Origin of the sequence: Streptococcus sp. 'group B', from assembly GCF_002073795.1 — a bacterium.
GTDB lineage: Bacteria > Bacillota > Bacilli > Lactobacillales > Streptococcaceae > Streptococcus > Streptococcus agalactiae.
This window is the reverse complement of sequence record NZ_CP020432.1, coordinates 535172-640000: the sequence shown is the minus strand read 5'-3', so window position 1 is coordinate 640000 and position 104829 is coordinate 535172. Positions and strand designations below refer to the sequence as shown.

The window sequence follows — 104829 nt, the reverse complement described above, 5'->3', positions numbered from 1 at the left end:
GGACAGGATTCTCACCTGTCTTGCGCTACTCATACCGGCATTCTCACTTCTATGCGTTCCAGCGCTCCTCACGGTACACCTTCTTCACACATAGAACGCTCTCCTACCATGACACTTTTGTGTCATCCACAGCTTCGGTAATATGTTTTAGCCCCGGTACATTTTCGGCGCAGGGTCACTCGACTAGTGAGCTATTACGCACTCTTTGAATGAATAGCTGCTTCTAAGCTAACATCCTAGTTGTCTGTGCAACCCCACATCCTTTTCCACTTAACATATATTTTGGGACCTTAGCTGGTGGTCTGGGCTGTTTCCCTTTCGACTACGGATCTTAGCACTCGCAGTCTGACTGCCGATTATATCTCGTTGGCATTCGGAGTTTATCTGAGATTGGTAATCCGGGATGGACCCCTCACCCAAACAGTGCTCTACCTCCAAGAGACTTAACATCGACGCTAGCCCTAAAGCTATTTCGGAGAGAACCAGCTATCTCCAAGTTCGTTTGGAATTTCTCCGCTACCCACAAGTCATCCAAGCACTTTTCAACGTGCCCTGGTTCGGTCCTCCAGTGAGTTTTACCTCACCTTCAACCTGCTCATGGGTAGGTCACATGGTTTCGGGTCTACAACATGATACTATGGCGCCCTATTAAGACTCGGTTTCCCTACGGCTCCGTCTCTTCAACTTAACCTCGCATCATATCGTAACTCGCCGGTTCATTCTACAAAAGGCACGCTCTCACCCATTAACGGGCTCGAACTTGTTGTAGGCACACGGTTTCAGGTTCTATTTCACTCCCCTCCCGGGGTGCTTTTCACCTTTCCCTCACGGTACTGGTTCACTATCGGTCACTAGAGAGTATTTAGGGTTGGGAGATGGTCCTCCCAGATTCCGACGAGATTTCGCGTGTCTCGCCGTACTCAGGATACTGCTAAGGTTAATCTATCATTTTAAATACGAGGCTGTTACTCTCTTTGGCTTACCTTCCCAGGTAATTCTTCTATAATGATTAATCCTATATCGCAGTCCTACAACCCCGAAGTGTAAACACTTCGGTTTGCCCTCCTGCCGTTTCGCTCGCCGCTACTAAGGCAATCGCTTTTGCTTTCTCTTCCTGCAGCTACTTAGATGTTTCAGTTCACTGCGTCTTCCTTCTCATATCCTTAACAGATATGGATACTAGTCATTAACTAGTGGGTTCCCCCATTCGGACATCTCTGGATCAGCGCTTACTTACAGCTCCCCAAAGCATTTCGTCGTTAGTCACGTCCTTCTTCGGCTTCTAGTGCCAAGGCATCCACCGTGCGCCCTTATTAACTTAACCTTATTAAACTAGTTTCTTTAAAACTAGAAAACTCATTAAATATTCACAGCGTTTTCGGTTTATTTTCTTGTTACTTTCTACAATCTATTTCTAGATCGTGGAATTTGATATAGATATTCAATTTTCAATGAACAATTTGAACCTTTCGATTCAATGGAGCCTAGCGGGATCGAACCGCTGACCTCCTGCGTGCAAAGCAGGCGCTCTCCCAGCTGAGCTAAGGCCCCACAAGACCTCTCAAAACTAAACAAGACGCAAATGGCAGGTTTCCTTATCCTTAGAAAGGAGGTGATCCAGCCGCACCTTCCGATACGGCTACCTTGTTACGACTTCACCCCAATCATCTATCCCACCTTAGGCGGCTGGCTCCTAAAAGGTTACCTCACCGACTTCGGGTGTTACAAACTCTCGTGGTGTGACGGGCGGTGTGTACAAGGCCCGGGAACGTATTCACCGCGGCGTGCTGATCCGCGATTACTAGCGATTCCGACTTCATGTAGGCGAGTTGCAGCCTACAATCCGAACTGAGATTGGCTTTAAGAGATTAGCTTGCCGTCACCGGCTTGCGACTCGTTGTACCAACCATTGTAGCACGTGTGTAGCCCAGGTCATAAGGGGCATGATGATTTGACGTCATCCCCACCTTCCTCCGGTTTATTACCGGCAGTCTCGCTAGAGTGCCCAACTTAATGATGGCAACTAACAATAGGGGTTGCGCTCGTTGCGGGACTTAACCCAACATCTCACGACACGAGCTGACGACAACCATGCACCACCTGTCACTTCTGCTCCGAAGAGAAAGCCTATCTCTAGGCCGGTCAGAAGGATGTCAAGACCTGGTAAGGTTCTTCGCGTTGCTTCGAATTAAACCACATGCTCCACCGCTTGTGCGGGCCCCCGTCAATTCCTTTGAGTTTCAACCTTGCGGTCGTACTCCCCAGGCGGAGTGCTTAATGCGTTAGCTGCGGCACTAAGCCCCGGAAAGGGCCTAACACCTAGCACTCATCGTTTACGGCGTGGACTACCAGGGTATCTAATCCTGTTTGCTCCCCACGCTTTCGAGCCTCAGCGTCAGTTACAGACCAGAGAGCCGCTTTCGCCACCGGTGTTCCTCCATATATCTACGCATTTCACCGCTACACATGGAATTCCACTCTCCCCTTCTGCACTCAAGTCCTCCAGTTTCCAAAGCGTACAATGGTTAAGCCACTGCCTTTAACTTCAGACTTAAAGAACCGCCTGCGCTCGCTTTACGCCCAATAAATCCGGACAACGCTCGGGACCTACGTATTACCGCGGCTGCTGGCACGTAGTTAGCCGTCCCTTTCTGGTTAGTTACCGTCACTTGGTAGATTTTCCACTCCTACCAACGTTCTTCTCTAACAACAGAGCTTTACGATCCGAAAACCTTCTTCACTCACGCGGCGTTGCTCGGTCAGACTTCCGTCCATTGCCGAAGATTCCCTACTGCTGCCTCCCGTAGGAGTCTGGGCCGTGTCTCAGTCCCAGTGTGGCCGATCACCCTCTCAGGTCGGCTATGTATCGTCGCCTTGGTGAGCCTTTACCTCACCAACTAGCTAATACAACGCAGGTCCATCTCACAGTGAAGCAATTGCTCCTTTTAAATAACTAACATGTGTTAATTACTCTTATGCGGTATTAGCTATCGTTTCCAATAGTTATCCCCCGCTATGAGGCAGGTTACCTACGCGTTACTCACCCGTTCGCAACTCATCAGTCTAGTGTAAACACCAAACCTCAGCGTTCTACTTGCATGTATTAGGCACGCCGCCAGCGTTCGTCCTGAGCCAGGATCAAACTCTCATTAAAAGTTTGAGCTTTGCTCTTTTCTGTCTCGCTGACAGATTTATTGTTTTTTGTCATTGACGGATTTACAATGTAAATCCACCCTGCACATTCGTTCGTCTTGTTCAGTTTTCAAAGGTCTTTGCCTCTCTTGAGACAACTTCTATATTCTAGCAAACTTATTCTGCTTTGTCAACCACTTTTTTTAAGTTGTTAACTACGCGCTACTAGAAACTGCTCTCTCGAGACAACTTATTTAGTTTACTACATCATCTCTTACTTTGTCAACTCTTTTTTCATACTTTTTCTACATTTTCTGAAAATGTAGATCGGGCGCAAGAAAAAAAGAGGTGAAACCTCTTTTTACTTCTTAGTAACTACTACAAATCTATTAGGATCGTTACCTTCAGAATAACTTTCAACACCCTCTATAGTTGCAATTGTTTTATGAACAGTTTTTCGCTCACTGTTACTCATAGGATCCATATGGTAAGGCTCATTAGTCTCTAAAACACGTCTAGCTATTTTTTTAGAAAAATCAATTAAAGTTTCTATACGATGCTCAACGTAGTCATGGACATTAATAGATACTGAAAAACTCTTAGAAAAGCGGTCATGAAGATAATTTTGTGCTAACAACTGCAACGATTTTAATACTTTCCCATGATAACCAATGATGCGCCCAGCTTCTGGCGTTTCTATTTGGAGATTTATTTGTCGCTTACTTGTCGTAGTTTCTATTGTTGCATCTAAATCCATCTCATAGATGATATTTTCAACGTATTTAGTCACCTGAGCAGCTGCTACTTCAATATTAGGAAGTAGGTCAATTTTTTCAATAGCTTCACTTGTAGTTACAACGTTTTTATCATCAATTTTTGGAAGTTCTGGTTGTGATACGTCTTCTTTTTCAAGCGTTTCATCAACCTCCTCTATATATTCTTCCACCACATCTACGCTAGACGGTACATTCTTAATATTTTTTAACGCTACCGATTCATTAATATCAGTTACTTCGTCGGTGATACCTTCTATTTCAACTTTTGCTGGCTTTTTACCAAAGCCCAAAAAACCTTTTTTCTCACGTGATACAACTTTTATATGTGCCCTCAATCGTGAAATGTTTAACTCTTGTAGTCCTTTTTCAATAGCTTCTTCTACAGTCGCTCCTGTAAATAATACCATGTTTTTCCTACTTTCTTTTCTTACTTGCTTTTCTCTTAGCACGTTTAACTCTTTGTTCTTTTTCGTGTGCCACTCTTACTGCTTCTTCTCGAACCTTTATAATCTTGTATGGGTTGTTCAATAATAGAATTTGAAATACTTGAAAAGCATTAGACACCGTCCAGTATAAAACAACACCACTAGCAAAGTTAAAACTTGTTACCAATATGATAAACGGCATAACATAAGTCATAAGAGTTAAAGCAATATTTTTTTCAACAGCTGCTTTGTTAGTTAACCAAGTTGATAAAAAGGTAAATAAGGCCGCCAGTACAGGTAAAATATAATATGGGTCCGGCTGTGATAATTCTAGGCTCAAAAACGTTCCTACTTTTAAGAAAGAAACCCTAGTCAAAGCTTGGAAAAGAGCCCATAGGACAGGTAACTGAATTAGAAGAGGTAATACACTTGCATATGGGTTAACTCCCTCAGCTTTATACATAGATTGCATTTCATCATTTAGCTTTAAACGGCTATCAGGATCTTTCCCTGGATATTTTTTTTGTAATTCCTTGAGCCTTGGCTGAATTTCCTGCATCTTTTGGCTGGATTTCATTTGCATATTATAAAGCGGCATCATAATCGCTCTGATTATTAGAGTGAATAAGATTATTCCCAAACCAATTGAATGGTTAAAGGAGAGCCATTGTATTGATTTAGCAAATGCATAAACTATTTGCTCCCATAATGTAGCTGAATGACTAGATACTTCTCCTCGTCCGCAAGCAACCAATAAAGAACCTGTCAGCAATATTAAGCTAAATGTTTTAAGTTTTTTCTTCAATTTTATACCTTTCTAGATGAGTCCTGCTATTTTTAAAACGTGTATAAGATTTTTTTCTAATGCTTGATAGTCTAATTCCTCTACACCTTTACGCGCAATCACGACAAAATCATAATCTTGCAGCGCTGTTTTCTGAGAGAGTAAAACATGCCTAATTTTTCTTTTAACAGCGTTACGAACAACAGCATTTCCTAATTTCTTACTAACAGAGATTCCCACACGAAAGTGTTTTTGTTCTTTTTCTAAATAGTAGATAACAAATTTTCGATTAGCAACATTTTTACCTCTGCTGAAAATCATTTGAAAATCCTTATCACTTTTTACCCGATAGGTTTTTTTCAAAATAGTGCTCCATTTATCTAAATTGGTTTTATTATACCATAAATAACCTAAAAGACTCAATTCTTTTCTAATGCTACTATCATCGACAACAGACTAAACAAGACAAAGTGTATTAGAGTATGATATAATGTTAGCGCTATATGCCTTATTATTAGAAAGAAGGAATAAGATGACAAAACAAAAAATTGCCGTTCTTGGACCTGGTTCATGGGGGACTGCTCTTGCACAAGTATTAAATGACAATGGACATGAGGTACGCTTATGGGGAAACGTGGTTGAACAAATAGAAGAGATTAATACTAACCATACTAATCAACGTTACTTCAAAGATATTACCTTAGATTCCAAAATAAAAGCCTACACTAATCTTGAGGAAGCGATTAATAATGTTGACAGCATTCTATTCGTCGTCCCAACTAAAGTTACAAGACTTGTTGCTAAACAAGTGGCTAGTCTTTTAAAGCATAAAGTTGTAATTATGCATGCTTCTAAGGGGCTAGAACCTGGCACTCATGAACGACTTTCTACAATTTTAGAAGAAGAAATCTCTGAACAATATCGTAGTGATATCGTTGTTGTTTCAGGTCCCAGTCATGCTGAAGAAGCCATCGTTCGTGATATTACTTTGATTACTGCTGCTTCAAAAGATATTGAAGCAGCTAAGTATGTCCAAAAATTGTTTAGTAATCATTATTTTAGACTTTATACTAACACTGATGTCGTAGGAGTAGAAACAGCTGGTGCTCTAAAAAATATTATTGCTGTTGGTGCTGGAGCACTACACGGTCTTGGTTATGGTGATAATGCTAAAGCAGCTATTATTACGCGTGGTTTAGCTGAGATAACACGCCTTGGTGTACAATTAGGGGCCGACCCTCTCACTTTCAGTGGTTTATCCGGAGTTGGAGATTTAATTGTGACTGGTACATCTGTTCATTCTCGCAACTGGAGAGCGGGAGATGCTTTAGGACGTGGTGAGAAACTTGAAGATATTGAAAAAAATATGGGGATGGTTATTGAAGGTATCTCAACAACTAAGGTTGCTTACGAAATCGCCCAAAACTTAAATGTTTACATGCCCATTACAGAAGCTATTTATAAATCAATATATGAAGGGGCTAATATCAAAGATAGCATTTTAGATATGATGTCCAATGAATTTCGTTCAGAGAATGAATGGCACTAATATCGTTTATATTAATACTATTTAAAGGAGCTATATATGAAAGTCAGAAAAGCAGTTATCCCTGCCGCTGGTTTAGGAACACGTTTTTTACCTGCTACTAAAGCTTTAGCTAAAGAAATGCTTCCAATCGTTGATAAACCAACTATTCAATTTATTGTTGAAGAAGCACTAAAATCTGGAATTGAAGATATTTTAGTTGTAACTGGTAAATCAAAACGTTCTATAGAAGACCACTTTGATTCAAATTTTGAATTAGAATATAACCTAAAAGAGAAAGGGAAAAACGAACTTCTCAAACTTGTTGATGAAACAACTGGCATTCGACTCCATTTTATTCGACAAAGTCATCCTCGTGGGCTTGGAGATGCTGTGCTACAAGCAAAAGCCTTCGTTGGTAATGAACCTTTTGTTGTTATGCTAGGTGATGATCTAATGGATATTACCAATAATAAAGTTATTCCTCTCACCAAACAATTAATTAATGACTTTGAAGCTACTCATGCATCAACAATTGCTGTTATGGAAGTTCCACATGAAGATGTTTCTGCTTATGGTGTTATTGCTCCACAAGGAGAAGGAGTTAATGGTCTATATAGCGTTAACACTTTCGTTGAAAAACCTTCTCCCGAAGAGGCTCCAAGTAATTTGGCAATCATTGGTCGCTACTTGTTAACTCCAGAAATTTTTAATATTTTAGAAACTCAAAAACCTGGTGCAGGAAATGAGATTCAACTAACCGATGCTATCGATACTTTAAATAAAACGCAACGTGTTTTTGCTAGAAAATTTACAGGGGACCGTTATGACGTTGGTGACAAGTTTGGTTTTATGAAAACTTCTATTGATTATGCTCTTCAACACCCACAAGTTAAAGATGACTTGAAGAAATATATCATTGATTTAGGAAAATCTCTAGAAAAAACATCTAAGAAATAAAATATGAGTCAAGTACAATAAAAAAGTTTCCTATTTAGGAAACTTTTTTATTGTACTTGACGAAGAACTTATTGTTCCTCCACACTTTTATCATTTCATAGGAACTTGTATTTTCCCTGAAACAATCCCCTCTTTAGCTTTTTTGACAGCAACAGATCCCTCACTAGACAATTGATGCTCTTTAATATCTACACCACTATCCTTTAGACCAAAAACTGTTACTTTCCCTCCTGGATATTGTTTTTTCTCTGTTAATTCTGCTACAGATTGGAGAGATTTCCCCACCTCTTTTATAGTAGATGCCAGAACAAAGTTTGCTTTCTTACCATCTTTTGAAACATAATTGCCTTCTTGACTTTGATCTCTGTCAACACCAATTACCCAGACTTTGTTAGATTCCTTGCGGGTCTCATTTTCAGTTTTAGCCTCACTAAAAATTCCTGCTCCTGTACCACCAGCAGCCTGGTAAATAACATCAACACCTGTTGCATACTGTGTGGCAGCAATCGTTTTACCTTTAGCTGCATCTGTAAATGAGCCTGCATAAGATACCGCAACTTTAATAGCCGGATCAATTGATTTTACTCCAGCCTTAAATCCTGCTTCAAATCGCTTAACAACGACGCCTTCCATCCCTCCGATAAAACCAACTGTTTTTGTCTTAGTTGTCTTAGCTGCAGCAACTCCAGCTAAGTAAGCAGCTTCATTGTCTGCAAAAGTAACACTAGCTACATTTTCTTTACCTTTAATGATATCATCTACAATAACGTATTTAACATCTTTATTATTTTCTGATACTTTTTCAATAGTATCATGAATACCAAATCCAATACCAAAAATTAAATTATAGCCACTAGAGGCTGCCGTATCAAGGTTATTAGCATGATCTGATTCATTAGATGACTGGAAATAATCAAAGCCATTACCTTTTGTTAACCCCTTCTTTTTTCCCCACTTTTGTAGCCCTTCCCAAGCTGATTGATTAAACGATTTATCGTCTACTCCACCTTGATTAGTTACCATCGCAACTTTGATATCTGATTTATTTGCAGACTTATCTGAACGATTACCACATGCTGTTAATGTTAGTACAGATAAAGATAGTAGAGTTAAGCCAATAATTTTTCTGTTCACCGAGAATGAACCTCCTAATAAGTTATAGTCACATAAAAACAGATTTCTATCATAACATAAAAAAATCATTTAGCAAACTTTATTCTATTTTTCCCAAAGAAAGTTTGGTTTTAGAGACTATAGCCGTAGAATTATACCAACGATAGACCTATTAAACTGATCGATACAATAATAAATATCATTAAAGCTAAAATACTTTGCCAAGTTTTAAATAATAAAGAACCATTTTGTTTTGTCAAAAAAATAGCCACCAATACTCCACCAACTAAACCACCAACATGGCCTGCTAAACTCACTCCGGGTGTGAAGATATTAAAAAATAAATTTAACAAGATCATCACTTGATATGATTTTCCAACTTGTTTTAAATAAGGATTTTTTCCAAAATAACCTGCGATTGCTATAGCAGAAAAAACACCAAATAAAGACGTTGAGGCTCCTGCTGCCACCACGTGTGGAGTAAAAAATAGCGTAAAAATATTACCCATTAAGCCAGATAAAATATAGAGAATTAGAAATCTCAAACTTCCCCAAATACTTTCCCCCATTTGTCCCACAAAATACAGAGCTAAACCATTTAATAAAAAATGTTCCCAACCAATATGAACAAAGATAGGACTTATTAGTCTCCATAGATTTGTTGGATATGCTTTTAGATAATCACCTTGTATTCCACCAAATTGAAAAATAACTTGGCTAGACTCTGCTTGACTTCCATAAGTTAGTTGCATCAATAAAAAAACAAGGGTTGTCAGACCGACCAAGAGTACTGTCGTCGGATACTCTTTAGCGAACTTCTTCATAGACATAATACCTCCTTAACCGCTACATCATGCTTCTCTTCTACAAAATCCTGTCTCTGACACCTATAAATAGTACTAATAGTATCACCTTCAAAATCACTCAAATAGCGATCAAAATAACCTGCACCATAACCTATACGAAAACCTTTATTGTTAAAGATAAGTCCGGGCACATGAATTAAGTCTATACTAGCTTTTTCAACAGCTCTATCATTAACAGGTTCTAATAAGCCAAACGGTGTTGCCCTCAAGTTATCTTTTTGATAGTCCACAAAAATCATTTTACCTTTTGGATAAGTTTTGGGAACAAGGACACGTTTGCCATCACATAAAGCTTGTTTAATAAGAAGTTGTGTATTGTATTCGTAGTCAAAAGATAGGTAAGTAGCAATTACACAACTATTTTGATAAGCTTTAGTTTTTATAAAAGCCTCTAAAAGTTTAGAGTCAACTTCTGATTTGTAAGCTTGAGGTTGAGATTTTAAGGTTATCAAAACTTCTTTTCTTAATAATTTCTTTTCCATATATCTATGATACCATTAATATTGACCATTTATACAAAAATAGTATAGGGGAAAATAAAATGATAAAGTATGAATTTTTAAGGTTTATTTAAGGTTTCTACTGTATACTAGCATCATCCTAAAATAAGCGGTTTATCCTAGCCGTTAGGAAAATATTATCCTAAATTATTTTCCTTTTTCATAAATCTCCTGAGAAAAGTTAATAACTTTTCTCAACCCTTTTTCCAACCCACTATCGCTACCAGTGCTAGTGGGTTTTTAGTTATCCTACAACAAAACTAAAAAGTTCCTCTCTTTGAGGAACTTTTTAGTTAGATATTTTTAAAGACGTGCATTCAATTCAGCGCTAAGCTCTTCGAATCCAGGTTTACCTAGAAGAGCAAACATATTACGTTTATATGCTTCTACCCCCGGTTGATCAAATGGATTTACTGAGTTAAGATAACCTGAAAGGCCAATTGCTAACTCAAAGAAGTAAATAGTGTAACCAAGAGTGTAAGCGTCTTGTGTAGGAAGCGTTACAAACATATTTGGAACCCCACCATCTGTATGAGCAAGAAGCACACCATCTGTTGCTTTTTTATTAACAAAATCTACATCTTTTCCTTGAAGATAACCAAGACCATCTAAATCTTCGGTTAATTCAGGAATAGTCACATTTTTACGAGGTTTCTCAACGCGAACAACTGTCTCAAAGAGGTTACGGTAACCTTCTTGAATAAATTGACCAAGTGAGTGAAGATCAGTTGAGAAGTTTGCTGATGTAGGATAGATACCTTTTTGATCTTTACCTTCTGATTCACCTGCTAATTGTTTCCACCATTCACCAAAGTATTGTAATGATGGTTCGTAGTTAGCTAAAATCTCTGTGATATAACCTTTGCGATAAAGAACATTACGAACTGCAGCGTACTGATAAGCAATGTTTTCAGAGATTTTATCTGAAGATAAATCTTTACGAGCAGCATTTGCGCCTTCCATAAGAGCAGTAATATCTGCTCCTGAAGCAGCAATTGGAAGAAGACCTACAGCTGTCAGTACTGAGAAACGACCACCAACATTATCAGGAACTACAAATGTTTCCCAATTGTTAGCATCTGCTTCAACTTTTACGGCACCTTTAACTTTATCAGTTGTAGCGTAGATACGTTTATTAGCTTCTTCTTGACCGTACTTTTTAACTAGAAGTTCTTTAAATACACGGAAAGCAATCGCTGGTTCAGTTGTTGTACCTGATTTTGAAATGACATTTACTGAGAATTCTTTATCTTGGACGTATTCAACTAAATCGGCAAGGTAAGTAGATGAAATAGAATTTCCAGCATAAAGAATCTGAGGCGCTTTACGTTCTTCTGCGGTTTGCAAATTAGCAAAATGATTATTCAAAAAGTCAATTGCTGCTTTTGCACCAAGGTACGAACCACCAATACCAATAACCACGAGTACTTCGCTATCTGATTTAATCTTTTCAGCGGCTTTTTGAATGCGAGAAAATTCTTCTTTGTCATAGTTTTCTGGGAGGTCCATCCATCCGAGAAAATCTGATCCAGGACCAGTCCCTTGACGAAGGAAAGCATCTGCTGCACTTACTTGTGGTTGTAGGTAGTCTAACTCGTGTTCGCCTACAAATTGACCCAAGACTTTTGAATAGTCAAATGTAATATGTGTCATTTTATTTCTCCTAACAATTATGTTTCACTATCATCTTACTCTTTTGTGAGTTTTTTTTCAAGGTTTTTTAACTGTATTTTCATATTTTTTGAAACGCTACCAATTTTTATGAAACTTTCATAATTATTTCCAAAAACACTTTGACTTTTGAAAATAAAAAGAGCACACATTTAGCATCGCTTAGGGCTGCTGGATTCCTCCCCTGACCCACTTCACGAGTAAATGTTGCTCCAAAGATATTATAACAAAACTAATATTTTATTGCAAGCTATCAAATCTTAGTTTTTTCACTTAGTTTAGCTTCTTTCTTGCGTTGTCGTCCTTTTCGAAAGAAATCCTGCATTATTTTAGCGCATTGATCTTCTAAAATGCCGGTTTCAACTTCAACTCTATGATTAAGTCGGCTATCACTTAAAATATCATAGAGACTTCCCGCTGCTCCAAATTTCGTATTCTTAGCGCCATATATAACGTGGGGAATTCTAGCTAAGCCAATAGCTCCACTACACATTACACAAGGTTCTACAGTAACAAATAAAGTAGTATCTAATAAGCGCCAATTCCCTACCTTCTCATTTGCATTGTTAATAGCCATGATTTCAGCATGTAAAATAGCTTTATTAAACTCTTCACGAGCATTATGTCCTCTTCCAATAATATGACCATCTTTTACAATGACACAACCTATAGGAATTTCTTCTTTCTCTAAGGAGGATTTTGCCTCCTTTAGAGCTTCTGTCATAAACCATTCTTTTTCTTCTTGGGTAAATTTCTGCATTATAGTTTTCCTAAGTCCCAAGATTTATGTGGCTGAGCTAAATCAACAGAGATGCCACCTGCATACTTTTCAGACTGTAGTCGAAGTTCTTCCAAATGATTTTCGGGGTTTATTCCTTCTCCCGGAAACTGCGGAACATGTGTTAAAACTAATTTCTTAACTTTAGCGTTATAAGCAATCTCACCTGCTTCTTTACTAGTCAAATGTGCAATATGATTTTCATTTCCCTCGTAAAGATAAACGTCTGCTAAAAATAAATCTGCGCCTTTTGTAAAAGGTACAAGGTCAGCAAAATACCCAGAATCTCCTGTAAAGACTAATACTTGACCAGTTTCTCTTTCTGTAATCCTCATGGCATAGCAGACGACTGGGTGGACTGTTTTGATAAACGTAATATTGAAGGGACCAACTTGCTCAACTCCATTGGTATGATAAGCAATTCCTTGAGCAACGTTAGGTAATGTCAATTTAGAAAACTCATAATCATCCTCATTATGTCCATAAACTGGCAATACTTTGGGTTCCCATTTATCTTTAGGGTATAGCAAACGATAATGATACAACACACCCAAATCTGCTACATGATCTGGATGATAATGACTGATGATAACTGCATCCAAATCCAACGGGCTTATTTCTTTTTCTAACTCATTGATTGAACGACTTCCCGCATCTATTAATAAGTGAAAATTATTTTCTCCAGTTAATAGAAAACTTGTGGTTCCTCCATCTTTATAAGGATAACCACCCCAACAACCTAACGTTGTTAATTTCATGATAATCCCCTCCTTACTGATTTAATGCTATTATACCAAATTTTGTTAAGAATAACTGTTTTAGATTTTATGCACAAAAAAGACTAGTAAATCTAAATTTTTAGATCTACTAGTCCATCTAAAATATAGCAATCTTGATTATTTTTCAGTCAAGAAAAAACTATCTTTATATTTAACAGCAACAACAGCAGCTATAATGGCTTTTATTGTATCTCCTGGGAGAAATACTAAGTTTTGAAGAAGTGATTTATCTAATGGGATGTTCATATAAGATGCCAGCCAAACTGCTCCTGCTACATCTACAAAAAGGACCCCTGCTAGCCATACAATAAGGAAAATAGCTATAAAATTCTTTTTATTTACTAATTTTACACCATATGAGATAAGCAAAGGAACAAACAACCAAGCAATAACATAACCAGCTGTTGGTCCTGTCAATACAGGTATAGTCGAACGTAAACCTGAGAATACAGGAATAACTAAACCGACAAGAAAGAAGAGCAAAATAGATAAACTCCCTTTTCTTCCGCCCAAAATAACACCAGCCATCATAACCCCTAGGTTTTGTAAGACGATAGGGACCGGAATGAAACCAAGTGGTAGAGCAGGAATGAAACCAAGTACCACCAATAAAGTAGCCATCATAGCCATCTGGATTAGGCTTTTTGTGTGAAACATTAAAAATTACTCCTTCGAAAAATAAATAGAATCATGGCGTTGACAATTTGGATTAAAAAGCATACGACAATAAGGACAAAAACCAGTTTTATACTCTTTTAATGTCAACATCTGACGACAAGAACCGCATAAGACAGGAAACATTTCATCAGATTTTGTTGCTGCAAAACAATGCTCCTCGAGTGCATCATGACATTTATAACAAGCATAATATTTTTGACAAACAGCACATTTTAAAGCGACAATATCCAATTTAGTATGATAGTGGTAACAGCGGCTGCTACTATCAAGACCAATACCAAAGTACTCTTGCATCATGATTCCTCCTATAACATATTATACAAAAGTTTTTCTATTGTCAACTTTTTTTAAAACGCGGTTAACAAACAGATCAAAAAAAGCCCTGTTTTACCAGGAACTTTTTTAAAAATTACGGTTATTCGTGCCATAACCATAGCGCTCCATAAAATCTTGACGGAACTCTAGAAGATTATCATCCATAATAGCTTGTCTGACATCTTTCATAAGATTGACAAGGAAATAAAGATTATGGTAACTAGTCAAACGAATACCAAAAGTTTCATCTGCTTTCAATAAGTGACGGATATAAGCGCGTGTATAATTTTTACAAGTATAGCAATCACAATTTGGATCAAGAGGCGTAAAATCTTCTGCAAATTTAGCATTCTTAACAACTAAACGACCTTGACTTGTCATACATGTCCCATTTCGAGCAATACGAGTAGGTAAGACGCAGTCAAACATATCTACTCCTCGGATAACGGCGTCTATTAAACTATCTGGTGCACCAACTCCCATCAAATAACGAGGCTTATCATTCGGAAGCATTGGAACAGTAAAATCAAGAACTGCATTCATCTCATCATGTGTTTCTCCGACCGCAAGCCCTCCAATTGAATAACCTGGAAAATCCATCGATACTAAATCTCGTGCTGATTGACGACGTAAATCCTCAAACCCTGCCCCTTGAACAATACCAAATAGTCCTTGATCATGAGGACGGCGGTGGGCATTTAATCCACGTTCTGCCCAACGGCTTGTTCGCTCAATTGATTTTTTTACATAATCATAAGGCTGGTAAAATTGTGGACACTCATCAAAACTCATCATAATATCAGAACCAAGGTTATTTTGAATTGAAATAGCTTTTTCTGGTGATAAAAACATTTTCGCACCATTTAAATGGTTTTTAAAGGTTACTCCTTCTTCAGTGATGTTTCGACTATCAGCCAAAGAATAAACCTGAAAGCCTCCACTGTCTGTTAGAATAGCCTGATCCCAGTTCATGAATTTATGTAAACCTCCAGCTTTAGCAATCAATTCATCACCTGGACGTAACCATAAATGGTAGGTATTTGATAGAATAATTCCTGAACCCATTTCTTTTAGTTCTTCAGGAGATTGTGTCTTAACAGTTGCTTGTGTCCCAACAGGCATAAACATTGGTGTCGGAAATGTACCATGTGGTGTGATTATTTCACCAAGTCTGGCTCCTGTGTGTTTTTCCTGTTTAATTAATCGATATTTTATTGGATGATCAGTCATCGTTTTCTCCTTGCTTCCATGAAAAACAGTCATGGGCTTTAGTGCTAATCAATATCTAAATGTAATACTTTGTATTAATTTCTTTTTTAGCCATTAAGATTTTATCAAAAAAATGTACTCTTGTCATGCTCATCTTAAGGAATGTGTTATAATGAAATGAATTGTACTTTTATGTATGGAGGAGATATGACGAATTCAGAAATTAAAAATGAGGCAAAAACTATATTAAGCAATCTTCAAGGTAAGAATCAACTTTTTTTACTCCCGATTCTTCTTAGTATTATTACGTTATATATATCATTTTATTATCAATATAATAATATGACACTACTTGATTTTTTTGTACCTCTTCCAGTTTATTTCTTTTACACACTTTTTATTATTTCAGTCAGTTTTGTAATGTTAGATGTCGTCAAAAATCAGAAACTAAACGTTAGATTCTCGGACAATACTTATGTATTTTCAAGCCATATTTTCTGGAAATTACTCTCAGTACTTGTTCTAAAAGGACTAATTTTATCTTTCTTTTATCTACTAAGTACTTTTGGTCTACTAATCATCATTTCAAGTTTTAGGCTACTTTTGAGTGGTAACCTTATCCTTGCCCCTGTTTTAATAGTTGTTAGTAGCCTAATTACTACTAAGGCAGTTATAAAACTCGTTCAACAATATTACTCCTATAGTATCTCAACTTTAGTATTTTACACTCAATTAGAAAGTGGAAACTATGAGGGACCATCTAAAGTACTAGTTGCTAGTCGAGAACTAATGAATGGTAATAAACTTAGACTCTTCCTTTTAGACTTAAGTTTTATTGGTTGGCATTTCCTTACAATCTTCAGTTTCGGATTAGTCTATATCTATCTCCTTCCTTACCAAACTACTGCGCGCTTAATCTTTTATAGAAACATTACAAAAAATAGCTAGGAATAATTCCTAGCTATTTTTGTAATTTAAGTACTAAAGAGAACTTACTGCCTTTTTGATACTGACTTTCGACCAAAATATCACCATTCAGTTGATGTGCAAGTTGTCGCGCAATATAAAGACCTAGGCCATGTCCTCCTGTCTTCATATTTCGTGAAGATTCTACACGATAAAAACGATTAAAAATAGAAGCAAGATCTTCATCTTTTATCCCATAGCCTTGGTCAATAATATCGATAACGATATCTTGACGATTTGAATAGGCCTTGATAGTCAAGGGACTTCCAGGATCAGAATATTTGACTGCATTGCTAATCAAATTCAATAAAATTCGTGATAATTTATCATATTGACTAGATAATTTCGAAACATCTGGCGCAACATCAATCATTACTTGCCGATTTTCTTTTTCAAACACCAATTGAAATTCAGATAAAATATCAATCAGTAGTTTATCCAGATAAATTGTTTCTTCTTTATGAGGTTCAGCCGTGTCTGACATAGTCTCTAATGTAATAAAACTTAATTCTTCAACTAGATGGTTAAGACGGTTTGTTTGACGAGAAATGGTATTGAGATAATAGTTAACTTCTTCTTCAGATATAATACCATCTAAAATACCTTCTACTGTTGATTGTATAGAGGTAATTGGAGTCTTGATATCATGTGAAAGTTGTGCAATCATCATTGTTTTTTCGCGTTCACTCTCGTTTAGAGATTTAAACGTTGACTCTAACTCTGAAGACATTTGGTTAAAGGCTGTCTCTAAATCCTTGAATTCTTGTGGTGAACAAATTTGTGCTTTTGTATCAAAACGTCTTTGAGAAATATCCTTCATTTTTTGTTTTAACTTTTTCAAAGATGTAAATACACTTGATAATAAGAACAAATTAACTATACCACCTACGATACAGGCAATAATTGTAACTGAAAGGATGTAGTAAACACCTCGAGTCTCAATCAGCATATGATTAAGCCCAAAGAAAACACCTGCTACAGTTATTAACATAGAAATAAGGTAACCAATAACAATATAATATTTTAATTTCATTTTATTCCTCTAATTTATACCCTAATCCCCAAACTGTTTTGATAGTTGGGGTATTGTCTGTACTAAATTTAGCAAGGTCATTGCGTAAGGCATGGATATGAACATTCAAAGTATTAGTGTCATCTAAAAATTCTTCGCCCCAGACACGTTCATAAAGCTCTGTTTTTGAAAAAACACGATTCAAATGATTTGCTAATATCCAAAGCAAGTCAAATGATTTATTGGTTAAGGAAATTGTATTGCAGTCTACCATTACCAAACGTTGTTTTTGGTCGATAACCAAATCACCAATCGTCAATACTTCAGATTGTTGATGATTCCCATAGATACGTCTTAGAATATTTTTAACACGTAAAACTAATTCCCTAGGACTGAAAGGCTTGGAAATAAAGTCATCTGCACCCATACTCAAAGAGTAAATTTTATCTGGTTCAGATACTTTAGCGGTTATAAAGAGAAAAGGTTGGTTGGGTTCTCGAACTAGAACTTCACTAATAAAATCATAGCCATCCATTTTAGGCATCATAATATCACTAATAATTAGGTCAAAACGATTCTCATCTACCTCTTTGAGTGCTTCTATGCCATCCGCAGCTACTGACACTTCATATCCTGCTTGCTCTAGATAACGTCTATTAATATCAATAATTTCAAATTCATCGTCAACTAATAATAATTTTTGTGTCATTCTACTCTCCTAATGAGTCAAAATAGTGCTATACCTCTAGTATAACACTATTTTACCACGATAACCCTCAATAATTTTAAACAAATTTGGTGTTCTGAATTAAATACTATCCCTATCTTTGTTTAGATTTTTTAAGGCCTAGCGCAGTTAGACCTGTCGCAAAGGCTAGACTAAGCATACCTAGCACACCTACATTTTGTTGCTTTGTTTCACCTGTATTAGGTAAATTTTTAGACATCATAGACATTTTTTTACCAGCTTTATCATTTGATTTGGCTTGTGATGACATTTGCATATTAGCTGACATCTTGTTGTTAGACATCATCATACCGGTATTTATTTTAGATGAAGTCATTTCTTTCTTCATAGGCATTGTCATCTTATCTTTTTTCATCATCATTGATGTGCTATTCATATCTTTTTTAGCGACATTAATATGAATCATCACTGTCTTTTGTCCTAAAATAGTATTCATATCAACTTTGCCATCTTTCGTACCATAAATAGTAATAGTTGCTTGATAAGTATGGCTTCCATTTGCCTTAATTTGATCTAAGAGAGCTTGGCCTTTTTTACCGGCTGTATTGCCATTAAGAGAGACTTGGTAGAAGTATTTACCCTTAGTTAAATCTTTTAACGGTAATAATGGACTATTTTTATCAACACCATTGTCTGACCATTTTGCTCCCTCTGAAGCTTTAAGGATTAAACGCGTTAACATGCCATCTCCACCAAACGCTTCATATGGAATCGTTTCGTTAACACCTGCTAAAAATGGACCTTTAGCTTTTGCAGCACTAACATATTTTGCTGGGACGTCTACTTTTTCTTTAAAGGCCATCTTTAGAGAATTTTTTACTTCCATATCAGTTGTAATGTGAGGAATGTTAATGGTTACCATTTTTTGGCTAATCATGTTTTTTAAATCAACTTTACCATCTTTAGCACCATAAACTCTAATTGTGGCTTGGTAGCTATGTTTATCATTAGCTTTAATTTGATCTAAGAGAGCTTGCCCCTCTTTACCTGTCGTATTACCATTTAAAGAAACTTGATAGAAATATTTACCTTTAGTTAAGCCTTTCAATGGTAATAATGGACTATTTTTATCAACACCATTGTCTGACCATTTTGCTCCCTCTGAAGCTTTAAGGATTAAACGCGTTAACATGCCGTCTCCACCAAACGCTTCATATGGAATCGTTTGATTTACACCTGCTAGAAATGGGCCATTCCCTTTTGCTGCATTAACATAATGAGCCGGAACGTCTACTGTCTGTTTAAAAGCAGTATCAGTTGATTTCTTTACCTCATCTACACTAGTCGTTTTGGTCATCGCTACAGGTGTCGGCGTTGCCATCATTTTTCTAACAGAGGTAGCCACCATCATAGGTTTGTCACTCGTTTTTTCAACTTTTGCCATATTTTGCATTTTAGGCATTTCTGAACTTGTCTCCATCGTAGTAACTTTTGATAATGCCTTATCAGTACTACTTTCTACATTTGTAGAAGTGTTAGCTGTTGGGGCTGTAATGGTTGTTTTAGGTTGGGACATCTCATCTGCTGAAACAATATGAGATTGCCCTAAAGCAACAATGCTTCCACTAGCAATCATTACAGATGCAGCTCCAACTTTCAATCGGCGAATTGACCATTTATTGTATTGTGATATTTTCATAAGGGATTCCTCTTTCTTTTTGTTAATGAGAGTATACCAACAAAAAATAAATCATTTTTTAAGCAATTATAAATTATTTCTTAATTATTACTTAGTAAAACTTAAACTTTTTCTCTTAGTCTAGAAACAAAAAAAGATTGAACAATTACGTTTCAATCTTTTTTATATTTATCCTTACGCTTCCTCTGACACTCCGGACAGATACCATAAGCTACTAACTGAACTCTAGTCACTTCAAAACCTGTTTGTTGGTGTGCTTCTCTAGAAATATCCAATAAGTCAACATCGACAAAATCAACGATTTTCCCACAATCTTCACAGGCAATGTTTAGGTGCTGATGCCCCATAAAATCATAATAAGTTGTACTATAATTGCAAAGTTTTAGCTCTGTCACAAACCCCTCATCCACAAGGACCTTAAGGTTATTGTAAACTGTTGCCAAGCTCATGTTAGGATATTCTGGTAATAAATCATTGTAAATCTTTTCTGCACTCGGATGCTCACGACTATTAACCATATAGGAAATAATAGCTTTTCGAGTCTCAGTAATTCGAATACGTTTTTCACGGAGATGCTCTAGGACGTTTTCATAAGCATCGAGAGGTCTATGACCATGTGAATGACTGTCCATAGGACTCCTTTCCAGCACGAACTTTAATTTAGCATGGTTATTATAGCATAATTTATATTATTTGCCTATTAAACACGGTAATTAGTTAGTTTCTGAGTGTAATTTTTGGTATTCAACTTTCAGACATTTATTCATGACAATCTGTTTGTGTCCTGCTTGCTTTAGAATTGTCTCTGCTTCTTGACTTTCAAGTCCAAGCTGAGCCCAGAAAATATCAGCGTCTACTTCTAAAAATTCTCTTGCAATATCAGGTAAATACTCGCTACGTCGAAAAATATTAACAATATCAATATGTTCAGTGACATCCTTAAGTGAGGCATATGTCATTTGCCCAAGTATTTTCTGTCCTGCATTTTTAGGATTAACTGGAATAATTTGATAACCTGCTTCTTGCATTATTTTTGATACTTGATAAGCTGCAGTTTCTTGACGGTCTGACAATCCTACAACTGCGATGGTCTTTGCTTTTGTTAAATAATTTTTTAACATAAAATCACTTAGATTTTGAAAATGATAAACCATATTAATGACTCCTTTACGTATGTTGTCCACTACTTCGCTTCATACCAAGTCTCACCTGCGTTCTCATCTGCAATCAAAGGTACCGATAAACTAATTGCTGACTCCATTGTTTTTGTAACCAACTCCTTGATTGCTCCTATCTCCTCGTTAGGGACTTCAAGTACAATTTCATCATGAACTTGCAACAGCATTTTTGATTTATAACCACCTTTATCAAGTACCCTATCTAAATTTATCATTGCAATTTTAAGAATATCAGCTGCACTTCCTTGGATTGGTGAATTGATTGCTGTGCGCTCTGCAAATTGGCGAATGTTAAAATTACGAGAATTAATATCTGGTAGTGAACGACGACGATGGAAAAGTGTTTCAACGTAACCCTTATCTTTTGCTTCACGAACAACTGTTTCCATATAGTTTTTTATTCCAGGATAACGCTCAAAATAGGTGTCAATATATTGCTTCGCTAGTTTACGAGGTATTCCTAAATTATGCGATAGACCAAAATCTGAAATACCATAAACAATTCCAAAGTTAACAGCCTTAGCATTTCGACGATCATTGGGAGTGACATTCTCAGGTTTTTCGATACCAAAAACACGCATAGCTGTTGAAGTATGAATATCTGCTCCCTCTTTAAAGGCAGCGATCAAATGTTCGTCTTTTGAAATATGTGCTAACACGCGCAATTCTATTTGAGAATAATCTGAACTCAATAAAACAGCATTGTCTTCTGATGGAACAAAAGCCTTTCGGATAAGCCGTCCTTGCTCTAGTCTAACTGGTATATTTTGAAGGTTTGGGTCAGAACTTGAAAGACGACCTGTCTGAGTCAAATCTTGAACATAACGTGTATGAATTTTACCATCTTCTAAAATATAATCTTGTAAACCAATAATATAGGTTGATTGCAATTTAGTGATTTGACGGTACTCTAAAATTTTAGTTACAAGAGGAGAAATCGGAGCTAAGCGCTCTAATACATCTACTGCAGTTGAATAACCTGTTTTTGTTTTTTTAGTCATTTCTACAGGAAGACCTAACGTTTCAAACAACAACTTTCCTAACTGTTTTGGAGAATTAATATTAAACTCTTGCCCAGCCAATTCATAGATCTCTTGTGTTAAGGTTTCGATGACTTTTTGATTTTCAATAGCCATTTCATTCAAGGTATTTTTCTTAACCTTAATACCTCGAATTTCCATTTTAGCTAAAACATTCGCTAAAGGTTGCTCCATTTCAAACAGCAATTCTTCTTGCTCATTAGCTTTAAGCTGTTGCATAACATTAGCCTCAGAATCCACTAAAACTTTTACTTTTTTAGCTAGATGCTCAAGAAATCGTGTTTTTTCTGGTATAGCGCGTTTAGCACCTTTCCCATAAACAGCATCATCAGTATCCAGTGGCAGATTTGTATATAACCTAGCAATTGTTGATACTAGATTATCCTCAGTAGTAGACAAAAGGTACTTGGCCAATCTAGTATCAAAGGCTGGCTCTGGTAAATCAATATTAAAACGATTTAAAAGGACCTTACTTCTTTTAAAATCATAAGTTTTGATAGGTTTTGATAAAGCTTTTTTAAATAAAGCTTCTTGCAATAACGATACATCACTAGTAGCGTAGATTGTATCGCTATTTCCCCAAGCTATCCCAATTAAATCTTCTACGTGGTAGTTATCACCTAACATCTCAAAGTAATAAAAATCATTATCGGAGAACATTTCTGGTTTTAATTGCTCCACTTCAGTAAAGTCAACCTCAAAATCTTCCTGACTTGTCTCCTCACCCAGAGCTGCTTTAAACTGTTTAAAATCCATCTCATCATAAAATTGAGACAAGGCTTTTATATCTTGCGGTCCACTATAAAGGATATCTTCTAAGCCGATTGTTATAGGTGATGCTATGTTGATTGTAGCTAGGGTCTTTGATAAGAAAGCTTGCTCCTTATCATTGATAAGGTTTTCTTTCATCTTAGACTGTTTCATAGCCTCAATATTTTCATAGATCCCTTCTAAGGAACCATATTCTGATAGCAACTTCAAGCCAGTTTTTTCACCGATTTTAGTAACCCCAGGAATATTATCTGATTTATCTCCCATCAAAGCTTTTAAATCAATAAATTGACTCGGCGTAATTCCCATTTTTTCCATAAGGTAAGCTGGCGTGAATTCTTCAAACTCAGCAACTCCCTTTTTAGAGATTTCTACTACCGTGTTAGTGTCTGTTAATTGAATTAAATCTTTATCCCCAGAAACCACCGTTATATCAAAATGCTCTTTACTAGCTTCGGCTTGTTTTGCAAGAGTACCAATGATATCATCGGCTTCATAATGTTCCAATTCATAATGTTTGATGCCTAAGACATCTAATTGTTGACGAATATAAGGAAATTGTTCACGAAATTCATCCGGAGTTTTAGCACGCCCACCTTTATAATCTGCATACATTTCCGTACGGAAAGTAGTTTTTCCAGCATCAAAAGCCACTAAAATATGACTAGGCTGGACACGACCTAAAATATGATTCAACATCAAATGGAAACCATATATGGCATTAGTATGAAGTCCAGAATTGTTTTTAAAGCGGTCAATTTGATTATAAAGAGCAAAAAAAGCACGAAAGGCTACAGATGAGCCATCAATTAAAAGTAATTTATTCTTGTTTGTCATAGGTCTATTATAGCATAAGCTATCTGTAAACTTCTGAATTTTGTTAGTTTATTAAACAAAAGAACCCTAAACAAACAGTGTTTAAAGTTCCTTTTATTATTCTATATCTATTTTAACGTAAAGCATAGTCATAAATAGCTTTAGCAACCCCGGCTTGGTTATTATCCACCGTTATATATTTACATCTAGATTTAATCTCATCTGATGCATTCCCCATAGCAACGCTATTGGGAACTAAATCTAATAATTCAATATCGTTAGGAGCATCACCAATAGCCATAACTTGATTAATATCCAGTCCTAATTTTGCTATCAAGGATTTTAAGCCTCTTGCTTTTGTTACTCCTTGAGGCATAATCTCATAAATATAGTCTTGGCTTCGAACTCCACTAAATTTCGAGATTAAGGCTTCTTCAACAGCTTCTTGAAAAGCAGTTACATCTGCATCTAATCCCATGTACATTGCTTGAAAGACAATTTCTTCTTGATTGCGAAGAGCATCTAAACTTATTGACTTTGCTTTTGTAAAAACTAAATCAGCATCATAAGCAACAATTTCAGGAACTTCCTCACCAACAGCGTAAAATGTATTTTCAGCTGTTAACGTTAAACAAACGTTGGGAAATTCTTTAACAACCTCCTCAAGAAAGATGAGTTCATCATGTGTTAAAGTTGCAGAATCAATCAATTGCCAATCTTTCGTGCTATAAGTGCTACAACCATTATTCATGATAATATACTCCTCTTTTGTTAAACCTAGTTCATTAAAATAAGGAAGTATACCTGACATCGGTCGCCCAGTACACAGTACAATTTTAATACCTGCTTGAGTTGCTTCTTTAATAGCTTGGATATTTTCCTTTGGAATTTTCTTTTCATCATTTAAAAGCGTTCCATCCATATCAATAGCAATTAATTTTATCATCTCTTTCTCCTCTATCATTTCTTACGTGGTCTGACAACTGGCAAGTGCCATTGTTTCTTATACCCCAACATCCTTAGGCTAGTTACAACTAACACTAACAAATAATAGTCAGTTGTTGTTTTAGCAATTTTAAAATATAAAATGATCCCCACTAATATTGACCAACCTGCATATATTTCACTTCTTAGTACCCCAGGTTTTCGGCCAGCCAGAACATCTCTGACAATACCACCACCTGCACCAGTTAGTACTGCTGCGACAATGACAGCACTAAGAGGTTGATGAGATTGAGTCGCATATAGTGCTCCTTGAACACTAAACGCTGCTAACCCAATAGCATCTGATACAACTTCGGCATCCCGTCCCTTACCACTCAACAAGTTAGGGAAAATCATAATAAACAAAATAGCTGCTGCTGCTGCATAAAAAGCAATTCCTTGACTCCAAAGTGTTTCAATAGGCAAGCCAATTAGTACATTTCTAATAGCTCCACCACCAAATGCCGTTACAAAACCTAAGATAAAAAGCCCTAGAACATCAAATTCTTCCTCAATCGCCACAATAGCTCCCGAACTTGCAAAAGCTACGGTTCCAACCAAACTTAAAATGTTCCAAATATCGATTGACATCTGCACTCCTCACAACTAATTCTATTCTAGTTTATCATTTTTAGAATAAAAAAGAAGTGAGAAACTGCTCAAATTAAGAAATTAAAAGCTGTAACCACTTCTTTAGTTATTAATTTATTTCCTCTTCTAGTGAATACTTTGTGTCTTTTAAAGAACGTTTTAAAAGACATTTGAATGTTTTTCCACTTACGACAACTTGATTTTTAGTCAAATCAACATTAACCTCGTCAACACCCATCACACTTGATAACTTATCAGAAACTGTTTTGGCACAACCATCACATTTCATGCCACTAACTCGATAGGTATGTTTCATATTCTTCTCCCTTCATAAAAATTCAGTCTTATTATCTTTATTATTTTAAGACTTTTAAGCGAAGTGCGTTTAAAACTACTGAAACTGAACTAAACGCCATAGCTAAGCCTGCCAACATAGGATTGAGTAAGGGACCACCAAAAAGATGTAAAACACCCATTGCCACTGGAATCGCTAAAACGTTATAAAAGAAAGCCCAAAATAAATTTTCCTTAATAATTTGAATCGTTTGTTTACTGATAGTCATTGCTTTTAAGAGATCTGTTAACTCAGGTTTCATCAACACGATATCTGCTGATTCAATAGCAATATCTGTTCCAGAACTCATAGAGATACCTACATCACTGCTAGCTAGCGCAGGAGCATCATTGATGCCATCACCAACCATCGCAATCTGTCCGCCTTTTTCTTTAAGTTCTAAAATAACGTTTGCTTTCTGATCAGGTAAAACTTCTGAAACAACTGTCGTGATACCCAATTTTTGTGCTATGGCATCTGCACTAGCCTTATTATCACCAGTAAGTAAAACTAAATTAAATCCTAATCTTTGTAACTGCTTAACTGTTTCTTGGCTATCTGTCTTTAGCTGGTCCGTTAAAGTTATTAAACCGCTCAACACTCCATTTTCGGAAACGTAAACCACAGTTTGTGCTTCTTCTTGAGCTATTTCTATATCAGCCTTTGCTAAATCTAAATTAACATCGTTCTTAGTCATTAAGTTAGCATTACCTACAAGCATAGTTTTACCATTAATAATTGCACTCAAACCGTAACCCAAAATATTTTTAAAAGCCATGACTTCCCTTAAGGGAAGTTCTTTCTCTTTTGCTTTGTTAACAATTGTTTGGCTAAGTGGATGATTTGAAAGTTTTTCTACTGATGCTACTTGACCTAAAAACTCCTCTTTATCTACCCCATATGTTTTGATAGCAACTACTTCTGGTTTCCCTTTGGTCAAGGTTCCTGTTTTATCAAAAACTATTGTATCAATGTGGTGAGCCTTTTCCAACACTTCACCACCTTTAAATAAAATACCATTCTCAGCTGCTTTACCACTAGCCACCATAATAGCTGTAGGAGTTGCTAACCCTAAAGCACATGGACAAGCAATCACTAAGACTGCAATCATAATCTTCAGAGAGAAGGCAAAACTTTGCCCCAGAATTAAGTACCAACTCAAACCTGATAAAATTGCAATGACAATAACAAAAGGGACAAAGACTCCTGATACTTTGTCTGCTAAGTTAGCAATTGGAGCCTTACTTGCCTGTGCAACTTCTACTAAGTTAATAATTTGTGATAGAAGGGAACCGCCAGCTTCTTTTTCAACGAAAATCGTTAAGCTACCTTGCCCATTAATGCTGGCACCGTAAACCTTACTACCAACCTTTTTTTCAACTGGAATACTTTCACCTGTTAACATGGATTCATCAATACTTGATTCTCCTGCTACAACATGGCCATCAAGAGGAATTTTTTCTCCAGGTTTGACAAGAATTGTTTCACCTATTTTAACTTTATCCAAAGGAACCATATAGTCTTCACCATCTTTGATAACTCTTGCTTCTTTTGCTGATAAAGTTAATAATTTTTCAATTGAGGCCGAAGTACGCCCTTTGGATAATATTTCAAAATATTTTCCTAGAGTAATAAGTGTTAAAATAACTGCAACAGATTCGAAATAAAGCTGGTGAGCGTAGTGTATGTCACCCTGTAATATTTCGTACAATCCATATAAGCTATAAATGAAAGCCGCTGTTGTGGCTATAGCAACTAATGAATCCATATTGGGATGCCTTTTAAAAAGTGCTTTAAAACCATTTTGGTAAAAGATACGCCCAAAATACATCACCGGTAGTGTTAACAATAATTGTATCACACCATAGTTTAGAGGTCCCTTATCTGGCATCAAAAATGATGGTAACCATAAGTTAATCATTGGCCCCATGGAAATATAGAGAAGAGGTATAGTTGCAACTGCTGACATCCAAAAGCGATGCCACATCTTTTCAATTGCTAATTGGTGCCGTTCAGATTGGCTTTTAGAAGTTTCCTCTTTGAAAAGCGATGCTTCGTATCCAGTCTCAGAAACACACTCTTCAATCACGTTTGGCGATAAGGTTGTATCATCAAACGTAACTGTCATTTTCTCTGTTGCTAAATTTACTACTGCACTATCCACATGGTCTAACTTGTTGACAGCTTTTTCTATCGTTAAAGCACAAGATGCACAAGTCATCCCATCAATCAAAAATGTTTCTTTTCTATTAGCCATATTTTCTCCTTTCTAATGGCATTGACACTGACCAGGAATGCAATTACAAGCTACACGTTCAAGTGTTTTGCCTTTCTTAGCTTCTAGTGATGCTTGCAAATTTAATCGATCCTTCTCTGTCATTGGTATACTTTCCAATAAGTGTCTAACAATAGCAACATGTTTGGTCTGGCAAACTTTCTGCAATACACTATCTACCTCTGACATCATAGCTAAATCTTCATCAATTAAAGAAGAATAGCTAAATCCTTTTCCCATTTTTTCTCTGCTCACGTAGCCTTTATCTAAGAGCCTTCTTAATAAGGTTTTGACAGTTGAAGGAGTCCAATCATACTTCTCTAGTAAAACTGCTAGTATCTCATTACTGGTTGTATTCTGCTGTGCCCAAACCACTCTCATAATTTCCCATTCTGCGTTTGAAATAGTCATTTTCTCACCTCTTTCGATTTACGTTTGTAAACCAATTTTAGCAAATAAATCTACATTTGTAAACCGAAAAACATTTCTCATCTTTCTTTATTCTATTGACAAAGATGTTGGTTTTATTATAATAATATTACACAAAAATAACATTATATTAAGGAGAATACCTTGAAACCGTCCTTCAAAAAACTATTGCTACTATTTAGTATTATCACCATTTTATCCATCGCCTGTACACCACATGCAAAAGCAAGTGGGCGTTCATGGAAAAGTTGGTTTATCGAACAATACTTTTGGCTAAAGCGCGATAAAAGTTATTATAAAGTTCAAGATGAAAGCTCATTTCAAAAGTACTTAAATGCTAGCCGTGAACAATCTGATAAGGGTTATTACTTAGACCCAAACTCTGTTAATGGAGGGCTTGTTCAAGAGAGACTTTTTGATATGCAAGTCTATTCTTGGAATGACAACGGTAAAGCTAATCAAAAGACCATTTTCTATTTAGCTGGTGGCTCTTACTTAAATAATCCAACGCCTTACCATATCAGCATGCTTAAGACGCTCTCAACTAGTCTTGATGCAAAAATTATTTTACCAATTTATCCAAAAACTCCTCGTTATACCTATGATTATGCTATCCCTAGATTGGTTAACCTTTATAGACACTTTCATGAAAAAAACGCTAATCTCACTTTGATGGGTGATTCAGCTGGCGGAGGATTAGCACTAGGATTAGCGCATGCATTGTCTCACCAATCAGGGCAAGAGGCTATTCCTCAACCTAAAAATATTATCCTCTTATCTCCATGGCTAGATGTGACAATGAAACATCCAGAAATTCCCAAATACGAAGATACCGATCCTATCCTATCTGCTTGGGGTCTCGCACGTGTAGGTGAAATTTGGGCAAATGGTTCTAATAATACTAACCATACATATGTTAGTCCTAAAAATGCCCCTGCTACTAAACTCGCTCCTATTACGTTATTTACTGGAACACGAGAAATATTCTTCCCAGATATTCGCGATTATGCTGCACAACTCCAAGCAGCTAATCACCCCGTTAACTATATTGCACAAGAGGGAATGAATCATGTTTATCCAATTTACCCTATTGAAGAAGCTAAAACAGCACAGTATCAAATGATTGATATCATCAATAAAACTCCTTAATACTAGCTATCTCAACTCTAAAGCTATAAAAAATAAACCATGATTTTGACATGGTTTATTTTTTATTATTCTTAATCTTTTTTATCTAGATTTCGCAACATTTCATCAATCTTATTTCCGTATTCAATAGATTCATCTTTAACAAATTGTAAATCTGGTATTTTATACATAGTAAGGTTTTTGCCAAGTTCACGCTTAATAGTACCAGTTGCTTTTTCTAAACCAATTTGTGCTTTTTGATTATCAGAAGCAAGTGTCGAATGAATAGTATAAAATACTTTAGCCATTGAAAGGTCACCCAACATCTGAACATCAGTAATTGTGACATCTTGTACACGTGGATCATTAACTCGGAGACGCAAAATCTCATTGACTTCACGTTTAATTTCCATTCCAACGCGATCAATACGATGATTAGCCATAATTAATCCTTTCTTCATTGTGCTCATAACTTGAAAGCTAGGACGAGCCTAGCCATAATTTTGTATTCCCTACCAACTAAAGATACAAGTTGGGTTTCTCATAGGGGTTATTTACGTTTAATTTCTTCCATAATGTATGCTTCAATAGTGTCATCTTCTTTGAGATCATTATAATTCTCAATCATTAGACCACCTTCTTGAGCATTGCCGACTTCTTTAACATCATCTTTATAGTGTTTAAGACTTGCTAATTTACCATCAAAAATGACAACACCATCACGGATAACACGAACACTTGAATCACGAGTAACTTTACCATTGATAACCATAAATCCACCAATAGTTCCCACTTTTGAAACTTTAAAGGTCTCACGAATAATGGCTTCACCAAGGATTTTTTCTTGGTATTCAGGATCAAGTTTACCTTTCATCGCTTCTTCAACTTCTTCGATAACTTTATAGATAATGCTATGTTGACGAATTTCGACATCATCAGCATCGGCTTGTTGACGAGCTTGTGGAGTAGGGCGTACGTTAAATCCTATAATAACAGCATTTGATGCTTCAGCAAGAGTTACATCAGACTCATTAATAGCACCAACTGCTGAGTGAACAACATTAACTTTTACTCCTTCAACATCAATCTTAAGGAGAGAAGCTGCAAGTGCTTCTACAGAACCTTGCACATCAGCTTTGATAATAACATTAACTGACTTAACTTCACCAGCTTTAAGGGTATCAAATAAGTTCTCGAGGCTAACACGTTGCGTGTTTTGGCGTTGTTTTAAGAGAGCACGTTTTGCACGTTCTTCACCTGCAGCACGCGCAGCTTTCTCATCTGCATAAACAGCAAAATGATCACCAGCCATTGGAGCTTCGTTCAAACCAGTAATAGAAACTGGTGTAGATGGACCCGCAACTTTGACACGACGCCCAAGATCATTAGTCATCGCACGAACACGTCCAAATGTATTACCAACAACGATTGGATCTTGTACATTTAAAGTACCTTGTTGGACAAGAAGCGTTGCAACGGCTCCCTTACCTTTATCAAGACGGGCTTCAATAACAGTACCAATAGCACGAACATCTGCATCTGCTTTTAATTCTTCCATTTCAGCAACTAAAAGAACTGTCTCAAGTAATTCTTGAATATTTTTACCAAACTTAGCTGAAATTTCAACAAATTCAGACTCACCACCCCATGCAGTAGAGATGACACCATGCTCAGCTAATTCACTGATAACGCGTTCTGGATTTGCACCAGGTTTATCAATTTTGTTGATAGCAACAATAATTGGGACACCCGCAGCTTTAGAGTGATTAATTGCCTCAACTGTCTGCGGCATGACACCATCATCAGCGGCAACGATAAGGATAGTAATATCAGTTACTGATGCACCACGCGCACGCATAGAAGTAAAGGCCGCATGCCCTGGTGTATCCAAGAAAGTAATTTTCTTGCCAGCTTCTTCAATCTGATAAGCACCAATATGTTGAGTAATTCCACCAGCTTCGCCAGTAGCGACACGTGAATTACGTAGAGTATCAAGAAGAGTTGTTTTACCATGGTCAACGTGTCCCATGATAGTAACAACAGGCGGACGTTCCGTTAAGTTATCAGGATTAAGGTAATCCTCATCTGCAAAGAAGCGTTCAATATCAGCTTCATCAACTTCAACCTTAGCATGTGCTTCAATCCCGTAGTCAACCATCAATAGCTCAATAGTGTCTCCATCTAATGATTGATTCTGCGTTGCCATAACTCCCATCATAAAGAGTTTTTTAACAATTTCTGCTGGTTCGCGTTTAATACGTTTTGCAATTTCCGCAACGGTCATGCCCTCAGTATATTCAAATTCTTTTGGTAATTCATGGAATTTACGCTCTGTTACTGGTTTTGGAGCTCCATTAGTCTTACCTTTTTTATTTTTCTTATTATGATTCCAGTTACTATTTCTTTGATTTCTCACTTGGTTTTGATTATTCCAGTTTTTCTTATTTTTTGTTTGCTTTTGACCATCTTCATTTTCATTTGAAAATTGACGAGACTTATCAGAACGAGTTTGTTTTTTACGACGACTATCTGCTGTCTGTGATGGCGTAGCGGCTACTTTATTGACAATTTCTTTTACCTTAGCAACAGGTTTAGAAGCAAGTTTTTCCTTAGCTTTTTGAGCTTCTTCTTGCGCTTTTAACGCTGCTGCTTTAGCTAGTTCTTGCTCCTTAGCTGCTTGACGTTTGGCTTCTTGCTCTTCACGGAAACGCTGCTCACTATGACGTGAGTATTCAGCATTTTGCTCAGCTTTCAAAGCTGCTGCTCGAGCTTTAAAGTCAATGCGATTGCCTGCAGGTTGCTGAGGACGCGTTTGGGGTTTCTGTTTATAATCAGCATAACGCCCATCATTTTTATTACGGTTATTTTGCTGACCTTGTCGGTTATCATTACGATTACCATTTGAACGCTTTTGACCTTGATGGCGTCTGTCGTCAGAGCGTGTATCATTATGGCGATTATTCTTACGGTGATCCCCATTATGTTGACGCTTCTCCGCTTCAGCTTTAGCACGAGCCTCGCGCTCCGCCTTAAAGTTACGACTTTGTGGTTTCGGTTTAGCTACAGGTTGAGTTGAAGGTTTATCATCGGACAAGCCTTGTTTGGTTTCAACAGTTTTAGATTCTGTTTTCACACCTTGATTAGTTTGAACAGAATTTGTTGGAGCTTTAGTTTTAGAAGAGCTAAAACTCTCAACAATACGTGTAGCATCATTTTCTTCAACGCTAGAAGCATGACTTTTTACAGGTAAGCCAAGCGATTGAGCTTGCTCAACCACTTCCTTACTCGTTTTTCCAATTTCCTTAGCGATTTCGTGTAATCTTTTCTTTGACAATTGATGTCCTCCTATTCTGTTATGCCATAAGAGTCCTCATTTTCTTTGAAAATCCAGCGTCTGCGACAGCAACCACTTTTCTTGGTTTGCCTAACGCATCACTTAATTCCAGTGTTGAAAACACTGTGGAGACTTCTGTTTTGTAGTAATTACTTTTATCAGTTACTTTTTTCGTCAAATTTGGGCCAGCATCATTTGCTAGAAAGATTAGCGATACTTGTTGATTTTGAATTGCTTTAATAACCAATTCTTCACCTGTAATAAGGCGCCCCGCACGCTGTGCTAACCCAATGAGATTTAATACTTTTTCTGAATTATTCAAGGCCTAACTCTCTTCTTTTGACCTTATGGTCGACATATGCCAATAGTTCATCATAGAATTCATCAGAAACTTCCATTGAAAAACTGCGATCAAACACTCGTTTCTTTTTCGCTAGGATAGCTTCATCATTGTCCAATTTTATGTAGGCACCTCGACCATTTTGCTTTCCGGTAGGATCTATAAAAACCTGTCCTTCTTTATTTTTAACAATTCGTAAAAGATCTCGCTTATCGATCACTTCACCAGAAACAACTGATTTTCTTAAAGGTATTTTTTTTGTTTTAGCCATAAAACACCTCTCTCATTTATATTATTCTGCCTTATCTGAAATAACTTCAGATTCTTGAGCTACTTCCTCAGTTTGAAGTTCTTGCGCTTCCATTTTTTCGTATTCACTTGCAGATTTAATATCAATACGATAGCCAGTCAAATGAGCTGCTAAACGCACATTTTGTCCTCGGCGACCAATAGCTAGCGATAACTTGCTATCTGGAACAACTACAGTAGCACGTTTTGTATCTTCATCATCAAAAAGTACCATATCAACTTCGGCTGGTGCAATAGCATTGTAAATGAATTCCGCTGGATCTTCAACCCATTGAATAACATCAATGTTTTCTTCAACTGGGATCTCCAATCCTGTTTTAGCATCAACGCGTTTAGGATGGAAATTACTGATAACTTTTTTAATGTTACTTCCACCGCGTCCAACAATTGTTCCAATCGCATCAACGTTTGAATTATGACTGCGTACAGCAACTTTAGTACGATCTCCAGCCTCACGAGAGACGCTCATAATCTCAACAGTTCCATCAAATACTTCTGGAATTTCTCGCTCCATAATGCGTTTGATAAACTCTGGATGACTACGGCTAACAAAAACGTTGACACCTTTAGGATTATTCTCCACTTTATAGACATAAACGTCAATCATATCGTGAGATTTAAAGCTCTCCCCAGGAATCTGATCTTGATGCGATAATTGCGCCTCGAGTGAACCGAGATTGACATAGATAAAACGTTGGTCAAATCGTTCAACAGTACCAGTCATAATTTCACCTTCGTGTTGTTTGTATTCATTGAAGGTTACTTCACGCATTTGACGACGCATTTTTTCCATAATAGTTTGTTTTGCTGACTGAGCTGCCACGCGTCCAAATTCTGTAACAGATTCCTCAAAGCGAATCTTATCACCAAGTTCATACGCTGAGCTAATAGCAAGTGCGTCTTTTAGGCTAATTTCCAAACGGCTATCAAAAACTTCATCAACAACTTCACGAACAGTATAGACGGTAAAGTCTGCTTTCTTCTCGTTAAATTCAATAACGCATGATTCTGATTGACCATAACGACGCTTATAGGCAGATTTTAGTGACTCAGTAACTGCATCAATAATATCTTCTTTATTAATGTGTTTTTCTTCTTCCAAAATACGGAAGGCTTCTAGCATTTCTTTGCTCATAGTGTCCATTCTTGCTTCGCAAGAATCATCCTTTCTTAAAGTTTAACCGCAAGACGGGCTTTTGCAACCGTCTGATAGGGAATATCTACAGTTTTATGACGTGTTTTGTCCATATAATCAATTGTCAAGGTTTCACCATCAAATGATAATAAGTCACCTTCAAATATTTTAACTTTATCAATGGATTTATACAGACTTACATTGATATAAGACCCAACAGCATTTGATAATGCTTCTGCTGTTTTAAGTGGCCTTTCCAACCCAGGACTTGAGACTTCAAGCATATACTGTTCTGGAAATGGATCTGGTTGAATTGTGTCAAGTAAGGGACTTACAACGTCTGTCAATTGTGCTGTATCTTCAACCGTAATGCCTCCGGGTTTATCAATTAAAATACTGAGCACATAGTCGCCACCCATTTTTTCGTATTCTACATCTACTAATTCAAACGGTGCTTGAATAGCAGGAGTTACGACTTGAGTAACAATATCAACAATGGTTTGATTTGCGATAACAGCTACCTCTTCTTTCTAACTTGCTTTAGAACTTACAATGACTATAAATTCTATGAATCACACACATAAGAGGCGAAGTAAAACTCCGCCCCTTTCTGTATTATTTAATACTATTATAGCACAAAATACGATTATTGCAATCATTTACTTTAAATTAGCATCACCGTACACTAATCTTATATCAAAAAATTAAAATTTGTCCTCAATTCTTTGTAAGAGCTTAGAAAACTTTATGCTAATACTTCAAGCTCAAAGAGAAACGATGATAAAATAAAAGAAATTTTTCGAAACTTGGACTTTTGACGAGTGAAAAAGGTGAACACTTAATAAACACTGATACATTAACAAGATTAAAGGAGAGGAGGGGATTCGAACCCCCGAGCCCCCATTAGGGACTACACGCTTTCCAAGCGTGCGCACTCAGCCACTATGCGACCTCTCCATAAAGGAGTAGCAAATAACTACCCACTTACTATTTACTTATTCTAAAATCGTGCTTCTACACGATAGATGACCTGTCCTTTATTTGAAAATTTGCGTTCGTACTCAGTCATGATATTTTGCTGGTAATCACTTGCATGTAAATCTAACCAAACTTGTTTTAAAGTCATACCGTATTGAGAAAAGCTAGCAAGGCTATATTCAAATAAACCTCTATTATCTGTTTTAAAATGAATTTCCCCCTGCTCAGGAAGTATGTCTTTATAGGTATCCAAGAAAGTCTTATAGGTCAATCGACGTTTCTCATGCTTTTTCTTAGGCCATGGATCACTAAAGTTAAGATACATCAAATCAACTTCGCCAGTATCAAAGTAGTTTGATAGACTAGAACCATCAACTAATAGTAATTTGATATTCTTAGCACCGCTATCTAGAACTTTATCCAGAGCATAGGAAAGCACTGACAATTGAATATCAATTCCAATATAATTGATATCTGGATTTTGCTCTGCCATACCAGTGATAAAAGCCCCTTTTCCGGAACCAACTTCTATGTGAATGGGGTTATTATTTCCAAAAATCTCATGCCAACGCCCTTTGGCTTCTTCTGGATTTGAAATAACATAGTGCGGATTATTTTCTAAGTGTTCCTCTGCACCCTTACGTTTTCTAACTCGCATTATACTTTTTAATTAACTCTCTAAACTTTCGTAATTCATAAATTTCTTGATTGACATGCTCCATATCTCGTTTATCAAAACATTTGATTATCTGTGATAAATATGAAAATTGCCCATACCAAATAATTTTGCTCCAGACTTTCTCATTATCTTTATAACCGTAGTAAGACAGCCAATCTTTCCAGTGTTTTTGTGGAATATAATGACTTAAAATATATGCAACGTCATACATGCGATCTGTTAAACGAACAGAATCCCAATCAACCAAATAAATTAAACCACTTGTTGTAATAACCCAGTTGCTATGTTTGATATCTCCGTGAACGATTGTTGCAACCTCTGTTCGAAACTCAGGTAAACTACGCTTTAACTCAGTCACAATAGATTGCAAATAAGTGTTTTCTCGGATTTGAATAGGAGTTTGTTTTTCCCAATCCATCAACAAATCATAAGGGTTTTCAATTTTATACCCTAATTGTAACAGTTGATTTACTAAGGGACGAGACTTGTGCAGGCGCAGTAAAATATGAATAATCTGTTTACTACCCATATCTTCTTTAGTCAATGTTCGACCATCTAACCATTCTTGAGCACTCATCATATCGCCATTACTTGTACGGCGTGCCCACAGTAGTTGTGGCGCAATCTGTTCCTTAGCTAAGGCTGGCAAAATAGGTGTCGTATTATATTTGACAAAGACACGTTCACCATTTGGATAAGTACCAATATAGGCTTTGCCACTTTTTCCTCTTAAGGGAGTAAGCGTCAATTCTTGATTTGATATTGTCACCAGCAGTCCCTCCTTTTCATTTAGTCGTTTCCTCTTATTTTACTTGTTTTATAGGCTTTAGTCAATCATCTTCTTTATTTTGTAAGGGATGTAATATTCCGTCACAATTAACATCAAAACTATCAATAATATAACAGGTTTCAATTCTCTTATAAGTATGATATCAATTACTGTCACAGCATATGATAACACTCTGAGAAAACCTTTTAGCTGACTTGCTTTAGCATTTAATCTAACTGGATAGAGCTGATTCATGTATTGATAATCAAAATGGTGACCTAAAGCTAATAATTGGAACAATAATAAGTAGTTAAATACAAATGCCAGAGCAAGGGCGAGGTAGGTTTCGTTAACAAAGATGACTGATAAGATATTTAAAGTTACCAACCTTATGGTTAAACCAAGATAATCTGAGCTTCTTAGAAATGCCCTCACAAATAAGTTAGTCCATAAACGCGATGGCGTTTTAGAAATAAGTTTTAAAATAACATCTAAAAATGAACGACGTTTTACACTTGTCGAAATTCCCTTAACATTTGTAAACAAAGAGAAAAATTTTAATATAGCCTGTTTTCTTTCCTGCTCATGATTTATAGCTGCATCCCAGTTCAAATTTTGATTGTTATAAAAGACCTTTACCTTGTAAGTTATCACCAACCATTTGATTATTCCTAGACCAAAAATTAACAATGTAATCATAAAAACTGACAAGCCTAACTTTATCAAAATTGGTGATATTAATACTAAAAATAAGGTTTGAACAACCAACCAAAAGATATAAGTCCGTTTTTTAGCAGAATTTATAATTTCCTTTATTGCTTCTTCTTTTATAAGTAAAAATTGTTTATCAGCCGGTTCTAAATAGCTGGCTATTTCCCCCATCGCTAGTAACATTAAGATAATGATTGACACAATCACGATAATTGGCCAATGTGTTTTTGGAAAGTCTTTTAGTAACTGGCTATACTGATATAACAAAAAACCTGACAAAAACATTAATACTAATACAAAATGATCATTAAAGACGTATCTCAAATATTTACTATTTTGAGTTAAAAAGAGACTTCGACGTTTATTAAATAACTTTTTCATATCACACCTCTTTTGTCAGAGCTATGTAGATGTCATTTAAATTAGCATTACTGTCTCCAAAAATAGCCCGTAATTCCTCTAGGGTTCCAACTGCCCGTATTTCTCCTTTATGTAAAATAACAAAACGATCACACATTTTTTCGGCAGAATCTAATACGTGTGTTGACATCAAAATAGATTTCCCTTTAGCTTTTTCTTCTGCTAGAAGATTAATCAAATCTGAAATAGCTAGTGGATCCAAACCTAAAAATGGTTCATCAACAATAAATAAACTTGGAGATACAACAAAAGCACAGATAATCATAACCTTTTGTTTCATTCCCTTTGAAAAATGCATTGGAAACCAGTCTAATTTATCTGTTAGACGAAACATCTCTAATAGTTTTTGCGCACGTGCCATAACTTCATCGGTGGCAATATCATACGCCATAGCTACCGTTTCTAAATGTTCTCTGAGAGTTAGTTCCTCATAGAGACTTGGTGTCTCAGGAATAAAGCCTATTTTCTTTCTATAAAGTTCTTGGTTGGCTTCAAGACTAATGCCATCAATGGTAATATCTCCTTGATAGGGTCTCAAAATACCAATAATCTCGTTAATAGTGGTTGATTTTCCTGCACCATTAAGCCCAATTAATCCAACTAACTCTCCATCATTTACTTCAAAAGAAATATTTTTTAAAACTGGGATATTAACATACCCCCCTGTAACATTTTCAATTTTTAACATTGTCATTCTCTCTATCTTTGATATACTTTATTAACTATTATAACAAAATAAGAAAGGGAAGGTCTATTCTTATGGATAATTGTATCTTAGAATTCCCTTATAGTTTTGAAAATAACTTTAAACCTATTTTGTCCGCTTTTACATCTAATTGAAATGCCAAGCTACCCCATGCTCCCATTATGTTTACAAAAAGCACCTCCATCACTCATCGGACAAAAAAAGACACCTCAAAAAGGTGTCTTTTTAGTATCAATATAATAAATGCAAAGTAATCAGAATATTAGGCTATAAAATTACCAAAGTCAATTATCAGAATAAATAACTGTATTTTTTAGTATATTCGTTGAGTTTACCTTCTAATTTTTTTAGAGTAGTTCTCTTAGAAATCCCCTCATCATATTTGACACCATCCAAGTCCCAAATTAGTTCTTTATGTAATTTTTCTGCTAAACTAGATTTCCCTTGCGGAAACTTAGCATTAATAAGAGCCGAAATTCTTTGGTATTCTTGCTCTAGTTCTGAATACTCACTGTTTTTATTTTCAACTTCTTTTCTTAATGTGTCTAATACATAAGAATCTTGTCTTGATTTAACCTTTCTGAGTAAGGCAAGTTTTTCTTTAAAAGGTATATTTAGGTTTTTTATACGCTCCTGAAGTTCTATCTGGTTATTATAGTTATATTCCTCAGTTAAATCCATATTATTTGATCTATGTGGCTGATAGTTATTATATGTATCCGCAGTAACGCTATTATATCCTAAAAAGAGAGCAGTAAGAGCTGCAGTAGATAATATGATTTTATTTAATTTCAAAATAGTTTTCCTTCTATGATAAATCTCAATTATCATTTTTATTTTATTTATATTATTTATTATACATTTCATTAGATAAAAATGTCAATCATTATATTTAAATTTATTTTAGATACTTCCAAAATTCTAGAAATGTACTTACTCAATAATAAACATCATTAAAAATTGCAATACCCTTTAGGTCATGCTAAGATAAGTATGATGGTAAATATAGATATCACAATCAATACAGGCTACTTTTATCCACCTGTACGACTTATGACCTATCAAACGATAAAAATTTACCATTCCTTAATAGCTACCCAATAAATTTTTCAACATGAAAGGAATTAGTTATGGATAATTGTATTTTTTGTAAAATCATCAGTGGAGAAATCTCTTCATCAAAAGTTTATGAAGATGATGAAGTATTAGCTTTTCTCGACATTACACAAACTACGACTGGGCACACCCTTCTTATTCCTAAAAAACATGTTCGAAATGTGTTAGAGATGGATGAAAAAACTGCACAGATAACCTTTGAACGCTTGCCTAAAGTGGCGCGTGCTGTCCAAGCTGCTACAAAAGCCAAAGGAATGAATATTATTAACAACAATGAGGAAATTGCTGGACAAACTGTTTTTCATGCACACGTCCACCTTGTTCCCCGCTTTGATGAATCAGACGGTATCAAAATTCACTACACTACTCATGAACCCGACTTTGAGGCACTTGCAAAATTAGCCAAAGAAATTAGAAAAGAGATTCAATTATGAAAATAGGTCGTTTAATTGCACTAGGTTTAGTTAGTTTAGGAGCGCTTGAACTTTACAAAAATAGAAAAACTATCAAGGATTCCTATCAAAATACAAAAAATGAGACAGATTCAGCTAAATTAAAATTAGAACGTATCAAAAATGATCTTGCTATTATTAGTCAGGAAAAAGAAAAAATCAGATTAATTTCTCAAGAACTCAATCATAAATTCCAAGTGTTTAATAAAGATATTCAACCTCGTTTAGAAGAAATTAATCAACGCATGGCTAAATATCAAGAGAAAGACGAATAAGCCGACGGTATAAAAATATCTACTCTAAATATAAAAAGAGCAAATAATGCTCTTTTTTATATTTTATGGATTAGTTTGACTTGGTACTGGTTGCGTTCCTGTGTTTGGATTAGGCGTTGCAGCCCCGTTATAATTATTAACACTTCCACTTGAATCAGCCTGACCTGTGTTAGTGTTACTGCTATAGTTACTAGCAGGAGTGCTACTATTATAGTAACTTTGATGAGTTGTTTGATTAGTCTCAGAACTATAAGTAGTATTACCACTGTAACTTGGTGGTGCTTCTGAATAAGGTGTTGTATTATAATTATTCTCTTGTGTTGATGAATAAGTAGAAGAATCATTACTAGCAGTAGTACCATAGTAATCTTCATATAGAATCGCGCTTGTCTTCAGAGTTTTACTACGCTTTTTATCCAGCTCTTTCTTAATTCTATTTTGAACTGCAAGTAGATGTTTCTTAGTTAAAATTTGATAAGAGCCACCATCTGATAGAGTAGCGTCTTCACCCTTCAACTGATAAGATTTAATATGTTCCAATGAATCTTTATAAGCTAACAAATTAGGAATCGTTTTTGATGATATCTCAATATTAGTTTGCATGTTATTACTTACTGCGGAAAGAATTTTTTTGTATGAACTAATACTATTTAACGCCAATATTTTTTTAAGGACTTTTTGAATTACTTCACGTTGTCTTTTTTGACGCCCATAATCTCCCTCTGGATCATCATAGCGCATACGAGAATAAACAAGTGCTTGTTCTCCATTTATTTTATGTGTCCCTGGTTCAACAACAGCCTTGTACTCTGGTTCATTGGCAGCAATTGATATTGGAAAGTCAAATTTATTAGTTACTGTTATACCACCAACAGCATTGACCAAATCAACTAATCCTTGCATATTAATTTGCATAAAGTAATCAACATTAATATCTAATAAGTCTTGAACAGTCATCAATGCCATTTCCGCACCACCAGAAGCATAGGCTGCATTTAGCTTTGCTTCTACGCCAGTCTGTCCATTATTTTTGGGACCACTCAATTTAATCAATACGTCACGTTCTAAGCTTGTCATCGTTGTTTTATTAGTTTTAGGATTTATAGTGACTAAGATCATAGAATCGCTATTTCCTGACCACTTAGATTTTCGATGCTCTGAACCTGTGTCCACACCCATTAATAGTATTGAAAACGGCTTTGTTTCTTCAATAGCATGACTTTTTGATTTAGCTAGCTTAAAATCTTTAAAAGTCTTAGACAATTCATTAGTCGAAAAATTATAAGCTGAGGCAACATAGACTCCCAATGCAATTACTGTTGTTAAAATAATTGCAGAAAACATTAAGGTTATTTTTTTCCAAATTTTCATGTATATTCCTAATCTATCAACTTACTCATTCTGTAAATGTCTAGAAATTCTCCATTTTCTCTTTTAATACCTCTTGTTTGAAGCCCATCTATTTCAAAACTGAATTTTTGGTAGAGGTGAATAGCACGTTCATTACGTCCTTGGACTGATAGTTCTAAGCGGCGTGTAATATCGTTATCTGACGCCCATTCTATTGCTTCTTCCATGAGAATATGACCAATACCATACCCCCAATAATCCTTCTGAACAGCAATAAAAAGATCCCCAATGTGTTCAATTTCAATATCAGACTGACTAATGATTGTTATCAAGCCGATCACTTTATTTTTTAATTTAGCAATCAAACAAATGCAATTTTTCGTTATTAAGGTATTTTCAATAAACGTTTCCATTTCTGGCAAAGATAGTTGATTGCTCACCGTATGCAAAATAAAATCTGTTTCCTCAGTAACAGTATTTAAAAATTCAAGAAGCGCAGATGCTTCCTCTCTCGAAGCTTCTATAAAATCAACAGCAAATTGTTTAGACATCTTGAATCGCCTCAATAATTTCTCTTGCGCGATGCCCATAAGCTTCTAACTGAACTTGACGTCCTTGATTGCTCCTCGTAATAACAATTTCTAAGTAGTTATTGATAAGGTTATCACTAAGCAACTCTCCCCATTCAATAACTGTTACTCCTTGACCAAACAAGAAGTCATCTAAGTCAATAGAATCAGGATCATCTCCAATACGATAAACATCCAAATGGTAAAGTGGTACACGCCCTTCATATTCTCTAACAATAGTGTAAGTTGGGCTCTTAATCATTTGTTTTATGTCTAATCCCTTTGCAATACCTTTTGTAAGAGTTGTTTTGCCTGCACCTAAATTACCAGTCAATAATACGATATCTCCTGACTTTAAAACAGTACCCAGTTTTTGCCCTAGGGCAATAAGCTCTTCTTCATTTTGAGTATAAAACATAGAGATATTATACCAGAAATATCTCTGTCTTCCAACAGTTTGCTGATTCTGACAGCCCCATAGCATATATTTCTTCACTTTTCTTAAGAAAAAAGGAAACCAGGCTACAAATCTGATTTCCTTTTATCTTATTTATCAAACTATAATATTACAAAATAGCCAAGCTGATAAAGTTTAGAATAAATAATATATCTAAAATCCACAGTACCACATGAATATCTTTTGCTTGTCCTTTGATGACTTTAGCTAGTGTATAGGTCAAGAAACCAGCTGCAATACCATAAGTAATGCTATAAGTAAACCCCATAAAAAGAGAAGTAAAGAAAGCTGGGATAGCTTCTGACATATCATCCCATTTGATATCTTTTAAATTTGAAAGCATCATAATACCAACAATAACCAATATTGGTGCAGTAGCTTGACTCGGAACGATAGATACTAGTGGACTAAAAAAACTAGATATAGCAAACAAACCAGCAACTACTAAGGCTGTCAATCCTGTACGACCACCAGCTCCGATTCCTGCTGCTGACTCAACATAGGTTGTAACGTTAGATGTTCCACAAATAGCACCAAAAGTTGTCCCAATTAAGTCTGAATAGAGTGCTTTGTCTAAACTCTTAGATTCATGATTATCACCAGTCGTTGCTAAGATACCAACTTTTTCTCCGGTACCAATGAGCGTTCCAATGGTATCAAAAATATCAGTCAGTGAAAAAGCAAGAATGGCCATTAATACACTTGGTAGACGTGAAGGATTAGAAAATAAAGAAATTAATCCTTTCTCTCCTAATGCAACTCCAAATACTTGCTTCAAATCTCTAAAAGAGGCCGAGAGGTTAGTTGCTTCCCAATTAATAGCATCTAACTTAACCACTCCCATTAAAATACCTAAGAGGGTCGTTGTTAATATCGATAGAATAATCCCTCCACGGATACCTTTTACAATAAAGAAGATGGTAATGCTTAAACCAATCAAAGATAATAAAATTGCTGGATTATCAAACGACACTAGCCCTGGCGTTGCTGAAGAATTTGCTGTAATAGTAGCCAATCCTTTCGCAGCACCCTTTCCAACAACATCATACGTCCCAGGATCAATTGAAAATTTCAAAAAACCAGCATTTTTAATCCCAACGTATGCTAAAAAAGTTCCGATTCCTGCTGTAATGGCTGATTTTAAAGTTGTTGGGATAGACTCAATAATCATCTTTCTAACTTTCGTTAAAGTAATAATCAGAGAAATCAAACCACAAATAAATACCATGGCTAAGGCTTCTTGCCATGTATATCCCAATGCAAAGACAACTGTATATGTAAAGAAAGCATTTAATCCCATCCCAGGAGCTTGTGCATAGGGAAGGTTAGCATAGAAAGCCATAACAGATGTAGCTACAACGGCACCAATAATCGTCGCTAAGAAAACTCCTTGTGCTGGCATCCCAGTCTGAGATAAAATAGCTGGATTTACAAACAAAATGTACGACATTGCAAAGAAAGTCGTTAGACCAGCAGTGATTTCAGTCCGAATTGTCGTCCCGTGTTCCTTTAGCTTAAAAAACTTTTCCATTTTAAAATCGGATTCTCCTTTATTTTTTGTTATTTTACACTTTTAAAAAAATTAATCGTTCGTATATTTACGAACGATTAATATATATTAACAAAAAATAATTCACTTTTCAAGCTTTTTCCCTGCAGAATAATCCATAAAAATAAGACACAATACCTGTAAAAATGTAAATCCTAAAATAAAGTGGAATGAATCCCTACTCGGAACCGCTAAAAGTTCGTTAATTACCACTTGTGGCTTCGTTAAGATATCCCATGAATTTAGACGGGCATAACGACCAATATGAATACCAAAACTTGAAACAAATGATACAATTCCAATAATTCCCCATCTTAAAAATATATTGCTAATTCTAAATTTACGCATAATCACAGAAAAACTTTCGATACCTGATAAAAAACCAAACAAGATACTAGATACATACAAGATATAAAGTATTAAATTTGTCTTATTATAAAGAACGTCTCCGACAAAATGCATATGAATGATATCCGTCAACATATAAAAGGTATTAGGATAGAAAAAAAACCAAGCAAGTGCAAAAAGACCGATAAGAATTTTTTTCTTAAATAAACTAGTAAGGTATGCAAAATCTAACGCTATTAGGGCTAGAGTCATATTCCAAATCAAATTTGGTCCCTGCAAATGATAATATTTAATCCCAAAAGAAATAACAATAAAAAATAAATGTATCGCAAATAGTTTTACTTTCATTCTAACCTCCAATTAATATCTCATTATACAACATATTATTAAATTAAGGTTAAATAAACTTCAAACCTAAAAGACTAACCCTGTTGTGGTTAGTCTTCCATTAATATTCCCCAAAGTAATAATTGTACTAAAAAAAGGCAAGACAAGGCTTTAAAATCAAGGTTAGCCATATTAGTCTGTATTCCATTAAAAAATGCTGACGGATTTAAAATGATTCCTTCTAAACCTAATGATCCTGATTTTTCTAAGCAAAAGGCAAAACTACTAAAAAGCATTACAGGTATAACAGTTGCTAATTGATACCTTTTACTAATATCATATGCATTTACCAATAGCTTCAAACTTAGTAAAGCTGAAGAGATAATAAAAAGAATTGCAAGAAGGTATGCCATATATTGCATAAAATGATTAGACTGCCAAATGTCTTTTGTTGACCACTCTAAGCTCACTAAACTAAGAAAAATCCCTAAACTCTGTGGGTAAAAAAATAAAAGGCCTAAACTTGCTAAAAGACGAATAAAAATATTACGACTATAATAAGCAATGAATCCCATCTCTAACGACAAGACTGATGCCAATAGAATTACCATCAAATGATCAATTTTTACATGATAATACCATATCCCTAAAATACTGACTATGGCAAAAAGATGACTCCAAATTAACTTTTTCATAATCCACCAACTTCCATATTTCCACAGTTATTATATCATATTTCTACTGTCTCTTTTTATTGAAATCTATTTTTGATATAATGTCAGCATGACAAAGAAAATTATCGCCGTAGATTTAGACGGTACTCTATTACATAATAATAACACTATTTCTGACTACACCGCTGATACACTTCGAAAAGTTCAAGCTCAAGGACACAAAGTAATTATTACAACCGGACGCCCATACCGTATGGCACTCGCTCATTATTTACGCCTAGATTTAAAAACACCAATGATAAATTTTAACGGTGCTTTAACTCATATCCCCGAAAAAAAGTGGGCGTTTGAGCATAGTGCAACGATTGATAAAAAATTACTCCTTGAAACCTTAAATTTATCAGATGCTATCCAAGCCGATTTTATTGCTAGCGAGTACCGTAAAAATTTTTACATTACTATGGATAATCGTGATAAAATTAACCCACAATTATTCGGTGTCAATGAAATTACTGATAAAATGGCATTAGATGTTACTAAAATCACACGCAATCCAAATGCTCTATTGATGCAAACACGTCATAAAGATAAGTATGAGTTAGCTAAAGAGTTACGACAACATTTTAATCACGAACTAGAAGTAGATTCTTGGGGTGGTCCATTGAATATACTCGAATTTTCACCTAAAGGTGTTAACAAAGCTTATGCTCTCAAACATTTATTAAAATCACTCAATCTTTCACAAGAAAATTTGATTGCCTTTGGAGATGAACACAATGACACCGAGATGCTGGCCTTTGCACATACAGGATATGCTATGAAAAATGCTAGTCCAACTCTACTTCCATATGCCGACCAACAAATCCAATGGACAAACGAAGAAGATGGTGTTGCTAAAACTCTAGAAAAATTATTATTGTAGTATTTTCAAAAACGATCTCTATTGAAACAGAATTCTAATAGAAATCGTTTTTTAGGTTTTCTACTATATTATTAACAAAAAAAGTTACCACTCTCTTCCCCCATTATAAAAGGTATTTGTGAAAAAAATATCTTTTTTTTAATTTTTATTAGAAATAGTATTGATTTTTTTCTGAAAACGTTTTAAAATATATCTGTTCTATAATTTCGTTGAAATGAAAAAGAATGGCCAATTTTACGATTGGAAGGAGATTATTCTTCTTTATGTCAACGAAAAAATTTTTTAAGGAGGAAGAACAAGAATGGGTATCGGTATTATTATTGCCAGCCATGGTAAATTTGCTGAAGGTATTCATCAATCAGGTTCAATGATCTTTGGTGAACAAGAAAAAGTTCAAGTTGTAACTTTCATGCCAAATGAAGGACCAGATGATTTGTATGGACACTTCAACAATGCTATCGCACAATTTGATGCTGATGATGAGGTGCTTGTGTTAGCTGACCTTTGGAGTGGGTCACCATTTAACCAAGCAAGCCGTGTTATGGGAGAAAATCCTGAACGTAAAATGGCTATCATCACTGGTCTCAATTTGCCAATGCTTATCCAAGCCTATACTGAGCGTATGATGGACGCTAATGCAGGTGTTGAACAAGTTGCCGCAAATATTATTAAAGAGTCTAAGGAAGGTATCAAAGCCCTTCCAGAAGAACTTAATCCTGTTGTAGAAGCTACTCCTGTAGCAGGTGTTCCTGCAGATGTTCCTGCGGAAGTTAAACAAAGTGGATCTATCCCTGAAGGAACTGTTATTGGAGATGGCAAGCTTAAAATTAATCTTGCTCGTATTGACACACGTCTTTTACATGGTCAAGTTGCAACTGCATGGACTCCAGCATCAAAAGCAAACCGTATTATCGTTGCTTCTGATGAAGTTTCTAAAGATGAACTTCGTAAACAATTGATTAAGCAAGCTGCTCCTGGAGGAGTCAAAGCAAACGTTGTCCCAATTAGTAAATTAATTGAAGTAGCTAAAGACCCACGTTTCGGAAACACACGTGCCTTGATCTTATTTGAAACTGTACAAGATGCACTCCGTGCAGTTGAAGGTGGTGTGGAAATCCCTGAATTGAACGTTGGTTCAATGGCTCACTCAACTGGTAAAACAATGGTAAACAACGTTCTTTCAATGGATAAAGACGATGTTGCTGCCTTTGAAAAATTACGTGACTTAGGTGTATCATTTGATGTACGTAAAGTACCAAATGACGCTAAAAAGAATTTGTTTGATTTAATCAACAAAGCAAACGTAAAATAACTTATTATCTCTGAAAACGAAAGGATATCAAAATGGCGGATATTTCAATTATCTCAATGATTTTGGTCGTTATCGTTGCCTTCTTTGCTGGTCTTGAAGGTATCCTCGACCAATTCCAAATCCATCAACCTCTTGTTGCTTGTACTTTAATCGGTCTTGTAACTGGTCACCTCGAAGCGGGTATTATTCTTGGTGGTAGTCTCCAAATGATTGCTCTTGCTTGGGCAAATATCGGAGCTGCCGTAGCACCAGACGCTGCACTTGCCTCTGTTGCTGCTGCTATTATTTTGGTTAAAAGTGGCGACTTCACTCAAAAAGGTATCAACTTTGCCTTCTCTACTGCTGTACCTCTAGCTATTGCTGGACTTTTCCTTACAATGATTGTTCGTACAATCTCAACTGCACTTGTTCACGCTGGTGACAAAGCTGCTTCTGAAGGAAACTTCGCAGCAATTGAACGTTTTCACTTTATTGCCCTCCTTCTCCAAGGATTACGTATTGCATTCCCAGCTGCGCTTCTTTTAGCTATTCCATCTTCTTCAGTACAAAGTATTCTTGAAGCAATGCCTGATTGGTTAAATGGTGGTATGCAAGTTGGTGGTGCCATGGTTGTTGCCGTTGGTTACGCTATGGTTATCAATATGATGGCTACTCGCGAAGTTTGGCCTTTCTTTGCTCTTGGATTTGCTCTAGCAGCTTTGAACCAGTTAACTCTTATTGCAATGGGTACTATTGGTGTTGCTATCGCCCTCATCTACATCAGTTTATCAAAAATGGGTGGAAGCAAAGGTACTTCTAACGCAGGTTCTAACGATCCTATCGGCGATATCTTAGAGGACTACTAGAAAGGAGCTAAACAATGACTGAACAAATTAAATTATCAAAATCAGATCGTCAAAAAGTTTGGTGGCGTTCACAATTCCTTCAAGGTTCTTGGAACTATGAGCGTATGCAAAATATGGGGTGGGCCTACGCTCTTATCCCAGCATTGAAAAAACTTTACACTACTAAAGAAGATCGTGCTGCTGCGCTTGAGCGCCATATGGAATTCTTTAACACACATCCATACGTTGCTGCTCCAATTATCGGTGTAACCCTTGCTCTTGAGGAAGAAAAAGCAAGCGGTACACCTGTCGAAGACAAAGCAATTCAAGGGGTTAAAATCGGTATGATGGGACCTCTTGCTGGTATTGGTGATCCAGTATTCTGGTTTACTGTACGTCCTATCTTAGGTGCTCTTGGTGCTTCACTTGCCTCTGCTGGTAATATCCTCGGACCAATCATCTTCTTTGTTGGTTGGAACCTCATTCGTATGTCATTCTTATGGTATACACAAGAGTTAGGTTACAAATCAGGTAAAGAAATTACTAAAGATATGTCTGGCGGTATCCTCCAAGATATTACTAAAGGTGCTTCAATCCTTGGTATGTTCATTCTTGCTGTCCTTGTTAAGCGTTGGGTAGCAATTAACTTTACTGTAGACCTTCCTAAAAAGACATTGTCAGAAGGGGCATACATCAATTTCCCTAAAGACCATGTTAGTGGACAACAATTGCATGATATCCTAGGACAAGTTCAGAGTGGCTTAAGCCTTGATAAAATGCAACCACAAACACTTCAAGGACAACTTGACTCACTTATTCCTGGTTTAGCTGGATTACTTCTTACATTCTTCTGTATGTGGTTACTTAAGAAGAAAGTATCACCAATTACAATTATCATCGGTTTGTTTATCGTTGGTATTCTAGCTCGCCTTGCAGGTGTGATGTAATAAAACTAAGAGATGGTTACAATAGTATTCCATCTCTTATATTTTATTACCAAAAATCCACTTAGAGTCCCACTATTATGATATAATCAAACTACTATAAATTAAAAAGGGATTAGTCATGGCACAATCATTAAACAAAACTGTTGAATTTCAAACAACAGGAGTTTCGTATTTAGGTATGGGGAATAAAGTTGGAAAATTTTTAGTTGGTGACCAGGCATTAGAATTCTATAACGATAAAAATGTCAACGACTATATTCAAATTCCATGGACATCAATCAATCAAATTGGAGCTAATGTTAGTCGAAAAAAAATTAGTCGTCACTTTGAGGTCTTTACAGACCAAGGAAAATTTTTATTTGCCTCTAAAGACTCTGGAACGATATTAAAGCATGCGAGACGACATATTGGAGACGATAAAGTTGTTAAGCTTCCTACCCTCATCCAGACCATTTTAAAAATATTCAAGTTTAAAAAATAAGATAGACTATAGTCTATCTTATTTTTTAACTCTAATATTAATATGGGAACTTGTCATCAAACCATCTCAAAAAGTTAGAAAAATGGATTGCTTTAAATATTCGTAATCTAATACGTTCTACAATAAAAGCCAACAAATAAATTAAAATCCCTGCTCCTAAAATTAAAAATGGGTAAAGATAAATGGACTCATAAACAAACGTCTCTGCAAAATCTCTTACAAAATATTTTACTATTAGTGGGTGGAGATGACAGAGATAAACTCCCAAGGTTGAAGGGGCTAATACAACAATTATTTTCTTTAAGAATCCCGAGGGCTTAATGCTTGCTCTAGCAAATAATATAAACAAACTTACCGCCCCTAAAGTTAAAGTAGGCGAAACATACCAATACCAAATATCACCAATACTAAACTTCATGACATAAGTAGCAACCAATGATAATAGATAAACTATAAGTAAGTATGATGTTTTAAATATATTTAAATCAATACGTTTCAAATAGGCACCAATAATATATAAAATCAGTAGCCAAGTCATTTCAAAACCCTTGCTCAATGAAAATTCTGGAACACGATTGTTTAAAACAGCTGGTAAAATTGAAAAAATAATAAACATTAACAAAACCAATTGTTTTAATTGTTTATCAGTCAAGGCATTTAATCCATTATTAATAACAGGCATAAAAACCAATAGACCAAAGTAAGCAGTAATGTACCAATACTGCCCACTGACAATAGGGAAAAAAGCATCTCTCCAATTAAGCAAGGTCACTTCATGACCTGTGATTGCAAAAAGTGCTGTTATTGTAAAGGTGTAGAAAAAAACCTGTGTCCAGATAGACAGTAATTTTGAGTAACGATAACGCGAATTAATTCCCACATAACCACTTATTAGTGCGTAACAGTTAACGGCCCCATAAACTAAGACTTGGATAATCCACGTTACTATAAAATAGGAGTCTGCGTGTCCCTCAACCGAAGATCTCAGACCACCTTTTCCAAGAACATGCGTAATAACAATCATGAACATGGAAATAATCCTTAAAAGGTCTAAGCCGTAATGACGACCTGATTGTTTAATACTTGTATACTTTTCCATAATCATATTTTAGCATAGCTATTTCACTAAAACAAAGAGCAGGCTTATAAAGTTAAGGTTTACATTTTACTTATTTTTGGATATAATAACCTTAACGGATAAGTAGTATAATAGTTCTTTTCAGAGAGTCTGCGGTCGTTGCGAGCAGATAAGATTGTTTTATGAAATTCTACCGTGTTCCATTTATGGGAAATAATTTAATCAATCAATCAAGTGCACTTCTGTGAAGCTGGATGGAACCGCGCCTTTGCGCTCCAGCATGACAGGGTGTTTTTTTTAGTATAAAGGAGATTCCTATATGTTAGACTTAAAACGTATTCGTACAGATTTTGATGCTGTCGCTAAAAAATTGGCCACGCGTGGTGTTGACCAAGAAACATTAACAACCCTTAAAGAACTTGATATAAAACGCCGTGAATTACTTATCAAATCTGAAGAGGCGAAAGCGCAACGTAATGTTGCTTCTGCTGCCATTGCTCAAGCAAAACGAAATAAAGAGAATGCAGACGAGCAAATCACAGCTATGCAAACACTTTCCGCTGATATCAAAGCAATTGATGCGGAATTGGCAGATGTGGATGCTAATTTACAATCAATGGTGACCGTACTTCCTAATACACCAGCTGATGATGTGCCGCTTGGAGCAGACGAGGATGAAAATGTTGAAGTTCGTCGCTGGGGAACTCCTCGTGAATTTGATTTTGAGGCCAAAGCTCACTGGGATTTAGGGGAAAGCCTTGGAATTCTCGATTGGGAACGTGGTGCAAAAGTTACTGGTTCTCGCTTCCTCTTCTACAAAGGTCTAGGTGCTCGTTTAGAGCGTGCTATCTACAGCTTCATGCTGGATGAACACGCTAAGGAAGGGTACACTGAAGTGATCCCTCCTTATATGGTTAACCACGATTCAATGTTCGGTACGGGACAATATCCAAAGTTCAAGGAAGATACTTTCGAATTAGCAGATAGCCCATTCGTACTTATCCCAACAGCTGAAGTTCCTTTAACAAACTATTATCGTGATGAAATTATCGATGGGAAAGAATTACCTATATACTTTACTGCCATGAGTCCATCATTCCGTTCAGAAGCAGGCTCTGCAGGACGTGACACACGTGGATTAATTCGCCTTCATCAATTCCATAAAGTAGAAATGGTGAAATTTGCCAAGCCTGAGGAATCGTACCAAGAATTAGAAAAAATGACAGCAAATGCTGAAAATATTCTTCAAAAACTTAATCTCCCATACCGTGTCATTACCTTGTGTACAGGAGATATGGGATTCTCAGCAGCTAAAACGTATGACTTAGAGGTATGGATTCCCGCTCAAAATACTTATCGAGAAATTTCTTCATGTTCTAATACTGAAGATTTCCAAGCACGTCGTGCTCAAATTCGTTACCGTGACGAAGTTGATGGCAAAGTTAGGTTGCTTCATACTTTAAATGGTTCAGGACTTGCAGTTGGACGTACTGTAGCAGCAATCCTCGAAAATTATCAAAATGAAGATGGTTCTGTGACTATCCCAGAAGTTCTTCGTCCATATATGGGTAATATCGATATTATTAAACCAAATTAGGCACTCTAAAATGAGTTGGTATACCAACTCATTTTTTCCATGAACTTAGCTAATAGTTTGACAAACTTGGTAGTAAGGTAGCACTTTCTCAAATCCTTCTAACAACCGTTGCAGAATATTTTCTAAGCTCTGGTTTTCAGTCAAAAGAACATCATATTTTACCAATACTTTCCTTACCTTCCCTGACTTAATTTCTTGCATTAAACGTTGACGATTTTCCTCATTGCCTTCCTCTCGATGAGTTTCACCTTGCCTTTGGACCATAAAATACAATGGAGAGGCAATCGGAATCGATAACACTCTAGCCTGCTTCTCGAGTGTCTTATCAGATTTTTGCCTCTCTACAAAGCTTACCTCAAGACTAACCCCAAAACTATCTTTTACACCATAAACCCTTAGCGCAACAGCCACATCATCTAATTGGTCTGTATCCTTTCGATAATAAACCCAAAAATGTGGACGCCCTACTTGAGCTTGATTAGCCCAATTACTCACTCTTTGCATTTTAAAGCCATCCATACGTTGTTCTAAGGCTCTTGATAACTCTGTAAAGCTATTCCTAGCAAGTTGGCCCTTTGCCTTAAAAGTTTGCATATCGTCCTTTAAAGGGCCTGCCTTCTCAGGCATAATATACTTCATTGATTGGAATTCTAAATAATCATTTAATTCTTGATACATTCTTTTTCTCCATGTAAACAATAGTTAAGTTTTCACGATTATATATCTATACATACTTTCAAGTTCTTTTAAAGTATGTATAGCGAAGTCTCGTTGCTAGAAACAAAGTCTAATCGCAATTATAACTAACCAAGTTTTACTTTCTTCATCACTTAATAGAACTCTTTAAAAACCAATCTTTTCATAGCCTTCTAAAATCTAACAATAGCTATTTTTTCTAGAAAATTTCTCTTCAATAACAGATAGAGTCTCAAGTTAAGGAGAGCCTAAATAATGGTACTTAGAATAAAGTGTTCGAAATGACTCTTTCTGAAAATTTTGGATTAGACTACAATCTAAAAATTGGCTAATGCTAGTGTCATTGACATATCTCCTTTTTATCAATTATAGCAAAATATGAAACTATAACTATGATAATACCTTGAAAAACTAAATATAGGCTGAGTAAATAACTCAGCCTTTTTCTATTAATATTTTCTAAAACGTTGGTAACGTTGCTCCAATAAATCCTCAAGAGATAATTGTGAGAGCATTTCTAACTCTGAAATTAAACTTGTCTTAATCATATCGACAATCTCACTTGAAAAATAACCATGTTCAGGGATTACTTTGTCTACAACTTCCATATGGTAAAGTTCTCCAGCAGTCATCTTCATTAATTGTGCTGCTTCTGTTGTTCTTGTACCATCTTTCCATAAAATAGAGGCAAAGCCCTCAGGACTTAAAATAGAATAAACAGTATGTTCCAACATCCAAACCTTATCGGCAACAGCTAAAGCTAATGCTCCTCCAGAACCCCCTTCACCAATAATAATAGCTATAATAGGGACTTTTAAATCACTCATTTCTAAGAGGTTTCTAGCAATTGCTTCACCCTGACCTCGCTCCTCAGCACCTACCCCAGGATATGCTCCAGCAGTATTGATGAAGGTTATAACAGGTCTTCCAAACTTCTCAGCTTGTTTCATTAAACGTAAAGCCTTACGATAACCTTCAGGATGTGGTTGACCAAAATGACGGTCTAAATTATCTTGAAGGTTCTTACCTTTTTGAATACCGACAATCGTCACAGGACGCCCTGCCAAGTACCCCAAACCTCCTATAATTGATTTGTCATCTGCGAACTGGCGATCACCATGAAGTTCCATAAAATTATCAAAAATCAATTCAGCGTAGTCAAGAGCAGTTAGCCTCCCTTGATCACGCGCATCTTTTAAAATTCTTGTCACATCATTATTCATGACCAACCTCATTTCCATGGAAAGCAATTAGTTGAGCAATGCAGTCGCGTAATTCTGTTCGATTTATAATAGCATCAATAAAACCATGTTCTAACAAAAACTCTGCCTTTTGAAAGCCTTCAGGTAAATCTTCTCTCACCGTTGTTTCGATAACACGACGACCAGCAAAACCAACCAACGCTTGCGGCTCAGCCAGAATAATATCACCTTCCATAGCAAAACTCGCAGTAACGCCGCCGGTTGTTGGGTCTGTTAAAATTGTTAAATAAAACAATCCCTGGTTAGAATGGCGTTTAACTGCTGCCGATACTTTTGCCATTTGCATCAAACTCATAATACCTTCTTGCATTCTGGCGCCCCCTGACGCTGTAAAAATAACAATAGGTAATTTCTTTTCAGTTGCTAGCTCAAATAATCTTGTCAACTTTTCGCCTACAACCGTTCCCATAGACGCCATTATAAAATGAGAATCCATAATAGCTAAGGCCGTAGTTTGTCCTTTTATTTTAGCTAAACCTGTCACCACCGCTTCATCTAAGTTAGTCTTTTGACGTGTAGCAGCCAGTTTTTCACGGTAGTTTGGAAAATTCAAAGGATCCTTAGTTTCAATCCCTGTAAATAATTCCTCAAAACTATCTTCGTCAACTGTTAGCAACAGACGTTCTTGCGCTGAAATTCTAAAATTGTAAGAACAAGCTGGACAAATCTTTGCTAATCCTAAATCTTTCTGATAAATCATATGTTTACAAGAAGGACACTTAGCAAAGAGTTCATCAGGAACCTCAGGAAGACTACGTTTATCAGAAGACCCTAATGCTTTGTTTGGACTAATACGGATATATTTATCCTTTTTACTAAATAAAGCCATCTTCCCTCCTATTGATTGTTACCATAATACCTTGGTAAAAAGTCTTCCATCAGGAATGAAGTATCATAATCTCCAGCCAAGACTTTTTTATCAGAAATGAGATCCATTTGAAATTCTGTATTTGTTATAATACCATCAATTTCAAGCTCATATAAGGCACGTTGCATTTTCATAAGTGCATCAAAACGATTTTCTCCGTGAACAATTACTTTCGCAATCATACTATCATAATAAGGAGGAATAGTGTAGCCTGTGTAAACCGCTGAATCGACACGTAAGCCCATACCGCCAGCAGGTAGATGTAACCCATTAATGGTACCTGGACATGGCGCAAAATTAAATTGTGGATTCTCTGCGTTAATACGACATTCAATCGCATGACCAGTTAACTTAATATCATTTTGAGAAACTGATAAAGGAATTCCAGCAGCGATACGAATCTGCTCTTTAACGATGTCAACACCCGTTACAAATTCTGTAACAGGGTGTTCTACTTGAACACGAGTATTCATTTCCATGAAATAGAACTGTCCGCTATTCTCATCTAATAAAAACTCAATTGTTCCTGCATTTTCATAAGATACAGCCTCAGCTGCACGAACAGCTGCTTCACCAATTTGTTGACGCAGAGTGTTACCTATTGCCACAGACGGACTTTCTTCCAATACCTTCTGATTGTTACGCTGCAGAGAACAATCACGTTCTCCTAGGTGAACTATCTTACCAAAGCTATCTCCAAGTATTTGTACTTCAATATGTCTAGCTGGGTATATAACTTTTTCAATATACATAGCACCATTACCGAACGCAGCCAAAGCCTCCTGTGAAGCAGACTCAAAAGCAGGCTTCAATTCATCTGCTGATTTGACCTTCCTAATTCCTTTTCCACCGCCACCGGCTGAGGCTTTTAACATCAATGGATAGCCGATTTCCTCAGCAATTGATACAGCTTCTTCTACACTTGTAACTTGACCATCTGATCCTGGGATAACCGGAACATCAGCTTTTATCATCTCTGCACGAGCATTGATTTTATCACCCATTTTATCCATAACTTCTCCAGATGGACCAATGAATTTTAAGTTCATCTCTTCACACATAGTAGCAAATTTAGAATTTTCACTCAAAAACCCAAAACCTGGATGAACAGCTTCCGCTCCAGTCACAATAGCAGCAGATAATATAGCATTAACGTTTAAATAAGATTCTGCTGATTTGGCTGGTCCAACACAAATAGCTTCATCTGCTAAAATTGTGTGCAATGATTCCTTGTCAGCCTCCGAATAGATAGCAACTGTCGAAATTCCCATTTCACGGGCTGCACGAATGATACGTACTGCAATTTCTCCGCGATTAGCAATCAATATTTTCTTAAACATTTTTGATGCTTCTCTCCCTCTAAATTCAATACTATCTTCAATTACCTATTGCAAATGTTAACGTTCCACTGGCAGCTAATTTCCCATCAACTTCTGCTATTGCTTCAACAACGGCTATAGTTCCTCTACGTTTGACAAACTTAGCAGTCATAACTAATTGATCTCCTGGAACAACTTGCTTTTTAAATTTCACTTTATCCATACCTGCATAAAAAACAAGCTTTCCTTTGTTTTCTTCTTTAGATAATTCTAAAACACCTGCAGTTTGAGCCAAAGCTTCCATAATTAAAACGCCTGGCATTACAGGATATTCTGGAAAATGACCATTGAAAAAAGGCTCATTGATACTAACATTTTTGATAGCGACTATCTCATCTTCTGATACCTCTAAAACACGATCCACTAATAACATTGGATAGCGGTGAGGTAAAGCCTCACGAATTTCTTTTATATCAATCATTTGATTCGTACCAATCCTTTACCAAATTCAATAACTTCTTCATTGGCTACAAGAATTTCAGTAACTACACCATCATGAGGGGCAGGCACTTCATTCATCACCTTCATTGCCTCAATAATCATCAAAGTTTGTCCCTTCTTCACGCTATCACCTACTGAAACAAAGTTAGGTTTATCTGGTCCAGAAGCTAAATAAGCAACCCCAACTAAAGGACTTTCGACAACGTCACCTTCTGCAACAGTCACAGTCGACTCTGGGATTTCTGAAACTACTTCAGTAGCTTGTTTCGTTTGCTCACCTGCTTCATTAGAGACAGGAGTTGCTATAGTTGGAGTCGCTTCAGGTTGATGACTCATAGGAGACATAGTTGGTACAAGTGGAGCTTTTCCCTCATTTTTACTAAAAGACAGCTCACCGTCACTTGTTTTGAATGAAAATTCTCTCAGACTTGACTCATCAAATTGAGTCATTAAATCCTTAATCTCTTGAATATCCAATTTAATCCTCCCAGCGTTTGAAGGCCAGAACTGCATTGTGTCCTCCAAAACCAAATGTATTTGAAATGGCATAACGAATATCAGCGTCTTGCCCTTGACCAAAAATAACATTCGCTGTAATATCTTCTGATAATTCTGTTGTTCCAGCAGTCATTGGAACATAACTATGACGTATCGCTTCAATAGTTGCAATTGCCTCAACAGCTCCTGCGGCACCCAAAAGATGACCAGTAAAAGATTTAGTCGAAGAAACTGGAACGTCTGTCCCAAGTGCAGCAACAACAGCTTGACTCTCTCCTTTTTCGTTAGCAGGTGTTGAAGTTCCATGAGCATTTACATAGTTAACTTCTTCAGGTTTAATATTAGCTTCAGCCAGTGCAAGTTGAATAGCTTTAGTGGCTCCTAAACCTTCTGGATGTGGTGAAGTCATATGATATGCGTCACAAGTGTTACCATAACCAACAACTTCTGCAAGAATAGTAGCTCCTCGTTTTTCAGCGTGTTCTAAACTTTCTAAGACCAACATTCCAGAACCTTCTCCCATGATAAATCCATTGCGATCTTTATCAAATGGAATAGATGCTCTTGATGGATCTTCAGTTGTTGATAATGCTGTAAGACTTTGGAATCCAGCAATGGCAAATTTTGTAATAGCAGCTTCTGCACCACCGACTACCATAATATCTTGAATACCAAATTTTATATTACGGAAAGCATCTCCAATAGCATCATTAGAAGAAGCACAAGCTGTATTAATTGATTTACATACACCATGAGCGCCTAACCTCATCGCAACATTTCCAGCTGCCATATTTGGTAGAGCTTTTGGAAGCGTCATTGGTTTTACGCGTTTTGGCCCTTTTTCATGAAGACGAATCACTTGTTCTTCAATCTCTTGAATCCCTCCAATACCTGATGCAACGATGACACCAAATCGATCTGCATCAATTTCATCTAAATTTAAATTAGCATGTTGAATAGCTTCACTTGAAGCATATAAGGCATAAAGGGAATACATATCAAATCTGTTCAGATCTTTTTTGACAAAATATTTATCAAATGGAAAATCATGAATTTCAGCAGCATTTTTGACCATGAAATCACTTGAATCAAATTTAGTGATAGGTCCAATACCAACATTTCCTTCTTTAAGGCTATTCCAAAATTCTTCTGGTGTGTTTCCAATAGGTGAGGTTACACCGTAACCTGTTACTACTACTCGCTGTAATGTCATATTATTTCCTCTTTATTATTGCATCGTCATACCGCCATCAATGGCAATAACTTGTCCTGTAAGGTATTCTTGTTCTGCTAAGAAAGACGCTACCTGCGCTACTTCTTTACCTTTTCCAATACGTTTCATTGGAATTTGAGCTAAAATAGCTTCTTGCATTTTTTCTGGGATAACATCTGTCATATCAGATTCGATAAAGCCTGGAGCAATGGCATTGACACGAATGCCTCGTGCTGCTACTTCTCTGGCAACTGATTTTGTAAAGCCAATTAAACCTGCTTTAGAGGCTGCGTAATTAGCTTGCCCTACATTTCCAGTTAATCCAACGACGCTAGAGATATTAATAATAGCACCTTGACGCGCTTTTGTCATCGGTTTCAAGACTGATTGTGTCATATTAAATGCACCTGTTAAATTAATTTTAAGAACGCTCTCAAAATCTTCAACAGTCATTTTAAGCATCAATTTATCATTAGTAATACCAGCGTTGTTAACAAGCACATCCACGCTACCTAGACTTGCAATAGCTTCTTTAATCATGCGATTAGCATCTTCAAAAGAAGAAACATCTCCTGAAATAGCAATAACTTTTACACCATAATCAGCAAATTCAGCTATTAAGTCTTCTGATATTTCAGAACGTCCATTTAAAACAATATTAGCACCTAATTGTGCAAATTGATGGGCAATTGCAAGGCCGATTCCTCTACTTGAACCCGTAATAAAAATGTTCTTATCTTTTAATTGCATATTTTCCCCTAGTTTAATTCCTTAAGATTATTAAATCCAATTTTATCTTCAACAGAATATACTGACAATGAGCTATCTATTTTTTTCAAGAAACCTGAGAGTACCTTCCCTGGACCAATTTCAACAACCTGTGTCATTCCCATTTTTTTCATGGTTTCAATAGACTCATCAAAGCGTACAGGTTCCATAACTTGGCGTGCCAATAAAGATTTGATATCGTCTTTTTTCATTATCTGCGCCTCTGTATTTCCAATTACAGGGATTTCAGAAACTGAAAAATGAACTTTATCTAAAACATCGCTCAATTTCTGACTTGCAGGTTTCAATAAAGCAGTGTGAAAAGGACCTGAAACATTCAGAGGAATTAAACGTTTTACTCCTTGTTGTTTTAGTTCTTCTACAGCTGCATTTACAGCGATTGACTCTCCCCCTATAACAATTTGCTTTGGAGTATTATAATTTGCAGGACTAACAATACCAAACTGAGAAGCCTTCTTACAAGCATCTTCAATTATTTGACGATCAGCATTTAAAACCGCTACCATTTTGCCACTACCAGCAGGTGCTGCTGCTTCCATTAGTTGGCCTCGTCTAGAAACAAGTACTACAGCATCTTCAAATCTTATAGCACCTGAAGCAACTAAAGCACTATATTCTCCCAAAGAAAGTCCTGCAACCATATCTGGTCTAAGTCCAATTTCTTTAAGAATTAAACAATAAATAGCAGTCGAAGTCGTTAAAATAGCTGGTTGCGTATATTTCGTCTGATTTAATTTGTCTAAGTCTTTATCAATCAATTCTCTCAAATCATATCCTAAAACATGACTTGCCTTATCAAAAGTTTCTTTAACAATCGGGAAAGTTTCATATAAATCTCTAGCCATTCCTAACTTTTGAGCACCTTGACCAGCAAATAGAAATGCAACTTTATTCATAGTGTCTCCTTATTTGTATTTATAAATCTGACCAGCGGCTTGCCTCAGAAAGAATAACTTGACGCGCTCCTGAATAAATATCTTCAAGAATCTCTTGACAAGTCTCTTCTGATTTAATTAATCCTGCAATTTGTCCTGCCATAACTGAACCATTAATAACATCCCCATCAACAACTGCATTGCGAAGAGCTCCCGCTCCTAATTCTTCAATCTCATTGATTGAAATACGGCCAGCTAAATAATCTTTTTCTGCTTGGCTATAGGTTGTTACTAGTTTATTTTTTAAGGCACGAACTGGATGACCTACTACCTGAGCAGAAACAGCAGTGTCGATATCTTTTGCTTTTAAAATTTTTGCTTTGTAATTAGGGTGAGCATTAGATTCTTTAGCAACAACAAAACGAGTTCCTACCTGAACAGCATCAGCTCCTAACATGAAACCCGCAGCAGCCCCACGCCCATCTGCTATACCACCTGCGGCAATGACTGGAATTGTAACAGCATCAACAACCTGTCGCACTAATGTCATCGTGGTCAGCTTCCCGATGTGACCACCCGCTTCCATTCCTTCTGTAATGATAGCATCAGCCCCTAATTTCTCCATACGTTTTGCTAATGCAACACTAGGAACAACAGGGATTACTGTTATACCTGCTTCATGAAAGCGTTCCATGTACTTACCAGGATTACCTGCACCAGTCGTTACAACTTTTACACCTTCTTCAATAACCAAATCAACAATATCATCTACAAAAGGTGATAAAAGCATAATATTCACACCAAAGGGTTTATCAGTCATAGATTTTATTTTATCAATATTTGCTTTGACAACCTCTTTAGGGGCATTTCCTCCACCAATAATACCTAGACCACCTGCCTTAGAAACAGCTCCTGCAAGATCTCCATCAGCGACCCACGCCATACCCCCTTGAAAAATTGGATATTTTATATTTAGTAATTCTGTTATACGTGTTTTCATTTTTCTTTCCTAAAATTAATAATTTGACAATCAAACTATATTGATAAGAAGAAGAGTGAGTACCGATCAACGATTGATTGAATACTCACTCTAATAAGTGATTTGGTAAGAATATCTTTTATTATCACTTGCTTCTTTTTTTCTTACGACTTAATTATTTTACTTTTTCTTCAACATAAGCAACTAAATCACCAACAGTATTTAGTCCTTCTTCTGTCTCAATTTGGATATCAAATGCATCTTCAATTTCTGAAATCACTTGGAAAACATCAAGCGAATCAGCATCAAGATCGTCAAAAGTAGTGTTCAACGTTACTTCTTCTGCATCTTTACCAAGTTCTTCAACAATAATTTCTTGTACTTTTTCAAATACTGCCATTTTTAGCTCCTTAAATTTTAAATAATCTTTTATAAATGTGCTATGCACTATATATAACTAAATTTTAACAATTAGACTTCCCCATGTCAAACCTCCACCGAAACCCGATAAGAGGATTGTTTGGTTACCATCTAGTTTCAACAAACCGTTCTCATAAGATTCTGAAAGTAAAATAGGGATACTAGCTGCACTAGTATTACCATAATCCATCATATTCTCTGGAAATTTATCACGTGCTATATCAATTTTTCGAGACATCTTATCTAAAATCCTTCGATTCGCTTGGTGTAAGAAAAGATAATCAATATCTTCTTTTTCCAAATGGGATGTTTCTATAAGATGATTGATACTTTTTGAAACTTCTTTGATAGCAAAATCAAAGATTGCTCTACCATCCATTTTCAAAAATTTATCATCAAGTACTTCATCTGAGAAAGGTGAATTTAACCCGACTTGACTAGATTGAAGTCCCTGACGACTACCATCTGTATTGAGAGACTCTGCAAGAAAATGTTTTTCCTTAGAAGCTTCTAGCAAGACACCTCCAGCTCCATCTCCAAATAAAACTGCTGTCCCTCTATCAGTCCAGTCTAATACTTTAGAAACAGTTTCTGCTCCTATTACTAAACCTTTTTGATAGCTACCTGATGATATCAATTTTTCGGCGGTAGACAAGGCAAAAACAAAACCACTACATGCTGCACTCAAGTCAAAGGCAAAAGCATTACTCGCTCCAATATGAGCTTGCACTCTTGCGGCAGTAGAAGGCATCATAGAGTCTGGTGTCATCGTTGCAACAATAATAAAGTCAATTTGACTAGCGGAATAACCGGATTTTTCAATAAGTTGTTCTGCGACCTTATTTGCCAAATCAGCTGTTGTTTCATTTTTACTAATATGACGTTGTTTTATACCAGTACGTGACGAAATCCAGTCATCACTGGTATCCATGATTAATGATAAATCCTCATTTTTAATGATTTGAGAAGGTGCATAATGTGCAAGTTGACTAATTTTAGCAAAAACCACTAGACTAAGTCCTCCAAAAATTTATGAAGATTCCCTAAAGCGCTCGTCAACATTTTTATGTCTTCTTCGCCTAGGTCTTCAATAATATGAGATACCATAGATTTATGAAATTTACTATGCAATCGATCTAATAACCTACCTCTCTTAGTAAGACTCAAGTGAACAACTCGACGATCAATACTTGACCGTTTACGCTCAATGTAGCCTTTTTTTTCTAACTTATTAAGGCTGGTTGTTACAGTTCCCAAAGTTAACATTAATTCTCGAGCGACATCGCTAGGAGTTACCTCAGAATGTTTCCCAATAATTTCAATAGTATGCATTTCTTTTAAAGATACATCGCTAAATTGGCTAGTCTTTAAACTCATTTCCTCAATAATCATGATTCTATTAAAAATGTCAACTAAATAACTATTAATCTGATCGTATTCCAAGATATCACCACCTCACATTAAACTTTGATAGTCAAATTATATCAAAGTTCAAACTTATTTGCAAGACTTTAATCTTAAATAATTTGATTTTCAAACTATTTGCCTAAAAAATTAGGACGCCTTCTATCAGCGTGTGCCCGAACACCCTCTTTAAAATCTTGCTTAAAGGCTAATGATTCTTGTAACTGTAATTCAAGCTTTTTATATTGTTCCCAATCTTTAAAAGCAGCTTCCCAAGCTAATGATTTTATGGCTTGATATGAGTTTATAGAATGTCTACTTAAACGCTTTAATAGTTGATCCTTAATTTTACCTATTTTATCTGATTCACAAAGTTTATAAACAATTCCCAAAGCTTCAGCTTTTTCAGCAGATAAGCTTTCTCCAGTTAAAGCTAGTTGCACTGCACGAGTTATACCGATTGATTTACTAAGTAACAATAAACCTCCTGCATCTGGAGCTAAACCGACACCCACAAAAGCCTGGATAAATTTACTCTTCTTGCTTGCGATAACAAAATCAGCTGCTAATGCAATATTAGCTGCGGCACCAGCTACAGCCCCATCTACACACATAACAACAGGTTTCTCTAGCTGTAGTAGATCATACGATATCTGATTAACTAACTCAGCAATTTTAGTTAATGAGCTAATATCATCGCTCTCAACAGCATCTTTCATCACTTTTAAATCTCCTCCGATTGAAAAGATTGGTCCTTGTGCTTCAATCACTAAAAACATGACATCTTTATTTTCAGACATAAGCCTTATTGCATCAATAATTTCTTGACACATTGGGATGTTAAAACCATTTGAAATATCTGGTCGATTAAGCATAATAGTGGCCACGCTGCCATCAATACCATATATTATATTTTCGAACTTCAAAACGTCTCCTCTCTTTAAGAGTGAAAGAAAAATAAAAAATAATTTGATTATCAAATTATCATGCTTTGTATTTTATCATAAACCTAGCTTTCATGGCAAGATAAAAAATAAAAAAAACGGAATTAAACCTCCCGTTTTTAATAGTTATCTAATTTCACAAAAAATTGACTCAGATCGCTCACTAATACATTAGCCTGCGACTGATTCATTCCAAAGTATTTGTCTTCAATAGCCCACACATCAATACCAGCTGCAATGCCAGCTGCAATCCCCTTCTCACTGTCTTCTACAATAAGAATTTGCTGTTTAGGAATATCTAAAAGTTCTGCTGCTCTATTATAAATAGCTGGATTAGGTTTACTTTCTGAAAATTCCTCACCAGACAGAATTACCTTAAAATATGTATCCAGATTAAAACTTTCTAATGCTAACATGATATCATGTCTAGTAGAACTTGAAGCTAGACCCAAAAGATAGCCTTTGTGATGAAGCTTTTCAATGACTCTTTTACAATCCTGAAAAATTAAATCTTTGTATGGCAAGGGATTATCCTCTTTATAGCGACTATAATCTTGTTGGAGCTTATCAATATCCCAGGTATCATATTGATCACCTAAAACAGATTTCCAAACCTGCTTCATATTTCCTCCAATAAAAAAATTCATTGGTAAATGGTTAATTGTAATTCCATGTTGTTTTAAAAAACGCTCTCGCCTTTTATAATAAAATAATTCAGTGTCAAATAGAACACCATCCATATCAAATATTATTGCTTTATATTTACACATGTAACTATTATATCATTCTTTTAAATTTAGAGGTAATGACAAATTTTCTGACTTTTGTTATAATTTATCTAAAATTCATTCTTGAGGTAACCTATGAAAGTAGTCAAATTTGGAGGAAGCTCTTTAGCATCTTCCCAACAATTATACAAAGTACTAAATATTATCAAATCAGACTACACTAGACGGTTTATTGTCGTTTCAGCTCCAGGGAAACGCTACGAAGAAGACTTAAAAATGACAGATGCTTTGATACAATATTATCAAAATTATATTAACGGTAAAGATATTGTTAAAGACCAAACTTGGATTATCAATCGTTATCAAGAAATTATTAGTGATTTGTCTTTAGGAAGCACTATTGCAGAAGAAATTACTCGCTCTATAGAGCAGCTAGCTTCACTTCCCATAGAAAATAATCAGTTTTTATATGATTGTTTTTTAGCAGCCGGTGAAGATAACAACGCAAAGTTAGTTGCAACGTTTTTTAATCAAAATGACATTCCTGCAAGATATGTTCATCCAAACGAAGCAGGAATTATTGTAACTAAAGAACCATGTAATGCACGAATTATTCCAGGAAGTTATGATAAGATTGAGAACTTATGTCTATACAATGAGGTTCTTGTTATCCCTGGATTTTTTGGAGTCACAGAAGATAACCAAATTTGTACCTTTTCAAGAGGGGGATCTGACATTACTGGATCCCTAATTGCAGCAGGCATAAAAGCAGACCTTTATGAGAACTTCACAGATGTTGATGGTATATTTGCAGCGCATCCAGGTGTAGTTAAGAACCCTCACGCTATCCCTGAGCTTACTTATAAAGAAATGCGTGAATTAGCCTATGCGGGTTTTTCGGTTTTACATGATGAAGCTTTACTTCCTGCCTATCGTGGCAGAATCCCTCTTGTTATTAAAAATACAAATAATCCCCAACAGCCTGGTACAAAAATAGTTTTAAAGCATACTCGTAGTAACATAGCAGTAACTGGGATCGCTTCTGATAGCCGTTTTGCTAGCATAAACGTATCTAAATACTTAATGAATAGAGAAGTAGGTTTCGGCCGAAAAGTACTACAAATTTTAGAGGATTTAAATATTAGTTTTGAACATATGCCAACTGGCATAGATGATCTATCCATTGTCTTACGTGAAAAAGAATTGACACCAATCAAAGAACAAGAAATCTTAAATTACCTAACTCGTAAACTAGAAGTAGATTACGTTGACATCCAACACAATTTATCTACAATCGTAATTGTAGGTGAAAATATGAAAAGTCAGATTGGAGTCACTGCAACAGCGACACAAGCCTTATCAAGAGAAAAAATCAATATCAACATGATATCACAAGGTTCAAGCGAAGTCTCCATTATGTTCGTTATAGACAGTAAGGATGAAAAAAGAGCTATTAAAGCACTATATGAAACATTCTTCCAAAAATAGTACCTATTACACTACTTACACTATTAGATAGATAACAAATCGTCCTAAGTAAGTTTACTTAGGACGATTTTATTTAGAACATAGGATAGTTTTTTCAATTTTAATCGTAACTACTTGGTATCACTGACAAATTCGGACAATTAAGATGCTAGCCGACCTTAAGGAATAATAATTCCAATAAAAAAAGGCTAACCAAAGTTAGTCTCCTTTATCTACTCCGCCAGTAGGACTCGAACCTACGACATCATGATTAACAGTCATGCGCTACTACCAACTGAGCTATGGCGGATTATAGCTAAGCGACTACCTTATCTCACAGGGGGCAACCCCCAACTACTTCCGGCGTTCTAGGGCTTAACTTCTGTGTTCGGCATGAGAACAGGTGTATCTCCTAGGCAATTATCACTTAACTATTGAGTCTTATTCACTCAAAATTGAATATCTATAGTCTAACAAGAAACCGTAACGTTGTCAATATCTCTTTTTGGATAAGTCCTCGAGCTATTAGTATTAGTCCGCTAAATGTGTCACCACAATTACACTCCTAACCTATCTACCTGATCATCTCTCAGGGCTCTTACTGATATAAAATCATGGGAAATCTCATCTTGAGGTGGGCTTCGCACTTAGATGCTTTCAGCGCTTATCCCTTCCCTACATAGCTACCCAGCGATGCCTTTGGCAAGACAACTGGTACACCAGCGGTAAGTCCACTCTGGTCCTCTCGTACTAGGAGCAGATCCTCTCAAATTTCCTACGCCCGCGACGGATAGGGACCGAACTGTCTCACGACGTTCTGAACCCAGCTCGCGTGCCGCTTTAATGGGCGAACAGCCCAACCCTTGGGACCGACTACAGCCCCAGGATGCGACGAGCCGACATCGAGGTGCCAAACCTCCCCGTCGATGTGAACTCTTGGGGGAGATAAGCCTGTTATCCCCAGGGTAGCTTTTATCCGTTGAGCGATGGCCCTTCCATACGGAACCACCGGATCACTAAGCCCGACTTTCGTCCCTGCTCGAGTTGTAGCTCTCGCAGTCAAGCTCCCTTATACCTTTACACTCTACGACTGATTTCCAACCAGTCTGAGGGAACCTTTGGGCGCCTCCGTTACCTTTTAGGAGGCGACCGCCCCAGTCAAACTGCCCGTCAGACACTGTCTCCGATAGGGATTGCCTATCTGGGTTAGAGTAGCCATAACACAAGGGTAGTATCCCAACAACGCCTCAAACGAAACTGGCGTCCCGTTATCATAGGCTCCTACCTATCCTGTACATGTGGTACAGATACTCAATATCAAACTGCAGTAAAGCTCCATGGGGTCTTTCCGTCCTGTCGCGGGTAACCTGCATCTTCACAGGTACTAAAATTTCACCGAGTCTCTCGTTGAGACAGTGCCCAAATCATTACGCCTTTCGTGCGGGTCGGAACTTACCCGACAAGGAATTTCGCTACCTTAGGACCGTTATAGTTACGGCCGCCGTTTACTGGGGCTTCAATTCATACCTTCGCTTACGCTAAGCACTCCTCTTAACCTTCCAGCACCGGGCAGGCGTCACCCCCTATACATCATCTTACGATTTAGCAGAGAGCTGTGTTTTTGATAAACAGTTGCTTGGGCCTATTCACTGCGGCTGATCTAAAATCAGCGCCCCTTCTCCCGAAGTTACGGGGCCATTTTGCCGAGTTCCTTAACGAGAGTTCTCTCGCTCACCTGAGGCTACTCGCCTCGACTACCTGTGTCGGTTTGCGGTACGGGTAGAGTATATGTATCGCTAGAAGCTTTTCTTGGCAGTGTGACATCACTAACTTCGCTACTAAACTTCGCTCCTCGTCACAGCTCAATGTTAAAGATATAAGCATTTGACTCATATCACACCTCACTGTTTGACCAGACACTTCCAATCGTCTGGTTTAGTTAGCCTACTGCGTCCCTCCATCACTATATACTCTAGTACAGGAATATCAACCTGTTGTCCATCGGATACACCTTTCGGTCTCTCCTTAGGTCCCGACTAACCCAGGGCGGACGAGCCTTCCCCTGGAAACCTTAGTCTTACGGTGGACAGGATTCTCACCTGTCTTGCGCTACTCATACCGGCATTCTCACTTCTATGCGTTCCAGCGCTCCTCACGGTACACCTTCTTCACACATAGAACGCTCTCCTACCATGACACTTTTGTGTCATCCACAGCTTCGGTAATATGTTTTAGCCCCGGTACATTTTCGGCGCAGGGTCACTCGACTAGTGAGCTATTACGCACTCTTTGAATGAATAGCTGCTTCTAAGCTAACATCCTAGTTGTCTGTGCAACCCCACATCCTTTTCCACTTAACATATATTTTGGGACCTTAGCTGGTGGTCTGGGCTGTTTCCCTTTCGACTACGGATCTTAGCACTCGCAGTCTGACTGCCGATTATATCTCGTTGGCATTCGGAGTTTATCTGAGATTGGTAATCCGGGATGGACCCCTCACCCAAACAGTGCTCTACCTCCAAGAGACTTAACATCGACGCTAGCCCTAAAGCTATTTCGGAGAGAACCAGCTATCTCCAAGTTCGTTTGGAATTTCTCCGCTACCCACAAGTCATCCAAGCACTTTTCAACGTGCCCTGGTTCGGTCCTCCAGTGAGTTTTACCTCACCTTCAACCTGCTCATGGGTAGGTCACATGGTTTCGGGTCTACAACATGATACTATGGCGCCCTATTAAGACTCGGTTTCCCTACGGCTCCGTCTCTTCAACTTAACCTCGCATCATATCGTAACTCGCCGGTTCATTCTACAAAAGGCACGCTCTCACCCATTAACGGGCTCGAACTTGTTGTAGGCACACGGTTTCAGGTTCTATTTCACTCCCCTCCCGGGGTGCTTTTCACCTTTCCCTCACGGTACTGGTTCACTATCGGTCACTAGAGAGTATTTAGGGTTGGGAGATGGTCCTCCCAGATTCCGACGAGATTTCGCGTGTCTCGCCGTACTCAGGATACTGCTAAGGTTAATCTATCATTTTAAATACGAGGCTGTTACTCTCTTTGGCTTACCTTCCCAGGTAATTCTTCTATAATGATTAATCCTATATCGCAGTCCTACAACCCCGAAGTGTAAACACTTCGGTTTGCCCTCCTGCCGTTTCGCTCGCCGCTACTAAGGCAATCGCTTTTGCTTTCTCTTCCTGCAGCTACTTAGATGTTTCAGTTCACTGCGTCTTCCTTCTCATATCCTTAACAGATATGGATACTAGTCATTAACTAGTGGGTTCCCCCATTCGGACATCTCTGGATCAGCGCTTACTTACAGCTCCCCAAAGCATTTCGTCGTTAGTCACGTCCTTCTTCGGCTTCTAGTGCCAAGGCATCCACCGTGCGCCCTTATTAACTTAACCTTATTAAACTAGTTTCTTTAAAACTAGAAAACTCATTAAATATTCACAGCGTTTTCGGTTTATTTTCTTGTTACTTTCTACAATCTATTTCTAGATCGTGGAATTTGATATAGATATTCAATTTTCAATGAACAATTTGAACCTTTCGATTCAATGGAGCCTAGCGGGATCGAACCGCTGACCTCCTGCGTGCAAAGCAGGCGCTCTCCCAGCTGAGCTAAGGCCCCACAAGACCTCTCAAAACTAAACAAGACGCAAATGGCAGGTTTCCTTATCCTTAGAAAGGAGGTGATCCAGCCGCACCTTCCGATACGGCTACCTTGTTACGACTTCACCCCAATCATCTATCCCACCTTAGGCGGCTGGCTCCTAAAAGGTTACCTCACCGACTTCGGGTGTTACAAACTCTCGTGGTGTGACGGGCGGTGTGTACAAGGCCCGGGAACGTATTCACCGCGGCGTGCTGATCCGCGATTACTAGCGATTCCGACTTCATGTAGGCGAGTTGCAGCCTACAATCCGAACTGAGATTGGCTTTAAGAGATTAGCTTGCCGTCACCGGCTTGCGACTCGTTGTACCAACCATTGTAGCACGTGTGTAGCCCAGGTCATAAGGGGCATGATGATTTGACGTCATCCCCACCTTCCTCCGGTTTATTACCGGCAGTCTCGCTAGAGTGCCCAACTTAATGATGGCAACTAACAATAGGGGTTGCGCTCGTTGCGGGACTTAACCCAACATCTCACGACACGAGCTGACGACAACCATGCACCACCTGTCACTTCTGCTCCGAAGAGAAAGCCTATCTCTAGGCCGGTCAGAAGGATGTCAAGACCTGGTAAGGTTCTTCGCGTTGCTTCGAATTAAACCACATGCTCCACCGCTTGTGCGGGCCCCCGTCAATTCCTTTGAGTTTCAACCTTGCGGTCGTACTCCCCAGGCGGAGTGCTTAATGCGTTAGCTGCGGCACTAAGCCCCGGAAAGGGCCTAACACCTAGCACTCATCGTTTACGGCGTGGACTACCAGGGTATCTAATCCTGTTTGCTCCCCACGCTTTCGAGCCTCAGCGTCAGTTACAGACCAGAGAGCCGCTTTCGCCACCGGTGTTCCTCCATATATCTACGCATTTCACCGCTACACATGGAATTCCACTCTCCCCTTCTGCACTCAAGTCCTCCAGTTTCCAAAGCGTACAATGGTTAAGCCACTGCCTTTAACTTCAGACTTAAAGAACCGCCTGCGCTCGCTTTACGCCCAATAAATCCGGACAACGCTCGGGACCTACGTATTACCGCGGCTGCTGGCACGTAGTTAGCCGTCCCTTTCTGGTTAGTTACCGTCACTTGGTAGATTTTCCACTCCTACCAACGTTCTTCTCTAACAACAGAGCTTTACGATCCGAAAACCTTCTTCACTCACGCGGCGTTGCTCGGTCAGACTTCCGTCCATTGCCGAAGATTCCCTACTGCTGCCTCCCGTAGGAGTCTGGGCCGTGTCTCAGTCCCAGTGTGGCCGATCACCCTCTCAGGTCGGCTATGTATCGTCGCCTTGGTGAGCCTTTACCTCACCAACTAGCTAATACAACGCAGGTCCATCTCACAGTGAAGCAATTGCTCCTTTTAAATAACTAACATGTGTTAATTACTCTTATGCGGTATTAGCTATCGTTTCCAATAGTTATCCCCCGCTATGAGGCAGGTTACCTACGCGTTACTCACCCGTTCGCAACTCATCAGTCTAGTGTAAACACCAAACCTCAGCGTTCTACTTGCATGTATTAGGCACGCCGCCAGCGTTCGTCCTGAGCCAGGATCAAACTCTCATTAAAAGTTTGAGCTTTGCTCTTTTCTGTCTCGCTGACAGATTTATTGTTTTTTGTCATTGACGGATTTACAATGTAAATCCACCCTGCACATTCGTTCGTCTTGTTCAGTTTTCAAAGGTCTTTGCCTCTCTTGAGACAACTTCTATATTCTAGCAAACTTATTCTGCTTTGTCAACCACTTTTTTTAAGTTGTTTATAAAATGATAATACAATATTAGGTTCGCTTAAGAACTCATTTAGTATACTATAATTTTTTATTTGTTGTCAATAGGTTTTAAAAAAATCTCAGAAAAAACTCTGAGATTTTTTAAATTATGTTACAAAGTTAATTTCCTTTAGCTTCAATTAAACCTAGTTCGCCATCTTCACGCTTGTAAAGGACATTTGTCGTATTATCTTCTGCATCTGTATAGATAAAGAAATCATGACCTAAAAGTTCCATTTGCAACAATGCTTCCTCAACATCCATTGGTTTTAGATTAACATTCTTAGTACGTACAATTCTTTGGCTTACTGCTTCTTCATCTGGCTCAGCCTCAAATTCTGTTGTGAAAACTTGACTTGCTGGAATTTTTTCACGATATTTTTTCGCAATTTTAGTTTTATTTTTACGAATTTGACGCTCAATTTTATCAACAACTAAGTCAATTGACCCATACATATCTTGTGAAACATCTTCTGCTCGTAAAGTAATAGAATCTATTAAGATTGTTACTTCAACTTTTGCGGTCTTCTCTCTGTATACTTTGAGGTTGACTCTAGTATCTAATTCTTGTTCTTCATTAAAGTATTTTTCAACTTTAGAGAGTTTGGTCTCAACATACTCACGAATAGCTTCTGTTACTTCGATGTTTTCACCACGAATACTGTATTTAATCATATGAGTACCTCTTTCTTGCGTTGTTAACGCTTTCTATATTCTTATTATAACCGCTTTCATGAAAATTTGCAAGATTTTAGCGTGCTAATGAAAAACTTTTTATATTTTTTATACCTTTTTCTTCTAATAGTTTCCTGATTTGTGCTATTGTTGCGCCTGTTGTATAAATATCATCAACAATTAAAAGGTTATCCCTTAACTCAGCCTCATTTTTTAATGTAAATTGCTGAACTTGTTTGAGTCTTTCTTCTTTATTATTAGCCGATTGCTTACCTCCATCTTTTTTAGAAAGAATATTTTTATAAGGTATATTTGCCGATTGTAGAAAAGCAATCACTTGATTAAATTGCCTATTTTGGTATCCTTCATGACTCAAGGGAACTGGCACTATAGTGTAGCCCTTATACCTTTTTAGAGCAGCCTTTATTTCTTTTGTAAAAACATCTTTCAACAAATAATCCCCTTGAAATTTAAAAAGAGAAAAATATTTTTTTCATTGCTTCATTGTATCTATAAAGGGAAAAATGATTTACCTCTATACCTTTTTACCCCAATAAATACAATCTTGACATTGTTTTCGGAGGATTTGCTTGCAACATGTTTGGCAACCCATCTCCCTACTAAGTGCTTCAAAACTACCCTTGCACGTTTGACAAATTACGTTTTGCTTTGGTTTTAGAAGTATAAGTTCCACAAAAGTTAATTGCGATAAATCTATTTCATGACATAACAAACAAGTCATTAAAATCCTCCTATATGATTCATGTTTTTAATCTCCTTTATGGCTTGGTGCATCGATTTACTTTTCCCATCATGAAGGAAGTAAAGGAGCCCTTCGGGTCTTTCTAATGCTCTTCCAACTCTTCCTGAAATTTGTACCAAGGAACTTTTCGTAAACAAATGATGATTTGCTTGTATAACAAAAACGTCGACGCTAGGGAAAGTTACTCCTCTCTCTAGAATGGTAGTTGATACTAGGATAGACAATTTGTTATCTCGAAAATCTTGCACTAACTTTAACCTAGATGTGCTCTTACTTGAAACAAAACCAATTTTTTCCATAGGAAAGGCTTGTCTTAACATTTCGGTGAATACCTGACCTTCTGCAATATGGGGGAAAAATAATAACAAAGGATATCTCGTTTGTCGCTGTTTATTTATCAGCTGATATAATTTGGGAGGTAGTTTTTGTGTCTGCAAGCTTTTCTGGATACCACTTACCCAAACCATCTCGGGTATCACTAACGGATTGGCATGAAATCTCCTAGCTAGATGTAATTTTTTTAGTTCTTTTCTTGCAACTTTTCTTTCTAACTCAGTCGTTGAAGTTGCAGTCAGAAAAATACTTGTTCCGTTTTTCTTTAAGGCCTGTTTTACACCATGGTATAGTATCGGGTTGTCGACATATGGAAAAGCATCAACTTCATCAACAATTAGCAAATCAAAAGCATGATAAAATTTTAACAATTGATGTGTTGTGGCAATAGTTAAAGGGGATCTCTGATAAGAAGGAGATTCTCCATGCATTAATGTTATGGCACATCTAAAATCGTTTGAAAGTCGCTTATGCAATTCTAAACAAACATCAATTCTAGGACTGGCAATACAAACGCTCCCTCCAGTATCAATTACTTTGGCGATAGAGTGGTATATCATTTCTGTTTTACCAGCCCCTGTCACAGCATGAACAAGAAGATTTTCCTTACTTGAAATACCTTTCAACAACTCTTCTGAAACCTCATTTTGATAAGGTGTCAGTCCCCCTTTCCATTTTAAAGAATTCGTTTTAGAAAATGTTTTTTGTGGGAAATAATATAAATTTTCATTACTAGTAACTCTTCCAAAAACTATACATTCTCTACAATAATAATTTCCAGTTGGTAATTGGCAATTTTTGGCAACAGAACTAGAGCATCGAGTACAAATATAGTCGCTTCCTTTCTTTATAAAAGATGGCAAGTTAATTGCAATTTTTCTAAGTTGCTCAGATAATTGTGCTTTTGTCCAAAGTCTACCTAAATAATTTTCCATATTATTTCATTCGGATTTTTTTGCTAAATTTGAAGAATTTTTGTAAAATTTCTCTATGAACTATAAAACGATAAAATCAGACGGAATTGTCGAAGAAGAAATTAAAAAATCGCGATTTATTTGTCATCTAAAGCGAGTAGAGTCCGAAGAGGAGGGGCGTAATTATATTACGCAAATCAAGAAAGCGCACTACAAAGCCAATCATTCGTGTTCAGCTATGGTTATTGGCGAAAAAGGGGATATAAAACGATCTAGTGATGATGGTGAACCTAGTGGTACAGCAGGTATCCCTATGCTAACCGTACTTGAAAAGCAAGGCCTGACAAATGTTGTTGCCGTCGTTACACGGTATTTTGGAGGTATCAAATTAGGCACAGGGGGGCTTATTCGTGCCTACTCTGGTAGCGTAGCTAATGCCATCAAAGAGATCGGGGTAGTAGAAGTTAAAGAACAAATTGGTATTCGTATTCAATTAACTTATCCTCAATATCAAACTTTTGACAACTTCCTAAAAGAGCACCACCTTCAGGAGTTTGAAACAGAATTTTTAGAAGCTGTAACCTGTAAAATATACGTTGACCCTAAGGAATTTGAACACACAATAACTAATTTGACAGAGTTCTACCAAGGAAAAGCTTTGTTAACTGAAGAAGGGAGTCAAATTGTTGAAATTCCCTTTAAGGCTGAAACCGATAAATAATAGCTATCACTTGATAAAGAATTGATATTTTACTTTAATCAATGTGAGTTTTATAATATTCTTAACCAATGTCATGAAGAGGTATAGCTTATGTCAAAAATTTATAATTCTATTACAGACTTAATCGGAAATACACCCATTATTCAATTACATCATATTGTTCCAGAAGGAGCTGCAGAGGTGTACGTTAAGTTAGAATCCTTTAACCCAGGTTCATCTGTCAAAGATCGTATCGCTCTAGCTATGATTGAAGATGCAGAGCAAAAAGGGATTCTTAAAGCCGGAGATACAATCGTAGAACCTACATCTGGTAATACAGGTATCGGTTTGGCTTGGGTAGGAAAAGCTAAAGGGTATAATGTTATTATTGTTATGCCAGAAACCATGTCAATTGAACGTCGTAAAATCATTCAAGCCTATGGTGCTCAATTAGTACTAACACCTGGTAGTGAAGGGATGAAGGGAGCTATTGCTAAGGCAAAAGAAATTTCTGCAGAGCAAAATGCTTGGCTACCCCTGCAATTTAATAATCAAGCCAATCCAGAAATCCACGAAAAAACGACTGGTAGGGAAATTATCGAGACTTTTGGTGAAAAAGGTTTAGATGCTTTTATCGCAGGTGTGGGAACTGGTGGGACAATTACTGGTGTCTCTCGTGCATTAAAAAAAGTCAATCCTGATGTCGCTATTTATGCTGTAGAAGCTGATGAATCTGCAATCCTTTCTGGTGAGCAACCTGGGCCTCATAAAATACAAGGGATTTCTGCAGGTTTCATTCCAGAAACATTGGCTACAGATTCTTATGATCATATCATTCGCGTTACATCTAACGATGCTATTGAAACAGGACGTATCATCGGCGGACTAGAAGGTTTCCTCGCAGGAATTTCTGCTTCAGCTGCTATTTATGCTGCTATTGAAGTGGCCAAACAACTAGGAAAAGGGAAAAAGGTTTTAGCTCTTCTCCCTGATAATGGCGAACGTTACTTATCAACAAGCCTGTATGATTTTGAATAACTTTAATCTTCAGTAAACGATAACTAAAAAAGATTAGATATGTTGTCTGATCTTTTTTAGTTTATATCTCTTTAAATACTAGTAAGCCCTATTTAGTTAAAATATTAAAACGACAAATAGAACCAAGCAATTTCACTTGGTTCTATTGTTTTTATTGATGATTTGAAACATAGCGGTCAACTGCTAACAGGGCTGCAGCGACATCCTCTGCACTAATTTTGAATGGCATTTCATGTATTGTTTCACCTTCAATTGTTGCTTGCTGACCAACTTTTAAAAGTTCTTCATATGTTGCATCACCCAAATGGAGTTCTGCAAGTGTAGTTGGCATTCCAATCGCTTGGTAAAGATTAATGTAGCGATCAATTTCTTCCTTTGGTCTATTTTCGAGGAAAAGTTGTGTCAACGTTCCATAGGCAACTTTTTCACCATGGGTTAAGTGATGAATATCTCCACTCAAGGCAGTAAAACCATTATGAATAGCATGAGCTGCAGCTAATCCTGCGCTTTCAAAACCTAAACCACTAAGTAAGGTATTAGCTTCAATAACATTTTCTAAAGCTTTTGTAACCACTTTGACATCACAAGCCGCTAAAGCTTGTAAACTATCATTAAATAAAGTACGCTCACATGCTTGAGCAATTGCCACGCCCGCTAAAGTCTGTCTACCGCCAGCCATCGCTATCCCATTTTTTTGTAAGACTGCTCTCGCTTCAACCCAAGTAGCTAAGCCATCTGCAATCCCAGAAGCTAGTAAACGTTTTGGCGCTTGAGCAATGACTTGAGTATCGACCAAAACTAAGTCTGGATTCTTTGAATAAAAAATATATTTTTCAAAAGCTCCTTCATCTGTATAGATTACTGATAACGCTGATGTTGGGGCATCTGTTGAAGCTACTGTTGGTGCAATGATCACTGGTAAATTAACTTTATCTGCAATTGCCTTTGCAGAGTCAATAGTTTTTCCACCCCCAAGTCCAATAATAAGGTCACTATTCTTTTCTTTTGCAACAGCAACGACACGATTGATTTCATTATCAGATGCTTCTCCGTTAAAGGAGACACGATGTGGTAACAAATCGTCTTGTAGATAAGATAAAAACCTTTCTCCAACGATATTATAAACAACATCATCACAAAGGATAAGTGGAGTCTGACCTAAAGATTTGATATGTTCAATACTTTGGAATAAAGCATCCTTTCCTTGTATATAGCGCGATGGACTTGCGAAAACTTTCATTCTCAACCTCTTTCTTCTTTAAAAAATTTTATGTTAAAGATACAGCCTCAAAAGTTGGCGTTCTCTGTTAAATATGTTCTGAGTGTTGACTGGCTTTCCAATCATCTGCAAAGTCGTTAACAGCTTTTGCAATAGATGGCATCGCAAAGACTGATTCAAAAATATCTGGTCCCGCGGTGATTGATTGAGCACCCTGTGATAAGGCCTTCGTTACTTGTGAAGCGTTTTTAAAACTAGCTGCTAAAATTTTGCTAGAAGAACCTGTCCTCTCTATTGCTTGCGCTAATTCCTTAATAACTTGTGTCGCATCAATATCAAGGTTCTCCATTCGGTTAAAGTAAGGTGCTAGGTAGTCTGCTCCAGCTGATATAGCCAAAAGACCTTGCATACTGGTGTATATTGCTGTGGCTGTAATATTATAACCTTCTGCTTTTAACGTTTTAATTGCTGCTAATCCATCTGGCGTAACTGGAACCTTGATATAAATGTCATCATCCGTTTCTTGGCGTATTTTAGCAGCATCATCCAGTATCCCTTGATAATCTTTGGCCACTACTTGAACATGCAAACTTGCTTCACATCCAATAATTTCTCGAACATCACGAATGCGTTGGAAAAAATGTATATCTCCTTCTTTCTTAGCAATGGTGGGATTTGAAGTTACACCTGCTAGTGGCAGTATATGATGCCATTTTTTTATAGCTTCTAAATTTAAAGTGTCAAGTAAAAATTCCATAATAATCTCCTAAAGAGCATGTTCTGTACGTGCAATAATATCATCTTGAGTTGCCTTAGATAGGACATTAAAGAATGCAGAATAACCTGCTACACGCACAATCAAATCGCGGTGTTTTTCAGGGTGCTTCTGAGCATCAATCAAAGTCTCACGTGAGACAACATTATACTGGATATGGTAACCATGAAGGCGATTGAAGAATGTTCTAAGTAAGGCAATTAATTTTTGTTTATCTTCTTCTTTTGCCAAGGTTTGAGGGTTGACTTTTTGGTTAAGGAGTACACCGCCGACAATCTCATCAGTTGGTAACTTCGAAACTGATTTCAAAACAGAGGTAGGTCCCTTTTTGTCCATATTATGAGATGGTGAACAACCTTCAGCTAATGGAGTTCCTGCATGTCTACCATCTGGAGTTGCTAAAGTACCTCGTCCTTGACCTACATTTGCTGAAATAGAGGACGTTCCTGAATAGCGAATACCACCGATTGGTCCACGTCCATAGCGTGTGTTGGGATATTTAGCAATTTCTTCAACATAAACATCATAACACTCACGTACTAAACTATCCGCGTAGTCATCATCATTTCCATATTTTGGTGCTTCATTGATCAACATTTGACGAATTTCTTCACCACGCGGACCTGCGTAATCACTCTGCAATGCTTGCCATACTTCTAATGTGGTTAGGCGTTTTTCTTCAAATACTAATTTTTTAAGCGCAGCAAGTGAGTCTGAAAGATTAGCGATTCCAACTTGTAGACCAGATATGTAGTCATATACTGCACCACCTTCTTTTAAATGCTTACCTCGTCCAATACAATCATCAGTTAAAGCTGAACAAAGAATATCAGGTACTTCTCTTTCGAGACTAATATCAATAGCATTTTCAACAATAACACTCATTCGAGTTAAGTAACGAAGTGTTTTGTCCCAAGCTTCTTTAAGTTCTTTATATGAGGTCATCTGGGTGAAATGCCCATAAGAAGGCGCAAATCTCTTCCCAGAAGCCGGGTCAATGCCATTATTCATTGTAATTAATAACACTTTAGGGAAGTTGATATAGCTCATGCCGGTACAACGATAACCCCATTTCCCAGGAACTGCTGTTTCAACACAACCAATCGCTGAATAATCATAGGCATCTTCTTCGGAAACTCCTTTTTTAATAAATGATGGAATAATAATTTCATCATTATTAAAAGCTGGCATACCAAAACCTAATTTCATAACTTCAATAGCTTCGTTCATGAATGACTTGTCTAGGTTAGCATGATAACGAACCGTTAGATTAGGCTGTGGTAAGTGTGTCTGAGCGACTGATTTTAGTACTAGAAATGATAAAGGATTAACAGCATCTTCCTTATGTCGGGTTTGTCCTCCAATCGTTACATTTTGGTAAAGAGGACTACCAGCAGACGAAAACGTATGAGCTTGGCTGCGAACCTTATTAATAGTTATTGTTTTAATCCATAGGTTAGTTAGGCGCTCAACGATCGAATCCTCAGTCTCACGTCCAGCTTCTAAGTCAGCTTTAACATATGGATACATGTATTGATCAAAGCGTCCATAAGATAGAGAATGACCGTTTGATTCTATTTGAAGAATACACTGAATAAACCAAACCGATTGAACAGCTTCTGCAAACGTTTCAGCTGGGTAATATGGCACTCGTTCACAAATACTAGCGATATCTAACAATTCCTGACGTCTCTTAGTATTTGCTGTTTTAGCTTGTTTTTTTGCTAGGATAGCAAAACGCTCTGCATAGGTTTTAACAGCTTCTATTGTAATTAAAATAGAATCATAGAAATGATATTTGTCAATACTCTCAGGCTTTGTTAAATCTAAGTCAGCTTTAGCTTTTCTTGCTTTTTTTTCAAAGCCAATAAGCCCTTCTTCTAGTAACTTCTGATAGTTAACAGCTAAGTGAGCATCCCCAGAATTCATCTTACCTTCCATCCCAAAGAAGCCTGTCTCCATATAAACTTGAACTTCTTCTGGAAGCATAACGCCCGCACGAGCCCGTAAATTATTATTTTCCCAGAAAGGTGCAATATTTCTAATTTGTTCTTTGGTTTCTTCTGTAATGTAAAAGACGTCACCATCTCGTTTTTCAAAAAGGTCTAGTTCATTTACAACAAATTCTAGAGTGTATTCTGGAAAAATAGGAGCATCTTTATCAGATGAAGCTTGGTTACCGACAATCATTGTCTCATCGTCAATATAGATTGTCATTTTTTCCAAAATATTTTGCAACATGTAAGCTCTCTTTAAAACATTAGGTTTTTCCTGATGCTTTTGATAGGCTTCAGTTACCAAGATAGCACGTTCTGCATCTATGAATGGTTTCTTATCAAGAACCTTATCGCGATAAGAATACATGCGCTCTGTCAAATAGCCAAAATGCTTTTGAGAATTTTGTTGAACATCATTTGTATATTTTTGAGTGAGTAATTGTTTGGTCATAACAGCCTCCGCTTGTTTCTTTCGAAACTAAAAAGTTTTTCTTCGTAAATATAATAGCACCTAAATCCTAAAATAACAAGAAGAAAATAAAGAATAGAATGCTACATCTAAAGTTGCACAAATGTGCATTTTTAGAAAAAGGTTAAGGTGCATTACACACCTCAACCTCTTATCTGCTAGCTATCCCCTTTCCATTTCACATTCATTTTTGTAAGTAATATTATCTTGGATTTTAAAGAATGGGAAGTAAACAGCAGTTGAGATAGCTAAAATGACTATTTGGACGAGTGCACCTTGCCAACCACCTACCATGAATCCAGAAATAATTGCTGGAGTACTCCATGGTAAAGTAACACCTGAGAATGGTTGCATAAAACCAACCGCAATAGCTCCATAAACAATTAAAGCTGCCAAAACTGGTACTAAAATAAAAGGCAGAAACATCACAGGATTCATTACGATTGGAAAGCCAAAGACGATTGGCTCGTTAACATTGAAAATTGCGGGAAAAGCGGCCACTTTCCCAAGTGCCTTGTATTGTTTTGATTTTGCTGCAAAAAGCATCGCAATAACTAGTCCAAAAGTTATTCCTGAGCCCGATAAAATCAAGAAACTATCCAAAAACTGCTGTGTTACAATGTGAGCGCCATTATCTAATGTTAAGCGATTTGCTGCTAATAAAGACTTATTGGCATCTAAATTGGATAGTAACAAAGCAGTCACAATACCATTCACCACAGATTGGCCATGGACACCAAACCACCATAAGAATGAAATAAAGAAAGCAATCCCAATTGCTCCATAAAGTGAGCCTGTTAAGCCTTGCAACGGTACTTGAATGATATCATAAATCATCTCAATAAAGGTACCTCCAGTTGTTACCTTAGCAATCAAATAAACAATCATCGATAAAAGAAAGATAACAAAAGCTGGAATCATAGCTTCAAATTGTTTTGCTATTGCCTGTGGTACTTGCTCTGGCATTTTTATAACAATATGATGTTGGATAAACCATGTATAGATAGCACCAACTACTAAGCCAATAATAATTGCTCCAATAATCCCCTGACCGCCAAACCAAACCTTAGAAATAGCGTCCGCTATTGCTTCTCCTTTTACAGGAATATAAGATGATTTCATTAAAATAAAGAAAGACGAAAGTGATAAAACGCCAGCAGGTAACGGTTCTACACCACTATTTTTAGCATAAGCATAAGCAATTGCAAAACAGGAAATCAAGCCCATAATCGCAAAAGTTCCTGAATAAACTTGCATAAATGGTTCTGTCCATTCTGGTCCAAAAACATTAGCTATGGCTTGATTAAGACCTTTAAATGGAAGCTGCCCTAATATTAAAAAGAGACTCCCAACAACTGTTAGTGGTAAAATTGCTAGCATGCCATCTTTGAGTGCAATAATCCCTCGCATATTGACAAACTTCATAATCGGAGTAATTATTTTCTGACTATCAAACTTTGACATATCAAGCCTCTTTTCTTGTTTCCAATAAACTCAAAGCAAGTTTCAAAACTTTTACACCATCCAACATACCATAATCTGCCATTGGAATAACTGCTATCGGTACACCGTATTCATCACAGATTGATTTTGATTTATCTAGAGTATAGCTAACTTGTGGACCAAGTAATGCAACATCTAAATCTTTAGCATAATCTGCAATTTTTCCTTGTGAATAAGCTTCAATATGTGCCTCTATCCCTTCTTTATCCGCTGCGATTTTCATATTGTTTACTAACATACCTGTTGAAAAACCTGCTGCACAGAATAAACCAATTTTTATCATATTTGATCCCCTTTACTTATTTTTGAATATGTAATTCCTGGCGTAAATCAATAATTTCTTTAATCAAGTTAATCTCAGTAATACTTGTCATCAAATGATCCTGAGAATGAATAAAGAGTGCTGAGATATCTGTCCTTGTCCCTCCTGCTTCTTGTGCAAGGAATTGTGTTTGAAGATTATGAGCTTCTAGGAGTGCACTATCTGCTAGTTCTATTTCAATTTTACTTTCTGCAAAATTTCCTTCTTTTGCAAGTTTTAAGGCTTGATAGATATGTTGTTTAGCATCCCCAGCATTCAAAATGAGCCCCATAATAATTTGGTCTGCGACTATGATTTCCATAAGCACCTCCGCTTTAATGATTTTTTATAAGTTTAAACTTTCTTACAAAAGGTTCTAATTTTCTTTCGCAAAACAAATGTAACATGTCCCTTAATCGTCGTCAATAGACCTTGTGCCCTTTATGATAATAGCGCACTTTTGTGCTTATTCTATAACAATTCACTTGGTAATAGAAACATTATTAAAAGAGCTAGGAATAAATCCTAGCTCTTTTGATACATAGTATCCACAAAGGTGTCTTTATCTAATCTTAAAATATTTAAGGCTGTGGAAAAATCAGTAACTAAATGATTAATATACCCCTTTTTTAAAACGGCTAAGAGTGCCGCAGCCTTATAATTGCCATGAGCAACCGCTATTCTATTAGGAACTTTCTGTAGTTGTTCTAAGGTAATTCCTATTGTCCTTTTAGCTAAATGTTGATTCACAGAATCACCTGAATGATTAAAAAAACGACAAGTAATTTCACCTACAGCTGCTTCTTCATCCAAGCATTGAAAATCTTCTTGATTTAAAAGATCAAGCCACTGTTGTTCATTGCTTTTAGGTTTACCACCAACGCCCACAATTGCCACATCAAGTTTTTCCCAATTATCCATTAGCCCCTCAAAATATTTTGAAGTTAATATTCCTTTCGCTAAATTAGCGTTTTCTTGAACTAGAGTTGCATTAATGAAAGTACAACTTCCTTGGAAACGCCTTGACATTTCGTAAACCAGAGTATTAACGTGATAGCGTGCATTAATATGACTTGGACCTCCGGCCAAAGGAACAAAAGAAACTTGAGAAACCGGATGAGGACGCATTGCTTCAACTACTTTACTAAGTGTCCTCCCCCAAGCAATCCCCACCTTGTCATTCTCTTTAATTTTTTTTCGAATCATAGCTGCAGCTACATGTGCTAAATCCTTCTCTATCTCTGAAGTATCGCTATCTTTTCGCGAAGAAACAATCTCAATATCTTTAAGGTGATACTTACTTTTAAAATAGGATTCTAACTGAAAAATTTCTGGATTAAAATCTGAAATTTCGATTCTAACAAGACCTTCTTCTCTCGCTTTGGCTAACATACGACTTATTGTTGTACGATAAATTCCTAATTCATTGGCAATCTCAGATTGGCTTTTCCCTTCCATATAGTAAAGGTAAGCTACTTTAGCTAACAATTTTTGACGCTCTAATTTCATACTCATAACCTTTCAGCATTTGCTTCAGTTTAACAAAAAGGTTACATCTGTGCAATTTGACATGACACTTTATCTATTATCGCCACAAATGTGCAAAATGTAAGAAAAATAGCCTCTTTTATGGTACTTGTAATAAAGATTGAATGGTAATCTCTGCTTCTTGGAACAAGTTAGCAATATCCGAATTTGGATGTTTATCTGTAATAACTTGTGATACAGTTGACAACGGAAGCTGTTCCACCAATGCAGTCTGATTAAACTTACTAGAATCTGTTAAAATAATGACTTCATCGGCAGCATTCGCCATCTCTTGTGCAACTTCAGAACGCATTAAATCTCTACCCATAAATCCTAGTTTTGGATCAAAACCATCAGTCCCAACAAAAGCTAACGAGACATGAAAAAGTGAAATCATCTTTTTCAAGAGAGGACCTACCGTAACCTGTGAACTTGATTGATACTCACCACCAAGTAAGACAATTTGGCATGAATCATACTCTCGTAAATAGTTAGCAATAAAGCAAGAGTTGGTCAAAATAGTGACATTTCGCTTTGTCTGACAGATATTTTCCGCTAAAAGAGCACAAGTAGAGCCTGATTCTATTAAGATAGTGTCATTGTCAGACACCATATTTGCAGCTAAGGCAGCAATTTCTTTTTTAGTTTTATGGTTAAAAGATAACCTAACATTAAGATCATCCCCACTGTTTAAAACTGCATAACCGTGCTCTCTATGCAAAAGCCCTTTGCCTTCTAGTTTATCTAAATCTTTACGTATGGTTACTTTAGAAACTTGCAACAACTCCGAGAGTGTATTAACATCTATTTTTTGGTACTGGGATACTAAACTAATAATATTTTCTAATCTATTCATGAAACACCTCCTTTCTATTTTATCATTTTTTATTTATTAAACAAGTTCAATAAACTTTCATTCGTAATTGACTTTGTTACGTATAAAAGGTATACTTAAAATGAAATTGAGGAAAATAATATGACAAATGAAAAAGGTATTGTGTTCAACATTCAACATTTTAGTATTCACGATGGTCCAGGTATTCGAACAACCGTTTTCTTAAAGGGTTGTCCTCTTAGATGTCCTTGGTGTGCTAATCCCGAGTCGCAAAAAATGGTTCCAGAAACAATGAGAGATGCCATTACTAATGAAAGCGTCATCGTGGGCGAAGAAAAATCGGTTGATGATATTATTGAAGAGGTTTTAAAAGATATTGATTTTTACGAAGAATCTGGTGGGGGCATAACGCTATCTGGCGGTGAAATATTTGCACAATTTGAATTTGCCAAGGCAATTTTAAAACGTGCTAAATCACTGGGAATCCACACGGCTATTGAAACAACTGCTTATACTAGACATGAACAATTCATAGACCTTATCCAATACGTTGATTTTATTTACACCGATTTAAAACATTACAATAGCCTCAAACACCAAGAAAAGACGATGGTTAAGAATGCTTCAATCATCAAAAACATTCATTATGCTTTTGCCAACGGTAAAACGATTGTGCTACGTATTCCTGTCATACCTAATTTTAACGATTCATTAGAAGATGCTGAAGAATTTGCTTGTTTATTTGATCGCCTAGATATCCGTCAAGTGCAACTCTTACCTTTCCACCAATTTGGACAAAACAAATATCGATTACTTAATCGTCAATATGAAATGGAAGAGATCGCTGCACTACACCCAGAGGATCTACTCGATTATCAAGCTATTTTTAGCAAGTATAATATTCACTGCTACTTTTAAATATTTAAAACCTAGACTTGTCATTAATCAAATCTAGGTTTTTGTTTATTTATTATTCAAGTAGGCTAGACCTTCCTCAACCCAACTAGGTAAATTTTCCTCAAGTGGTTTGAAACCTATCTTAAGACGATTGTTAGAAAATCGATGACGATGCTGAATATGATGTCTTTCTTCTTCAAGGGTCCGAAGCGATAAACTTGCTTTTTGTGTAAATTCATCTACATCTATAACCTGAACATAGACTTCATCACCTACACTAAGAACATCATAAATATTATCAATGTAACCTGTTTTAATTTCAGAAATATGGATAAGTCCAGTCCTACCATCCTCAAGAGAAACAAAGGCTCCATAAGGCCTAATGCCAGTGACTGTTCCCTTTAACTTATCGCCAATCTTCATTTTATTCTTTAACCTCAATCGTTAAAATAACAACATCTTCCAATGGTTTGTCTTGAGAACCAGTCTCTACTGCCGCAATCTCATCAAGTACCTCAAAAGAACTTTGGTTTACTAATTGTCCAAATACACTGTGGCGACGATCTAGATGCGGTGTACCACCTTGTCCAGCATACAACTCAGCAATTGGTGTTGGCCAACCACCTCGCTCTAATTCCTTTTTCGCATAAGGAATTTTTGTATTTTGGACGATGAAAAATTGGCTGCCATTCGTATTTGGTCCAGCATTAGCCATTGAAAGAGCTCCGCGAACATTATATAATTCTTCGGAAAATTCGTCTTCAAAACTTTCCCCATAGATAGATTCACCACCCATACCTGTACCAGTTGGATCACCACCCTGAATCATAAAATCTGGAATAATACGATGGAAGATAATACCATCATAATAACCTTGTTTAGCTAAACCAATAAAGTTTGCTACCGTTTTAGGAGCATGATCCGGGAAGAGTTTTACAGTCATATCCCCGTGATTTGTTTTAATGACAGCCACAGGACCTTCTGTATTTTCAATATCTACTTGTGGAAATGTTAATTCTTTTTCTATCAAACCTAGTTCCTCCAGGGCATACAAAATGCCATCTTCTTCTACTTTTTTTGTGATAAAATCTGCTTTTTTTTGAGCTTCTGGGTGTGACACTCCCATCGCCACAGCTAGTCCAGCATAATCAAAGAGTTCTAAATCATTGAGCTCATCTCCGAAAACCAAGATATTCTCTGGCTTTAAGCCCAAATGTTCAACAACTTTAGAAACACCTAAAGCCTTCGATGTTCCTTTTAACACAACATCTGAAGAATGATCATGCCAACGTATCAAGCGAAGATGTTCATCTAACGGTTCAGGTAGATGAAGGCTATCTCCTTTATCTTCAAACGTCCACATCTGATAAATATCATGTTCTTTATTGAAATCTGGATTAACTTCGAGATCAGAATACACAATATCAATCGCATCATTTACCAAATCATCACGATCTGATAAAACTGCCTCATGACGACCAGCTAAACCGTACTTAATACCAACAGTGTCTGCCCATTTCTTATATTGCTCTACATATTCAGCAGGAATAGGACGATGGAAGATGATATTCTTATCCTTGTCCTTAACATAAGCTCCATTTAATTTTACACAATAATCGGCATTTAAATCTTGAACTTCTTTTGGAACGCCATATCGTGCCCTTCCTGAAGCAATACCTACAACAATTCCTTTATCTTTCAAAGCTTTAAAAACTTTTAAGATCGATGGTGGCATATAACCTGTATCTTTAACACGAAGCGTGTCATCAATATCAAAAAACACCGCCTTTATTTTTTTTGCTTTATATTTAGTTTTTGCGTCCATGACTAACCACTTTCATTAACATAGTGTCTCTATTATATCACTTATTCATCATCTTGTGGTACCAAATGGTGTTGGAAAGCATAGACAACCGCTTGAGTTCGATCTGCCACATTTAGTTTTCCCAAAATATTAGAAACATGAGTTTTAACAGTCTTTAACGAGATAAATAATTCATCAGCAATCCTTTGATTGTCATAACCTTTGGCTAATAAATTAAGGATATCACGTTCCCTTGCTGTTAAGCCCTCATGTAAAGCTGGACATTTATCATGAGCCTTAATTTTCTTATCTACTTCATTTTCAATAGCTTGTTCTCCCCTTGCAACTTTACGAATGGCATTAAGAATCTCTGCTGCACTTGAGGTCTTTAACATATAGCCTTTGGCACCTGCTTCAATAACAGGGTAAATTTTTTCATTGTCCAAGTAAGATGTTAAGACTAAAATAGCAGCTTCTGGCCAATCCTTCAACAATGCTAAGGTTGCTTCTACACCGTCCATTTCAGGCATTACTAAATCCATAACAACAACGTCTGGACGTAACTCCAGTGCTTTTTTTATGCCTTCTAAACCATTTGAGGCTTCACCTATTACTTCAACATCAGCTTGTAAGTTTAAAAAACTTTTTAAACCGAGACGAACCATCTCATGGTCATCAACAAGTACAATTTTTATTTTATCCATTTTTATCCTCACTCTGATTTACTAAAGGTAATCTTATATCCATAGCAACTCCTTTACCAGGCTGACTGAGAAGCTGTAAATTTCCTGCTAAATCTTCTACTCGATCTTCAATATTTTTTAATCCATAACTTAAATCATAGACAGAATCCATATCAAATCCAATACCATTATCAATCATTTTTAACTGCAATTCATTCTCTGTTTGATTGAGGTACACTTCGAGACGACTGGCTTGTGAATGCTTTAAAGTATTACTGATAAATTCTTGACCAATTCTAAAAATATTGTCTTCAATCTTTTTGGGTAAGGTTAGAATTGATTCGTGATAAACAACTTCAATGTCGCTCTTATCGGTCAATTCTTTCAATATCATTTTGAATCCTTCAGATAGGGTCTTATTTTCTAATTCAACTGGCCTCAAATGAAGTAGCAGAATTCTCAAATCATTTTGTGCATGCTGAAGCATTTCCTCTACTGCTAATAATTGCGAGCCAACCTGATCAACGTCTAGCTGAGAAACATTCTGTGCAATCCCTGACAAAACCATGGAAGCTGCGAACAAATCCTGACTAACTGTGTCGTGTAAATCACGTGCAATACGCTTACGTTCTTGTTTCACAATTTCTTGGCTTTTTAAAATACGACTATTTTCCTTAGATTGTAGACTTGCTGTCATTAAATTCATTTTTTTAGAGAGCCGTTGAATATTGGTCGATATTTCAGTACCATCATCGGTAACATTTATTGATTGGTTATTTAAAATGCGACGTAAATTATGGTTAATTTGACGTTTACTATTATCGTCTAATAAAAACCAAGTTAGCAATAAAAGGATAGTTACCGCTAAAGATAGAAAGAAAATAGAGAAAATCAGTTGTTCAATCAGCCACAAACGAGACGTTTGATAGAGGTGCACCAAATTAACACCCAAACTATCAATAATGACAAAACAAATGGCAAATATAATAACACTTCCATAGAAGAAAGCTAAAAAGTAGTGGTGCTTTTTCATTTACGACTAACCTCAACTTTCCCAGCGATAGTGTTTACAACTAATTTGACACGTTTCAAAAGGTAATATTCTTCCTCTTGTGACAATTTTATAGATTCATTTCTTAGATCATACTCCTCAAAATCAAAGTACTGTACACTACCGTAAACAGAACTAATATCAGCCTTTACGGCAACGTCTAAAGGAACCAATACTTTGGTATCACCAAAAACTTTTTGAATTATAATAACATTATCCTGCCCAGATACAATAACATTTGTTAAATCAATTGTATCAGTCCCAGAGATTCTTATAATATTAATATCTTCAAAAGCATAAAAGTCACTTTCGTGCTGATCAGTACCTAACCATTGGTTTCGTGTTGTCTTAACATCTAATTGATGGTTCTTAAATTGAATCAAAGCATAACGATTTTTTTTCTTAACTTGCGAGAAATGATTGATTAGAACATACAAAACTGCAAAAACAACGGCTGCAATAATGTAAGGGTTAAGCATAAAGATTAAAAATAGTAATAACAAACTTGTCGTTAACAGAAAATTATGACGACTATCGTTGTTATAAAATCTTAAGGCTAAAAGAATCAAAGCGAGAATAAAAATAAAACTTGTCCAGTCATCTGATAAAATTTTCATTAATCCCATAACTAAGACAACGGCTTCAACAAGTAGAAAAAACTGAAATTTTTTCATAATAATCCTTCCATTACTCTATATGACGTATTTTATCAAAAAGCCCTATACTTTGCACCATTATTGAGAGAAAAATTTGGCATATTGGCAGAACCTTTCTAGGCATGGTCTCTACCATAGCAAATTAAAAAGAAGACTTTAACATCTTCTTTTTAATTTTATTGAGTTAATGGATTGTTAGCTGTTCCTGTATTAGTTGTACTATCACTTGGTAGTGTTGAACTACTTGTAGAAGTGCTACTACTATCAGAAGTGCTAGCATCCGTTGATGAGCTTACAGAATCCGAGGTAGTTGTTCCTGTTGAGCTTGAAGCCGAAGAATCTATTGGCGTAGATGATGAGTTATTTGTTGTTTTAGAACCAAGAAGATACAGCTTAACTTTATCTCCTCTCCTTAATCCAACTTCTCCTCCGTAATAAGGATCCTGACTTGCTATCTTACTTGAAGATGGAGGTGTTACTACTGCTTGATAAACGCCATTTTGCATTTGATAGAAGACAAGATTATCTGCATCTAATCCGAGGTCTGTCAAGGTTTCTATTACTTCTCCAACTGTCATACCTGTTACATCAGGCATAATCATTGGATCATTAACAGCAACCGTAAGTGTTAATTTCTTATTACCATCAGGATTAAAAGATGTTCCTTCTGGAAGCGACTGTGCTAAGATTGTACCAGTAGTATAATCATTATTAATTTTACGCTTAACCTTGATTAAAGATTTTTTAACACCTTTGCCTTGAAGATCTTTGAGGATATCTTTGTAATTATGTTCCTTATAATTACCTAGAGTGAAACTCTTGTTTGGAGTGGCAATATAAAGATTAACTTTAGCCCCTTCTCTACGAGAACGTCCTGCAGCAGGGTCTGTTTTTACGACAAGGCCTTCTGAAACACTATCACTCTCAATATTACGAATAGCTCCTACTTTCAATCCAGAATTTTCCAATGTCATTTTTGCTTGAGCTACTGTTTTGTTGCTAACATCTGGAACACGAATAGTCGTAGGACTTACTAAAATTTTATAAGCAAATACAATTATTCCTACAACACAGAGTGCAAAGAATAATTTCATGATTGTACCAAGAAGTCGATGAGAAGCCTTCTTTTTAGACTTCGTTTTATCGTTACTCGCAGAATCAGGAGTTATTTTTTCTGTTGTTTTGGCCTGTTTTTGATTACGCAACAGTTGTTCTGTCGTTAAAGATGATACTGTAGATGTTACTTTTGGTAGTGTCTTAGTACTCTCAGTATCATTAAAAACAAGTTTTGGTTCACGGTGACGTGTCGAGCTTAGAGCAGTTGATAAATCACGTCCCATCTCATAAGTTGTCTTATAGCGATCTGTTAGCTTTTTAGCTGTTGCTTTAATGACAATGTTTTCCAAAGCTTGTGGAACGCTTTTATTTTCTGCAAGGATTGATGGTAGTGGTTTTTGGAAGTGCTGTAGGGCAATAGTAACTGCACTATCCCCATCATAAGGAATATGGCCAGTTAACATTTCAAAAAGCATGATTCCCATGGCATAAATATCACTCTGAACAGTCGCTTTTGAACCACGCGCCTGCTCTGGCGATAAATAATGAACACTACCTAACATAGAATTCGTTTGCGTTAAACTAGTTTCAGCAAACGCTACCGCAATACCGAAATCTGTAACTTTTACAGTCCCTTTTTTAGTTAATAAAATATTTTGAGGTTTTAAATCACGGTGTACGATACCTTTCTGATGTGCCAGTGACATGGCTGAAAGGACTTCATTCATGATTCGAACAACTTCATTATTTGATAGGGGTGCATTGTCTTGAATATACTTTTTTAAATCGAATCCATCAACATATTCCATTACTAAGAACTGCTGTCCGTCTTCTTCACCTATATCACGAATAGCGACAATATTAGGATGTGTCAGCTCAGCCATTGCTCGTGCTTCTCTCTGGAAGCGAGCAACCGCAATCTGATCTGTTTGATAATTGGTTCGCAATACTTTTATTGCGACCTCTTCATTATCTAAAATTAGATCTCGAGCTAGATAAACATCCGCCATTCCACCTCGTCCGATTGATTTAAGGATCCGATAACGACCAGCAAATAATTTGCCAATCTGAATCATTAAACCGCCTCACTTTCAACGTAAACTAGTGCCACAGTGATATTATCAAGACCTCCTCTATGGTTTGCTAGAGTGATTAAATCTTGATTCTTATCATCTAAGGTTTTTTCTTGTGTTAGTACTGTAGCAATATCGGCATTACTCAACATATTAGTTAGTCCATCACTATTAACTACAAGGTAGTCACCTTCTTCAAGTAGATGAACTCCTAAATCAGGTTCGACTGGATTGGCTTGACCAATTGATTGCGTAATAATATTTTTTTGAGGATGACTAGCAGCTTCTTCTTCTGTTAATTGGCCGGCTTTTACCAATTCATTAACAAGAGAATGATCACTCGTCAATAAATGATACTCCCCTTGACGAACGATACCGATACGTGAATCTCCTACATGTGCGAAAATAATATTATCTCCTACAATGGCAACTGCTTCAATGGTAGTTCCCATACCTTTGTAATCATCTGACTGACCTAATTCATATATTTTGCGATTCTCAGTTTCAATAGAGACAAGCATCCAATCACGAATTTCTGATAACTCAGAAAAATCTGTCTCCGCCCAATCACTTCCTAGATCAGTTACAGTCATCTCGCTAGCAATATTTCCTGCACGATGTCCTCCCATACCATCTGCTAAGATGATTAGTGGGACGCCGGCTTTATTTTCAAATTGATTAATAAAATCTTGATTATTGGAACGACGTTGCCCAATATCTGTTAAAAGAGATATTTCCATATATTTTTTTCTGACGATGTCAGTTTCCTCCTAGACACTACAAGATACGTTTGACTTGTCCAATAAAAAAGCCATCTGTATGATATTGTTCAGGACTTATACTAATACAGCCTCTCTTTACAATATCCTCTTGTGTATGACTCAGTTCTACTTGCTCAAAATTGGGGTGGTTTTCTAAGAATTTTTCAATAACTTGAAAATTTTCTTCCTCAAAAATGGTACAAGTGCTATAGGTTATTATACCACCTTTACGTAGCGTTTGACAAACGCTAGATAGGATAGACAATTGAATCTCTTGGAGGGCTTCAAAGTCTTGATTAGCTTTATTGTACTTAATATCTGGTTTACGGCGAATTAGCCCGATACCTGAACAAGGTGCGTCTACTAAAATTTTGTCAAAAGTATCCTCAGGAAAATACTCATGAGCTTTACTTGCATCTAACTTTTTAGTTTTTATCTTATCTGACAGACCTAGGCGTTTTGCATTTTCCATAACCAATTCCAATTTATGATCATACAAATCTAAAGCAGTTACTGCCCCTGTAGTCAAATATGAGGCGATATGACTTGTTTTTCCTCCTGGTGCACTACATGCATCCAATACTTGGTCATTACCCGAGACTTTGAGTGTTGGAGCAACTAATTGACTAGATTCATCTTGGATAGTAATGAGGCCATCTTGGAAAAATGATGTCGATGCAAAATTTCCTGAGTCTGCAACTAAAGCTGTCTCTGCAATATGTGAATCTCTAACATTTAAAGTTTCTTTAATAGTTTGTTTTTGCGATAAGTCAGTCACACGAAGACTGGCTTTATTTCGCTCAAATAAACTCTCCATAATTGCTAAAGCTCTTGTCTCACCATATTGGTCAATTAATTTTTTTACGAGCCACACTGGCATGGAATAAGCAACAGAGTAACGTTTGTTTTGGCGTTTTATTGATGCAATTTCAGGGAGCGTCTCCGAACTTACTCTTCGTAAAACGGCATTAATTAACTTTTCAGCACCCTTTTTATTGCCTCGATTCTTAGCAATAGTGACAGCATCATTAACAATAGCGTGATCTGGGATGTTGTCCAGATAGAGTAGTTGATAAAGACTCAGTAGCAAGAGATGATATACCCATAATTCAAGCTTATCACGATCAACTATAAAGTGTGATAGATACCATTCTAGCGTTATTTTTCTAGCCACAGTTCCATAGACAATTTCTGTTACTAAGGCACGATCTTTATCTGATAGTCTAGATTTTTTTAAACTCTTATTAAGTGCGATATTAGAATAAGCTCCTTTATCAAAAACTTCTTCTAAAGTCATTAAAGCTAAACCACGCGCACTCTTTTTCCAATCATTCGCCAAATTTATCTCCTATTTCTAAATTACGACCAACACCATTTAAAAAGTCTTTTATATCCATACGAGGTTTCCCTGCTGGTTGAACTGATTTGAGTTCAATAGCTCCGTCACCAGTTGCTACTGTCAATGAGTTCTTTGTCTTAGCGATCACTTGACCCGGTGAGCCCTTTCCTTCTGACATTGTTACTTCATAAAGTTTAAAACGATTTCCCTCCAAAAGGGTATGTGCAACTGGCCATGGATACATCCCTCGAACATGGTTAAAAATGTCGCGCGATGATTTATTCCAATCAATTCTCTCTTCATCTGGACTAATATTAGGAGAAAAACTTACCTCTTCTTCATTTTGTGGTATCGGCTTAATATCACCTGATAGATAACCTGGAAGCGTATCTAATAAAAGGTCACGACCAACAACGGCGAGTCTATCAAACATTGTCCCTACATTGTCTTCATCAGTTATCTCAACGGAAGCTTTTGATACCATATCCCCTGCATCCATCTTTGCAACCATCTCCATGATGGTAACCCCAGCTTCTTTTTCGCCATTAATAATGGCATAATGAATTGGTGCCCCACCACGATATTTTGGTAATAGAGAAGCATGTACATTAATTGCAAAACCTACCGATTCCAAAAGCTTTGTTGGTAAGAATTGACCAAAAGCAGCTGTTACAATACCATCTGCACCTAGGGTCATTAGTTGCTCTAATTCTGGACTTCCAGATAGTTTTTCCGGCTGATACACAGGAATGTTGTTTTCCAAGGCCACTTCTTTTACAGGGGTCATTTTAATTTCTTTTTTACGACCTACAGCACGATCTGGTTGCGTCACAACAGCTAAAACATCATACTTACCATCTGCTAAAATACCTTTTAAAACCGTCGCTGAAAAATCAGGGGTACCCATGAATAATAATTTTGTCATTGCTTTTTCCTCGTCTTTCTTTTTTCAATTATATCATAGCACTATTCTACATCATATTTTGCGGTTCGTGGTCTATTGCTAAGCGAAGATCTCTATTCTCCTTGTCTTGAGTGATGTCTAATAAGCGATTCAAAACAAGTTCAAGGTTGTCCTCAAATCGATACTTGATAATAATTTGGTAGTGATAAAGGTTATGTGTTCTTGCAATTGGTTTTGGCGTTGGACCTAACAACTTTACTTTATCACTAAAGCCTTGCTTCAATAAACTTAATACTTCATAAGATTTTCGTATTAACCACTCTTCATCTTTATGCGATAATGTTAAACCAACTGTAAAATAATAAGGAGGATAACCAAGTTGTCGACGGATATTCATTTCATATTGATAAAAAGCTTCAAAATCTTGCTTTTGGGCTAATTGAATAGCATAATGATTAGGATTATAAGTTTGAATGACAACCTCTCCTTCTTTTTCAGCACGCCCAGCACGTCCAGCCACTTGAGTTAATAGCTGAAAAGTTCGCTCTGATGATCGAAAATCAGGTAAATTCAGAGAAGTATCTGCATTTAGTACTCCAACTAAAGTAACATTTGGAAAATCCAATCCCTTAGCAATCATCTGTGTTCCCAATAAAATATCAGCTTCATGATTTCCGAAACGCTTCAAAATAGACTCATGACCGCCTTTTTGCCTTGTCGTATCAACATCCATCCGTAAAATCTTTGCGTCTGGGATAACTTTCAAAAGTTCTTCATAAGCTTTTTGGGTTCCAGTACCATAGTAAGAGATACTTTTACTATTGCAATTTGGACATGTTCTTGGAATAGGCTTTTCAAACCCACAATAATGACAATTCATGGTCTTTGTAGCCATATGTAAAGTCAGAGAAATGTCACAATTAGGACATTGATCAACGTAGCCGCAGTTTCGACACATAATAAAACTAGAATAACCTCTACGATTGAGCATAAGAACCACTTGCTCTTTCTTATCTAATCTATCTCGGATTTTATCTAGTAAATATGGTGTGAAATTACTAACTTCTTGTTGACCAATAAAATTTCTAAAATCAATAATTTCAACCTGAGGAATACGTGCTTTAGGATTAGCACGATGTTTTAATTCTAAAAATTTATAAACATCCCGACTAGCTCTAGCTCGGCTTTCGATACTTGGAGTTGCTGATCCCATTAGTAACACAGCTTTATGATATTCTGCACGTAGCAAGGCCACATCGCGCGCATGATACCTTGGGTTAGATTCTTGCTTATAAGTTGATTCATGTTCTTCATCTATAATGATGGCTCCGATATTTTCCAAAGGAGCAAAAATTGCTGAACGAGCTCCAACGACAACTTTAGCTTGACCTGATTTTATCTTTCGCCACTCATCAAATTTTTCACCATCTGACAAGCCCGAGTGCATAATAGCAACTCGCTTTCCAAAACGGGAAATAAAACGATTCGTCATCTGGGGAGTTAAAGAAATTTCTGGAACGAGAACAATCGCTGTTTTTCCCAACTTTAAAACGTTATCAATGACATGAAGATATACCTCTGTCTTACCAGACCCTGTAATCCCCTCCAACAAGAAGGGTTTATTCTGATCCTTACCAATTCGGTCAACAACTATTTTAACTACTTTAGCTTGTTCCTGATTTAAATCCAAAAAATCCGTTTTTAGGATTCCTTTAAAATAATTATCAGATCTACTAGCTTCTTTTTCAATGACCTCAATGATTCCTTCTTCTCTGAAAAAATTAACTACAGGAGATGAAAATTGTTTGTTTAAAGCTGTGAGGCGCCCTGGTTGAGGATTTTCTAACAGGAATTCTTTCAACTCCAGTCTCTTTTTCGCTCTTGCTGCTATTTGACTCTCTTCTAACAGAGTTCTGTTGATTTTGTAAATCTTTTCTGTTTTTATTGTTTTCTTATCTTTGGCTAAATATTGAACTTCTATGAAACCTTTTTGAATTAATCTGCCTGCTTTTTTGGCATCTTGAGAAGACAAACTTGAAAAGACAATTTCCGTTTTATGACCAAATAGATCTTCTCTATCTTCTGATGGTAATGTGTCTGTTGCTAACAAGAGTTTATCATATTGCGAATTCAAAAGACTTGGTAACATTGATTTCAAAATAGATATTTTATAAGAAAAGACAGTATGGCGCATCTGATCAGCTAAGTCTAGTTGTTCCTGATTTAAAACAGGTTCAAAATCTAGGACCCCCGCAATATCCTTAGTCTCTAATTCATCATCATCTCTGAAACCGACAACAAAGCCTTGCAAAAGACGATTCCCTCTTCCAAAAGGAACATGAACGCGTGCTCCTACTTGTACCAAATCTTCCAAATCTTTAGGAATGGCATACGAAAATGGTTTATCTGTCTGCATCAGAGGAATATCAACAATAACCTGTGCTAATTTTCTTGCCATAAACCCTCCCTAATTCTCTAAAATATGAAAAGAGGCTGATACAGAATGTTTCAACCTCTCACTTTTGACTTGCTTAAATTTTTTCGCCGTCTTCTTTTTCTTTAGCAATTTGCTCTTTGATTTTACGTTCTTCTTCTTCTTTAGCAAGGCGTTCAGCTTCGATACGAGCGCGAACTGAGGCACGTTTTGCTGATGGATCTGGGTGAATTACAACATTACCTGACTCGATTTCTTCTAAAGCGCGAAGTGTTGATTTCACAGATTTAAAATCTTGAGTGGCTTTCTCACCAGCTTCCAATTCATGAGCACGCTTAGCTTGTAAAATAACTAAAGAATATTTTGAAGGAACTTTATCCAACAAAGTGTCGATAGAAGGTTTTAACATCATAAGGCAATTCTCTTTTCTATTTTTAACTTAATTTTTTATCAGTTTCTTTGACCATGTTGGTATAACGCCCAATAACACGATCCACACGATAATGTTCTGCTTCAATGACACGTTTAACACGTTCTGCTGCTAATGACACTTGATCATTGACAACAGCATAGTCATACTCCCTCATCAAAGCAATTTCTTCTTTGGCACGTTCAATACGTTGGGCAATCACTTCTGGACTATCTGTCCCACGTCCTACTAAACGCTCTTCTAATTCCTCTAAATCTGGTGGTGTTAAGAAAATGAAAACACCGTCCGGAACCTTCGATTTAACTTGAAGCGCTCCCTGAACTTCTATTTCAAGAAAAACATCAATCCCTTTGTCTAAAGTCTCGTTGACATAACTTAAAGGAGTTCCATAGTAGTTACCAACATACTCCGCATACTCAAGCATTTGACCTTCTTTAATCAACGCTTCAAACTCTTCACGTGTACGGAAGAAATAATCAACTCCATCAACTTCGCCTGGGCGTTGTGGACGAGTAGTCATTGAAACGGAATAATCAAATTTATGGTCAGGGGTTGAAAAAATTTCTTGCCTAACTGTCCCCTTACCAACACCAGATGGTCCTGAGAAAACAATTAGCAAACCACGTTCAGACATTACACACTCCTCAAATTAATAGATCGGGTGTTAAGTGTTAAAAAGACCAGAACAATCTGGTTCTTACCTTAACTATTAACTTTTATAGCAATTCATAAATTGCTCCCTAAATAAAGTTTCTTCTCATTAGTTTAACAAAAAGAAACCTTTTTTTCAAGGTCTCCTATTATTTTTTATAGAGTCTTTTTACCCCACTTATTCCACTACTTGAATTAGTAAAATCCTCAGGAACTCTCTCTCCAATTTGGATAAAAAGCTTGATATAAGAGGGTGCCTCAATGCCCTTTTTAGTATAGTATTTTCCTGCTCTAGAGCGACGCCAAAACATAAAGAGCGGTATGACTAAATATGCAAATATCCCTACCTCAGGTAGAAAATAAGCGAGGATAATAATGATAAAGCGAACCACAACTGAACGAATGGCAAAAGTTGTCATGACTTTTATAACCCGCTCTTTCAATTCACTAGGAATGGTCACTAAATCATAGCTTGCCAAACGAATCCGAATAATGTCTGATGTGAGACCAACTAATAACGTTAAGAGTCCATAAGCCATAACAGCAAAATTATGATTCTCAAAAGAAATCATAAATTTAGTAAAGAGAGGAATCAAACAAATACCTAGGTGTTCAATGATATCAAGAGCTATAATTTCATCATTAGTCTTTTGAGCATCTAGGCTATTTTGTGCCCTTTCGTACCAAAAATTAAAAACAACAACAAAGCTAACAATAAATAAACCTATGTTCCGTGTAAAGTCACCAATATCACCCATCGTAGTCGGAGTTTTTATCTCCAAAACTAAAATCGTCATAGCAATGGCCAAAATTGCATCACTAAGCGTATCAAAACGTTCTTTAAATTTTTGCATACATATATCCCTCTTAATACATTATGGCATCTCGACTGGAAAAAAACTATCACAGCCAATCCTTTTCTCGTGCTATTTTAAGTGCCTCCAAACGATTATTAACTCCTAATTTATCAAAAATATTTGACGTGTAATTACGAACTGTACCATTCGATAAAAATAAAGTGCATGCAATTTCTTTGCTGGTCTTCCCTTGAGCAATTAGGGAAAGAATTTTTATTTCTTGCTTACTCAAAGGATTAGATATAACGTTTTCCATTAATTCAGGCGAATATTCTTTACCCCCAGATAAAACTTTTTGAATCGTTTTCATCAAATCAGCTACTGAGCGGTCTTTCAAAACATAAGCATCTACATTTGAACGAATAGCCCTTTGGAAATAACCTGACCGCTTAAAGGTTGTTACAATTATGACCTTAACATTCTGGTATTTTCTAACCCACTCTAAGACATCTAAACCTGATAATATCGGCATCTCAACATCCAATATTGCAACATCTATGGCTTTATTGGATAAAATGGCAATAGCTTCTTCACCATTTCCAGCTTGATCAATAGTAGAAACACTTTCTTCCATCAAAAGTAATTGGCACATAGCGTCTCGTAGCATGGACTGATCCTCAGCAACAAGTAATTTCATCTTATACCTCTTTCAATATCACCTGAATATGAGTTGGTTTACTTCGGGACAAAATCGTTAGTGTCCCTTCAACGATAGTTAATCTCTCTTGAATACTATGCAACTCATCTCCGTCAAGGTTTGTAAAACCACAACCATTATCAATCATCTCAATATTTATAGTAGCACCTTGCCTTACTAAACTCAACTCCACGCTATCAGCTTCAGCATGCTTAACAATATTATTGGATAATTCCTTTAATATCATTGTGATTGTAGATTGTGTTACTGGACTTAGTTGTGACGTCTCTAACTTATTAACAACTGTTAACTTGATGTTAGATAATTGAAACAAGCGGTACAACTCATCAATTTCTTCCACTACTGTACGATACTTGAGGTTAGAAACAATTTGACGGACCTCACTCATCGATTGATGACTAATATGATTTAATTCTGATAGTTCTTTTTGTACCTTATCATAGTTCCTTTTTTCTAACAACTTTAACGCTAGTTCTGTCTTTAGTGTCATCATAGCAAATGTATGTCCTAAACTATCATGCAAATCACGCCCTATACGGTTACGTTCATTTTCAGCTGACAAAATATTGATATACTGATTTTGCTCTGCAATTTTTTCTCTTTGTTCTTCGCTATTTCTATTTTCAATAGCAATCCACATGTAACCGATACAAAAAATAGGAACAATTAGAAACATGATTCTATCACCAAAGTCTGATGCCTTAAAGAAGCATAAAAATACCATTGTGGCTAGAGTGCAAGCAAAACTAATGAATCTAAAAGACTTCAATTTATCTCTAAAGCGATAGACGAGTAAATTACTCAGAAAGTAAATATACCAGATGAAACCACTATTTATAAAAACTGTCATGTAGAAAATATATGTCAACATTGTAAACCAGGCAATCATGTGATACTTTGATTCGCCCCTGATAATAATAGAGTATAAATATGCTCCTACAAAAGCTAGCGTAAAAAATAAAGTCCAAAAAGGGTAGTGATAATAGAGAATCCCTCCTATGGGGTAAATCAAAAATACTAACGGAATAAAATACATTAAATCATAGTTATTTTTTTTATTTTTCAAATTGAATGCCTCTTCTGAGATAGTAGATAAGCGATAACTAACATTATAATACCATAGCCTATCAGAATAATAAGAGAAAAAACAGCAAAACTATTAGCAAACGGACTAAGGATAACTTGAGTCAAATGGTAAGTAGGGGTTAACTTTGATAAACCTTGCAACCATTTTGGGAACATTGTAATTGGCATCCACATGCCACCAAGAACAGCTAATGACATATAACAAATATTGGCTACCATTGACATTAGTTCAGTATTTTTAAAGTAGGAGACGAGCAATCCAAAAGGAATAAAACATGTTGCTCCTCCTAATAGCAATAAAAAGCTCTGCATCCATTGTTCTATTGGCATACTAACTTGCCTTAAAATATGCCCTGTTAGGAAAACAACAGTTATTGCTAGGCAATAGTAAAATAAAATACGAATAATTTTTGCTAGATAATATTGCCACATTGGTACTGGTGAGTGTCTTAATAATTGCATTCGGTTTGAGAGTTGATCATCTTTCATAGAAAATGGAAAAGTAAAAAAAGCAAAGCTAAGACTTGAGAATCCTGCCATCGTTATCATATAATTACGAACGTAGATAGCTTCGATGGCTTTAGTGAGTCCTTCGCCCATAAATCCTGAAAAAAATAGAAAAAAAGCCACTGGCATACCTATAGCCATAATGAGATTGGCAAGTTGACGTTTTGTCAAAAGAAATTCCATTTTCAATAATGCTTTAAAGATTCTCATGTTTTACCTCCTTAGTAGTCTCAAAAATACGATTTAACAAAGTTCTATTGGTCATCTCAATAGCTTCAATAGGACAACCATTATCTGCCAGTATTTTCCATACAGTTTCAGCCTCCCCAGTAACAAACGTTATACTATCACTCTTGGCTTCACACTCTGTAATCAAATAGGTAGGTAATAATTTTTGATAACTAAGCGGAACGGTGAATAACTTTTCGGTTTTTTCTTGCTTCATGGCAAAGGGGGTTGTATCGCGTAATAACTTTCCTTTATGAAGTACTAAAATCCTATCAGCTGTATGTTCTACCTCTTCGATATAATGACTAGAATAGACAATTGTGTCACCTTCTTTTTTTAGTGTCGCAACCAGCTCCCAAAATCGTTGACGTGTGGAAGTATCCATTCCGGAAGTAGGTTCATCTAAAAATAGTAATTGGGGCTTACCAACCAAAGTTAAAACAAAAGCTAAAAGTCGTTTTTGCCCTCCAGATAAAGTCTCTGTAAATTGTTGCAAGTGCGCATCACTCCACTGTAGATAGTCTAAAATCAGAGACATTGGCAGCACTTCTGGAAATAAACACCTTTGGAAATCAATGAGTTCTCTCACTGTAAACTTTGAGGGCAATACATTTTCTTGTGGTAAGATGGCCACCTTATATTTTAACCTATTGTGGTGTGCAGGCAGATTAAAAATAGTCAATGCTCCTGAAGAAATACTAATATCACCTAATAAAGTTGACATCAGAGTTGTTTTCCCTGCACCATTAGGTCCAATCAATGCTACACATTGGTTAGAAGCTATACTAAATGATATATCTTCTAAAATCGTTTTTTGCCCGATGCTTTTAAATATATGATCAACCTTAATTATATCTTTTGCCATTTGGTTCTCCTTTACTATAATCATAGTATAAAAAATCAGAAGGAAACTTTTTAGATATTTTTGTCATTTCAAAATATGACAAATGTCAACTCTATAACAAAAGGAGAGCTAACAAGCTCTCCTTTTGACTATTTTGCAAAATCAACAGCTCGCATTTCACGAATAACTGTTACCTTAATATTACCTGGATAATCCAAGTTTTGTTCGATTTTTTCACGTACCTTATGCGACATAATAACTACTTGATCATCAGAAACTTTACCAGGTTGTACCATGATACGAATTTCACGTCCGGCTTGAAGTGCAAAGGCATTTTGCACTCCCTCAAAGCCATTAGCAATTTCTTCTAAATCACGCAGACGTTTGATATAATTTTCCATTGACTCATTACGCGCACCTGGTCGTGCTGAACTAAGGGCGTCTGCAGCAGCAACAATTACTGCAATAACGCTGTCAGGTTCTACATCACCATGGTGGCTTGCAATAGTATTAACAACAATCGGATGCTCTTTGTACTTACGAGCAAATTCCATACCAATTTCAACGTGACTGCCTTCAACTTCGCGATCAATAGCTTTCCCCATATCATGGAGGAAGCCAGCCCGACGAGCTAAATCAACATTTTCTCCTAGTTCTCCAGCTAAAATACCTGCAAGTTTACCAACTTCAACTGAATGACGAAGTACATTTTGACCATATGATGTACGGAACTGCAAACGTCCCATAATTTTTATCAAATCAGGATGCAGATTTGGTGCACCAATCTCATAAGCTGCTGCCTCACCATACTCACGGATACGTTGATCCATTTCCAAACGATTTTTTTCAACCAACTCTTCAATACGAGCTGGATGGATACGTCCATCTTGAATCAAAGATTCTAAAGTCATACGAGCAATTTCACGACGAATGGGGTCGAAACCTGATAAGACAACGACTTCTGGCGTATCATCTATGATAACATCAATACCTGTCAAACTTTCCAGAGTACGAATATTACGTCCTTCACGACCAATGATACGTCCCTTCATATTATCATCAGGGAGATGAACAGTTGTAATTGTTTGTTCAGTAACATATTCACCAGCTAAACGTTGCATAGCTTGGGCTAGCAAGTCTTTTGCTATCTTGTTTGATCGATCTTTTACTTCCCGTTCTGCTTCTTTAATACGTGTCGCAATATCATGAGCTAAATCTTTTTCGGTATCAGCTAAAATGATATCTTTAGCTTCTTCTTGACTAAGCTCTGCGATGCGTGACAATTCTTCTACTTTTTTTGTTTCTAAAGTAGCAATTTCCTGTTCGCGCTCATTAATATGTCTAGATTTATCGGTTAGACTTTGTTCTTTGCTATCT

General features: G+C 36.6%; 99 protein-coding genes, 4 tRNA genes, 5 rRNA genes, 1 other RNA gene and 4 pseudogenes (2 of these 113 only partly in view). 17 read left to right on the top strand and 96 right to left on the bottom strand.

The window, feature by feature from the left end:
• The 6 genes from A6J68_RS03620 to rnpA form a co-directional block, all read right to left on the bottom strand.
• Positions 1-1324 (bottom strand): 23S ribosomal RNA (locus A6J68_RS03620); it reaches 1579 nt to the left of the window's first position.
• Positions 1325-1478: 154 nt separating this feature from the next.
• Positions 1479-1551 (bottom strand) — tRNA-Ala (locus A6J68_RS03615).
• Between the two features lie 54 nt (positions 1552-1605).
• Positions 1606-3154 (bottom strand): 16S ribosomal RNA (locus A6J68_RS03610).
• Together the 16S and 23S rRNA genes with 1 tRNA gene alongside form the textbook arrangement of a ribosomal RNA operon.
• Before the next feature lie 339 nt (positions 3155-3493).
• Positions 3494-4315: an RNA-binding cell elongation regulator Jag/EloR gene (gene jag / locus A6J68_RS03605; RefSeq protein ID WP_000242576.1), complete on the bottom strand. Its 822-nt coding sequence runs from the start codon at positions 4313-4315 to the stop codon at positions 3494-3496.
• 7 nt (positions 4316-4322) lie between these two features.
• A complete protein-coding gene (locus A6J68_RS03600; protein ID WP_000727922.1) occupies positions 4323-5138 on the bottom strand; it encodes a membrane protein insertase YidC in 816 nt (271 codons plus the stop codon).
• Between the two features lie 12 nt (positions 5139-5150).
• A complete protein-coding gene (gene rnpA / locus A6J68_RS03595) occupies positions 5151-5480 on the bottom strand; it encodes a ribonuclease P protein component (protein ID WP_000754613.1) in 330 nt (109 codons plus the stop codon).
• 169 nt (positions 5481-5649) lie between these two features.
• On the opposite strand from rnpA, the gene A6J68_RS03590 reads away from it, so the two are divergent.
• Both A6J68_RS03590 and galU read left to right on the top strand, forming a co-directional pair.
• Positions 5650-6666 carry an NAD(P)H-dependent glycerol-3-phosphate dehydrogenase gene (locus A6J68_RS03590; protein WP_000166107.1) on the top strand — a complete coding sequence of 339 codons (1017 nt, stop codon included), beginning with the start codon at positions 5650-5652 and terminating at the stop codon, positions 6664-6666.
• A gap of 36 nt (positions 6667-6702) precedes the next feature.
• Complete coding sequence (gene galU / locus A6J68_RS03585; RefSeq protein ID WP_000868271.1) at positions 6703-7602, top strand: UTP--glucose-1-phosphate uridylyltransferase GalU; 900 nt, start codon at positions 6703-6705, stop codon at positions 7600-7602.
• Positions 7603-7692: 90 nt separating this feature from the next.
• Here the strand turns inward: galU and A6J68_RS03580 are convergent, their stop codons facing one another.
• From A6J68_RS03580 to tgt, 10 genes are all read right to left on the bottom strand, one after another.
• A complete protein-coding gene (locus A6J68_RS03580) occupies positions 7693-8736 on the bottom strand; it encodes a BMP family lipoprotein (protein ID WP_001080260.1) in 1044 nt (347 codons plus the stop codon).
• A gap of 131 nt (positions 8737-8867) precedes the next feature.
• Complete coding sequence (locus A6J68_RS03575) at positions 8868-9545, bottom strand: rhomboid family intramembrane serine protease (RefSeq protein ID WP_000061937.1); 678 nt, start codon at positions 9543-9545, stop codon at positions 8868-8870.
• On the bottom strand, positions 9536-10063 hold the full coding sequence (locus A6J68_RS03570; protein WP_000412418.1) for a 5-formyltetrahydrofolate cyclo-ligase: 528 nt from the start codon (positions 10061-10063) through the stop codon (positions 9536-9538). The genes A6J68_RS03575 and A6J68_RS03570 overlap by 10 nt, the downstream gene beginning before the upstream one ends.
• Before the next feature lie 321 nt (positions 10064-10384).
• The gene (locus tag A6J68_RS03565; RefSeq protein WP_000148892.1) at positions 10385-11734 is read right to left on the bottom strand and encodes a glucose-6-phosphate isomerase; all 1350 of its coding nucleotides are present in this window, start codon (positions 11732-11734) and stop codon (positions 10385-10387) included.
• Positions 11735-11885: 151 nt separating this feature from the next.
• Positions 11886-11971, bottom strand: an RNA gene (gene ffs, locus A6J68_RS03560) — signal recognition particle sRNA small type.
• Positions 11972-12005: 34 nt separating this feature from the next.
• Positions 12006-12512, bottom strand: coding sequence for a tRNA adenosine(34) deaminase TadA (gene tadA / locus A6J68_RS03555; protein WP_001169006.1), 507 nt, complete (start codon positions 12510-12512; stop codon positions 12006-12008).
• Complete coding sequence (locus tag A6J68_RS03550; RefSeq protein WP_000779461.1) at positions 12512-13288, bottom strand: MBL fold metallo-hydrolase; 777 nt, start codon at positions 13286-13288, stop codon at positions 12512-12514. Before A6J68_RS03550 ends, tadA begins: the two co-directional genes overlap by 1 nt.
• A 138-nt stretch (positions 13289-13426) precedes the next feature.
• Positions 13427-13966 (bottom strand): biotin transporter BioY, encoded by a 540-nt coding sequence (locus A6J68_RS03545; protein WP_000469148.1) that lies wholly within the window; start codon positions 13964-13966, stop codon positions 13427-13429.
• Between the two features lie 6 nt (positions 13967-13972).
• Positions 13973-14284 (bottom strand): CHY zinc finger protein, encoded by a 312-nt coding sequence (locus A6J68_RS03540; RefSeq protein ID WP_000983189.1) that lies wholly within the window; start codon positions 14282-14284, stop codon positions 13973-13975.
• A gap of 105 nt (positions 14285-14389) precedes the next feature.
• Positions 14390-15532 carry a tRNA guanosine(34) transglycosylase Tgt gene (gene tgt, locus A6J68_RS03535; RefSeq protein ID WP_000129511.1) on the bottom strand — a complete coding sequence of 381 codons (1143 nt, stop codon included), beginning with the start codon at positions 15530-15532 and terminating at the stop codon, positions 14390-14392.
• 186 nt (positions 15533-15718) lie between these two features.
• Between tgt and A6J68_RS03530 the strand changes: the two genes are divergently transcribed.
• Positions 15719-16459: a DUF975 family protein gene (locus A6J68_RS03530; protein WP_000185053.1), complete on the top strand. Its 741-nt coding sequence runs from the start codon at positions 15719-15721 to the stop codon at positions 16457-16459.
• Between the two features lie 13 nt (positions 16460-16472).
• Here A6J68_RS03530 and A6J68_RS03525 read toward each other — a convergent pair whose 3' ends face one another.
• The 11 genes from A6J68_RS03525 to A6J68_RS03475 all read right to left on the bottom strand — a co-directional run bounded on the left by A6J68_RS03525 (position 16473) and on the right by A6J68_RS03475 (position 28276).
• Positions 16473-17510: a sensor histidine kinase gene (locus tag A6J68_RS03525; RefSeq protein WP_000770243.1), complete on the bottom strand. Its 1038-nt coding sequence runs from the start codon at positions 17508-17510 to the stop codon at positions 16473-16475.
• Position 17511: 1 nt separating this feature from the next.
• Positions 17512-18198 (bottom strand): response regulator transcription factor, encoded by a 687-nt coding sequence (locus A6J68_RS03520; RefSeq protein ID WP_000192298.1) that lies wholly within the window; start codon positions 18196-18198, stop codon positions 17512-17514.
• Positions 18199-18310: 112 nt separating this feature from the next.
• The gene (gene pbsP, locus A6J68_RS03515; protein WP_000703861.1) at positions 18311-19876 is read right to left on the bottom strand and encodes a plasminogen-binding protein PbsP; all 1566 of its coding nucleotides are present in this window, start codon (positions 19874-19876) and stop codon (positions 18311-18313) included.
• Positions 19877-20028: 152 nt separating this feature from the next.
• Positions 20029-20508, bottom strand: a complete 480-nt coding sequence (perR, locus tag A6J68_RS03510; RefSeq protein ID WP_000377090.1) for a peroxide-responsive transcriptional repressor PerR — start codon at positions 20506-20508, stop codon at positions 20029-20031.
• Between the two features lie 81 nt (positions 20509-20589).
• On the bottom strand, positions 20590-21030 hold the full coding sequence (locus tag A6J68_RS03505; protein ID WP_000262482.1) for a CoA-binding protein: 441 nt from the start codon (positions 21028-21030) through the stop codon (positions 20590-20592).
• Positions 21031-21059: 29 nt separating this feature from the next.
• Complete coding sequence (polA, locus tag A6J68_RS03500) at positions 21060-23702, bottom strand: DNA polymerase I (protein WP_000182600.1); 2643 nt, start codon at positions 23700-23702, stop codon at positions 21060-21062.
• A 112-nt stretch (positions 23703-23814) separates the two neighbouring features.
• Positions 23815-24627 (bottom strand): Cof-type HAD-IIB family hydrolase, encoded by an 813-nt coding sequence (locus A6J68_RS03495; protein WP_000593333.1) that lies wholly within the window; start codon positions 24625-24627, stop codon positions 23815-23817.
• Between the two features lie 14 nt (positions 24628-24641).
• Positions 24642-25256, bottom strand: coding sequence for a trimeric intracellular cation channel family protein (locus A6J68_RS03490; protein WP_000020724.1), 615 nt, complete (start codon positions 25254-25256; stop codon positions 24642-24644).
• Positions 25257-25365: 109 nt separating this feature from the next.
• On the bottom strand, positions 25366-25572 hold the full coding sequence (locus A6J68_RS03485) for a heavy-metal-associated domain-containing protein (protein WP_000683377.1): 207 nt from the start codon (positions 25570-25572) through the stop codon (positions 25366-25368).
• Between the two features lie 40 nt (positions 25573-25612).
• Positions 25613-27847, bottom strand: a complete 2235-nt coding sequence (locus A6J68_RS03480; RefSeq protein ID WP_000013409.1) for a heavy metal translocating P-type ATPase — start codon at positions 27845-27847, stop codon at positions 25613-25615.
• Positions 27848-27859: 12 nt separating this feature from the next.
• On the bottom strand, positions 27860-28276 hold the full coding sequence (locus A6J68_RS03475) for a CopY/TcrY family copper transport repressor (RefSeq protein ID WP_000155913.1): 417 nt from the start codon (positions 28274-28276) through the stop codon (positions 27860-27862).
• A gap of 162 nt (positions 28277-28438) precedes the next feature.
• On the opposite strand from A6J68_RS03475, the gene A6J68_RS03470 reads away from it, so the two are divergent.
• A complete protein-coding gene (locus A6J68_RS03470; protein ID WP_000804611.1) occupies positions 28439-29443 on the top strand; it encodes an alpha/beta hydrolase in 1005 nt (334 codons plus the stop codon).
• A 71-nt stretch (positions 29444-29514) separates the two neighbouring features.
• On the opposite strand, the gene rbfA is transcribed toward A6J68_RS03470, so the two are convergent.
• The 12 genes and pseudogenes from rbfA to A6J68_RS03415 all read right to left on the bottom strand — a co-directional run bounded on the left by rbfA (position 29515) and on the right by A6J68_RS03415 (position 38785).
• Positions 29515-29865 carry a 30S ribosome-binding factor RbfA gene (gene rbfA / locus A6J68_RS03465; protein WP_001273670.1) on the bottom strand — a complete coding sequence of 117 codons (351 nt, stop codon included), beginning with the start codon at positions 29863-29865 and terminating at the stop codon, positions 29515-29517.
• Between the two features lie 107 nt (positions 29866-29972).
• A pseudogene (gene infB / locus A6J68_RS03460) lies at positions 29973-32480 on the bottom strand (translation initiation factor IF-2); the annotation flags it as partial.
• A gap of 123 nt (positions 32481-32603) precedes the next feature.
• Positions 32604-32756: pseudogene (locus A6J68_RS11735) on the bottom strand (translation initiation factor IF-2 N-terminal domain-containing protein); the annotation flags it as partial.
• Between the two features lie 19 nt (positions 32757-32775).
• A complete protein-coding gene (locus A6J68_RS03455) occupies positions 32776-33078 on the bottom strand; it encodes a YlxQ-related RNA-binding protein (RefSeq protein ID WP_001065560.1) in 303 nt (100 codons plus the stop codon).
• Complete coding sequence (gene rnpM / locus A6J68_RS03450; protein WP_001140526.1) at positions 33071-33367, bottom strand: RNase P modulator RnpM; 297 nt, start codon at positions 33365-33367, stop codon at positions 33071-33073. The genes A6J68_RS03455 and rnpM overlap by 8 nt, the downstream gene beginning before the upstream one ends.
• A gap of 21 nt (positions 33368-33388) precedes the next feature.
• Positions 33389-34540 (bottom strand): transcription termination factor NusA, encoded by a 1152-nt coding sequence (gene nusA / locus A6J68_RS03445; RefSeq protein WP_000032295.1) that lies wholly within the window; start codon positions 34538-34540, stop codon positions 33389-33391.
• A 35-nt stretch (positions 34541-34575) separates the two neighbouring features.
• A complete protein-coding gene (gene rimP / locus A6J68_RS03440) occupies positions 34576-35052 on the bottom strand; it encodes a ribosome maturation factor RimP (protein WP_041971671.1) in 477 nt (158 codons plus the stop codon).
• A 357-nt stretch (positions 35053-35409) separates the two neighbouring features.
• A tRNA-Ser gene (locus tag A6J68_RS03435) sits at positions 35410-35497 on the bottom strand.
• 43 nt (positions 35498-35540) lie between these two features.
• Positions 35541-36176, bottom strand: coding sequence for a tRNA (guanosine(46)-N7)-methyltransferase TrmB (trmB, locus tag A6J68_RS03430; protein WP_001266024.1), 636 nt, complete (start codon positions 36174-36176; stop codon positions 35541-35543).
• Entirely contained in the window at positions 36166-36966 is an 801-nt protein-coding gene (gene ccrZ, locus A6J68_RS03425) for a cell cycle regulator CcrZ (protein WP_000155920.1), read from the bottom strand. The genes trmB and ccrZ overlap by 11 nt, the downstream gene beginning before the upstream one ends.
• A 57-nt stretch (positions 36967-37023) precedes the next feature.
• Positions 37024-38058, bottom strand: a complete 1035-nt coding sequence (locus tag A6J68_RS03420; protein ID WP_000732710.1) for an ABC transporter permease — start codon at positions 38056-38058, stop codon at positions 37024-37026.
• A gap of 1 nt (position 38059) precedes the next feature.
• Positions 38060-38785, bottom strand: a complete 726-nt coding sequence (locus tag A6J68_RS03415) for an ABC transporter ATP-binding protein (RefSeq protein WP_000912314.1) — start codon at positions 38783-38785, stop codon at positions 38060-38062.
• A gap of 71 nt (positions 38786-38856) precedes the next feature.
• Here A6J68_RS03415 and A6J68_RS03410 point away from each other — a divergent pair.
• Positions 38857-39043, top strand: a pseudogene (locus tag A6J68_RS03410) (hypothetical protein).
• Between the two features lie 51 nt (positions 39044-39094).
• Here the strand turns inward: A6J68_RS03410 and A6J68_RS03405 are convergent.
• Complete coding sequence (locus A6J68_RS03405; protein ID WP_000773459.1) at positions 39095-39598, bottom strand: hypothetical protein; 504 nt, start codon at positions 39596-39598, stop codon at positions 39095-39097.
• Positions 39599-39933: 335 nt separating this feature from the next.
• Between A6J68_RS03405 and A6J68_RS03400 the strand changes: the two genes are divergently transcribed.
• Both A6J68_RS03400 and A6J68_RS03395 read left to right on the top strand, forming a co-directional pair.
• Positions 39934-40353, top strand: coding sequence for an HIT family protein (locus A6J68_RS03400; RefSeq protein WP_000368099.1), 420 nt, complete (start codon positions 39934-39936; stop codon positions 40351-40353).
• Positions 40350-40646 carry a hypothetical protein gene (locus tag A6J68_RS03395; RefSeq protein ID WP_000690175.1) on the top strand — a complete coding sequence of 99 codons (297 nt, stop codon included), beginning with the start codon at positions 40350-40352 and terminating at the stop codon, positions 40644-40646. The genes A6J68_RS03400 and A6J68_RS03395 overlap by 4 nt, the downstream gene beginning before the upstream one ends.
• Before the next feature lie 63 nt (positions 40647-40709).
• Here A6J68_RS03395 and brpA read toward each other — a convergent pair whose 3' ends face one another.
• From brpA to A6J68_RS03365, 6 genes are all read right to left on the bottom strand, one after another.
• A complete protein-coding gene (gene brpA, locus A6J68_RS03390; RefSeq protein ID WP_000708161.1) occupies positions 40710-42017 on the bottom strand; it encodes a biofilm formation/cell division transcriptional regulator BrpA in 1308 nt (435 codons plus the stop codon).
• 8 nt (positions 42018-42025) lie between these two features.
• Entirely contained in the window at positions 42026-42547 is a 522-nt protein-coding gene (locus tag A6J68_RS03385; protein WP_000043149.1) for a GNAT family N-acetyltransferase, read from the bottom strand.
• The gene (gene tsaE, locus A6J68_RS03380; RefSeq protein WP_000500161.1) at positions 42540-42983 is read right to left on the bottom strand and encodes a tRNA (adenosine(37)-N6)-threonylcarbamoyltransferase complex ATPase subunit type 1 TsaE; all 444 of its coding nucleotides are present in this window, start codon (positions 42981-42983) and stop codon (positions 42540-42542) included. The genes A6J68_RS03385 and tsaE overlap by 8 nt, the downstream gene beginning before the upstream one ends.
• Before the next feature lie 148 nt (positions 42984-43131).
• Entirely contained in the window at positions 43132-44553 is a 1422-nt protein-coding gene (locus A6J68_RS03375) for an NCS2 family permease (RefSeq protein ID WP_000410400.1), read from the bottom strand.
• 102 nt (positions 44554-44655) lie between these two features.
• Positions 44656-45267: a DUF1361 domain-containing protein gene (locus A6J68_RS03370; protein ID WP_000865226.1), complete on the bottom strand. Its 612-nt coding sequence runs from the start codon at positions 45265-45267 to the stop codon at positions 44656-44658.
• Between the two features lie 89 nt (positions 45268-45356).
• Positions 45357-45941 (bottom strand): hypothetical protein, encoded by a 585-nt coding sequence (locus tag A6J68_RS03365; protein WP_000734042.1) that lies wholly within the window; start codon positions 45939-45941, stop codon positions 45357-45359.
• Between the two features lie 88 nt (positions 45942-46029).
• Here A6J68_RS03365 and A6J68_RS03360 point away from each other — a divergent pair, with 88 nt between their 5' ends.
• From A6J68_RS03360 to A6J68_RS03335, 5 genes are all read left to right on the top strand, one after another.
• Entirely contained in the window at positions 46030-46842 is an 813-nt protein-coding gene (locus tag A6J68_RS03360; protein ID WP_000162321.1) for a Cof-type HAD-IIB family hydrolase, read from the top strand.
• 301 nt (positions 46843-47143) lie between these two features.
• On the top strand, positions 47144-48154 hold the full coding sequence (locus tag A6J68_RS03350) for a PTS sugar transporter subunit IIB (protein ID WP_000511103.1): 1011 nt from the start codon (positions 47144-47146) through the stop codon (positions 48152-48154).
• A 32-nt stretch (positions 48155-48186) separates the two neighbouring features.
• Positions 48187-48999, top strand: coding sequence for a PTS mannose/fructose/sorbose transporter subunit IIC (locus A6J68_RS03345; protein WP_000763690.1), 813 nt, complete (start codon positions 48187-48189; stop codon positions 48997-48999).
• Between the two features lie 14 nt (positions 49000-49013).
• Positions 49014-49925 carry a PTS system mannose/fructose/sorbose family transporter subunit IID gene (locus A6J68_RS03340; protein ID WP_000139227.1) on the top strand — a complete coding sequence of 304 codons (912 nt, stop codon included), beginning with the start codon at positions 49014-49016 and terminating at the stop codon, positions 49923-49925.
• 118 nt (positions 49926-50043) lie between these two features.
• Complete coding sequence (locus A6J68_RS03335; protein ID WP_000079341.1) at positions 50044-50406, top strand: DUF956 family protein; 363 nt, start codon at positions 50044-50046, stop codon at positions 50404-50406.
• A 37-nt stretch (positions 50407-50443) separates the two neighbouring features.
• Here the strand turns inward: A6J68_RS03335 and A6J68_RS03330 are convergent, their stop codons facing one another.
• Positions 50444-51436, bottom strand: a complete 993-nt coding sequence (locus tag A6J68_RS03330) for an acyltransferase family protein (RefSeq protein WP_000480864.1) — start codon at positions 51434-51436, stop codon at positions 50444-50446.
• Between the two features lie 367 nt (positions 51437-51803).
• Here A6J68_RS03330 and serS point away from each other — a divergent pair, with 367 nt between their 5' ends.
• Positions 51804-53081, top strand: coding sequence for a serine--tRNA ligase (serS, locus tag A6J68_RS03325; RefSeq protein ID WP_000886191.1), 1278 nt, complete (start codon positions 51804-51806; stop codon positions 53079-53081).
• A gap of 45 nt (positions 53082-53126) precedes the next feature.
• On the opposite strand, the gene A6J68_RS03320 is transcribed toward serS, so the two are convergent.
• The 15 genes from A6J68_RS03320 to A6J68_RS03245 all read right to left on the bottom strand — a co-directional run bounded on the left by A6J68_RS03320 (position 53127) and on the right by A6J68_RS03245 (position 65619).
• Positions 53127-53759, bottom strand: coding sequence for an HI_0552 family protein (locus A6J68_RS03320; RefSeq protein WP_000284171.1), 633 nt, complete (start codon positions 53757-53759; stop codon positions 53127-53129).
• 467 nt (positions 53760-54226) lie between these two features.
• The gene (locus A6J68_RS03315; RefSeq protein WP_001058273.1) at positions 54227-55000 is read right to left on the bottom strand and encodes an acetyl-CoA carboxylase carboxyl transferase subunit alpha; all 774 of its coding nucleotides are present in this window, start codon (positions 54998-55000) and stop codon (positions 54227-54229) included.
• On the bottom strand, positions 54993-55868 hold the full coding sequence (gene accD, locus A6J68_RS03310; RefSeq protein WP_001173383.1) for an acetyl-CoA carboxylase, carboxyltransferase subunit beta: 876 nt from the start codon (positions 55866-55868) through the stop codon (positions 54993-54995). Before accD ends, A6J68_RS03315 begins: the two co-directional genes overlap by 8 nt.
• Before the next feature lie 8 nt (positions 55869-55876).
• Complete coding sequence (gene accC / locus A6J68_RS03305) at positions 55877-57247, bottom strand: acetyl-CoA carboxylase biotin carboxylase subunit (RefSeq protein ID WP_000473507.1); 1371 nt, start codon at positions 57245-57247, stop codon at positions 55877-55879.
• A gap of 37 nt (positions 57248-57284) precedes the next feature.
• Complete coding sequence (gene fabZ / locus A6J68_RS03300) at positions 57285-57707, bottom strand: 3-hydroxyacyl-ACP dehydratase FabZ (RefSeq protein WP_000565430.1); 423 nt, start codon at positions 57705-57707, stop codon at positions 57285-57287.
• Positions 57704-58204 carry an acetyl-CoA carboxylase biotin carboxyl carrier protein gene (accB, locus tag A6J68_RS03295; RefSeq protein WP_000354298.1) on the bottom strand — a complete coding sequence of 167 codons (501 nt, stop codon included), beginning with the start codon at positions 58202-58204 and terminating at the stop codon, positions 57704-57706. The genes fabZ and accB overlap by 4 nt, the downstream gene beginning before the upstream one ends.
• Position 58205: 1 nt before the next feature.
• On the bottom strand, positions 58206-59438 hold the full coding sequence (gene fabF, locus A6J68_RS03290; protein WP_000175066.1) for a beta-ketoacyl-ACP synthase II: 1233 nt from the start codon (positions 59436-59438) through the stop codon (positions 58206-58208).
• A gap of 15 nt (positions 59439-59453) precedes the next feature.
• Complete coding sequence (fabG, locus tag A6J68_RS03285) at positions 59454-60188, bottom strand: 3-oxoacyl-[acyl-carrier-protein] reductase (protein WP_001176108.1); 735 nt, start codon at positions 60186-60188, stop codon at positions 59454-59456.
• A gap of 8 nt (positions 60189-60196) precedes the next feature.
• Entirely contained in the window at positions 60197-61123 is a 927-nt protein-coding gene (fabD, locus tag A6J68_RS03280; protein WP_001044778.1) for an ACP S-malonyltransferase, read from the bottom strand.
• A gap of 19 nt (positions 61124-61142) precedes the next feature.
• Positions 61143-62102 (bottom strand): enoyl-[acyl-carrier-protein] reductase FabK, encoded by a 960-nt coding sequence (fabK, locus tag A6J68_RS03275; RefSeq protein WP_000857467.1) that lies wholly within the window; start codon positions 62100-62102, stop codon positions 61143-61145.
• A gap of 154 nt (positions 62103-62256) precedes the next feature.
• Positions 62257-62481: an acyl carrier protein gene (locus tag A6J68_RS03270; RefSeq protein WP_000257836.1), complete on the bottom strand. Its 225-nt coding sequence runs from the start codon at positions 62479-62481 to the stop codon at positions 62257-62259.
• Between the two features lie 57 nt (positions 62482-62538).
• The gene (locus A6J68_RS03265; protein ID WP_000230693.1) at positions 62539-63510 is read right to left on the bottom strand and encodes a beta-ketoacyl-ACP synthase III; all 972 of its coding nucleotides are present in this window, start codon (positions 63508-63510) and stop codon (positions 62539-62541) included.
• Complete coding sequence (locus A6J68_RS03260; protein ID WP_000455488.1) at positions 63510-63944, bottom strand: MarR family winged helix-turn-helix transcriptional regulator; 435 nt, start codon at positions 63942-63944, stop codon at positions 63510-63512. The genes A6J68_RS03265 and A6J68_RS03260 overlap by 1 nt, the downstream gene beginning before the upstream one ends.
• Positions 63945-64039: 95 nt before the next feature.
• The gene (locus A6J68_RS03255; protein WP_000667370.1) at positions 64040-64831 is read right to left on the bottom strand and encodes an enoyl-CoA hydratase; all 792 of its coding nucleotides are present in this window, start codon (positions 64829-64831) and stop codon (positions 64040-64042) included.
• A 137-nt stretch (positions 64832-64968) separates the two neighbouring features.
• Positions 64969-65619, bottom strand: a complete 651-nt coding sequence (locus A6J68_RS03245; RefSeq protein WP_000335416.1) for an HAD family hydrolase — start codon at positions 65617-65619, stop codon at positions 64969-64971.
• A 93-nt stretch (positions 65620-65712) separates the two neighbouring features.
• Between A6J68_RS03245 and A6J68_RS03240 the strand changes: the two genes are divergently transcribed.
• Entirely contained in the window at positions 65713-67065 is a 1353-nt protein-coding gene (locus A6J68_RS03240) for an aspartate kinase (protein WP_105253159.1), read from the top strand.
• Positions 67066-67280: 215 nt separating this feature from the next.
• Here A6J68_RS03240 and A6J68_RS03235 read toward each other — a convergent pair.
• The 8 genes and pseudogenes from A6J68_RS03235 to A6J68_RS03200 all read right to left on the bottom strand — a co-directional run bounded on the left by A6J68_RS03235 (position 67281) and on the right by A6J68_RS03200 (position 75190).
• Positions 67281-67354: transfer RNA gene (locus A6J68_RS03235), tRNA-Asn, on the bottom strand.
• 5 nt (positions 67355-67359) lie between these two features.
• A 5S ribosomal RNA gene (gene rrf / locus A6J68_RS03230) occupies positions 67360-67475 on the bottom strand.
• 74 nt (positions 67476-67549) lie between these two features.
• A 23S ribosomal RNA gene (locus A6J68_RS03225) occupies positions 67550-70452 on the bottom strand.
• 154 nt (positions 70453-70606) lie between these two features.
• Positions 70607-70679, bottom strand: a tRNA-Ala gene (locus tag A6J68_RS03220).
• A gap of 54 nt (positions 70680-70733) precedes the next feature.
• Positions 70734-72282, bottom strand: a 16S ribosomal RNA gene (locus A6J68_RS03215).
• A gap of 322 nt (positions 72283-72604) precedes the next feature.
• Positions 72605-73159, bottom strand: a complete 555-nt coding sequence (hpf, locus tag A6J68_RS03210; RefSeq protein ID WP_000599096.1) for a ribosome hibernation-promoting factor, HPF/YfiA family — start codon at positions 73157-73159, stop codon at positions 72605-72607.
• A 76-nt stretch (positions 73160-73235) separates the two neighbouring features.
• A pseudogene (locus A6J68_RS03205) lies at positions 73236-73901 on the bottom strand (ComF family protein).
• Positions 73901-75190, bottom strand: coding sequence for a DEAD/DEAH box helicase (locus A6J68_RS03200; RefSeq protein ID WP_000432955.1), 1290 nt, complete (start codon positions 75188-75190; stop codon positions 73901-73903). Before A6J68_RS03200 ends, A6J68_RS03205 begins: the two are co-directional and overlap by 1 nt.
• Before the next feature lie 55 nt (positions 75191-75245).
• Between A6J68_RS03200 and A6J68_RS03195 the strand changes: the two genes are divergently transcribed.
• Complete coding sequence (locus A6J68_RS03195) at positions 75246-75890, top strand: YigZ family protein (RefSeq protein WP_001108150.1); 645 nt, start codon at positions 75246-75248, stop codon at positions 75888-75890.
• A gap of 90 nt (positions 75891-75980) precedes the next feature.
• Positions 75981-76907 (top strand): cysteine synthase A, encoded by a 927-nt coding sequence (gene cysK, locus A6J68_RS03190; protein WP_000036952.1) that lies wholly within the window; start codon positions 75981-75983, stop codon positions 76905-76907.
• Positions 76908-77058: 151 nt separating this feature from the next.
• On the opposite strand, the gene A6J68_RS03185 is transcribed toward cysK, so the two are convergent.
• The 8 genes from A6J68_RS03185 to A6J68_RS03150 all read right to left on the bottom strand — a co-directional run bounded on the left by A6J68_RS03185 (position 77059) and on the right by A6J68_RS03150 (position 85554).
• Positions 77059-78147: a glycerol dehydrogenase gene (locus tag A6J68_RS03185; RefSeq protein WP_000862112.1), complete on the bottom strand. Its 1089-nt coding sequence runs from the start codon at positions 78145-78147 to the stop codon at positions 77059-77061.
• A gap of 67 nt (positions 78148-78214) precedes the next feature.
• Positions 78215-78883: a fructose-6-phosphate aldolase gene (locus tag A6J68_RS03180; RefSeq protein ID WP_000394890.1), complete on the bottom strand. Its 669-nt coding sequence runs from the start codon at positions 78881-78883 to the stop codon at positions 78215-78217.
• 9 nt (positions 78884-78892) lie between these two features.
• On the bottom strand, positions 78893-81349 hold the full coding sequence (locus tag A6J68_RS03175; protein WP_000166137.1) for a glycyl radical protein: 2457 nt from the start codon (positions 81347-81349) through the stop codon (positions 78893-78895).
• A gap of 180 nt (positions 81350-81529) precedes the next feature.
• Positions 81530-82831 carry a PTS sugar transporter subunit IIC gene (locus A6J68_RS03170; protein ID WP_000032671.1) on the bottom strand — a complete coding sequence of 434 codons (1302 nt, stop codon included), beginning with the start codon at positions 82829-82831 and terminating at the stop codon, positions 81530-81532.
• A 1-nt stretch (position 82832) separates the two neighbouring features.
• Complete coding sequence (locus A6J68_RS03165; protein ID WP_000590363.1) at positions 82833-83153, bottom strand: PTS sugar transporter subunit IIB; 321 nt, start codon at positions 83151-83153, stop codon at positions 82833-82835.
• A 16-nt stretch (positions 83154-83169) separates the two neighbouring features.
• Complete coding sequence (locus A6J68_RS03160) at positions 83170-83493, bottom strand: PTS lactose/cellobiose transporter subunit IIA (protein ID WP_000402898.1); 324 nt, start codon at positions 83491-83493, stop codon at positions 83170-83172.
• Between the two features lie 203 nt (positions 83494-83696).
• A complete protein-coding gene (locus A6J68_RS03155) occupies positions 83697-84680 on the bottom strand; it encodes a sugar-binding transcriptional regulator (protein ID WP_000764461.1) in 984 nt (327 codons plus the stop codon).
• A gap of 118 nt (positions 84681-84798) precedes the next feature.
• Complete coding sequence (locus A6J68_RS03150) at positions 84799-85554, bottom strand: DeoR/GlpR family DNA-binding transcription regulator (protein WP_001080743.1); 756 nt, start codon at positions 85552-85554, stop codon at positions 84799-84801.
• Between the two features lie 120 nt (positions 85555-85674).
• Between A6J68_RS03150 and A6J68_RS03145 the strand changes: the two genes are divergently transcribed.
• Positions 85675-86451: a glycyl-radical enzyme activating protein gene (locus tag A6J68_RS03145; RefSeq protein ID WP_000180538.1), complete on the top strand. Its 777-nt coding sequence runs from the start codon at positions 85675-85677 to the stop codon at positions 86449-86451.
• 45 nt (positions 86452-86496) lie between these two features.
• On the opposite strand, the gene A6J68_RS03140 is transcribed toward A6J68_RS03145, so the two are convergent.
• The 18 genes from A6J68_RS03140 to A6J68_RS03050 form a co-directional block, all read right to left on the bottom strand.
• Positions 86497-86853, bottom strand: a complete 357-nt coding sequence (locus tag A6J68_RS03140) for a S1 RNA-binding domain-containing protein (protein ID WP_000689608.1) — start codon at positions 86851-86853, stop codon at positions 86497-86499.
• Between the two features lies 1 nt (position 86854).
• Positions 86855-88255 carry a bifunctional Cof-type HAD-IIB family hydrolase/peptidylprolyl isomerase gene (locus A6J68_RS03135; protein WP_000339135.1) on the bottom strand — a complete coding sequence of 467 codons (1401 nt, stop codon included), beginning with the start codon at positions 88253-88255 and terminating at the stop codon, positions 86855-86857.
• A gap of 41 nt (positions 88256-88296) precedes the next feature.
• Positions 88297-88938 carry a response regulator transcription factor gene (locus A6J68_RS03130; protein ID WP_000357891.1) on the bottom strand — a complete coding sequence of 214 codons (642 nt, stop codon included), beginning with the start codon at positions 88936-88938 and terminating at the stop codon, positions 88297-88299.
• A complete protein-coding gene (locus A6J68_RS03125; RefSeq protein WP_000716168.1) occupies positions 88931-89950 on the bottom strand; it encodes a sensor histidine kinase in 1020 nt (339 codons plus the stop codon). The genes A6J68_RS03130 and A6J68_RS03125 overlap by 8 nt, the downstream gene beginning before the upstream one ends.
• Positions 89947-90642 (bottom strand): cell wall-active antibiotics response protein LiaF, encoded by a 696-nt coding sequence (liaF, locus tag A6J68_RS03120; protein WP_000714456.1) that lies wholly within the window; start codon positions 90640-90642, stop codon positions 89947-89949. The genes A6J68_RS03125 and liaF overlap by 4 nt, the downstream gene beginning before the upstream one ends.
• 158 nt (positions 90643-90800) lie before the next feature.
• Positions 90801-92756: a Stk1 family PASTA domain-containing Ser/Thr kinase gene (pknB, locus tag A6J68_RS03115; RefSeq protein ID WP_000614565.1), complete on the bottom strand. Its 1956-nt coding sequence runs from the start codon at positions 92754-92756 to the stop codon at positions 90801-90803.
• Positions 92756-93493 (bottom strand): Stp1/IreP family PP2C-type Ser/Thr phosphatase, encoded by a 738-nt coding sequence (locus A6J68_RS03110; RefSeq protein WP_000406233.1) that lies wholly within the window; start codon positions 93491-93493, stop codon positions 92756-92758. Before A6J68_RS03110 ends, pknB begins: the two co-directional genes overlap by 1 nt.
• Before the next feature lie 37 nt (positions 93494-93530).
• Positions 93531-94853, bottom strand: a complete 1323-nt coding sequence (gene rsmB, locus A6J68_RS03105) for a 16S rRNA (cytosine(967)-C(5))-methyltransferase RsmB (RefSeq protein WP_001262601.1) — start codon at positions 94851-94853, stop codon at positions 93531-93533.
• Positions 94843-95778 (bottom strand): methionyl-tRNA formyltransferase, encoded by a 936-nt coding sequence (fmt, locus tag A6J68_RS03100; RefSeq protein WP_000163893.1) that lies wholly within the window; start codon positions 95776-95778, stop codon positions 94843-94845. Before fmt ends, rsmB begins: the two co-directional genes overlap by 11 nt.
• Positions 95779-95824: 46 nt before the next feature.
• A complete protein-coding gene (locus tag A6J68_RS03095; protein ID WP_000101518.1) occupies positions 95825-98215 on the bottom strand; it encodes a primosomal protein N' in 2391 nt (796 codons plus the stop codon).
• A 73-nt stretch (positions 98216-98288) separates the two neighbouring features.
• Positions 98289-98603, bottom strand: coding sequence for a DNA-directed RNA polymerase subunit omega (gene rpoZ / locus A6J68_RS03090; protein ID WP_000979239.1), 315 nt, complete (start codon positions 98601-98603; stop codon positions 98289-98291).
• 22 nt (positions 98604-98625) lie between these two features.
• On the bottom strand, positions 98626-99255 hold the full coding sequence (gene gmk / locus A6J68_RS03085; protein WP_000003861.1) for a guanylate kinase: 630 nt from the start codon (positions 99253-99255) through the stop codon (positions 98626-98628).
• Between the two features lie 166 nt (positions 99256-99421).
• Positions 99422-100126, bottom strand: coding sequence for a TMEM175 family protein (locus A6J68_RS03080; RefSeq protein WP_001168927.1), 705 nt, complete (start codon positions 100124-100126; stop codon positions 99422-99424).
• Between the two features lie 49 nt (positions 100127-100175).
• On the bottom strand, positions 100176-100766 hold the full coding sequence (locus tag A6J68_RS03075) for a DNA-binding response regulator (RefSeq protein ID WP_000772044.1): 591 nt from the start codon (positions 100764-100766) through the stop codon (positions 100176-100178).
• Between the two features lies 1 nt (position 100767).
• Complete coding sequence (locus A6J68_RS03070; RefSeq protein ID WP_000791335.1) at positions 100768-101853, bottom strand: sensor histidine kinase; 1086 nt, start codon at positions 101851-101853, stop codon at positions 100768-100770.
• Entirely contained in the window at positions 101850-102590 is a 741-nt protein-coding gene (locus A6J68_RS03065) for an ABC transporter permease (protein WP_001217940.1), read from the bottom strand. Before A6J68_RS03065 ends, A6J68_RS03070 begins: the two co-directional genes overlap by 4 nt.
• Positions 102577-103473: an ABC transporter ATP-binding protein gene (locus A6J68_RS03060; RefSeq protein ID WP_001029971.1), complete on the bottom strand. Its 897-nt coding sequence runs from the start codon at positions 103471-103473 to the stop codon at positions 102577-102579. The genes A6J68_RS03065 and A6J68_RS03060 overlap by 14 nt, the downstream gene beginning before the upstream one ends.
• 128 nt (positions 103474-103601) lie before the next feature.
• Positions 103602-104829, bottom strand: the 3' portion of a protein-coding gene (locus A6J68_RS03050) for a ribonuclease Y (protein WP_000481839.1). The gene runs 380 nt beyond the window's last position; only the last 1228 of its 1608 coding nucleotides appear in the window; its start codon lies beyond the right edge, outside the window; the stop codon is at positions 103602-103604.

Excerpts from the sequence above, each read along its gene's own strand:
- jag (WP_000242576.1), bottom strand. The coding sequence starts at position 4,315 with ATGGTATTATTTACAGGAGCGACTGTAGAAGAAGCTATTGAAAAAGGA.
- A6J68_RS03590 (WP_000166107.1), top strand. The coding sequence starts at position 5,650 with ATGACAAAACAAAAAATTGCCGTTCTTGGACCTGGTTCATGGGGGACT.
- galU (WP_000868271.1), top strand. The coding sequence starts at position 6,703 with ATGAAAGTCAGAAAAGCAGTTATCCCTGCCGCTGGTTTAGGAACACGT.
- A6J68_RS03575 (WP_000061937.1), bottom strand. The coding sequence starts at position 9,545 with ATGTCTATGAAGAAGTTCGCTAAAGAGTATCCGACGACAGTACTCTTG.
- A6J68_RS03570 (WP_000412418.1), bottom strand. The coding sequence starts at position 10,063 with ATGGAAAAGAAATTATTAAGAAAAGAAGTTTTGATAACCTTAAAATCT.
- A6J68_RS03565 (WP_000148892.1), bottom strand. The coding sequence starts at position 11,734 with ATGACACATATTACATTTGACTATTCAAAAGTCTTGGGTCAATTTGTA.
- tadA (WP_001169006.1), bottom strand. The coding sequence starts at position 12,512 with ATGCAGAAATTTACCCAAGAAGAAAAAGAATGGTTTATGACAGAAGCT.
- A6J68_RS03550 (WP_000779461.1), bottom strand. The coding sequence starts at position 13,288 with ATGAAATTAACAACGTTAGGTTGTTGGGGTGGTTATCCTTATAAAGAT.
- A6J68_RS03545 (WP_000469148.1), bottom strand. The coding sequence starts at position 13,966 with ATGTTTCACACAAAAAGCCTAATCCAGATGGCTATGATGGCTACTTTA.
- A6J68_RS03540 (WP_000983189.1), bottom strand. The coding sequence starts at position 14,284 with ATGATGCAAGAGTACTTTGGTATTGGTCTTGATAGTAGCAGCCGCTGT.
- tgt (WP_000129511.1), bottom strand. The coding sequence starts at position 15,532 with ATGACTGATCATCCAATAAAATATCGATTAATTAAACAGGAAAAACAC.
- A6J68_RS03530 (WP_000185053.1), top strand. The coding sequence starts at position 15,719 with ATGACGAATTCAGAAATTAAAAATGAGGCAAAAACTATATTAAGCAAT.
- A6J68_RS03525 (WP_000770243.1), bottom strand. The coding sequence starts at position 17,510 with ATGAAATTAAAATATTATATTGTTATTGGTTACCTTATTTCTATGTTA.
- A6J68_RS03520 (WP_000192298.1), bottom strand. The coding sequence starts at position 18,198 with ATGACACAAAAATTATTATTAGTTGACGATGAATTTGAAATTATTGAT.
- pbsP (WP_000703861.1), bottom strand. The coding sequence starts at position 19,876 with ATGAAAATATCACAATACAATAAATGGTCAATTCGCCGATTGAAAGTT.
- perR (WP_000377090.1), bottom strand. The coding sequence starts at position 20,508 with ATGGACAGTCATTCACATGGTCATAGACCTCTCGATGCTTATGAAAAC.
- A6J68_RS03505 (WP_000262482.1), bottom strand. The coding sequence starts at position 21,030 with ATGGTTTATCATTTTCAAAATCTAAGTGATTTTATGTTAAAAAATTAT.
- polA (WP_000182600.1), bottom strand. The coding sequence starts at position 23,702 with ATGACAAACAAGAATAAATTACTTTTAATTGATGGCTCATCTGTAGCC.
- A6J68_RS03495 (WP_000593333.1), bottom strand. The coding sequence starts at position 24,627 with ATGATAAAATTAATTGCTATTGATATGGATGGAACGCTTTTAAATGAT.
- A6J68_RS03490 (WP_000020724.1), bottom strand. The coding sequence starts at position 25,256 with ATGTCAATCGATATTTGGAACATTTTAAGTTTGGTTGGAACCGTAGCT.
- A6J68_RS03485 (WP_000683377.1), bottom strand. The coding sequence starts at position 25,572 with ATGAAACATACCTATCGAGTTAGTGGCATGAAATGTGATGGTTGTGCC.
- A6J68_RS03480 (WP_000013409.1), bottom strand. The coding sequence starts at position 27,847 with ATGGCTAATAGAAAAGAAACATTTTTGATTGATGGGATGACTTGTGCA.
- A6J68_RS03475 (WP_000155913.1), bottom strand. The coding sequence starts at position 28,276 with ATGACTATTTCAAACGCAGAATGGGAAATTATGAGAGTGGTTTGGGCA.
- rbfA (WP_001273670.1), bottom strand. The coding sequence starts at position 29,865 with ATGGCTAATCATCGTATTGATCGCGTTGGAATGGAAATTAAACGTGAA.
- rnpM (WP_001140526.1), bottom strand. The coding sequence starts at position 33,367 with ATGGCTAAAACAAAAAAAATACCTTTAAGAAAATCAGTTGTTTCTGGT.
- nusA (WP_000032295.1), bottom strand. The coding sequence starts at position 34,540 with ATGAGCAAAGAAATGCTAGAAGCCTTCCGTATTTTGGAAGAAGAAAAA.
- trmB (WP_001266024.1), bottom strand. The coding sequence starts at position 36,176 with ATGCGAGTTAGAAAACGTAAGGGTGCAGAGGAACACTTAGAAAATAAT.
- A6J68_RS03420 (WP_000732710.1), bottom strand. The coding sequence starts at position 38,058 with ATGAAAAAGTTATTTAATAAACGTCGAAGTCTCTTTTTAACTCAAAAT.
- A6J68_RS03415 (WP_000912314.1), bottom strand. The coding sequence starts at position 38,785 with ATGTTAAAAATTGAAAATGTTACAGGGGGGTATGTTAATATCCCAGTT.
- A6J68_RS03400 (WP_000368099.1), top strand. The coding sequence starts at position 39,934 with ATGGATAATTGTATTTTTTGTAAAATCATCAGTGGAGAAATCTCTTCA.
- A6J68_RS03395 (WP_000690175.1), top strand. The coding sequence starts at position 40,350 with ATGAAAATAGGTCGTTTAATTGCACTAGGTTTAGTTAGTTTAGGAGCG.
- brpA (WP_000708161.1), bottom strand. The coding sequence starts at position 42,017 with ATGAAAATTTGGAAAAAAATAACCTTAATGTTTTCTGCAATTATTTTA.
- A6J68_RS03385 (WP_000043149.1), bottom strand. The coding sequence starts at position 42,547 with ATGTCTAAACAATTTGCTGTTGATTTTATAGAAGCTTCGAGAGAGGAA.
- tsaE (WP_000500161.1), bottom strand. The coding sequence starts at position 42,983 with ATGTTTTATACTCAAAATGAAGAAGAGCTTATTGCCCTAGGGCAAAAA.
- A6J68_RS03375 (WP_000410400.1), bottom strand. The coding sequence starts at position 44,553 with ATGGAAAAGTTTTTTAAGCTAAAGGAACACGGGACGACAATTCGGACT.
- A6J68_RS03370 (WP_000865226.1), bottom strand. The coding sequence starts at position 45,267 with ATGAAAGTAAAACTATTTGCGATACATTTATTTTTTATTGTTATTTCT.
- A6J68_RS03365 (WP_000734042.1), bottom strand. The coding sequence starts at position 45,941 with ATGAAAAAGTTAATTTGGAGTCATCTTTTTGCCATAGTCAGTATTTTA.
- A6J68_RS03360 (WP_000162321.1), top strand. The coding sequence starts at position 46,030 with ATGACAAAGAAAATTATCGCCGTAGATTTAGACGGTACTCTATTACAT.
- A6J68_RS03350 (WP_000511103.1), top strand. The coding sequence starts at position 47,144 with ATGGGTATCGGTATTATTATTGCCAGCCATGGTAAATTTGCTGAAGGT.
- A6J68_RS03345 (WP_000763690.1), top strand. The coding sequence starts at position 48,187 with ATGGCGGATATTTCAATTATCTCAATGATTTTGGTCGTTATCGTTGCC.
- A6J68_RS03340 (WP_000139227.1), top strand. The coding sequence starts at position 49,014 with ATGACTGAACAAATTAAATTATCAAAATCAGATCGTCAAAAAGTTTGG.
- A6J68_RS03335 (WP_000079341.1), top strand. The coding sequence starts at position 50,044 with ATGGCACAATCATTAAACAAAACTGTTGAATTTCAAACAACAGGAGTT.
- A6J68_RS03330 (WP_000480864.1), bottom strand. The coding sequence starts at position 51,436 with ATGTTCATGATTGTTATTACGCATGTTCTTGGAAAAGGTGGTCTGAGA.
- serS (WP_000886191.1), top strand. The coding sequence starts at position 51,804 with ATGTTAGACTTAAAACGTATTCGTACAGATTTTGATGCTGTCGCTAAA.
- A6J68_RS03320 (WP_000284171.1), bottom strand. The coding sequence starts at position 53,759 with ATGTATCAAGAATTAAATGATTATTTAGAATTCCAATCAATGAAGTAT.
- A6J68_RS03315 (WP_001058273.1), bottom strand. The coding sequence starts at position 55,000 with ATGAATAATGATGTGACAAGAATTTTAAAAGATGCGCGTGATCAAGGG.
- accD (WP_001173383.1), bottom strand. The coding sequence starts at position 55,868 with ATGGCTTTATTTAGTAAAAAGGATAAATATATCCGTATTAGTCCAAAC.
- accC (WP_000473507.1), bottom strand. The coding sequence starts at position 57,247 with ATGTTTAAGAAAATATTGATTGCTAATCGCGGAGAAATTGCAGTACGT.
- fabZ (WP_000565430.1), bottom strand. The coding sequence starts at position 57,707 with ATGATTGATATAAAAGAAATTCGTGAGGCTTTACCTCACCGCTATCCA.
- fabF (WP_000175066.1), bottom strand. The coding sequence starts at position 59,438 with ATGACATTACAGCGAGTAGTAGTAACAGGTTACGGTGTAACCTCACCT.
- fabG (WP_001176108.1), bottom strand. The coding sequence starts at position 60,188 with ATGCAATTAAAAGATAAGAACATTTTTATTACGGGTTCAAGTAGAGGA.
- fabD (WP_001044778.1), bottom strand. The coding sequence starts at position 61,123 with ATGAATAAAGTTGCATTTCTATTTGCTGGTCAAGGTGCTCAAAAGTTA.
- fabK (WP_000857467.1), bottom strand. The coding sequence starts at position 62,102 with ATGAAAACACGTATAACAGAATTACTAAATATAAAATATCCAATTTTT.
- A6J68_RS03270 (WP_000257836.1), bottom strand. The coding sequence starts at position 62,481 with ATGGCAGTATTTGAAAAAGTACAAGAAATTATTGTTGAAGAACTTGGT.
- A6J68_RS03245 (WP_000335416.1), bottom strand. The coding sequence starts at position 65,619 with ATGTGTAAATATAAAGCAATAATATTTGATATGGATGGTGTTCTATTT.
- A6J68_RS03240 (WP_105253159.1), top strand. The coding sequence starts at position 65,713 with ATGAAAGTAGTCAAATTTGGAGGAAGCTCTTTAGCATCTTCCCAACAA.
- hpf (WP_000599096.1), bottom strand. The coding sequence starts at position 73,159 with ATGATTAAATACAGTATTCGTGGTGAAAACATCGAAGTAACAGAAGCT.
- A6J68_RS03200 (WP_000432955.1), bottom strand. The coding sequence starts at position 75,190 with ATGGAAAATTATTTAGGTAGACTTTGGACAAAAGCACAATTATCTGAG.
- A6J68_RS03195 (WP_001108150.1), top strand. The coding sequence starts at position 75,246 with ATGAACTATAAAACGATAAAATCAGACGGAATTGTCGAAGAAGAAATT.
- cysK (WP_000036952.1), top strand. The coding sequence starts at position 75,981 with ATGTCAAAAATTTATAATTCTATTACAGACTTAATCGGAAATACACCC.
- A6J68_RS03185 (WP_000862112.1), bottom strand. The coding sequence starts at position 78,147 with ATGAAAGTTTTCGCAAGTCCATCGCGCTATATACAAGGAAAGGATGCT.
- A6J68_RS03180 (WP_000394890.1), bottom strand. The coding sequence starts at position 78,883 with ATGGAATTTTTACTTGACACTTTAAATTTAGAAGCTATAAAAAAATGG.
- A6J68_RS03175 (WP_000166137.1), bottom strand. The coding sequence starts at position 81,349 with ATGACCAAACAATTACTCACTCAAAAATATACAAATGATGTTCAACAA.
- A6J68_RS03170 (WP_000032671.1), bottom strand. The coding sequence starts at position 82,831 with ATGTCAAAGTTTGATAGTCAGAAAATAATTACTCCGATTATGAAGTTT.
- A6J68_RS03165 (WP_000590363.1), bottom strand. The coding sequence starts at position 83,153 with ATGATAAAAATTGGTTTATTCTGTGCAGCAGGTTTTTCAACAGGTATG.
- A6J68_RS03160 (WP_000402898.1), bottom strand. The coding sequence starts at position 83,493 with ATGGAAATCATAGTCGCAGACCAAATTATTATGGGGCTCATTTTGAAT.
- A6J68_RS03155 (WP_000764461.1), bottom strand. The coding sequence starts at position 84,680 with ATGAAATTAGAGCGTCAAAAATTGTTAGCTAAAGTAGCTTACCTTTAC.
- A6J68_RS03150 (WP_001080743.1), bottom strand. The coding sequence starts at position 85,554 with ATGAATAGATTAGAAAATATTATTAGTTTAGTATCCCAGTACCAAAAA.
- A6J68_RS03145 (WP_000180538.1), top strand. The coding sequence starts at position 85,675 with ATGACAAATGAAAAAGGTATTGTGTTCAACATTCAACATTTTAGTATT.
- A6J68_RS03140 (WP_000689608.1), bottom strand. The coding sequence starts at position 86,853 with ATGAAGATTGGCGATAAGTTAAAGGGAACAGTCACTGGCATTAGGCCT.
- A6J68_RS03135 (WP_000339135.1), bottom strand. The coding sequence starts at position 88,255 with ATGGACGCAAAAACTAAATATAAAGCAAAAAAAATAAAGGCGGTGTTT.
- A6J68_RS03130 (WP_000357891.1), bottom strand. The coding sequence starts at position 88,938 with ATGGATAAAATAAAAATTGTACTTGTTGATGACCATGAGATGGTTCGT.
- A6J68_RS03125 (WP_000716168.1), bottom strand. The coding sequence starts at position 89,950 with ATGAAAAAGCACCACTACTTTTTAGCTTTCTTCTATGGAAGTGTTATT.
- liaF (WP_000714456.1), bottom strand. The coding sequence starts at position 90,642 with ATGAAAAAATTTCAGTTTTTTCTACTTGTTGAAGCCGTTGTCTTAGTT.
- pknB (WP_000614565.1), bottom strand. The coding sequence starts at position 92,756 with ATGATTCAGATTGGCAAATTATTTGCTGGTCGTTATCGGATCCTTAAA.
- A6J68_RS03110 (WP_000406233.1), bottom strand. The coding sequence starts at position 93,493 with ATGGAAATATCTCTTTTAACAGATATTGGGCAACGTCGTTCCAATAAT.
- fmt (WP_000163893.1), bottom strand. The coding sequence starts at position 95,778 with ATGACAAAATTATTATTCATGGGTACCCCTGATTTTTCAGCGACGGTT.
- A6J68_RS03095 (WP_000101518.1), bottom strand. The coding sequence starts at position 98,215 with ATGGCAAGAAAATTAGCACAGGTTATTGTTGATATTCCTCTGATGCAG.
- rpoZ (WP_000979239.1), bottom strand. The coding sequence starts at position 98,603 with ATGATGTTAAAACCTTCTATCGACACTTTGTTGGATAAAGTTCCTTCA.
- gmk (WP_000003861.1), bottom strand. The coding sequence starts at position 99,255 with ATGTCTGAACGTGGTTTGCTAATTGTTTTCTCAGGACCATCTGGTGTT.
- A6J68_RS03080 (WP_001168927.1), bottom strand. The coding sequence starts at position 100,126 with ATGCAAAAATTTAAAGAACGTTTTGATACGCTTAGTGATGCAATTTTG.
- A6J68_RS03075 (WP_000772044.1), bottom strand. The coding sequence starts at position 100,766 with ATGAAATTACTTGTTGCTGAGGATCAGTCCATGCTACGAGACGCTATG.
- A6J68_RS03065 (WP_001217940.1), bottom strand. The coding sequence starts at position 102,590 with ATGAGAATCTTTAAAGCATTATTGAAAATGGAATTTCTTTTGACAAAA.
- A6J68_RS03060 (WP_001029971.1), bottom strand. The coding sequence starts at position 103,473 with ATGGCAAAAGATATAATTAAGGTTGATCATATATTTAAAAGCATCGGG.